The 113,628-nt window shown below is 65.9% G+C and carries 104 protein-coding genes, 1 pseudogene and 1 riboswitch (2 of these 106 running past the window's edge); of the genes and pseudogenes, 46 read left to right on the top strand and 59 right to left on the bottom strand.

Features of this window, described 5'->3' with window-relative positions:
• The 3 genes in view from ACZK08_RS00995 to ACZK08_RS00985 are tightly spaced (at most 5 nt apart) and all read right to left on the bottom strand, a layout consistent with a single transcriptional unit that may run on beyond the window.
• Window positions 1–547, bottom strand: the 5' portion of a protein-coding gene (locus ACZK08_RS00995) for an O-methyltransferase (RefSeq protein WP_065174174.1). It extends 32 nt beyond the left edge of the window; only the first 547 of its 579 coding nucleotides appear in the window; its start codon is at window positions 545–547; its stop codon lies off the left edge, out of view.
• Between the two features lie 5 nt (window positions 548–552).
• Window positions 553–2,208 (bottom strand): ubiquinone biosynthesis regulatory protein kinase UbiB, encoded by a 1,656-nt coding sequence (gene ubiB / locus ACZK08_RS00990; protein WP_065182047.1) that lies wholly within the window; start codon window positions 2,206–2,208, stop codon window positions 553–555.
• Window positions 2,205–2,840: a ubiquinone biosynthesis accessory factor UbiJ gene (locus ACZK08_RS00985; protein ID WP_065182048.1), complete on the bottom strand. Its 636-nt coding sequence runs from the start codon at window positions 2,838–2,840 to the stop codon at window positions 2,205–2,207. Before ACZK08_RS00985 ends, ubiB begins: the two co-directional genes overlap by 4 nt.
• A gap of 137 nt (window positions 2,841–2,977) precedes the next feature.
• Between ACZK08_RS00985 and ddlA the strand changes: the two genes are divergently transcribed.
• Window positions 2,978–4,063: a D-alanine--D-alanine ligase gene (ddlA, locus tag ACZK08_RS00980; RefSeq protein ID WP_065182049.1), complete on the top strand. Its 1,086-nt coding sequence runs from the start codon at window positions 2,978–2,980 to the stop codon at window positions 4,061–4,063.
• Between the two features lie 83 nt (window positions 4,064–4,146).
• Here ddlA and ACZK08_RS00975 read toward each other — a convergent pair whose 3' ends face one another.
• The 3 genes from ACZK08_RS00975 to oleC form a co-directional block, all read right to left on the bottom strand.
• Window positions 4,147–4,302, bottom strand: coding sequence for a DUF1328 domain-containing protein (locus tag ACZK08_RS00975; RefSeq protein WP_004153593.1), 156 nt, complete (start codon window positions 4,300–4,302; stop codon window positions 4,147–4,149).
• 121 nt (window positions 4,303–4,423) lie between these two features.
• The gene (gene oleD, locus ACZK08_RS00970) at window positions 4,424–5,413 is read right to left on the bottom strand and encodes a 2-alkyl-3-oxoalkanoate reductase (RefSeq protein ID WP_053518428.1); all 990 of its coding nucleotides are present in this window, start codon (window positions 5,411–5,413) and stop codon (window positions 4,424–4,426) included.
• Window positions 5,410–7,068, bottom strand: a complete 1,659-nt coding sequence (gene oleC / locus ACZK08_RS00965) for an olefin beta-lactone synthetase (protein ID WP_065182050.1) — start codon at window positions 7,066–7,068, stop codon at window positions 5,410–5,412. Before oleC ends, oleD begins: the two co-directional genes overlap by 4 nt.
• A 104-nt stretch (window positions 7,069–7,172) precedes the next feature.
• Here oleC and ACZK08_RS00960 point away from each other — a divergent pair, with 104 nt between their 5' ends.
• Window positions 7,173–7,604, top strand: coding sequence for a YkgJ family cysteine cluster protein (locus ACZK08_RS00960; protein ID WP_053518425.1), 432 nt, complete (start codon window positions 7,173–7,175; stop codon window positions 7,602–7,604).
• A gap of 92 nt (window positions 7,605–7,696) precedes the next feature.
• Here ACZK08_RS00960 and ACZK08_RS00955 read toward each other — a convergent pair whose 3' ends face one another.
• The 4 genes from ACZK08_RS00955 to ACZK08_RS00940 form a co-directional block, all read right to left on the bottom strand.
• A complete protein-coding gene (locus ACZK08_RS00955; protein ID WP_053518424.1) occupies window positions 7,697–8,587 on the bottom strand; it encodes an alpha/beta fold hydrolase in 891 nt (296 codons plus the stop codon).
• A gap of 61 nt (window positions 8,588–8,648) precedes the next feature.
• Window positions 8,649–9,665 (bottom strand): 3-oxoacyl-ACP synthase III, encoded by a 1,017-nt coding sequence (locus ACZK08_RS00950; protein ID WP_008264841.1) that lies wholly within the window; start codon window positions 9,663–9,665, stop codon window positions 8,649–8,651.
• A gap of 103 nt (window positions 9,666–9,768) precedes the next feature.
• Complete coding sequence (locus ACZK08_RS00945; protein WP_053518422.1) at window positions 9,769–10,086, bottom strand: DUF4156 domain-containing protein; 318 nt, start codon at window positions 10,084–10,086, stop codon at window positions 9,769–9,771.
• Window positions 10,087–10,202: 116 nt separating this feature from the next.
• Window positions 10,203–13,052 (bottom strand): M16 family metallopeptidase, encoded by a 2,850-nt coding sequence (locus ACZK08_RS00940; RefSeq protein ID WP_180876407.1) that lies wholly within the window; start codon window positions 13,050–13,052, stop codon window positions 10,203–10,205.
• A gap of 415 nt (window positions 13,053–13,467) precedes the next feature.
• Between ACZK08_RS00940 and ACZK08_RS00935 the strand changes: the two genes are divergently transcribed.
• Complete coding sequence (locus tag ACZK08_RS00935; RefSeq protein WP_065182052.1) at window positions 13,468–13,944, top strand: XAC0231 family protein; 477 nt, start codon at window positions 13,468–13,470, stop codon at window positions 13,942–13,944.
• Window positions 13,945–14,013: 69 nt separating this feature from the next.
• Window positions 14,014–14,493 (top strand): tRNA (cytidine(34)-2'-O)-methyltransferase, encoded by a 480-nt coding sequence (locus ACZK08_RS00930; protein ID WP_065182053.1) that lies wholly within the window; start codon window positions 14,014–14,016, stop codon window positions 14,491–14,493.
• Window positions 14,494–14,634: 141 nt separating this feature from the next.
• On the opposite strand, the gene ACZK08_RS00925 is transcribed toward ACZK08_RS00930, so the two are convergent.
• Entirely contained in the window at window positions 14,635–15,798 is a 1,164-nt protein-coding gene (locus tag ACZK08_RS00925; protein ID WP_065182162.1) for an acyl-CoA dehydrogenase family protein, read from the bottom strand.
• A 256-nt stretch (window positions 15,799–16,054) separates the two neighbouring features.
• On the opposite strand from ACZK08_RS00925, the gene ACZK08_RS00920 reads away from it, so the two are divergent.
• A complete protein-coding gene (locus ACZK08_RS00920) occupies window positions 16,055–17,731 on the top strand; it encodes an electron transfer flavoprotein-ubiquinone oxidoreductase (protein WP_065182054.1) in 1,677 nt (558 codons plus the stop codon).
• A gap of 65 nt (window positions 17,732–17,796) precedes the next feature.
• Window positions 17,797–18,198, top strand: a complete 402-nt coding sequence (locus ACZK08_RS00915) for a c-type cytochrome (protein WP_053518416.1) — start codon at window positions 17,797–17,799, stop codon at window positions 18,196–18,198.
• Here the strand turns inward: ACZK08_RS00915 and ACZK08_RS00910 are convergent.
• Window positions 18,192–21,794 carry an ATP-binding protein gene (locus tag ACZK08_RS00910; protein WP_065182055.1) on the bottom strand — a complete coding sequence of 1,201 codons (3,603 nt, stop codon included), beginning with the start codon at window positions 21,792–21,794 and terminating at the stop codon, window positions 18,192–18,194. The genes ACZK08_RS00915 and ACZK08_RS00910 overlap by 7 nt on opposite strands.
• 75 nt (window positions 21,795–21,869) lie before the next feature.
• Here ACZK08_RS00910 and ACZK08_RS00905 point away from each other — a divergent pair, with 75 nt between their 5' ends.
• The 5 genes from ACZK08_RS00905 (at window position 21,870) to pnuC (ending at window position 27,295) form a co-directional block, all read left to right on the top strand.
• On the top strand, window positions 21,870–22,508 hold the full coding sequence (locus ACZK08_RS00905) for a response regulator (protein WP_053518414.1): 639 nt from the start codon (window positions 21,870–21,872) through the stop codon (window positions 22,506–22,508).
• A 188-nt stretch (window positions 22,509–22,696) separates the two neighbouring features.
• On the top strand, window positions 22,697–23,068 hold the full coding sequence (locus tag ACZK08_RS00900) for a glycine zipper 2TM domain-containing protein (protein ID WP_065182056.1): 372 nt from the start codon (window positions 22,697–22,699) through the stop codon (window positions 23,066–23,068).
• A 123-nt stretch (window positions 23,069–23,191) separates the two neighbouring features.
• On the top strand, window positions 23,192–24,316 hold the full coding sequence (locus ACZK08_RS00895; protein WP_065182057.1) for a phosphotransferase enzyme family protein: 1,125 nt from the start codon (window positions 23,192–23,194) through the stop codon (window positions 24,314–24,316).
• 43 nt (window positions 24,317–24,359) lie between these two features.
• Window positions 24,360–24,454: riboswitch (TPP riboswitch) on the top strand.
• Window positions 24,455–24,524: 70 nt separating this feature from the next.
• Window positions 24,525–26,714 (top strand): TonB-dependent receptor, encoded by a 2,190-nt coding sequence (locus ACZK08_RS00890; protein ID WP_065182058.1) that lies wholly within the window; start codon window positions 24,525–24,527, stop codon window positions 26,712–26,714.
• 8 nt (window positions 26,715–26,722) lie between these two features.
• Complete coding sequence (gene pnuC, locus ACZK08_RS00885; protein ID WP_053518445.1) at window positions 26,723–27,295, top strand: nicotinamide riboside transporter PnuC; 573 nt, start codon at window positions 26,723–26,725, stop codon at window positions 27,293–27,295.
• A 16-nt stretch (window positions 27,296–27,311) separates the two neighbouring features.
• Here the strand turns inward: pnuC and ACZK08_RS00880 are convergent, their stop codons facing one another.
• The 3 genes from ACZK08_RS00880 to ACZK08_RS00870 form a co-directional block, all read right to left on the bottom strand.
• The gene (locus tag ACZK08_RS00880) at window positions 27,312–27,731 is read right to left on the bottom strand and encodes a hypothetical protein (protein ID WP_065182059.1); all 420 of its coding nucleotides are present in this window, start codon (window positions 27,729–27,731) and stop codon (window positions 27,312–27,314) included.
• Between the two features lie 73 nt (window positions 27,732–27,804).
• Window positions 27,805–28,779 carry a Dyp-type peroxidase gene (locus ACZK08_RS00875; protein ID WP_065182060.1) on the bottom strand — a complete coding sequence of 325 codons (975 nt, stop codon included), beginning with the start codon at window positions 28,777–28,779 and terminating at the stop codon, window positions 27,805–27,807.
• Between the two features lie 220 nt (window positions 28,780–28,999).
• Window positions 29,000–29,575: an OmpO family porin gene (locus ACZK08_RS00870; protein WP_065174160.1), complete on the bottom strand. Its 576-nt coding sequence runs from the start codon at window positions 29,573–29,575 to the stop codon at window positions 29,000–29,002.
• A gap of 320 nt (window positions 29,576–29,895) precedes the next feature.
• Here ACZK08_RS00870 and ACZK08_RS00865 point away from each other — a divergent pair, with 320 nt between their 5' ends.
• Window positions 29,896–30,420 carry a DUF6622 family protein gene (locus ACZK08_RS00865; protein WP_065182061.1) on the top strand — a complete coding sequence of 175 codons (525 nt, stop codon included), beginning with the start codon at window positions 29,896–29,898 and terminating at the stop codon, window positions 30,418–30,420.
• Window positions 30,421–30,454: 34 nt separating this feature from the next.
• Here the strand turns inward: ACZK08_RS00865 and arsH (ACZK08_RS00860) are convergent, their stop codons facing one another.
• Window positions 30,455–31,195 carry an arsenical resistance protein ArsH gene (gene arsH, locus ACZK08_RS00860; RefSeq protein WP_065182062.1) on the bottom strand — a complete coding sequence of 247 codons (741 nt, stop codon included), beginning with the start codon at window positions 31,193–31,195 and terminating at the stop codon, window positions 30,455–30,457.
• Window positions 31,196–31,212: 17 nt separating this feature from the next.
• Between arsH (ACZK08_RS00860) and ACZK08_RS00855 the strand changes: the two genes are divergently transcribed.
• From ACZK08_RS00855 to ACZK08_RS00835, 5 genes are all read left to right on the top strand, one after another.
• A complete protein-coding gene (locus tag ACZK08_RS00855; RefSeq protein ID WP_053518034.1) occupies window positions 31,213–31,542 on the top strand; it encodes an ArsR/SmtB family transcription factor in 330 nt (109 codons plus the stop codon).
• Between the two features lie 38 nt (window positions 31,543–31,580).
• Window positions 31,581–32,084: an arsenate reductase ArsC gene (locus ACZK08_RS00850; RefSeq protein ID WP_065182163.1), complete on the top strand. Its 504-nt coding sequence runs from the start codon at window positions 31,581–31,583 to the stop codon at window positions 32,082–32,084.
• Window positions 32,085–32,098: 14 nt separating this feature from the next.
• Window positions 32,099–33,145, top strand: a complete 1,047-nt coding sequence (gene arsB, locus ACZK08_RS00845; RefSeq protein ID WP_053518036.1) for an ACR3 family arsenite efflux transporter — start codon at window positions 32,099–32,101, stop codon at window positions 33,143–33,145.
• 462 nt (window positions 33,146–33,607) lie between these two features.
• A complete protein-coding gene (locus ACZK08_RS00840; RefSeq protein ID WP_065174145.1) occupies window positions 33,608–33,979 on the top strand; it encodes a hypothetical protein in 372 nt (123 codons plus the stop codon).
• Window positions 33,980–34,075: 96 nt separating this feature from the next.
• Window positions 34,076–34,561 carry a nuclear transport factor 2 family protein gene (locus ACZK08_RS00835; protein ID WP_065182063.1) on the top strand — a complete coding sequence of 162 codons (486 nt, stop codon included), beginning with the start codon at window positions 34,076–34,078 and terminating at the stop codon, window positions 34,559–34,561.
• Between the two features lie 151 nt (window positions 34,562–34,712).
• Here the strand turns inward: ACZK08_RS00835 and ACZK08_RS00830 are convergent, their stop codons facing one another.
• From ACZK08_RS00830 to ACZK08_RS00810, 5 genes are all read right to left on the bottom strand, one after another.
• Window positions 34,713–35,738 carry an NAD(P)H-dependent glycerol-3-phosphate dehydrogenase gene (locus ACZK08_RS00830; RefSeq protein ID WP_065182064.1) on the bottom strand — a complete coding sequence of 342 codons (1,026 nt, stop codon included), beginning with the start codon at window positions 35,736–35,738 and terminating at the stop codon, window positions 34,713–34,715.
• Window positions 35,739–35,757: 19 nt separating this feature from the next.
• A complete protein-coding gene (secB, locus tag ACZK08_RS00825) occupies window positions 35,758–36,276 on the bottom strand; it encodes a protein-export chaperone SecB (protein ID WP_004153553.1) in 519 nt (172 codons plus the stop codon).
• A 100-nt stretch (window positions 36,277–36,376) separates the two neighbouring features.
• Window positions 36,377–36,814, bottom strand: a complete 438-nt coding sequence (locus tag ACZK08_RS00820; RefSeq protein WP_053518043.1) for a rhodanese-like domain-containing protein — start codon at window positions 36,812–36,814, stop codon at window positions 36,377–36,379.
• A 56-nt stretch (window positions 36,815–36,870) separates the two neighbouring features.
• Window positions 36,871–37,296 (bottom strand): hypothetical protein, encoded by a 426-nt coding sequence (locus tag ACZK08_RS00815; protein ID WP_065182065.1) that lies wholly within the window; start codon window positions 37,294–37,296, stop codon window positions 36,871–36,873.
• Between the two features lie 32 nt (window positions 37,297–37,328).
• On the bottom strand, window positions 37,329–37,796 hold the full coding sequence (locus tag ACZK08_RS00810) for a YiiD C-terminal domain-containing protein (RefSeq protein ID WP_053518047.1): 468 nt from the start codon (window positions 37,794–37,796) through the stop codon (window positions 37,329–37,331).
• A 35-nt stretch (window positions 37,797–37,831) separates the two neighbouring features.
• Between ACZK08_RS00810 and ACZK08_RS00805 the strand changes: the two genes are divergently transcribed.
• From ACZK08_RS00805 to ACZK08_RS00795, 3 genes are all read left to right on the top strand, one after another.
• Window positions 37,832–38,638 carry a uroporphyrinogen-III synthase gene (locus tag ACZK08_RS00805; protein WP_065182066.1) on the top strand — a complete coding sequence of 269 codons (807 nt, stop codon included), beginning with the start codon at window positions 37,832–37,834 and terminating at the stop codon, window positions 38,636–38,638.
• 104 nt (window positions 38,639–38,742) lie between these two features.
• Entirely contained in the window at window positions 38,743–39,729 is a 987-nt protein-coding gene (locus ACZK08_RS00800) for a uroporphyrinogen-III C-methyltransferase (protein ID WP_065182067.1), read from the top strand.
• Window positions 39,726–41,036: a heme biosynthesis HemY N-terminal domain-containing protein gene (locus ACZK08_RS00795; RefSeq protein ID WP_053518053.1), complete on the top strand. Its 1,311-nt coding sequence runs from the start codon at window positions 39,726–39,728 to the stop codon at window positions 41,034–41,036. The genes ACZK08_RS00800 and ACZK08_RS00795 overlap by 4 nt, the downstream gene beginning before the upstream one ends.
• A gap of 97 nt (window positions 41,037–41,133) precedes the next feature.
• Here the strand turns inward: ACZK08_RS00795 and ACZK08_RS00790 are convergent, their stop codons facing one another.
• Window positions 41,134–42,429, bottom strand: a complete 1,296-nt coding sequence (locus ACZK08_RS00790) for an acetyl-CoA C-acetyltransferase (RefSeq protein WP_111186508.1) — start codon at window positions 42,427–42,429, stop codon at window positions 41,134–41,136.
• Window positions 42,430–42,522: 93 nt separating this feature from the next.
• Between ACZK08_RS00790 and ACZK08_RS00785 the strand changes: the two genes are divergently transcribed.
• Window positions 42,523–43,410: a hypothetical protein gene (locus tag ACZK08_RS00785; protein WP_065182068.1), complete on the top strand. Its 888-nt coding sequence runs from the start codon at window positions 42,523–42,525 to the stop codon at window positions 43,408–43,410.
• 151 nt (window positions 43,411–43,561) lie between these two features.
• Here the strand turns inward: ACZK08_RS00785 and ACZK08_RS00780 are convergent, their stop codons facing one another.
• The 4 genes from ACZK08_RS00780 to ACZK08_RS00765 form a co-directional block, all read right to left on the bottom strand.
• Window positions 43,562–44,182: a superoxide dismutase family protein gene (locus ACZK08_RS00780; RefSeq protein ID WP_065182069.1), complete on the bottom strand. Its 621-nt coding sequence runs from the start codon at window positions 44,180–44,182 to the stop codon at window positions 43,562–43,564.
• 32 nt (window positions 44,183–44,214) lie between these two features.
• On the bottom strand, window positions 44,215–44,781 hold the full coding sequence (locus ACZK08_RS00775) for a superoxide dismutase family protein (RefSeq protein WP_053518061.1): 567 nt from the start codon (window positions 44,779–44,781) through the stop codon (window positions 44,215–44,217).
• A 93-nt stretch (window positions 44,782–44,874) separates the two neighbouring features.
• Window positions 44,875–46,323, bottom strand: a complete 1,449-nt coding sequence (gene ntrC / locus ACZK08_RS00770; RefSeq protein ID WP_065182070.1) for a nitrogen regulation protein NR(I) — start codon at window positions 46,321–46,323, stop codon at window positions 44,875–44,877.
• Window positions 46,316–47,377 (bottom strand): two-component system sensor histidine kinase NtrB, encoded by a 1,062-nt coding sequence (locus ACZK08_RS00765; protein WP_053518064.1) that lies wholly within the window; start codon window positions 47,375–47,377, stop codon window positions 46,316–46,318. The genes ntrC and ACZK08_RS00765 overlap by 8 nt, the downstream gene beginning before the upstream one ends.
• 384 nt (window positions 47,378–47,761) lie before the next feature.
• Here ACZK08_RS00765 and ACZK08_RS00760 point away from each other — a divergent pair, with 384 nt between their 5' ends.
• Window positions 47,762–49,588 (top strand): ATP-binding protein, encoded by a 1,827-nt coding sequence (locus ACZK08_RS00760; protein WP_005407583.1) that lies wholly within the window; start codon window positions 47,762–47,764, stop codon window positions 49,586–49,588.
• Between the two features lie 169 nt (window positions 49,589–49,757).
• Here ACZK08_RS00760 and chrA read toward each other — a convergent pair whose 3' ends face one another.
• From chrA to arsH (ACZK08_RS00745), 3 genes are read right to left on the bottom strand one after another with little or no spacing between them, the layout of a single operon-like run.
• On the bottom strand, window positions 49,758–50,957 hold the full coding sequence (gene chrA / locus ACZK08_RS00755) for a chromate efflux transporter (protein WP_005407582.1): 1,200 nt from the start codon (window positions 50,955–50,957) through the stop codon (window positions 49,758–49,760).
• Between the two features lie 54 nt (window positions 50,958–51,011).
• Entirely contained in the window at window positions 51,012–51,431 is a 420-nt protein-coding gene (gene arsC, locus ACZK08_RS00750; RefSeq protein WP_005407581.1) for an arsenate reductase (glutaredoxin), read from the bottom strand.
• Entirely contained in the window at window positions 51,428–52,168 is a 741-nt protein-coding gene (gene arsH, locus ACZK08_RS00745) for an arsenical resistance protein ArsH (protein WP_005407580.1), read from the bottom strand. The genes arsC and arsH (ACZK08_RS00745) overlap by 4 nt, the downstream gene beginning before the upstream one ends.
• Window positions 52,169–52,208: 40 nt before the next feature.
• Here arsH (ACZK08_RS00745) and ACZK08_RS00740 point away from each other — a divergent pair, with 40 nt between their 5' ends.
• Genes ACZK08_RS00740 through ACZK08_RS00720 form a run of 5 tightly spaced genes read left to right on the top strand, consistent with a single transcriptional unit; the run spans window position 52,209 to window position 56,219 of the window.
• Window positions 52,209–52,523: an ArsR/SmtB family transcription factor gene (locus tag ACZK08_RS00740; protein ID WP_005407579.1), complete on the top strand. Its 315-nt coding sequence runs from the start codon at window positions 52,209–52,211 to the stop codon at window positions 52,521–52,523.
• Between the two features lie 25 nt (window positions 52,524–52,548).
• Entirely contained in the window at window positions 52,549–53,040 is a 492-nt protein-coding gene (locus ACZK08_RS00735; RefSeq protein WP_005407578.1) for an arsenate reductase ArsC, read from the top strand.
• A 20-nt stretch (window positions 53,041–53,060) separates the two neighbouring features.
• Window positions 53,061–54,119: an ACR3 family arsenite efflux transporter gene (arsB, locus tag ACZK08_RS00730; protein WP_005407577.1), complete on the top strand. Its 1,059-nt coding sequence runs from the start codon at window positions 53,061–53,063 to the stop codon at window positions 54,117–54,119.
• A 3-nt stretch (window positions 54,120–54,122) separates the two neighbouring features.
• Window positions 54,123–55,109, top strand: coding sequence for a thioredoxin-disulfide reductase (trxB, locus tag ACZK08_RS00725; RefSeq protein ID WP_005407576.1), 987 nt, complete (start codon window positions 54,123–54,125; stop codon window positions 55,107–55,109).
• Window positions 55,110–55,133: 24 nt separating this feature from the next.
• The gene (locus tag ACZK08_RS00720; protein ID WP_054170680.1) at window positions 55,134–56,219 is read left to right on the top strand and encodes an ArsO family NAD(P)H-dependent flavin-containing monooxygenase; all 1,086 of its coding nucleotides are present in this window, start codon (window positions 55,134–55,136) and stop codon (window positions 56,217–56,219) included.
• On the opposite strand, the gene ACZK08_RS00715 is transcribed toward ACZK08_RS00720, so the two are convergent.
• From ACZK08_RS00715 to ACZK08_RS00705, 3 genes are all read right to left on the bottom strand, one after another.
• Window positions 56,180–56,713 (bottom strand): arsenate reductase ArsC, encoded by a 534-nt coding sequence (locus ACZK08_RS00715; protein ID WP_005407573.1) that lies wholly within the window; start codon window positions 56,711–56,713, stop codon window positions 56,180–56,182. The two genes, ACZK08_RS00720 and ACZK08_RS00715, sit on opposite strands and share 40 nt — an antisense overlap.
• A 107-nt stretch (window positions 56,714–56,820) precedes the next feature.
• Window positions 56,821–58,299 carry a SulP family inorganic anion transporter gene (locus ACZK08_RS00710; RefSeq protein ID WP_005407572.1) on the bottom strand — a complete coding sequence of 493 codons (1,479 nt, stop codon included), beginning with the start codon at window positions 58,297–58,299 and terminating at the stop codon, window positions 56,821–56,823.
• Between the two features lie 506 nt (window positions 58,300–58,805).
• The gene (locus ACZK08_RS00705) at window positions 58,806–59,099 is read right to left on the bottom strand and encodes an ArsR/SmtB family transcription factor (protein ID WP_032965477.1); all 294 of its coding nucleotides are present in this window, start codon (window positions 59,097–59,099) and stop codon (window positions 58,806–58,808) included.
• Window positions 59,100–59,270: 171 nt separating this feature from the next.
• Here ACZK08_RS00705 and ACZK08_RS00700 point away from each other — a divergent pair, with 171 nt between their 5' ends.
• The 5 genes from ACZK08_RS00700 to ACZK08_RS00680 are packed head-to-tail and all read left to right on the top strand — an operon-like array spanning window position 59,271 to window position 62,291.
• Complete coding sequence (locus ACZK08_RS00700) at window positions 59,271–60,212, top strand: MBL fold metallo-hydrolase (protein WP_005407570.1); 942 nt, start codon at window positions 59,271–59,273, stop codon at window positions 60,210–60,212.
• Window positions 60,209–60,649, top strand: coding sequence for a YeeE/YedE family protein (locus ACZK08_RS00695; protein ID WP_032965470.1), 441 nt, complete (start codon window positions 60,209–60,211; stop codon window positions 60,647–60,649). The genes ACZK08_RS00700 and ACZK08_RS00695 overlap by 4 nt, the downstream gene beginning before the upstream one ends.
• On the top strand, window positions 60,646–61,077 hold the full coding sequence (locus ACZK08_RS00690) for a YeeE/YedE family protein (RefSeq protein ID WP_005407569.1): 432 nt from the start codon (window positions 60,646–60,648) through the stop codon (window positions 61,075–61,077). The genes ACZK08_RS00695 and ACZK08_RS00690 overlap by 4 nt, the downstream gene beginning before the upstream one ends.
• Window positions 61,074–61,511: a protein tyrosine phosphatase family protein gene (locus tag ACZK08_RS00685; RefSeq protein ID WP_054170679.1), complete on the top strand. Its 438-nt coding sequence runs from the start codon at window positions 61,074–61,076 to the stop codon at window positions 61,509–61,511. Before ACZK08_RS00690 ends, ACZK08_RS00685 begins: the two co-directional genes overlap by 4 nt.
• An 18-nt stretch (window positions 61,512–61,529) precedes the next feature.
• Complete coding sequence (locus tag ACZK08_RS00680) at window positions 61,530–62,291, top strand: sulfite exporter TauE/SafE family protein (protein WP_100051439.1); 762 nt, start codon at window positions 61,530–61,532, stop codon at window positions 62,289–62,291.
• A gap of 72 nt (window positions 62,292–62,363) precedes the next feature.
• Here the strand turns inward: ACZK08_RS00680 and ACZK08_RS00675 are convergent, their stop codons facing one another.
• The 3 genes from ACZK08_RS00675 to ACZK08_RS00665 form a co-directional block, all read right to left on the bottom strand.
• Entirely contained in the window at window positions 62,364–63,662 is a 1,299-nt protein-coding gene (locus ACZK08_RS00675; RefSeq protein ID WP_232282010.1) for a DUF2254 domain-containing protein, read from the bottom strand.
• Window positions 63,663–63,757: 95 nt separating this feature from the next.
• Window positions 63,758–65,737 (bottom strand): BCCT family transporter, encoded by a 1,980-nt coding sequence (locus ACZK08_RS00670; protein WP_005407565.1) that lies wholly within the window; start codon window positions 65,735–65,737, stop codon window positions 63,758–63,760.
• Between the two features lie 13 nt (window positions 65,738–65,750).
• Window positions 65,751–66,887, bottom strand: coding sequence for a hypothetical protein (locus ACZK08_RS00665; protein ID WP_478452385.1), 1,137 nt, complete (start codon window positions 66,885–66,887; stop codon window positions 65,751–65,753).
• A 297-nt stretch (window positions 66,888–67,184) separates the two neighbouring features.
• On the opposite strand from ACZK08_RS00665, the gene ACZK08_RS00660 reads away from it, so the two are divergent.
• Window positions 67,185–67,553 carry an H-NS histone family protein gene (locus ACZK08_RS00660; protein ID WP_005407563.1) on the top strand — a complete coding sequence of 123 codons (369 nt, stop codon included), beginning with the start codon at window positions 67,185–67,187 and terminating at the stop codon, window positions 67,551–67,553.
• 493 nt (window positions 67,554–68,046) lie between these two features.
• The gene (locus tag ACZK08_RS00655) at window positions 68,047–68,163 is read left to right on the top strand and encodes a hypothetical protein (RefSeq protein ID WP_157173518.1); all 117 of its coding nucleotides are present in this window, start codon (window positions 68,047–68,049) and stop codon (window positions 68,161–68,163) included.
• Window positions 68,164–68,228: 65 nt separating this feature from the next.
• Here the strand turns inward: ACZK08_RS00655 and ACZK08_RS00650 are convergent, their stop codons facing one another.
• The 13 genes and pseudogenes from ACZK08_RS00650 to glnA all read right to left on the bottom strand — a co-directional run bounded on the left by ACZK08_RS00650 (window position 68,229) and on the right by glnA (window position 86,105).
• A complete protein-coding gene (locus tag ACZK08_RS00650) occupies window positions 68,229–69,458 on the bottom strand; it encodes a TniQ family protein (RefSeq protein ID WP_128989263.1) in 1,230 nt (409 codons plus the stop codon).
• 112 nt (window positions 69,459–69,570) lie between these two features.
• Window positions 69,571–70,452, bottom strand: coding sequence for an ATP-binding protein (locus ACZK08_RS00645; protein WP_230080524.1), 882 nt, complete (start codon window positions 70,450–70,452; stop codon window positions 69,571–69,573).
• Between the two features lie 377 nt (window positions 70,453–70,829).
• Window positions 70,830–71,831, bottom strand: coding sequence for an AAA family ATPase (locus ACZK08_RS00640; protein ID WP_005407560.1), 1,002 nt, complete (start codon window positions 71,829–71,831; stop codon window positions 70,830–70,832).
• Window positions 71,831–74,251, bottom strand: coding sequence for an integrase catalytic domain-containing protein (locus ACZK08_RS00635; RefSeq protein WP_478452383.1), 2,421 nt, complete (start codon window positions 74,249–74,251; stop codon window positions 71,831–71,833). The genes ACZK08_RS00640 and ACZK08_RS00635 overlap by 1 nt, the downstream gene beginning before the upstream one ends.
• A gap of 1,563 nt (window positions 74,252–75,814) precedes the next feature.
• Window positions 75,815–76,393, bottom strand: a complete 579-nt coding sequence (locus tag ACZK08_RS00630) for a histidine phosphatase family protein (protein ID WP_005407557.1) — start codon at window positions 76,391–76,393, stop codon at window positions 75,815–75,817.
• 300 nt (window positions 76,394–76,693) lie between these two features.
• Window positions 76,694–78,739, bottom strand: a complete 2,046-nt coding sequence (locus ACZK08_RS00625; RefSeq protein ID WP_065182071.1) for a TonB-dependent receptor — start codon at window positions 78,737–78,739, stop codon at window positions 76,694–76,696.
• Window positions 78,740–78,821: 82 nt separating this feature from the next.
• Entirely contained in the window at window positions 78,822–79,103 is a 282-nt protein-coding gene (locus ACZK08_RS00620; protein ID WP_053520269.1) for a hypothetical protein, read from the bottom strand.
• 144 nt (window positions 79,104–79,247) lie between these two features.
• Window positions 79,248–80,200, bottom strand: a pseudogene (locus tag ACZK08_RS00615) (alpha/beta fold hydrolase).
• Window positions 80,201–80,398: 198 nt separating this feature from the next.
• Window positions 80,399–81,559, bottom strand: coding sequence for a murein transglycosylase A (mltA, locus tag ACZK08_RS00610; RefSeq protein WP_065182164.1), 1,161 nt, complete (start codon window positions 81,557–81,559; stop codon window positions 80,399–80,401).
• A 144-nt stretch (window positions 81,560–81,703) separates the two neighbouring features.
• A complete protein-coding gene (locus tag ACZK08_RS00605) occupies window positions 81,704–82,450 on the bottom strand; it encodes an N-acetylmuramoyl-L-alanine amidase (RefSeq protein ID WP_065182073.1) in 747 nt (248 codons plus the stop codon).
• A 137-nt stretch (window positions 82,451–82,587) separates the two neighbouring features.
• Window positions 82,588–84,015: an ammonium transporter gene (gene amt / locus ACZK08_RS00600; protein WP_053520267.1), complete on the bottom strand. Its 1,428-nt coding sequence runs from the start codon at window positions 84,013–84,015 to the stop codon at window positions 82,588–82,590.
• A 22-nt stretch (window positions 84,016–84,037) separates the two neighbouring features.
• Window positions 84,038–84,376 (bottom strand): P-II family nitrogen regulator, encoded by a 339-nt coding sequence (locus tag ACZK08_RS00595; protein ID WP_004134334.1) that lies wholly within the window; start codon window positions 84,374–84,376, stop codon window positions 84,038–84,040.
• A 319-nt stretch (window positions 84,377–84,695) separates the two neighbouring features.
• The gene (gene glnA, locus ACZK08_RS00590) at window positions 84,696–86,105 is read right to left on the bottom strand and encodes a type I glutamate--ammonia ligase (protein WP_053520266.1); all 1,410 of its coding nucleotides are present in this window, start codon (window positions 86,103–86,105) and stop codon (window positions 84,696–84,698) included.
• A gap of 219 nt (window positions 86,106–86,324) precedes the next feature.
• Between glnA and ACZK08_RS00585 the strand changes: the two genes are divergently transcribed.
• Complete coding sequence (locus ACZK08_RS00585) at window positions 86,325–87,119, top strand: undecaprenyl-diphosphate phosphatase (RefSeq protein ID WP_053520271.1); 795 nt, start codon at window positions 86,325–86,327, stop codon at window positions 87,117–87,119.
• A gap of 73 nt (window positions 87,120–87,192) precedes the next feature.
• On the top strand, window positions 87,193–88,020 hold the full coding sequence (locus ACZK08_RS00580) for an META and DUF4377 domain-containing protein (RefSeq protein WP_065182074.1): 828 nt from the start codon (window positions 87,193–87,195) through the stop codon (window positions 88,018–88,020).
• Window positions 88,021–88,103: 83 nt separating this feature from the next.
• Here the strand turns inward: ACZK08_RS00580 and ACZK08_RS00575 are convergent, their stop codons facing one another.
• From ACZK08_RS00575 to ACZK08_RS00535, 9 genes are all read right to left on the bottom strand, one after another.
• A complete protein-coding gene (locus ACZK08_RS00575; RefSeq protein ID WP_065182075.1) occupies window positions 88,104–88,715 on the bottom strand; it encodes a YbhB/YbcL family Raf kinase inhibitor-like protein in 612 nt (203 codons plus the stop codon).
• A gap of 10 nt (window positions 88,716–88,725) precedes the next feature.
• Entirely contained in the window at window positions 88,726–90,795 is a 2,070-nt protein-coding gene (locus tag ACZK08_RS00570) for a tetratricopeptide repeat protein (protein WP_065182076.1), read from the bottom strand.
• A 56-nt stretch (window positions 90,796–90,851) separates the two neighbouring features.
• On the bottom strand, window positions 90,852–91,886 hold the full coding sequence (locus tag ACZK08_RS00565; RefSeq protein WP_080375346.1) for a YheT family hydrolase: 1,035 nt from the start codon (window positions 91,884–91,886) through the stop codon (window positions 90,852–90,854).
• A gap of 7 nt (window positions 91,887–91,893) precedes the next feature.
• Window positions 91,894–92,685, bottom strand: coding sequence for a lysophospholipid acyltransferase family protein (locus tag ACZK08_RS00560; protein WP_053519975.1), 792 nt, complete (start codon window positions 92,683–92,685; stop codon window positions 91,894–91,896).
• 120 nt (window positions 92,686–92,805) lie between these two features.
• Window positions 92,806–93,240 (bottom strand): hotdog fold thioesterase, encoded by a 435-nt coding sequence (locus ACZK08_RS00555; protein WP_065182077.1) that lies wholly within the window; start codon window positions 93,238–93,240, stop codon window positions 92,806–92,808.
• Window positions 93,241–93,250: 10 nt separating this feature from the next.
• Complete coding sequence (locus ACZK08_RS00550; RefSeq protein WP_065182078.1) at window positions 93,251–95,323, bottom strand: phospholipase D family protein; 2,073 nt, start codon at window positions 95,321–95,323, stop codon at window positions 93,251–93,253.
• Complete coding sequence (locus tag ACZK08_RS00545; RefSeq protein ID WP_065174131.1) at window positions 95,320–95,937, bottom strand: YceI family protein; 618 nt, start codon at window positions 95,935–95,937, stop codon at window positions 95,320–95,322. The genes ACZK08_RS00550 and ACZK08_RS00545 overlap by 4 nt, the downstream gene beginning before the upstream one ends.
• A gap of 4 nt (window positions 95,938–95,941) precedes the next feature.
• Window positions 95,942–96,418, bottom strand: a complete 477-nt coding sequence (locus tag ACZK08_RS00540) for a SixA phosphatase family protein (RefSeq protein ID WP_065174130.1) — start codon at window positions 96,416–96,418, stop codon at window positions 95,942–95,944.
• A 51-nt stretch (window positions 96,419–96,469) separates the two neighbouring features.
• The gene (locus ACZK08_RS00535; RefSeq protein ID WP_053519980.1) at window positions 96,470–97,099 is read right to left on the bottom strand and encodes a ParA family protein; all 630 of its coding nucleotides are present in this window, start codon (window positions 97,097–97,099) and stop codon (window positions 96,470–96,472) included.
• A 123-nt stretch (window positions 97,100–97,222) separates the two neighbouring features.
• Here ACZK08_RS00535 and ACZK08_RS00530 point away from each other — a divergent pair, with 123 nt between their 5' ends.
• Window positions 97,223–98,707, top strand: a complete 1,485-nt coding sequence (locus ACZK08_RS00530; RefSeq protein ID WP_065182079.1) for an AAA family ATPase — start codon at window positions 97,223–97,225, stop codon at window positions 98,705–98,707.
• 72 nt (window positions 98,708–98,779) lie between these two features.
• Here the strand turns inward: ACZK08_RS00530 and ACZK08_RS00525 are convergent, their stop codons facing one another.
• On the bottom strand, window positions 98,780–99,418 hold the full coding sequence (locus ACZK08_RS00525; RefSeq protein ID WP_065182080.1) for a tetratricopeptide repeat protein: 639 nt from the start codon (window positions 99,416–99,418) through the stop codon (window positions 98,780–98,782).
• A 172-nt stretch (window positions 99,419–99,590) separates the two neighbouring features.
• Here ACZK08_RS00525 and ACZK08_RS00520 point away from each other — a divergent pair, with 172 nt between their 5' ends.
• Complete coding sequence (locus ACZK08_RS00520) at window positions 99,591–103,277, top strand: indolepyruvate ferredoxin oxidoreductase family protein (protein WP_065182081.1); 3,687 nt, start codon at window positions 99,591–99,593, stop codon at window positions 103,275–103,277.
• Between the two features lie 39 nt (window positions 103,278–103,316).
• Here the strand turns inward: ACZK08_RS00520 and ACZK08_RS00515 are convergent, their stop codons facing one another.
• Complete coding sequence (locus ACZK08_RS00515; RefSeq protein WP_065182082.1) at window positions 103,317–103,931, bottom strand: DUF938 domain-containing protein; 615 nt, start codon at window positions 103,929–103,931, stop codon at window positions 103,317–103,319.
• A 654-nt stretch (window positions 103,932–104,585) separates the two neighbouring features.
• Here ACZK08_RS00515 and ACZK08_RS00510 point away from each other — a divergent pair.
• The 8 genes in view from ACZK08_RS00510 to ACZK08_RS00475 are tightly spaced (at most 28 nt apart) and all read left to right on the top strand, a layout consistent with a single transcriptional unit that may run on beyond the window.
• Window positions 104,586–106,217 (top strand): TldD/PmbA family protein, encoded by a 1,632-nt coding sequence (locus tag ACZK08_RS00510; protein ID WP_065182083.1) that lies wholly within the window; start codon window positions 104,586–104,588, stop codon window positions 106,215–106,217.
• A 28-nt stretch (window positions 106,218–106,245) separates the two neighbouring features.
• On the top strand, window positions 106,246–107,880 hold the full coding sequence (locus ACZK08_RS00505; protein WP_053515945.1) for a TldD/PmbA family protein: 1,635 nt from the start codon (window positions 106,246–106,248) through the stop codon (window positions 107,878–107,880).
• Between the two features lie 21 nt (window positions 107,881–107,901).
• Entirely contained in the window at window positions 107,902–109,236 is a 1,335-nt protein-coding gene (locus tag ACZK08_RS00500; RefSeq protein ID WP_053515946.1) for a TldD/PmbA family protein, read from the top strand.
• Window positions 109,236–109,943: a DUF4159 domain-containing protein gene (locus tag ACZK08_RS00495; RefSeq protein WP_065174125.1), complete on the top strand. Its 708-nt coding sequence runs from the start codon at window positions 109,236–109,238 to the stop codon at window positions 109,941–109,943. The genes ACZK08_RS00500 and ACZK08_RS00495 overlap by 1 nt, the downstream gene beginning before the upstream one ends.
• A 13-nt stretch (window positions 109,944–109,956) precedes the next feature.
• On the top strand, window positions 109,957–110,940 hold the full coding sequence (locus ACZK08_RS00490) for an AAA family ATPase (protein ID WP_053515950.1): 984 nt from the start codon (window positions 109,957–109,959) through the stop codon (window positions 110,938–110,940).
• A 7-nt stretch (window positions 110,941–110,947) separates the two neighbouring features.
• Window positions 110,948–111,841, top strand: coding sequence for a DUF58 domain-containing protein (locus ACZK08_RS00485; RefSeq protein ID WP_065182084.1), 894 nt, complete (start codon window positions 110,948–110,950; stop codon window positions 111,839–111,841).
• Entirely contained in the window at window positions 111,838–112,965 is a 1,128-nt protein-coding gene (locus ACZK08_RS00480; protein ID WP_065182085.1) for a BatA domain-containing protein, read from the top strand. Before ACZK08_RS00485 ends, ACZK08_RS00480 begins: the two co-directional genes overlap by 4 nt.
• Window positions 112,962–113,628: the start of a hypothetical protein gene (locus tag ACZK08_RS00475; RefSeq protein ID WP_065182086.1), read on the top strand. 1,514 nt of this gene lie beyond the right edge of the window; only the first 667 of its 2,181 coding nucleotides appear in the window; it begins with the start codon at window positions 112,962–112,964; its stop codon lies beyond the right edge, outside the window. Before ACZK08_RS00480 ends, ACZK08_RS00475 begins: the two co-directional genes overlap by 4 nt.

Raw genomic sequence — 113,628 nt, 5'->3', positions numbered from 1 at the left:
TGCCCACCGGCACCAGGCTGACGCTGACATCAGGATCGGCCACCAGTGCCGCACGCAGCGGCTCCATCTGTTCGGCGTGGGAGATCGCGTTGTCCACCACCAGCAGGCCACCGGGCCGCAGCACGCGGCGCAGGTGCGGCCACCAGCCAGCGTACTGCTCGCGATCCGAATCGAGGAACAGCAGGTCGATGCTGGCATCGGCCGCCTGCGCCAGCCACGCCCCGGCGTCAGCGTGCATCAGGGTGATATGCGCCTGCAGGCCGCTGCGGGCGAAGGTCGCGCCGGCCAGGGCCACCTTGTCGGCAGCGTACTCCAGCGTGGTCACATGGCCGTCGATGGCAGCGGCAGCCTCGGCCAGCCACAGGGTGGAATAGCCGTTGGAGGTGCCGATCTCCAGCACGCGCCGCGCCTGTCCGAAACGTACCAGCAGCGACAGCAGCGCACCGGTATCCGGCGTGATGTTGAGCATGCGCCGGGCCCGCTCGCTTTCGCGCGCATCGTTGTCGGCGCCAAAGCGCACCAGTTCGTCCTTGAGCGCCTGCAGCACGCCGGCTACTTCCACCACGCCCGGGCCAATGCGGCCACACCCACCGCGCCCGACAGCCAGCTCCACATCGGCAGGTCGCCCCAGTACCAGCCGGGCGGCTGCAACACGTACATCAAGGCGGCAATGGCAAGCAGGCCGACGCCGGTGATGGCACCGACCGCATGCTTCTGCAGGCGCTGCACGCTGGCATCGAGCGATACCAGATCGCGCGAGCGCATCGCCAGCTCGTGACGTCCCTCCACCTGCTGGGTCAGCCAGGCATGCACCAGGCGGGGCATGTCCGGTGCGTGGGTCATGATTTCCGGCAGGCGCTTGCCGAGCTCGCGCATCACCCTGCGCGGGCTGTAGCGCTCGCGCAGGATCTTCGCCAGTACCGGCTTGGCCACCGCCCAGATATCGATCTGCGGGTCGAGCTGGCGACCGACGCCTTCGATGTTCAACAGGGTCTTCTGCAGCAGGATCAGCTGCGGCTGCAGCGTCAGCTGGTAGCGCTGCGCCACGCGGAACAGCTTCATCAGCACTTCCGCCAGCGAGATCTGCGACAGCGGGCGGGTGAAGTACGGCTCGCACACCGACCGCACCGCCGCTTCCAGGTCGTCGATGCGCACGTGGTCCGGCATCCAGCGCGCCTGCACGTGCAGCTCGGCGATGCGGCGGTAGTCGCGGTTGAAGATGGCCATGAAGTTCTCGGCCAGGTAGTACTGATCTTCCTGCGACAGCTGGCCCATGATGCCGAAGTCCAGCGCGATGAAGCGCGGATCGCTGCGGCGTGCCGGATCGGGGTCGACCCAGATGTTGCCGGCATGCGCATCGGCGTGGAAGAAGTTGTCGCGGAACACCTGGGTGTAGAACACCCGCACGCCCTTGGCGGCCAGCGCCTTGCGATCGATCCCGGCGGCGTCCAGTGCCACGATGTCATCGGAGGGAATGCCCCACACGCGCTCCAGGGTCAGCGCGCGCTCGGCCGTGTGGCTCCAGATCACTTCCGGCACGTACAGGTCGTCGGAGTTCTCCCAGAAGCGGCGCAGGACGCTGGCGTTGGCGCCTTCGCGCTGCAGGTCCAGCTCGGCGGCCAGGGTGTTCTCCACTTCCGCCACGACTTCGCGCGGGCGGATCTTGTCGGCACGCGGGTGGGTGCGCTCGACCAGCGTGGCCAGTGAATTGAGCAGGGCGATATCGGCGTCGATCTGCTTCTCGATGCCCGGGCGCAGCACCTTGACCACCACCTGGCGGCCATCGGCCAGCGTGGCTGCATGGACCTGCGCGATCGAGGCCGACGCCAGCGGTTCGGTATCGAAGCTGGCAAAGGCTTCGCTGACCGGCAGGCCCAGCGCGTCCTCGACGATGCGGCGCGCGGTGTCGCCGTCGAACGGCTTGACCCGGTCCTGCAGCAGGGTCAGTTCGTTGGCCACGTCCGGCGGCACCAGGTCGCGACGGGTCGACAGGATCTGCCCGAACTTGACGAAGATCGGACCCAGGTCCTGCAGCGCCAGGCGCAGGCGTGCGCCACGCGATTGCGCGGCGATGTCGGCCGAGGCCCGCGGAACGAAGGGTTTGGCCAGGCGCAGCCAGCGTTCGGCCGGCGTGTCCTGCAGCAGGTCATCCAGGCGGTAGCGCAGGATCACCCGGCCGATGCGGCTGGCCCGCAGCACCGCCTTCATGCCGCACCCCGCAGGCGCTGCACGCGTGCACCCAGGCGCTCGACATCATCGCGCAGCACATCCACATCGTCGTGGAACGCGTCCAGCTCGGCGCGCGGCACCACGTCGCGCGATTCCTCGGTAATGAATTCGGCTGCACTGTGCGCCAGATCGATCACGCCCTGGCGGGCGTGCTGCAGCGCGCCGCGCAGTGTGTTGGCCACCTGTACGCCCAGCACCTCGCCGAACACGCTGACGAACGGCTGCTGCCAGTCCGGGTCGAAGCCCTTGGCCAGCTGCTGCAGGCGGCGCGCCAACTCGGCATCGCCGGCCACGCGCACGCGTCCCTTGCCGGTGGTGTCGGCGCGCCGGGCATTGGCCAGCAGCGGCAGCTGGGCCAGCACCCCCGACAGGCTGCTGCGTACGGCCAGATCGGCTTCCTGCGCATCCACCGGCCCCACCCGCAGCTGGTCACCGTCAACGCTGATGCGCATGGCCAGCGCAGGAGCCTCCAGGGTCAGATCGATATGGCGGCCATCCAGACCGGCCAACGCGTGGCGGGTATCCGGATCCAGCGCCAGGGCGCGGTTCAGGGCGATCTGCAGGGCACGGCCGGCGACCGGCTTGAGGGACTTGAGCAGGGAAAGAGCCATGGCCCCATTCTACCTTCGTGGGTGCCGGGCTTGGGCCGGGCAGCGCGGATGGGTGCAGGTTCATCTCCGCCTCACCTGCCGGGCGAAGGAAGGTCCATGCTGTGGGGCCACACAACGTCCAGGACATCGCATTGCCCATGAGCAGGACCCGGGTCGGCATCATTTTCGGTGGTACGTCCTCCGAGCACGAAGTCTCGCTGCAGTCGGCGAAGAACATCCTCGACGCACTCGACCACGAGCGCTTCGAGCCGGTGCTGATCGGCATCGACAAGCAGGGCCGATGGCATCTGAGCCAGGCCGGGAGCTTCCTGCTCAACGCCGATGATCCGGCGCGCATCGCGCTGCACCGGTCCGGCGTCGCGCTGGCGGTGCACCCGGGCACCGGACAGGCGCAGCTGCAGCCCGCCGATCCGGCTGCCGTGCTCGGCCAGATCGACGTTGTCCTGCCGATCGTGCATGGTCCGCTGGGTGAGGATGGCGCGCTGCAGGGCCTGCTGCGCATGGCCAACCTGCCCTTCGTCGGTTCACCGGTGCTGGGCTCGGCCGTGGCCATGGACAAGGACGTGACCAAGCGCCTGCTGCGCGATGCCGGCCTGCAGGTGGCGCCCTGGCAGTGCATCCGTCGCCACCAGGCTGCGAACATCGATGTCGACGGCGTCATCGCCCAGCTCGGTCTGCCGCTGTTCGTGAAGCCGGCCAACCAGGGTTCGTCGGTGGGGGTGAGCAAGGTCAAGGACGCTGCCGGCTTCGCGGCCGCGCTGGAACGGGCGCTGCGCTACGACCACAAGGTTCTGGTGGAAGCGGCCGTGGCCGGCCGCGAGATCGAATGTGCGGTGCTCGGCAACGAGCAGCCGCAGGCCAGCGTGTGTGGCGAAGTGGTGGTGCACGACGAGTTCTATGCCTACGACACCAAGTACCTCAACGAGAACGGCGCCGACGTCGTGGTCCCGGCCGACATCGATGATGCCACCCAGCAGCGGATCAGGCAGATCGCCCTGCAGGCGTATCAGGCGCTGGAGTGCGCCGGCATGGCCAGAGTGGATGTGTTCCTGACCGGCGATGGCCGCGTCGTCATCAACGAGGTCAACACGCTGCCGGGCTTCACCCGCATCAGCATGTACCCGAAGCTGTGGGGCGCCAGTGGCGTGGATTACACCACGCTGATCACGCGCCTGATCGAACTGGCGCTGGAACGGCACGAAGCCGATCAGAGGCTGCTGTAGGCCAGGCAGTACCCGGTACTACAGGAAACAACCGCTTCCGCCGGAGCAGTACCGGCCATCGACCGGCACTGCTCCGGGGATCACTAGCCGCGCTTGCGGAACATCGAGATCACCGCCAGGACCAGGAACACCACGAACAGGATCCAGGCAATGTTGCTGGCCGCGCCGGCGATGCCGGAGAAACCGAGCACGGCGGCGATGATGGCGATGACGAAGAAAATGACGGCGTAATGCAGCATGGCGCTCCTCGCAGATATTCGGCCGTGGGTGGCGTGGGGTCCATCCTCCCGGTCCGGCGGTGTGCAACCGGTGATGGCCGGTTCTGCGCGCGATGAAGTCTTCAGCGCCGTGAGGCTGCCGTCATGACGACGCGGCCTTCAGCCGACGCAGCCCTTCCTCGATGCTGACCTGCGGCACATAGCCGAAATCACGGCGCGCCGGCTCCATGCTGTACCAGTGCGGCGTGCACAGCTGCTCGGCGAGGAAACGCGTCAACGGCGGCTCGCCGCGCAACCGCAGCAGCGGCCACAGGCGCTCGCAGATCGCACCGATCCGGTAGGCGGTCCTGAAGCTGATTGCCTTCTCCACAGGCGGTGCGCCCACGGCCTGCAGCAACTTGTTGACCAGCTCGCGCATCGGCAGTGGCTCGCCATTGGAGATGAAGTAGGCCTTGCCGGCGCAGGCCGCCGCCGGGCCCAGCGCCTCGAATGCCAGGAAGTGCGCCAGCGCGGCGTTGTCGATGTAGGTGGTGTCGACCTTGTTGCTGCCATCACCGACCAGGCGCAGCCGGCCCTGCCGTGCGCGCTCGGCCAGACGCGGCACCAGCTGCTGGTCGCCCGGCCCCCAGATCAGGCGCGGACGCAGCGCCACCGTGGCCAACGTCGCGTCGTTGGCGGCCAGCACCCGTTGTTCGGCGATCGCCTTGGTCGCCGCGTACGGCGCCTGGAAATCCTCGCCGTAGGGCACCTCGTCCGCGCCCAGTCCTTCCACCGGGTGGGTGGCACGATGGGTCACGCTCGGTGTGGAGGTATAGACCAGCCTGCCGATGCCATGCGCACGGCAGGCAGCGATGACATTGTCGGTGCCGACCACATTGGCCTGGTGGTAGCTGTCGTAACTTCCCCAGGCACCGGCCTTGGCACCGTTGTGGAATACCGCATCGACACCGGCCACCGCATGCAGCACGGCCTGCGGGTCCGCCAGGTCGCCACGGATCTGGCCCACTCCCAGCGCCTGCAGCGCCGGGTAGTGGCTGCGGTTGAATGCCAGCACCTGGTGGCCGCGTTCGACCAGCCCGCGGCACAGCGCCTGGCCAAGGAAACCACCACCACCGGTGACCAGGATCTTCATGCGCGCTTCTCCAGTTCGGCGCTGGCCCAGACGGCGAGCTTCTCGCGGCCGATCTTGGCGTTGTGACGGATATCCACGGGAAACGCCGGATGCACCAGGAAGTGCTGCAGCCCGGCCTCGGGCAGGCGTGCGCCGGCAAGGGCGCGCAGCACTTCATGCAGCGCCGGGCTGTCGGACTGTCCACGCTGCAGCTCCACGCACAGGACCGGCACCTGCGCGCCCGCGGGACCCACGCCGACCAGCGCGGTGCGTGCCACGCCCTGCACCGTGTTGAACACCGGCTCGACCTGTTCGGTGTAGAGCGGGCCGTGCGGGGTTTCCACGCGCTGGGTCTTGCGTCCGCAGAACCACAGACGGCCCTGCGCGTCGAAATAGCCGACATCGCCCATGCGATGCACGATGCGGGTACTGCCATCGGCCAGCGTTTCGGCAATCTTCGCCGCAGCGGTGGCCTGCGGACGATTGAAATAGCTGTCGGTGGCGGTGGGGCCGGCCACGGTGATCTCGCCCACCTCGCCGGTGGCCAGCACGCGTACCTGCGACCAGTCGGCCAGCGGTGCATCGTCGATGGCGATGATGCGCACTTCGTTCGGGGCCACCACGTTGCCCACGCAGGTACCCGCACCGCCCTCGGTGGCCGCACGGGTGCGCTCCAGTTCATGGCCTTCCACCACCGCCACCGGCAGGCATTCGGTGGCACCGTACGGCGTCCAGAACTGCGCGCCGGCCGGCAGCAGGCCACGGATGGTGGCGACCACATCCGGCGGAACCGGGGCACCGGCCGAGGTCACCCGGGTCACCGACGGCAGCGGCCGGCCATGGCGGGCCAGGACCCGCATCAGCGCAGGCGAGCCGAACAGCTGGGTCACGCCGAAGCGTTGGATCGCATCATGCAGGCGTGCCGGATCGGCCTGCGCGGGCCGCGTGGGGTCCATGTCCGGGATCACCGAGGTCAACCCCAATGCGGGATCGAACAGGGCGAAGGGCGGGAAGGTCGGCAGGTCCACCCCGCCGGCCTCCATGCCGAAGGCGCTGCCCAGCAGCTCGATCTGGCCCAGGAAATGGCGATGGCGGTAGACCACGCCCTTGGGCACGCCCGTAGAGCCGCTGGTGAACAGGATCGCGGCCATGTCCTCGCCGTCGGTGGCCGCCAGCATCGGCCCGGCCTGCGCGCCCGCGCGCTCCAGCGCGGCCAGGGTGGTCCCGCCCCAGGCCAGCCGCCGTCCCACCGTGACCAGGCGGGTCGCCGACGGCGCCCAGCGCAGCGCCAGCCGTGCCACGTGGGCCAGCGGGATGCCGATGAAGGCCTCCGGCTGGGCTTCGTCCAGGCACTGCTTCAGCGCGCGCCGGTCGATGCCGGGATCGACCAGCACCGGCACCGCACCCAGCTTGAACAGGGCGAACATCAGCAGGAAGAACTCCGGCGAGGGCCGCACCATCACCACCGTGCGCACGCCGCGCCCGATCCCGTAGCCGGCCAGGCCGGCGGCCATGGCGTCGCTGCGGGCATCCAGCTGCCGATAGTCCAGGGTCACATCGTAGGCCGCCATGCCGTTGCCGGCGCCGCGGCGGCCGGGGCAGCGGATGGCGATCTGGTCGGGGCGTTCACGGGCCAGTTCAGGCAACCGCGCAGCAATGTTGCAGGGTCGGTTCATCCGTTCATTGTCGCCGCTTACGGAATTTCTTGCGCGGCGGCTCACTTCGTGGAAAATCCGCAGCCTCGTTCCCGATTCCGACTGCCGCCCGAGGCGGCTTGCCCATGCAACACCCCTGCATGACCTGCGGCGCCTGCTGCACCCAGTACCGCGTGGCCTTCCACTGGATGGAATCGGACGAGGTCACCCCGGGCGGCGTGCCCCACCAGCTGACCGAAGTGCTCGACCCGCATCGCCTGTGCATGCGCGGCACCCACTCCAAACCGGTGCGCTGCGTGGCACTGGATGCGCAGATCGGCGTGTATTCGCGCTGCACGATCCACCCCAACCGGCCCAGCGTGTGCCGCGAAGTGGATGCCTCATGGGAGTACGGCAAGGCCAGCCCGCAGTGCGACAAGGCCCGCATCGCCTACGGCCTGGACCCGCTGACGCTGGCCGACTGGCGCTGGCGCGACGAGGCGGACAACGACGACGATCATCCGGACGACAACGGCAGCAGCCCGTCGTCTCCGCCGCAGGCGCCGATCGCGGCGTGACGGTCGGGGTCGGTCCCGTTTCCGGCACGGAAGGGCTCTGACTCCCTGTACGACAACGCCGGGCATGGCCCGGCGCTACCGAGGGGATCCGATCAGATCGGGTTCGCGTCCAGGAAGGCGCGGATCTCCGGCACCAGCACCTCGTGCTTGTCTTCCAGCACGTAGTGGCCCGCGTCCTTGAAGGCATGCACCTGGGCCTGCGGCAGCGCCGCCTGGAAGCCCTGCAGGAAATGGTGGTCGAACACGAAGTCGCGCAGGCCCCAGCCTATGAAGGCCGGGCGATCGGCAAACGACGGCAGCGCCTTGCCTGCACGCTCCAGCAGCGACCACGCCTTGTCGGCCGGGCCCAGCGGAATGTCCTGCATGAAGCGGATGGTGCTGATGCGGTTGGCATAGCTGTTGTACGGCGATACATACGCGCGGCGCACGTCGGCGGGCATCTTCCGCTCAACGCCCAGCCACGATGCGCCGGCGGAGAAGGCATTGAAGGTGCGGATGATCCACTCGCCGATCTTCCAGTGCCGTCCGAGCGCGATCTGCCACGGCATCTTCTTCGCTGCCGGCATCGGGAACGCGGCGGTGTTGAGCACCACCAGCCGCTTGACCTGCGCGTGGTGCGACAGCGCCCAGCCAAAGCCGATCATGCCGCCCCAGTCGTGCACGGCCAGGGTCACCGGGCCGGTGATGCCCAGGTGCCTGAGCAGCGCATCCAGGTCATCCACGCGCGATTGCAGCGTGTACGCATAGCCACGGTCATCGGGCTTGTCCGACAGGCCCATGCCGATGTGGTCGGGCACGATGCAACGGTACTTGTCCGACAGGCCGGCCACCAGCGTGCGCCAGTAATAGCTCCACGACGGATTGCCGTGCACCATCACCACCACCTCACCGTCGCGCGGGCCCTCGTCGAGATAGTTCATCGACAGGCCAGGGCGGACCTCGAAGCGTTGGGGATGGGCGGGGTAACCGGGAAGCTTGGACATCGGGTCGCACCTGTAAAAAGGGCCGGTAGTACCGGCCCCAGGATTCAACGCAGGGGTCTGTTTACCAGACCACTTCGGCCATCGAGCAGTTCAGGCCCGAGCCGATGCCCAGAAGCGCGATGCGATCACCCTTCTTCAGCTTGCCCAGCTGCTTGAGCTTGCTCAGCACGATCGGTACCGACGCCGGGCCGATGTTGCCGTGCTCGCCGAAGATGGTCATGACCTTCTTCGGGTCGATGCCGAAGTTCTTGATGAACGCTGCGGTGTGCGGCTGGCTGACCTGGTGGATGACGAACTGGTCCAGTTCTTCCACCGCCCAGCCCAGCGCGATCTTGGCCGCAGTGAAGGTCTTCTGCGCCAGCTTGATGCCTTCGATCAGCAGCAGGCGGGTGTCGGTCACCATGCGGTCCAGGTTGCCCAGGCACAGCTGGTTCCATTCGGTCGCCGAACGGGTGACGCCGCCCTTGTAGCGCGGGGCATCCGGCACCAGTTCCGAGCGCGCCATCACCATGGCGGCAGCGCCCGAACCGGTGGTCAGCGCCGCCAGTTCGTTGCGGAAATCGTCGGCGGTGACGTCCGGCGCGGTCATGCGCTCCAGCGTCTTCTCGTACACCAGGTTGGCGGTTTCGCCATCCACCACCAGCGCATAGTCGATGTCACCGCGCTCGATCATGCGCGCTGCGATGTCCATGCCGTTGATGAAGGCCAGGCAGGCATTTGCGACATCGAACGTCATGCATTCGTCGCTGACACCCAGATTGCCCGAGACGATGGAGGCCGTGGACGGCTCCAGGTAGTCGCGGCTGACCGAGGTATTGACCAGCAGGCCGACCTGGGTGGCTTCGATGCCGGCATCTTCCAGTGCCTTGCGACCGGCCATGGTGGCCGCGTCCGAGGCCAGCACGCCGTTGTCCCACAGGCGGCGGGCGTGGATGCCGGCGATATCGCCGAGCACGTCGGTGCGGATGCCCAGCCGGTCCAGCGTCGGCTGCAGGCGTTCGTTGATTTCCTTCGTCGTCAGCGTATGAGGCGCATCGACGTGTGCCAGGCCGGCGATCGAGACATTCTTGAAGAGCATCGAGGTTAGCGCCAAGGCTCAGGCAAAAGGGGGCGCTATTCTATAACCCCCCGGGCCTTCACCGCATCTTTACGAATTCAGGCTTGCCCGTATGGTGAAGGATTCAGCGCGGCGGGCACTGGAAGGCGGCAAAGCGCTGGCTGCCATCGGCCGGCGGTGCGGCGGCCTGTACGGCATTGGCGCCGGCGCTGGGGGCCTCGTTGCGGGCCAGCGTTTCCAGTTCTTCCTGCACGCGCAGCGGGTTGCGGTTGTAGAAGCCGACCTTGCTCTTCACGGTGACCACCACCTCGCCCTTGGTGATGCAGCCGGTGGGCGCCGGCCCGGCCGGCAGCACGCGGACGGTCTTCCCGGCCGGTTCGATCGGCACCCAGGTACAGGCGGTGACGGTGAGCAGCAGGGAGGAAAGCAGCAGAACGCGCATGGGCAGATCCTGGAAGGGTATGAGGGGGATTCTGCCTGAACCGCCTGAATCGAGGGTAGCCGGGAGGCCCGGCGCTACCCGGGAGGCCTGCCCGCTTTGGCGGGCAGGCCTGTCCCTTACTTCTTGACCGGCTTGCCTTCGGCATCCAGCACGGTCACCTCGCCCAGGTTCAGCGCGCGCACGGCCGGCTCGGTCTGCTTGAGGTCGCCCACCACTACCCAGGTCAGCGCCTGCGGCTTGATCTCGGCCGCAGCCTGCTGCACCTGGGCCGGCGTCATCGCCTCGATCTCGGCCTTGCGACGCAGCACATAGTCATCCGGCCGCTTGAACTGCACGATGCTGCTGATGGTCGCGGCCACCGCACTGGCGGTCTCATAGGCGCCCGGCAGGCTCAGCGTCTGGATGTTGCGGATGCGGTTGACCTCGGCAGCGGTGGCCGGCTTGCTGCCCGTGCTGAACTCGACGATTTCCTTCTGCATCTCGGCCAGCGCCGGGCCGGTCTTGTCGATCTGCACGGGGGCACTGGCCGCCCACGGCCGCTGTCCGACCGAGTTCGGCGCACTGCTGCGCGCGCCATAGGACCAGTGCTTGTCCTCGCGCAGGTTCATGTTCAGGCGCGAGGTGAAGTCACCGCCGATCACACCGTTGGCGATATCGAAGCGGGTCGAGCTGGCGTCACTGGACGGCGGCACCACCTGGCCGGCGAACAGGTTTGCCTGCACCGCACCCGGCTGATCGATCAGGAACACGCGCGGGCCCTTCGGCAGCGCCACATCGGTGGCCGCCTTCACCTGCGGCGCATCGCCCGTGGCCTTCCAGTCGCCCAGCTGCTTGTCCAGCAGGGGCACGATCTCGGCCAGCGTGGTATCGCCAACCACGATCAGGGTGCCATCCTGCGGGCGCAGCCAGTCGCGGTGGAAGTCGACCAGATCCTCGCGGGTGAGGCTGCTGATGGCCGCTTCATCGCCGCTGCCAGTGAACGGAATGGCGTACGGATGGCCTTTGCCGTACAGCAGCGGCGGCAGCACGCGCATGGCCACCGCGTTCGGGTTGACCTTCTCCTGCTGGATGCCGGCGATCCAGGTGGCCTTGACCCGGTCGATCTCGGCCTGTTCGAAGCGCGGCTCGCGCAGCAGATCGCGGTACAGGGCCAGCGATGGCACCAGGTTCTCCTTCAGTGCCGACAGGTCCACGGTCACCGAATCCAGGCCGGCACCGGCGTCCAGGCTGGCACCCAGCGCATCGGCGGCATCGGCGAAGGCCAGCGAGCCGAGCTTGCCGGCGCCTTCGGTCATCAGGTTCATGGTGAAGTTGGCGGTGCCCGGCTTGCGGCCCTGGTCGGCGGTGAAGCCACCCGGGAACTGGTAGCTGAACTGCACCACCGGAATCTCGTGGCGCTCGGCCAGCACCACCTGGGTGCCGTTCTTCAGCGTGGCGCGCTGCAGGGCGGGGAACTTCAGCTGCGGGAATTCACGGGTCTGCGGCACGCCGGCCTTGCGGTCCACCTGCTCCGGCAGAGTGCTGTACTTCGGGTCCACCGCCGGCACGTTGAACGGCTTCGGCGCCTGTGAGGGATCTTCCTTCAGCGCCACGCGCTCGCCCGGTTCGACCACCAGCGTGTGGCTGCCGACGTCCAGCCACTGTGCGCCCAGGCGCTTCAGGTCGGCCGCGGTCGCCTTGTCGATGTTGGCCAGCGACGTGCGGAAGCAGCCCGGGTCGCCGGTGTAGACCGCGCATTCGGCCAGTGCGTCGGCCTTGCCACCGAAACCACCGATGCGCTCGATGCCGCGGATGAACGCTGCGCGCGAGCCGGTCTTGGCACGCGCCAGCTCGTCGGCCGTGGGGCCCTCCTTGATCAACCGGTCCAGTTCTTCGTCGATGATCTTCTCGACCTTGGCCGGATCCTGGCCCTGCTTCACCGTGGCCATGACGATGAAGTTGGAACCCAGCTGCGAGGCGTAGGCGCCGGCGCTGATGTTGTCCACCAGCTTGTCCTGGTGCTGCAGTCGCTGGCTCAGGCGCGAGGACTTGGCGCCGCCGAGCACATAGGCCAGCAGCTGCAGCTGGTCGACGTCGGTGGTGCCGACCTGCGGCACGTTCCAGGCGCGGTAGATGCGCGACTGCGGCACCTTGTCGGTCATCGTCTCGCGGGTGTCGGCCGGGCGCTTGGCCACGTCGACCTTCGGCTGCGCCATGCTCGGACCGGCCGGGATGCTGCCGAAGTAACGGGCCACCTTCTCCTTGGCGGTGGCCACGTCGATATCGCCCGCCAGCACCAGCACCGCGTTGTTCGGGCCATACCAGGTGCGGAACCAGGTCTTGACGTCATCCAGCGAGGCCGCGTTGAGGTCGTTCATCGAGCCGATCACGCTGTGGTGATACGGGTGGCCGGCCGGGTACATCGCACGGTTGAGCTTCTCCCAGGCCTGGCCGTAGGGCTGGTTCTCGCCCTGGCGCTTCTCGTTCTGCACCACGCCACGCTGCTCGTCCAGCGCCGCCTGGTCGATCGCACCGAGCAGATGGCCCATGCGGTCCGACTCCATCCACAACGCCATGTCCAGCGCGGTGGTCGGCACGTTCTCGAAGTAATTGGTGCGATCGGTATTGGTGGTGCCGTTCTGGCCGGTGGCACCCACCTGCTTGAACGGTTCGAAATACTCGCCGTCGTGGTTTTCGCTGCTCTGGAACATCAGGTGTTCGAACAGGTGGGCGAAACCGGTGCGGCCCGCAGGCTCGTCCTTGCTGCCGACGTGATACCAGACGTTGACCGCCACGATCGGCGCCTTGCGATCGGTATGCACGATCACGCGCAGCCCGTTGGGCAGGGTGAACTGCTCGAACGGAATATCGACCTTGGCCGGCGTGACCGTCTTGGCCGCCAGTGCAGGAGTGGGCGCGAGCGTGCCCAGGGCAGTGCTGAGGGCAACAGCGAGCAGTGCAGCACGCGGGCGCAGGGCGAGAGACATTTCCGGATCCTTGGTCACGTTGGTGAAGCCCGATCCTAGCGCGCCCATCCGGGGCCCGGAATCCGCCAGCAGTCACTGGGGGTGTTTGCCCCCGTAGCCGTTCAGGGCCTTGTCGGCGGCCCCCGACAGCAGTCACGTCTCCCCCGCCCCTGCGTCCGGACAGTGTCCGCGCCCCCTCGGATGGACAGGTGTCCGCCCCGCGGACACTTTCCGACGGGAGAAAAACCCTTTCAAATCAATGATTAAAAGTTGGCACGGGGTTTGCTTGGTACTTCCTGCGCCAAGAAGGGCTTCAGACAAAAGCTGACTGAAGACTGAACAAATGCAAGAAATCGAAAATTTCCCTTGCATCCCCCGAATTGGTGTTCTACCTTACTACCACACCACCGCTCAACAACACTAAACAGGCCCCGTCATGAACGCCAAGACCATTGCCATCGCCATCGCCCTGATCGCCGGCACCGCGGTTGTTTCGTCGGTGCAGGCCTCCGAATCCATCAAGACCCTGGCCACCGTGCAGGTTCGCCCGGCCGCCGACCAGCTGGCCCAGCAGGCCTGGGAACAGGCCAGCGGCATTCCGACCCTGGCCACCGTGGAAGTGCGCCCCAGCGCCGACCAGCTGGCCGAACGCGACGGCTTCACCGCCGCCCCCGTCGCCGCCGCCCTGCCGATCACCACCCTGGCCGCGGTGGAAGTGCGCCCGAGCCTGGAACAGCGCGTCGCCCTGGCCGCCGAACTGGAAGCACAGCGCTACGCCGCCACCCTGGCCGCCGCCGCCACCAGCGTCGCCAACCAGGTGATCGTCAACCTGCCGACCCTGCAGGTGCGTCCGAGCGCGGCCGACCTGCAGGCCCTGGCCACCGAAACCGCCCAGGTCCTGCTGCGCCCGTAAGCGGTGCCGCCCTGCCCCGCGCAGGGCGCGCGCCGTAAAGCAGGCCGCCGTCGCAGGTACACTGCGCCGATGAATGCCGCACCCCCGTTCCACGTGATCCTGTTCCAACCGGAAATCCCGCCCAACACGGGCAATGTGATCCGGCTCTGCGCCAACACCGGCGCGCAGCTGCACCTGGTCGAGCCACTCGGCTTCGCACTGGAAGACAAGCAGCTCAAGCGCGCCGGCCTGGACTACCACGAGTACTCGCGCCTGCAGGTGCATCCGGATCTGGACACCGCGCTGGCGCGGATCGCACCGAATCGGTTGTTCGCACTCAGTACCCGCGCCAGCGTGCGCTACGACAGCGTGGCCTTTGAAGAGGGCGACGCCTTCCTGTTCGGCCCGGAAAGCCGCGGCCTGCCGCAGGACGTGCTCGATGCACTGCCGGATGGCCGCCGCCTGCGCCTGCCGATGCGGCCGGACAACCGCAGCCTCAATCTTTCCAACACCGTTGCCGTGGTGATGTATGAAGCCTGGCGGCAGCACGGGTTTGCCGGCGGCGCGTGAGAGGAAGCAGCCGAGCATGGGCTCGGCTCCACACGTACGTGTGACCTGCTTCTGGTGGGTGCGGACCTTGGTCCGCACCGATGCCCGGATGCGCGCCGAAGAAATGTGCCGACCAAGGTTGGCACCCACCGGAACCCGCTGTCAGAACGCGTTGATGCCGGTCAGTTCGCGGCCGATCACCAGCTGGTGCACGGTCTCGGTGCCTTCATAGGTGATCACCGATTCCAGGTTCAGCGCGTGCCGGATCGCCACGTGTTCGGTGGTGATGCCGGCGCCACCGAGCAGGTCGCGGCATTCGCGGGCGATGTCGATGGCCATGCGGCAGTTGTTCCACTTGGCCAGGCTGACCTGCTGCGGCTGCAGCTTTCCGGCCTCCTTCAGACGGCCCAGCTGCAGCACCAGCAACTGCGCGGTGGTGATGCGTCGCGCCATCTCGGCCAGCTTGATCTGCGCGCTCTGGGTGGCGGCCAGCGGGCGGCCGAACAGCACGCGCTCCTTGGCGTAGCCCAGCGCTTCATCCAGGCAGGCGATGGCCGCGCCGATCGGGCCCCAGCTGATCCCGTAACGCGCCTGGGTCAGGCACCCGAGCGGCCCCTTCAGGCCCTTCACGTTCGGCAGGCGGTGGCTGTCGGGCACGCGCACATCGTCGAAGAACAGCGCGCCGGTCAACGAGGCACGCAGGCTCATCTTGTGCTTGATCTCCTGCGTGGTGAAGCCGGCCATGCCCTTCTCCAGCACGAAGCCCTGGATGCCGTCCTCGGTCTGTGCCCAGACGATGGCCAGATCGGCCACCGGGCCGCTGGTGATCCACATCTTGCTGCCGCTGATGCGCCAGTCACTGCCGTCGCGCACGGCGCGGGTCTTCATGCTGGCCGGGTCGGAACCCCCATGCGCCTCGGTCAGGCCGAAGCAGCCGATCAGCTCGCCGCGCGCCATCGCCGGCAGCCACTGCTGGCGCTGTTCCTCGCTGCCATAGGCGTAGATCGGGTACATGCACAGCGAGCTTTGCACCGAGACGAAGCTGCGCAGGCCCGAATCGCCGCGCTCCAGCTCCTGGCAGATCAAGCCATAGCTGACCGCGCCGAGGCCACCGCCGCCGTACTCGGTCGGCAGCGTTGCACCCAGCAGGCCCAGTGACGCGATCTCCGGCACCAGTTCAGACGGAAAACGGGCCTGGTCGAAGGCATCGCCGATGATCGGCAGCACGCGCTCGTTGGTGAAGCGGGCGACACTCTCCTGTACTGCGCGCTCTTCCTCGCTGAGCAGGGAACGGACATCGAACAGGTCGTACGGATCCAGGGCCATGGCACTCACACGCAGTCGGGACCGGGCCATTGTCGGTCATCCGGGAAGCGCGTGCCGACCAAGGTCGGCTCCCATCCGGCTGCAGGCGTACGCTGCACTGCAGCAATCACGACGTGAACATCGGCGATCTAGCTCGATCACGCCCGTCCCGGTACCCTGACACATTCAAACAACCGTTTCGCCGTGGCTGCACGCGCGATTTCCAGGCAACCGCCGGTGGCACTGCTACCGGCACTACCCACGAGTCATGCAATCGATGAGCGCTGAAGCCAACGCCCTGCCCCCGCGTGAAGTAATGGAGTTCGACGTGGTGATCGTCGGTGCCGGCCCGGCCGGCCTGGCCACCGCGATCCGCCTGCGCCAGCGTGCGATCGAAGCCGGCCGCGAACTGTCGGTGTGCGTGCTGGAGAAGGGCTCCGAGCCCGGTGCACATGTTCTGTCCGGCGCGGTGATGGACCCGCGCGCCCTGACCGAACTGTTCCCGGACTGGGCCGAGCGCGGCGCACCCCTGAAGCAGAAGGTCACCCGCGACGAATTCCTGTTCCTCAGTGAAACCGGGTCGCGCAGCACGCCCAATGCGCTGCTGCCGGAGTGCTTCCACAACGAAGGCAACTACATCATCAGCCTGGGCGAAGTGACCCGCTGGCTGGCGCAGCAGGCAGAGGCGCTGGAAGTGGCGATCTTCCCCGGCTTCGCCGCCGCCGAAGTGCTGTACGGCGACAACGGCGAAGTGATCGGCGTGGCCACCGGCGACATGGGCATCGAGAAGGACGGCAGCATCGGCCCGGCCTTCGAGCGCGGCATGGCGCTGCATGCGAAGTACACGGTCTTCGCCGAAGGCGCGCGCGGCCACCTCGGCCGCCAGCTGATCGCCCGCTACAAGCTGGACGAAGGCAAGGACCCGCAGGCCTACGGCATCGGCATCAAGGAACTGTGGCAGATCGACCCGGCCAGGCATGAGCCGGGCCTGGTGGTGCACGCCGCCGGCTGGCCGCTGGACAGCGACACCTACGGCGGCGCGTTCCTCTACCACGCCGACGGCGGCAAGGTCGCCATCGGCTACGTGGTCGGCCTGGACTACAAGAACCCCTGGCTGAGCCCGTTCGAGGAATTCCAGCGATTCAAGATCCATCCGCAGATCCGCAAGCACCTGGAAGGCGGTACCCGCATCGGCTACGGCGCGCGTGCGATCACCGCCGGCGGCCTGCTGTCGCTGCCGAAGACGGTGTTCCCCGGTGGCGCGCTGGTCGGTTGCGAGGCCGGTTATCTCAACGCCAGCCGCATCAAGGGCAGCCATGCCGCGATCAAGACCGGCATGCTGTGCGCCGACGCCGCGTTCGACGCGCTGGCCGCCGATCGCCAGCACGATGAACTGAGCGCCTATCCGCAGGCCTTCGAAGCCAGCTGGCTGTTCACCGAACTGCAGCAGGCAAAGAACTTCAAGCAGTGGTTCAAGAAGGGCCAGACCGTGGCCACGCTGATGACCGGTGTGGAGCAGTGGCTGCTGCCCAAGCTGGGCGTGCGCAACCCGCCGTGGACGCTGCACCGTACGCAGCCGGACCACGCCTGCCTGGAGCCGGCGGCCCAGCACACCCGCATCAGCTACCCGAAGCCGGACGGGGTGCTGACCTTCGACCGTCTCAGTTCGGTGTTCCTGAGCAGCACCAACCACGACGAGAACCAGCCCAGCCACCTGACCCTGAAGGACCCGAGCATTCCGGTGAAGGTGAACCTGGCCGAGTACGCCGGCCCGGAAGCGCGCTACTGCCCGGCCGGCGTGTACGAGTTCGTTGGCGAAGCCGACAACGCACGCCTGCAGATCAACGCGCAGAACTGCGTGCACTGCAAGACCTGCGACATCAAGGATCCCACCCAGAACATCGTCTGGGTGACCCCCCAGGGCGGCGGCGGCCCGAACTACTCGGGCATGTGACCGCAGCGGGCTGCGACCGCGTGTCGCAGCCCGGCCCGCGGCGGCCACGGCTATCCTCTCCGCCCATGCGTGCCTTCCGTCTGCTCCCTGCCCTCGTCCTGCTGCTGGCGTGCAGCGGCTGCCAGCGCACGGCCACGCCACCGGCCACACCTGAGCAGGCGCGACAACAGGCGATGCAGCGCGCGTTCGAACTGTGTGCGGGCTGCCACACGGTGCAGGCCGGTGGCATCCACCGGTTCGGCCCCAACCTGCACGGTGTGATCGGACGCCGCGCTGGCAGCCTGCCCGACTATGGCTATTCGCAGGGCATGCGCCGGGCCGATATCGTCTGGACCGCGCAGACCCTGGATGCCTTCCTGCAGTCACCAACGCAGCAGGTGCCCGGCACGCGCATGTACAACGCGTTTCCCAGCGCCGAACGACGTGCGCTGGTGATCGCTTACCTGCAGCAGCAGTCCGCTCAGTGAGACAGCCCCTGCAGCTGCTGCTGCAGGCGTGACAGGAACGCCTGGACTTCGGCGAACAACGGCGCGCTGTCCACTTCTCCGGCGTCTTCCAGGCGTTCGACCAGGGCATTGGCCTGCGTTGCCAGCGCATGCGCACCCACCGCCCCGAGCCCCCCGGCCTGGCGATGCAGGTGCAGGGCGGCGGCCTCGCGGTCGCCGGCCTGCACCGCACGCTGCACGGCCGCGATATCCACCTCGCTGGCCTGCAGCAGGGTGGCGGCCAGCTGCACGGCGACCGCATGCGAACCGAAGCGCCGCTGCAGGCCCGCCAGGTCCAGCGATGCGTCGCCCTCCACCGCTGCGGGCGACTCGGCGGTCGCCTCCGGTGCCACGGACGCCTGCGGCAGCCATCGCATCAACGCCGCGCGCAGCGTAGCCAGCGACAAAGGCTTGGCCAGCACCTCATCCATGCCGGCCTCGCGGCAACGTCGCGCGTCGTCGTCCAGCACGCTGGCCGTCAATGCCAGTACCGGCATGCGCGCCTGGCCCTGGCGGCCTTCGCGCTCGCGCAGCAGGCGGGTGAACGCAAAGCCATCGAGAACCGGCATGCGGCAATCGGTGATCACCAGGTCGAAGCGTTCCGACGCCAACCGGTCCAGCGCCTGCTGGCCATCACTCACCAGCACGTGCGGAAGGCCCAGCTGCTGCAGCCGCCAGGCCATCATCGCCTGGTTGGTCGGATGATCCTCGATCACCAGCACGCGGCTCTGGCGCAGCGCGGTCGGCAGCAGCGCCGCCTGCTCGTGCTCGCTCGCCAGCACGGCGACGTCCTCGATGCCGGCTTCCACCAGCGACAGACGGACCTCCGCGCGGGTGCCCTCGCCGAGCGTGCTCTGCAGCGTCAACGTGCCGTCCATCATCTGCACCAGCCGCTGGCAGATGCTCAGGCCCAGGCCGGTTCCGCCGTGGTCGCGCTGGATGTATGCACCGGCCTGGGTGAACGGCGCGAAGAGGTGCTGCAGCTGTTCCGGCGCGATGCCCATGCCGGTATCGATGACGCTCAGGCACAACGGCTGACTGCCATCGGCGGTGGTCGGCCCGAGCACCTCCAGCCGCAGCCACACATCGCCCTGCGCGGTGAACTTGATGGCATTGCTGAGCAGGTTGAAGACGATCTGCCGCAGGCGCACGCCATCCACTTCATGCGCCGGAGCAAGCTGCGGATCGATCTGCACGTGCAGGGCCAGGCCACGCGCGCTGGCCTGCGCCGACATCAGCCGGCACACGCCTTCCAGCAGGGTCCGCAGTGACAATGGCACCGGTTCCAGGCGCAGCGCGCCGGCTTCGATGCGCGAGTAGTCGAGGATGTCATCGAGGATCTGCCGCAGCATCTGCGCAGAATCCTCGATCACGGCAAGGATGCGCTGCTGTTCTGCATCCAGCGGCGAGTGCGCCAGCACTTCCAGCATGCCCAGTACACCGCTCATCGGCGTGCGGATCTCATGACTCATCGTGGCCAGGAAGCGTGATTTGGCCTCGGCCGCCTGTTCCGCCTCGATCTTGGCCGCCGCCAGCGCATCGGCCTGTACGCGTGCCTGGGTCACGTCCACCCAGTAGCCGCTCCAGGTGACGGCGCCGGCCTCGGTGGCGTAAGGGTGAGCCTGGCTGCGTACCCAGCGCGCGGGCGTGCCGTCATCACCCGGCAGCAGGCGGAACTCGAAGGCCAGCGGCGCGAACTGGCGGGCCGCCTGGTCGATGGCCTGCAGCACGGCCTGGCGGTCGGTGTCCTCGATCCGCGCCAGCAGCGCCTGCGCATCCTGCTCGGCACGCTGCCGCGGAATGCCGAACAGTGCCTGCAGGTCGCCGGCGATGAAGGGGAAGGCCAGGCTGCCGTCCGCGTCTCGACGTGCCTGGTAGACCACCGCAGGCAGATTGTCGGTGACCTCGGCCAGGCGCTGCTCCAGATGGCGGCGACCGGCCACCTCCCGGCGCAGCCGCCAGTGACCGACGCCATGCACCACCGCCCCGGTCAGCAGCACCAGCAGCAGCGGAAGCCCCCAATGCAGCACGGCGTCCCAGTCCACGCCACTGCGATATTCCACGGCCAGCCAGTCGCCCCGCAGCGCCTCATGCTCCCGCGGTGACATCTGCAGCAGCAGGCGGTCGAAGGTGGTCGCCAGGGCGGCATGGCGACGGTCGACAGCCAGCGCCAGCTGGTCGCCGAATCCGGCCGGCGCAAGGATCTGCAGACGGCCCGGGAAGCGGTTGCGCAACAGGTGATCGACCAGGACCAGGTTGCCCACGTAGGCATCGGCCTCGCCATTGGCCAATCGCTGCAACGCCTGCTCGCCACTGCGCGCGGGAATGATCTTTGCCCGTGGTGCCTGCTGCAGCACGTAGCCGCGCAGGCGTTCCGGGTCGGACAGCAGCACGCGCTTGCCCTGCAGATCGGCCAGCCCCAGGATCGCCGGGCTGTCGCGCGTGCCGACGATCACACTCGGCACGCTGATGAAGGGCTGGCTGAACACCCAGTCCGGCCCCAGGTAGCGCGAATCGGTGGGAATGCCCATCACCGCCTGCACCTCACCCTGCAGCGCCTTCTCGCGCACCTCGAACCAGTCGTGGCTGGTTTCCACCTTCAGGTTGGCGCCGACCTGGATCAGCCGCCGCAGGTACTCGCTGGTCAGGCCGCTGGGCTGGCCGTCGTCGTCGGTGAACGAAAGCGGCGCGGCATTGGGCGCGAAGGTGATCTTCAACGGCTGCTGCAGCACGCGCTTTTCGGCCTGGCTCAGGGCCAGCTGCGCCGACGCGGACCATTCCGGAGGCCGCAGCCAGCGCTGGGCCAGCGCGTCCCGCTGCGCCTGGCTGGTGGCAGCCAGCGCAAGATCCAGTGCCTCGGCCAGCGGTTGCTTGCTGTTGGGGACGCCGAAGTGCGCCCGCTCCGGCGGCAGATCGCTGGGCCGCAGCAGCACCACTCCCTTCAGCTGATGGGCCGCGATCAGCTCGGTGGCGACATAGGCATTACCGATATAGACGTCGGCCTTGTCGTCTCTGACCATCTGCAACGCCGCCAAAGTGCCATTTGCGACAAGTTGTCGAGCGCGTGGAAATCGTGCACGCACCTGCGGTGCGGTCAGGAAATCCTGCTCGATCACGACGCGCAGTCCGTCAAGATCCGGCATCTCCGAAGCACGCAGGTCTCCAGGTCGTCCGACCACCGCCAGCGGCGCTTCGACATAGGCCGAGGTGTAGACCATGCAACGGGTTCGGTCGGCACTCAGGCCGATGTTCATGACCACATCGATCTCGCCCCGGCATGCCGCGTCCAGCACGGATGTCCAGTCCGGATAGCGGCGTGCCTCGACTTTCACGCCCAAACGACGAGCCAAAAGCGACAAGTAGTCCGGTCCCAGGCCGACCTGCTGGCCTTCGTGGATCGACTCGAAAGGGGGCCAACCGCTGTCATACTGCCCGACGACGATGCGAGGGTGCGCGGTCAGGTATTCGCGTTGCAGGGGACTTAACGGCAATGGGCCGGGCGCGAGTTGCGCCCAAGCGACGGCAGGACCCAACATGGCCAGCAGCAGGACCCGCCCGCGAACAGCCCAGCTACGCATCGGCGTTGATCTCCTAGAATCCTGCCAGGAGCCGCGATGGTCGCGGTCCGGCGTGCCCGGTGGTCATACTAGAGCATGAGCTTGCGCATCATCATCGCAGACGACCACCCCGTGGTCCGTATCGGAACCCGCGCCGTCATCGAGTCCAGCGGCGTTGGCCAGGTCGTCGGTGAAGCCGACAGCGCCCAGGCGCTGATGGCGCTGCTGACCAGCCAGCCATGCGACCTGCTGGTCACCGACTATTCGATGCCCGGCAGTCCCCAGGCCGATGGCTTCGCCATGATCGGCATGATCCGGCGCCGCCATCCCGACCTCAAGGTGCTGATGCTCAGCGTTTCCAGCAACCTGGCGATCCTGCGCATGGTGCTCGACAGCGGCGTGCTCGGCCTGGTCGACAAGAGTTCGTCGATGGACGAGCTGCCGCAGGCGATCCAGGCGGTGAACCGCGGCCAGCTGTATATCAGCCGCAGCCTGCGCGAGCGGGTCGAGGCCGCCGGCAGCTGGCGCATGCGCGAAGGCGACGGCAAACCGCTGTCGCCGCGCGAACTGGAGGTGCTGAGGTTGCTCGGCACCGGCATGACGGTGAAGGAGATCTCGGTGCAGCTGCACAAGAGCGTCAGCACCATCAGCCGGCAGAAGGGCGATGCGATGCTGAAGCTGGGCCTGAAAGGCGATGCGGAGCTGTTCGACTATCTGCGTGACGGCAAAATCTGAATCCTGTCCATCCGGCCATTGAACTTTCAGGCAGGCTTCATGCCGCCTGACGCTAGATGAATACGCACGCCGCCCAGTGGCCCACGCAATGTTCCGGCAATCTCCGGGCGCCAGCGTGGTCACTACGGCAGCCAGGGCGCCCGCGCCCTCCCTGCCCACCGTGGCATGCCCCTACAGGAGAACCGAACATGCTCAGTACTTCCGCTCTCAGCTTCCGTGGCGTGGCGATGGCCCTGGCCCTGCTGGCCGGTGTCGCCGTGGTCAGCGACGCCAGCGCCATGTCGAGGAAGGACAAGCGCACCGTCGTCGGTGCGGTGGTGGGCGGCGTCGCCGGCCACCTGATCTCCAACGGCGATCCGGCCGCCACCGTCGGCGGTGCCGTGGCCGGCGGCGCGATCGGCAACCTGACCACCCCGGACCGCCACGACCGTCGTTATGACCGCCGCTACGACCGCGGCTACGACCGGGGCTATGGCTATCGGGACCGCGGTCATGACCGCCGCTGGCGCGACAGCGACCGCCGCTACTACCACGACCGCGGTCGCCACCGCGGCTGGTAACCCTCGCCGGCACTGCCCGGCATCACCGGCAACGGGCGGGTCGATGACCCGCCCGTTTGCGTCCGGACCGTCCATGGCGTTGAATGCGCAGCCCTGGATGACTCCTTTGCCCCCGGCCCCCGCATGACCTCCACCGCCCACCGCGTGCAGGGCCTCAACAACGATGAGGTCGCTGCCGACTGGCCCGCGATCGATGCAGCCGAGGTTGCCTGGCTGGCCCGCCGTTATCCGGTGCTGGACGCGGACAGCGCCCTGCGTTGGCACAGCCCCCGGCCGTTGTCGGCCGCCGCGCTGGTCGAGGGTACCCGCGGCCGGGTGTTCATCAAGCGCCACCACCGCAGCGTGCGCAGTGCCGCCTGCCTGCAGGAGGAACACCGCTTCATCGCCCATCTGGACGCTGCCGGCGTGCCGGTGGTGAAGGTTCTGCCCACCGCCGGAGGCGACAGCGCCATCGAGCATGGGCCTTGGACCTATGAACTGCATTCACCGGGGGTGGGTGACGATCTGTACCGCGACGCCGCCTCCTGGACGCTGCTGACGGACATCGCACGGGCGCATTCTGCCGGACGCATGCTGGCCCGGCTGCATCAGGCCGCCGCCAGCTACCAGGCCCCACAGCGCAGCACGCATGTCCTAGTGGCACGCGACGAGCTGATCCGCGCCGCCGACCCCATCAGCGCGCTGGAAGCGGGTCTTCCCGACCGCCCGGGACTGGCGCGCTACCTGGCGCGGATTCCGTGGCAGGCGCAGCTGCGCCGCGACGTCCTGCCCTGGCATGCCGGCCTGGCCGAGCGCCTGTCCGCCGAGCCGCCGCTGTGGGCGCACAACGACTGGCATGTGTCCAACCTGCTGTGGCGCGGCGACGACGTCAGCACCGTGCTGGATTTCGGCCTCGCCTCACCCACCAGCGCGCTGTTCGACCTGGCCACCGCGATCGAGCGCAATGCCGTGGCCTGGCTGGAGCTGGAGCGGGGCCATGAGGCGGTGCGCATCGACATCGCGCTGGCGCTGCTCGACGGCTACCGCGAAGTGCTGCCGTTGTCGGCCACCCGCCTGCACCTGCTGGCGGACCTGCTGCCGATGGTCCACTTCGACTTCGCACTGTCCGAAGTGGAGTACTTCGAAGGCATCACCGGCTCGACGGCGAACGCCGATGTCGCCTGGTATCCCTTCATGCTGGGCCATGCCGCGTGGTTCGCCAGCGCACCCGGCCAGGCCCTGCTGCAGGCGCTGCATGCCGCCGCCTGAAGGGCATCGGCTCGCAAATCCCTGCCATCTGTAGTGAAATAGCGGCCTGAAGCGGGGGTGCCTGGATCTGCAGGCTGAGAGAGTCCCTTGGAACCTGATCCGGTTTGCACCGGCGTAGGGAGCTTTGAGCCGCAGCCACACCCCCGTTCCGGGCCGGTGCACCTGCGCGCCGTCGCTTCGTCTCCCCTGTTGTCCGAAGACGAATCGAATGAACCGCTGCCTGCGTCCCACCCTGCTCGCTCTCGCCCTCTGTGCCGCGCTGCCGCTGCATGCCAGCGAGGCTGGAGCCTCCCCCGACGTGGCAGCCGACAGCGGCGAACGTTCGCCCACCGAGCTGGCAGCGGTCCGCGTGCAGGCCGGCAGGCCGGCGGCCGACAGCGCGCGGGTCAGTGCATTCGGCGCCGGCTCCTGGAAGGACACCCCGGCCTCGGTGAACGTGCTCGAACGCGACTACCTCGACCGTCGACAGGTGCGCTCGTTGTCCGAACTGGCAAGCAATGACGCCTCGCTCGGTGATGCCTACGCGCCGGTGGGCTACTACCAGAACGTCGCCATCCGCGGCTTCGCGCTCGATGCCGCCACCGGCTACCGCTTCAACGGCCTGGCCATCGCCGGCGAACAGCGGCTGGCGCTGGAGAACGTGCAGGCGGTGGAGATCCTGAAGGGTGAAGCCGGCCTCGCCGCGGGGGTGATGGCACCCGGCGGCATCATCAACTACATCGGCAAGCGCCCGGCCGAAGTGCGCACGGCTACCCTCGGCACCGATTCGGAAGGCTCGCGCTATGCCGCCGTCGATGTCGGCCACTGGATCACGCCGCGTTTCGGCATCCGCCTCAATGCCGCCTGGGAGGGCAGCGAGTCCTACGTCGAGCACGCCGACGGCCGCCGCAACTTCTATTCGCTTGCAGCGGACTGGCTGATCGGCGAGCGCGGCAAGCTGGAAGTGGACGCCAACTACCAGACCAGTTCGCAGCGCTCGGTGTCCGGTTACCAGCTGCTGGGCGCACGTGAGCTGCCTCGTGGCGTCGACCGCGAGCACCTGCTGGGCTATCAGCCGTGGCAGCGCCCGGTGGAGATCGCCAGCACCAACATCACCGCCGTACACACCTACGACTTCAACGAGCGCTGGCAGTCGCGGCTGTCGGTGGGCCACAGCCGCTCGGTGATCGACGACAACGTCGCCTTCGCCTATGGCTGCTACTACGCCGACGCATGCGCTGATGGCAGCGTGCCCGGCAACTACTTCGCCCCCAACGGCGACTACGACATCTACGACTACCGCAGTCCGGACGATACGCGCCGCAACCAGCAGGCGCGCGCCGAGCTGCGTGGCCGCTTCGACACCGGCAGCGTCGGCCACCAGCTGACGGTCGGCGCCGACACGTTCCGCCGCACGGTGGACCGGCGACCGAGCGTCAACGAGTACGTAGGCAGCAGCAACATCCACGACACGCAGGTGCCGGTGTACGAGCCCTCGCCGCTGATGCCCGGCCCGTCCGCGCGGCGCCTGGACAGCCGCCAGACCGCCGTGTTCGCGCTGGACCGCATGCAGTTCGGCGATGACTGGCAGTGGCTGGCCGGTGGCCGCTTCGTCCGCCTGGACGAGCGCGCCTACGACAAGCGCGGCACGCCGCAGCGGCACAGCCGGCTGTCGCGCTTCCTGCCGCAGACCGCGCTGGTATGGAAGGCCACCGACCAGCTCAATGCGTACGCCAGCTATGTGCGCGGCATTGCGCTGGGCCAGGAGGCACCGTTCTGGACCTCCAACGCCGATGCCTTCCTGCCGGCGGTGCAGTCACGGCAGCTGGAAGCCGGCGTCAAGTACGTGCCGGCTGCGTCGCTCACCCTGGGCGCCGCGCTGTTCCGCATCTCGCAGCCCTACCAGTACGCCATGCCGGATGACAGCGATGCCGGTTACACCTTCGTCGAGCGCGGCACGCAGACCCATACCGGCCTGGAGCTGACCGCCAACGGCCAGCTGACCGATGCGCTGCAGATCGTCGCCAGCGCCAGCGTGCTGCAGGCGCGGGCACGCGATACCGGCACGCCGGGCCAGGAAGGCCATCAGCTGGTGAACGTGCCGAAGGTGCGTGCCAGTGTGCATCTGGCCTACGCACTGCCGTTCGTGCAGGGCCTGGATGTCACCGGTGGCTGGCGCTATGCCGCCGCCAATGTGGCCCGTGCCGACGGCGGCGTACGCGCGCCGGACTATTCGGTGTTCGATGCCGGCCTGCGCTTCCGCCACCGCGTGCATGAGCGCGCCGTGACCTGGAACCTGTCGGTGGACAACGTGTTCAACCGCTTCTACTGGCGCGACACCGGCAGCAGCGGCGGTGACTACTACCTGTTCCCCGGCGCACCGCGACAGGCACGCCTGTCGGTGACGTTCGCGCTGTGAGCGGCGCCGTGCTCGAGTGGACCGCCGCGCTGTGCAGCGTGCTGGGCGTATGGCTGATGGCGCGCCGGCGGCTGGCAGCGTGGCCGGTTGGCCTGCTGTCGGTGGCGCTGTACGGCCTGGTGTTCGCCGAGGCCAGGCTGTACTCCGACACGCTGCTGCAGGTCGCCTTCGCCGGCTTCCTGGTCTATGGCTGGATCAACTGGCGCCAGCACGCCGCCGATGAGGGCAGCATCCGCATCGTGCCCCTGGCACGCGGAAAACTGCTGCGTGACCTGATCATCGGCCTGTGCGGCGGCGTGGCGCTGGGCACGGTCATGCACACCTTCACCGATGCCGCGCTGCCATGGCTGGACGCGATGCTGACCGCCCTGAGCCTGGTCGGCCAGTGGTGGCAGGCGCGCCGCCATGTGGCGTGCTGGTGGGTGTGGATCGGGGTGGACGTGGTCTACGTGGGCGCGTACCTGTTCAAGTCGCTGCACGTCACGGCCGCACTGTATGTGTTCTTCCTGGGGCTGGCGGTATTCGGCCTGCGCGCCTGGAGTGCGGCGGCGCGGGAGCGCGAGCTGCTGCCGGCGCGGTAGTGCCGCGTAGTGCACTTCACTTCGGCTGCAGCACCAGCCCCAACCGCAACGGCTGGCGCATGTCGGCCGGTGGCGCCGACGACAGCGGCGCCGACTGCAGCGTCGCGCGCAGATCCGCGTCCGCCTGTGCATCGCCGAGGCTGTCGAATTCCAGTTTCGCGATGCGGCCATCGGCTGCGATCCAGAGGCTGACCGGCAGCGGCGTGGGCACCTGTGGGTGCGCCTGCAGCCAGGCCAGCACGCGCTGCACCTTCGGGTCCTGCTCCTGCTGCAGGCGCTGCTGCAGCTCACTGCCTGCCGTGGCGGCGTAGGCCATCCAGTGCGGTGGAGCCTCCTCGGCCGAGACGGCCCTGGCGCCGCCCAGCGCCAGAAGGCCGATCAGCGATGCCAGCGGTCGCCACCAGCGGCGGCGGTCGGCGCGAAGTACGGATTCCATGGCAGCACCCTCATGCAGTCGTCCAGCGCTCCATCGTCGGCGGCGCGGATGACAGGCAGATGGCGGGCAGGCATCACCCGCCCAGGTCGGCCAGCACCTTGCGCGAAGGCGCGAAGAAGGTCACGCCGGTCATTGCGGTGGAGAAGTCCAGGATGCGGTCATGCAGCGGCGCAGGGTTGCCGATGAACATGCGCTCGAGCATCTTCTCGATCACCCACAGGCGGCGCGTGTAGCCGATGAAGTACGTACCGTACTCACCGCGCCCCGGATTGGCGAAGGGCATGTTGTCGCGCAGGATGTCGTGCTCGCCGTCGGCGTCCTCGATGGTGCACAGCGTCTTGTGCGACTTCTGCGCGTCGGCCGGCGCATCGTCCAGTTCGGTGTTGTCGTGCTTGGTGCGGCCGATGATCGCCTCCTGCACCTCGGTCTTCTGCGCGCGCCATGCGTCCAGGTTGTGCAGGTACTTCTGCACCACCACGTAGCTGCCGCCGGCATGCGCGGGATCCTCGTCGCCGACGATCGTGGCGTCCGGCAGCGACAACCCTTCCGGATTGGCGGTGCCGTCAACGAAATCGAGCAGGTCGCGGCCGTCGAAATAGCGGAAGCCGGCCACCTCATCGACCGTCTCCACCGAATCGCCGAACGCCATCAGCAGGTTGCGCTCGAACGCCACGATCAGGTCCATCGTGCGTGCCCGGATGTGGTACAGCAGATCGCCCGGGGTCGACACCGCGGTGTGGGTGGCGCCCTTGATCTCGCGGAACGGATGCAGCTCGCGCGGCGGCGTGCTGCCAACCAGCGGCTGCCACACACGGTGGCCGATCGCCACATTGCAGGTGAAGGTCCGTTCGATCTCCCGGATGGCCGTGTTCTTGATCAGGTCATCGGTGCTGACCAGCACGTCGCGCACCTTCGCGATCGAGTCCGCATCATCCTTCACCTTCAGCACCAGGAAGGCGGCCGAGTGGGTCAACGGCGCAGTGATCTGCTGCGGCTCGTTGTCGAGCGTGTGATTGAGGGCGGTGATCGGTGCGGGCTGGGAATTCACGGCAGTTCCTGCGGGCTTGAGGCGGGCGCATCGCGCATGGCGCAGCGATGTGCGGGCGATCATAGCGGAACGGCTTCCGCTGCGACGGAGCGGTTCTCAGTCGCGCGCCTGCCACTTGGGGCGCAGAAAAGTGAAGCCCGGCGCTAGGCCGGGCTTCGATGGCGTGCGGGAGAGAGAGAGAGTCACACGCCAGTTACACGCACTAACGACAGAGCGTTTCTTACCAGGTGAAGCGCGGGCCGACGAACCACTCGCGGTCGCCCGCCTTGGCCAGCTTCACTTCGCCACTCAGGCCCCAGTTCTGGTTGAACTTGGCGGTGGCACCGACGCGGCCGTAGAACTCGCCGTCCGGGTTGTAGCCGTGCTTCTTGCTGAAATCTTCGTAGCCGGCCAGCGCGTAGCCTTCCAGGTACGGGTTGAACGCGGTGCGCACGCCCACTTCAGTGGAGTAGCCATTGAAGTCCAGGCCGCGCTTCTCGTCGTACTTCTGATAGGCCACGCGGGCCACCAGGTCGGTGTTCGGTGCGATGCCGTAGTTGTAGCCGACACCCAGGCGCCACTGGTCGACGTCATTCTTGAAGCGGTCGGTTTCCTGCGCGCTGTAGTCGCCGAAGATGTGGAAGTTCGGGTGGACGGCCACCGAGCCCTTCACGCCCCAGCCATCGGCGTCGCCGCCCTTGGCATCGGTGTTCACGTAGCCGCCTTCAACGTAGTTGTACGACAGGCCATCGGCAGCCGATGCAGCGAACGGCAGGGCAGCCAGCAGACCCAGGGCAAGCAGCGAATTCTTGTTCATCGGGACACACCTTTAATTATTTTGGTTTCGTCGTCCGCCTCCCGGGAGGGGGAGAGAGGAGAGGCGGTCGACAGGTGTGAATTATCCGTTTGTTGGCGAAATCAGCCCTGAATATTGAACTGACCGGTACATGAATGAAGTTGCTGTTCAGGGAACTCCGGGGCTGGTCGACAGCAGCATGCTGCTGCATGCCAGCGCCACCTACCCGTCATGTCCCTTCAGGCGGCTGACACCTGTCACTGGTTCGGGAAGGCTCCGGCGCGAATAGTAGGCGTCACAGCCCGGCACCACTGCGCCGGCACTCACCAAGGGGACCTGTCATGAGCCTGTTCCAGCAACTCCTTTCGCATACTCCGATCTGGGTCTGGGTGCTGATGGTGTTTCTCATCACCCGGGGCATCGCGGCCATGAAGCCCGGCGAAACCTCGTTGCCTACGCTGGCGATCGTGCCGGCGGTGTTCACGGCATGGGGGGTGTGGTCCATCAGCCACCGCTACGGCGCATCGTGGTCGGCCTGGGGCGAGTGGCTGGTCGGCATCGGCGCAGGAACGGGCCTGGGTTGGCTGTTGCTGCGCCGGGCGCGTGTAGCCATGAACAGTGCGACGGGACGGCTGTGGCGCAGCGCGGATTACAGCCTGCTGCCGCTGCTGCTCATCACGTTCCTGGTGAAGTATGGCTTCGAAACGGCGCTCGCAGTGTCGCCCGCGCTGAGCGCCAACGCAGGTTTCAGCGCTGCCTACCTGCTGCTGTCCGGTGGATTCACCGGCATCTTCATCGGCCGCTACTGCCGGTATCTGTCGGCGGCTCGCCTTGAGGGGCACAGCCGGATGGGGGCTGCCAGCTGAGGCGGGTGCACCCGGGAGGCGTCGCGCAGTGCCGTCACCCGGTGCCGGCTGCGGTCGTCGCCCCTGCGGCCTGCGCCAGCACTGCCGCTGCAGCGTCGCCCTTGCGCTCGCTGTAGCGATCCACCAGGTAGTCCGCCCGGCCCCGCGTCAACAGGGTGAACTTCACCAGTTCCTCCATGACATCCACCACCCGGTCGTAGTATGGCGAGGGCTTCATTCGTCCGTCCTCATCGAACTCCTGCCAGGCCTTGGCCACCGAAGACTGGTTGGGGATGGTCAGCATGCGCATCCAGCGCCCCAACACCCTCAGGGTGTTGACGGTGTTGAACGATTGGGAGCCGCCACTCACCTGCATCACGGCCAACGTTCTGCCCTGCGTGGGCCGCACGCTGCCGTCCTCCAGCGGCAGCCAGTCGATCTGGTTCTTGAACACGCCGGTGACGGTACCGTGCCGTTCCGGGCTGACCCACACCTGCCCCTCAGACCACTGCGACCACGCGCGCAGCCGCTGCACTTCGGGATGGCTCCTGTCCACGCTGTCCACCATCGGAAGCGCATGCGGATCGAACACCCGGGTTTCGCAACCCAGATGCTGCAGGAGCCGCTCGGCTTCCAGGGCCAGCTTGCGGCTGAACGACTGCGGCCTCAGCGAACCGTAGAGCAGCAGGATGCGGGGCGGTCCCAGATTCCCCGCGGCGAGCAGGCTGGGGTCGGGCTGGGGCAGCGAGGCTTCCCTCAGATTCGGCAGCTGGGTACTTGCGATCGTCTTATTCATTCGACTATTCTAGAAATATGGAAACGTCAAATGCAATCGTCGCGCTCACCGCGTTGGGCCACGCGACCCGCTTGGCGGCCTTCCGCCTGCTGGTGGAAGCCGGTCCAGCGGGGCGCGTGGCCGGTGACATCGCAGCGGCCCTGCAGGTGCCACCGGCCACGCTCAGCTTCCACCTGAAGGAGCTGGTACAGGCCGGCCTGGTGGAGAACGAGAGCCAGGGCCGCAATGTCTGTTACCGCGCCAACTTCGCCGCCATGACCGGCTTGATCGAGTACCTCACGCACAACTGCTGTGCGGGTTCGCCGAGCGAGGAGTGCGGGCCCACTGCGCCCGCATGCAAGTGCTGAAGCCCGATCCAACCTCCTGCCATCACAACGACTGCACCATGACACGCAACGTCCTGTTCCTCTGTACCGGCAACAGCGCCCGCAGCGTCCTTGCCGAGGCCACGCTGCGAGCCTGGGGCGCTGAACGTTTCAATGCATTCAGTGCAGGCAGCCACCCCACCGGCCAGGTCAACCCATTCGCACTCGCACAGCTGCAGGCCGAAGGAATCACCATCGATGGGCTGCGCAGCAAATCGTGGGATGAGTTCGTGGATGCTGCGCCCATGGACCTGGTGATCACCGTGTGCGATTCGGCCGCGGCAGACGCCTGCCCGGTGGTGTTTGGCGACTTCATTCGCAGCCACTGGGGCCAGCCGGATCCTGCCGCAGTTGCAGGCAGCGATGCCGAGAAAGCAGCCGCGTTTGCACGCGCGCATGCCATCGTGAAATCGCGGCTGCGTGCGTTGATCGATCTGCCCGGATCGTTGTGGTCCGACCGCGAGGCAATGCAGAACGCTCTGGATCAGATCGGCCGGTTGCAGCCGACCGACAGCACACCGTGACGGCGCCCGCGCGCATGCGCCTGTTCGAGCGCTACCTCACCCTGTGGGTCGCGCTGTGCATCGCGGCCGGTACCCTGCTGGGACACCTCCTGCCCGGCGCCTTTGCGGCACTGGCGTCCGCCGAAGTGGCCAAGGTCAACCTGCCGGTCGCGGCACTGATCTGGCTGATGATCATCCCGATGCTGCTGAAGGTCGACTACGGCGCAATGCGCCAGTTGCAGCAGCACTGGAAAGGCATCGGCGTAACGTTGTTCATCAACTGGGCGGTCAAGCCCTTTTCGATGGCACTGCTGGGCTGGGTATTCCTGCGTCACCTCTTCGCGGAATGGCTGCCAGCCGGCCAGATCGACAGCTATATCGCCGGCCTGATCCTGCTGGCAGCCGCGCCCTGCACCGCGATGGTGTTCGTGTGGAGCAACCTGTGCCGCGGCGATGCGAACTTCACGTTGAGCCAGGTCGCGCTGAACGACGCGATCATGGTGGTGGCCTATGCGCCGGTGGTCGCGTTGCTGCTCGGCATGTCCGCGATCACTGTTCCGTGGGACACCCTGCTGCTGTCAGTGGGTTTGTACATCGTTGCACCTGTCGGTGTTGCCACCCTGCTGCGGCGCTGGATGCTTTCGCGCAGTGGCGAGGCCGGTCTGCAGCTGGCGCTGACCCGACTCGGCCCAGTTTCGCTGTCGGCCCTTCTACTGACACTGGTGCTGCTGTTCGGCTTTCAAGGTCAGCAGATCGTCGAGCAGCCGCTGGTCATCGCGCTGATCGCTGTGCCCATCCTGATCCAGGTCTATTTCACTTCGGGCCTGGCCTATCTGCTCAACCGTCGTCTGGGCGTCGCCCATTGCGTGGCCGGCCCATCGGCGCTGATCGGCGCGAGCAACTTCTTCGAGCTGGCGGTCGCAACCGCCGTCGGGCTCTTCGGGGTGCATTCGGGCGCCGCACTGGCCACCGTTGTCGGTGTGCTGATCGAGGTGCCGGTGATGTTGTCGGTCGTTCGTATCGTGAACCGTACTGAAGGCTGGTACGAGAGGCGCGGTGCGGGTGACCGCGGGCAGTCGTAGAGGGCCGATGCCTGCTTCTGGCGCGCGCTGTCGCAATCGTCCAAGTTTCGCGGCGCCCCGAAGCACTCAACCACGACTCTTGTCGCAAATTCCCCGAATGCGTAAGGCCCTTGCGCCATCAACGTCTGCGACTACTTAACCGTGTGCGAGGATGCTGAAAGCGTCGAGCATCGTGGGTTGAATACAACTCGGCTCATTGGCGTTGCGCAGTGACACAGGTACAGATGCGGTGCCACCCCAAAAGGTGGCCGGGCATCGAAAACCCGTGGAGTTGCTTGATTACGGTTGCCAGCCGGTGTCACCTCGTGTGGTGCCGGCTGGCAACGCGTCCGCCGGCCATGGCGGGCGGAGCGTGGAGGCCTTGTGCCTGCCGGCCTAGCAACCTCCCGGTTTTCGAGCCACGTCTCCGCCCGCCACCTTTATCCGTGGCGGCTACCGTCTGTCCTGCACGGAGCCTCATCAATGACCACACCCGAGTTTCCCCCTCCGCATTCCGACAGCGCGCCGGCCAACGATGCCGATGCGACCCCCCAACAGTCCCCGTCCGACCCCAACACCTTCATCGCCACGCTGAAACGGATCGGCAGCGGCGCAGCCGCCGATGGCCTGCCCTGGCCGGAACGCCATCCGCTGCCTGGCCGTCAGCTGGCGCTGGCCGATGCCGACTGCGCGCACGCCGGCCTGCGGGTGGCGCTGGAGATGCTGCTGGCCGCCGAGCGTGTCCGGCAGAACGGGCCGGAGGAGCAGTACGTGGGCGATCGCGTGATGGAAGGACTGGTGATGGCCTGCCTGTCACTGTCAGTGCAGGCCGGCACCTTGCTGCGTCCGGGCTGACAGGGAGGTTTCGCGCACCCTCGGCCGCGTGATCCGGGGCCGGCCCGTGTGGTTATTCTTGCGGCCAGGCTTCTGCCACCGCCCGGGACTCTTCGCATGCGCCACCCCTTCCATGCCGCGATCCTTCTTGCCACCGTGCTGCTGGCCGGTCCTGCCCTCGCGCAGCACGCCAGCAGCGCACCGCCGCCCGCTGAACGCCTGCCCGACGTGGCACTGCCTGCGGCACTGGATCGGGTGCTGCGCGACTACGAGCGGGCGTGGAGCGCCGGCGATGGCAAGGCACTGGCGGCGCTGTTCGCCGAAGACGGATTCATCCTGCAAAGCCACCAGCCGCCGGTGCGCGGGCGCGACGCAATCGCGGCCGCCTACGCCGGACAGGGCGGAAGCCCGCTGCGCCTGCGCGCGCTGGCGTACGCGGTGGACAGGAGCACGGCCTACATCATTGGTGCCTACACGTTTGGCGGCAACGTCGGCGATACCGGAAAGTTCACGCTGACGCTGACGCTGACGCGCGCGGGCGATGGACCCTGGCTGATCTTCTCGGACATGGACAACGGCAACGCGCCGCCACGGGCGCGGTGATCGGGCGTTGCAATGGATCCACGCCATGCGTGGATATGCTGCGCGCGTGATGCCAAGCAAGCTTGGCACCGACCAGAGCCTGTGTCCGGTCCGGCACCCGCATGGGGTACTCCCTGATGACAAAACCCCGGCGCATGGCCGGGGTTTTCGGTTACTTGAACAGCGTGTCCGGATACTCCGGCTTCTGTTCGCGCGCCAGCAATGCGCGCAGGCCTTCTGCCGGGGTCTGCTCGCCGTGCAGTACGGCGCGTACGCCATCGGAGATCGGCAGGTCGATGCCGTGTCGGCGTGCCTGACGCATCACCTCATCGGCCGTCTGCACCGATTCAACCACCTGCCCGATCTCGCGCACGGCATCCTGCAGCGTCTGCCCGCGGCCCAGGGCCAGGCCCAGGCGGCGGTTGCGCGACAGGTCGCCGGTGCAGGTCAGCACCAGATCGCCCAGGCCCGCCAGACCCATCAGGGTTTCCGGCTTGGCACCGATTGCCGCGGCCAGCCGCAGCATCTCGTTGAGGCCGCGGGTGATCAGGCCGGCACGGGCGTTGAGGCCCAGCTGCATGCCATCGGCAACGCCGGTGGCCACGGCCAGAACGTTCTTCATCGCGCCCCCCAGCTCGGCACCGACCATGTCGTCGCCGGTGTAGGCACGGAACGCCGGGCCATGCATCGCTTCGGCCACGGTCTGCGCGAACGCCGGCACGTCGCCGTGCACGGTGATCGCGGTGGGCAGGCCCTGGGTGACTTCCTTGGCGAACGACGGCCCGGTGACGACGGCCAGCGGCACGTCCTCGCCGAGGATCTCGCGCGCGACTTCATGCAGGAAACGGCCGGAGCCGGGCTCGAAACCCTTGGTCGCCCAGGCCACGCCGGCACCGGCCGGACGCAGCGGCGCCAGCGCGCGCACGGTCTCGTTGAACGCGTGCGACGGGGTCACCACCAGGATCCAGGCGGCACCGTGCACCGCCGACGCCAGGTCGGTGGTGGCATGCAGGCTGTCCGGCAGCGGGATGCGCGGCAGGTAGCGCGGATTCTCGTGGCGCTGGTCGATGGCCTCGACCACGGCGGCATCACGCCCCCACAGCACGGTCGGATGACCGTGCCGGGCGAGCAGGCTGGCCAGCGCGGTTCCCCAGGAACCGGCGCCCAGCACGGCGATCTTGTCAGCGGTAGTGCTCATCCGTGACGTCGCGGCGGATTCAGGCGTTGCCGGCCGGCTCGGAGTCAGCCAGCGACGGTGCGTCGCCCTGCTCCTGGCGCTGGCGCAGGGTTTCTGCGTACAGGCCTTCGAAGTTGATCGGCTGCAGGAAGAACGGCGGGAAGCCGCCGGCCTGGATCAGATCGCTGACCAGCTGGCGCACGTACGGGAACAGGATGTTCGGGCACTGGGTGCCGAGCAGCACGTCGATCGACTGCGGGTCCAGGCCGACCAGGCCGAACACGCCGGCCTGCTTCACTTCGGCCACGTAGGCGGTGCGCTCACCGGCCTGGCAGGTCAGGGTGACGGCCAGCACGACTTCGAACGCGTTCTCACCCAGGCGCTGCACCTGCTGGTTCAGATTCAGCTGCAGCTCCGGCTGCACCTGGTCATTGAAGATGGTCGGTGCGTTCGGCGACTCGAAGGAGACGTCCTTGACGTAGATCTTCTCGACGGTGAAAGCGGGGCCGGTAGCGGCATCGACCGGCGCAGCGGCGCCGTTGGTGATCTCTTCGGACATTTCCAGTAACTCCAGGTGAATGCAATGAAAACTAGGGTCGAATTACTGCGATGGGGGCGGCATCAGGCCCATACAAGGCCGGATCCGCCACCTGCGGCAATCAGTTGCGGCCCTTGACCAGCGGCAGTTCGGCCTGCTGCCAGGCGGGAATGCCGCCCTCGAGCACGAAGACCTTTTCGAAACCGGCCTTCTTCAGCGCCTTGGCGGCGGTTTCCGATGCGTTGCCGTTTCGGCACACCAGAACCACCGGCGCCTGCTTGGCGCTGGCCACGAGCTTGTGCTCCGGGCCGAACGCGCTGGCCTGCGCATTGCGGCTGCCGGCGATGTGGCCCTTTTCGAAGTCACCGCTGGCGGACAGGTCCACCACCACCGTGCCGCCCGCATTCATCAGCTGGGTCAGTTCGGCGGGCTTGATGCCCTTGAAGCCCCGGAACAGGCGGCGGATTTCGGTGACGATGAGGGCCACGGTCAGGCCGACCAGGGCCGCGGACAGCATCGGGTTTCGGCCTGCAAAGGCCAGCAACTCTTCGTAATTCACTCAGGTCACGGGTCGATAAGCGGGCGCCGATTGTCGCACAAGCCGGACGCGGCCCGTCACTGCCCCTGCCACAGATCCGGCAGGCCACCGGCCTGCCACCAGCGCTTGGCCTCGGCATCCCAGCGCCACCGCTCGGTCACCACCACGGTGCGCTCGGCCTGGGTGTTCTGGTTGATGACGCCGATTTCCACCCGGCGCTCGACCTGGCCATCGGGCAGCGAGGCGCTGCTGCGCTCGCGGTAGGAGGACACCCGCAGCTGTGCATAACGGTTGAGCTCGAACTCGGTGGGCGGCTTTTCCTTGCGCAGCACCGGATCCAGGTAGCCGATGGCGTCGTCCATGCTGCCCCAGCGGATCGTCGCCCCGTAGGCGATCTGGGTCTCTTCCAGCATCTTGCGCTGCTTGCGGCTCAGCTCGTCGGCACCGGCCATGGCGCTGACCAGCAGCAGGGAACTCAACAGGATCTGGATGAGGCGGCGCATCAGGGGTTTCCGCAGGGCGTCAGCCTGCCATCCTACCCTTTGGCGAAGGCAACGAAGCGACCGCTGAACTCGGCAGCGGCCCGGCCGTCGGCGGCCGGCTGGGTAGCGATGATGCTGATGCGGGCCTTGCGACGCTGGCGGAAGGTGGCCAGGAAGGTGTCCCAGGCACCGCTTTCGGCCGCCTCGGCCTGCGCGTGCAGGTCTTCGTAGACCGGTGCCAGGTAGCGCAGGTTGCTGTCGGCTACGTAGACCTCGGCGTCGTGGCCGGCCAGGCGCAGGCGCAGGCTGACCAGCGCCCAGCCGGACAGGGTCAGCACCGAGGCCAGACTGCCGCCGAAGGCGTTGCCCTTGTCGTTGACGTTCGCCGTCAGCGGCGCGGTGATGCGCAGCACGCCATCGGCATAGCCGTCCAGGCGGATCTGCATGGCACGGACCGCAGGCATGCAGTCCAGCACCTCCTGCAGGGAGGCCAACGAGGAGCTCAGGGCATCAACGGACATCGGAGCAGCAACCACGACAACGGCGGGCCCGCATAATGCAGGCAATGGATGACCATACGATACCCACTGGCAGCGCGTGCCGCGGCGCGGGCTGGACGCTGATCTCGCTGCGTCCGCAGGGCCAGCATGCGGCGCTGCGCCGCGCCGTTGCTGGGCTCGGCGGGCAGCTGGTGGCGCTGTCGCCGTGGCGGCTGCAACGCTTGCAGGGCCCTGCCGTGGTGCGCCAGCTGCAACGCGCGCTGAACTGCGATCGGGTGGTGTTCACCAGCCCCGCAGCCGTCACGGCGGCTGCCGCGCTGCTGCCGCTGCGCCCGGCGCAGCACAGCCCGTGGCTGACGGTCGGCGAGGGCACCGCGCGCGCGTTGCAGGCGCACGGCATCAGCGAGGTCCACGCGCCGCAGCGGATGGACAGCGAAGGGTTGCTGGCCCTGCCTGTACTGGCGGCGGTACAGGGCCTGCGGATCGGGCTGGTCACCGCGCCCGGTGGCCGGGGCCTGATTGCCGCCCGGCTGCAGGCGGCGGGTGCCAGCATCGAACGTGCCGATGTCTATCGGCGCCAACCACTGCGCCTGTCGCCTCGCGCCCTGTCACGGCTGGGAGAGTGTTCTGCGCCCTGGCTGATGGCGGTCAGCAGCGGTGAAGCCCTGCAACGTGTGTGGGAGCAGCTGTCGCCGCAGTGGCAGCAGCGGCTGCAGGCCCATGCCACCGCGCTGGTCGCCAGCGAACGGCTGGGCGTGCAGGCGCAGGCGCTGGGCCTGCGGGTGGTACGCAGCGCGGGGCCGACCACCCCGCAGTTGATCGCCGCTGCACACACCACGCTCACCGGGCCGGCAGCGACCTGAACAGGGACGTGGGTCACGCTTGCCGCTGTCGTCGGCAACAGGGATGCTGTGCTTGACGCTGCCTGCCGGAACCCTTCCGGCGACGCCGCCGACAAGGAAGCCTGATGAACGACACCGCCCCCGTTTCCCCACCCCGCCGCTCCCTGCGCTGGCTGCTGCCGCTGGCGGTGGTGGCCGTGCTCGGTGCAGGGGGCTATGCCGGTTGGCGTTTCTGGCAGCAGCAACAGCATGAGCAGGAAGCACAGTCGCGGACGATGGCGGTGCAGTTGCAGGGCCTGGAGGCCACGCTGGATGCGCTGCGTCGCGACCAGCGCGCAACCAGCCAACGCCTGCAGGACGCGGCCGCAACCAACCGCGTGCTGCGCGACGAGATGCTGGGCCTGTCGCAGCGCAGCGCGCTGCTGGAGGAAAACCTCGCCAAGCTCGCCGACAGCGCCAACCAGGGCCGGCAGGCCGTGCAGCGCGACGAGGCCGAACTGCTGCTGACCCAGGCCGCACAGCGCTTGAACTACGCCGACGATGTCGAAGGTGCCCGCCGTCTTTATGCACAGGCCGCGACCGCGCTGGCCGCGCTGCCCGACAGCGAGGGCCTGAACCTGCGCCAGGCGCTGGTACAGGAGCGCGATGCCCTCGATGCGTTGGGTGCCGGACCCCGCGTTCAGGCGCTGCAGCGACTGGATGCGTTGGCCGGCGCCCTGCAGGGGCTGCCGACCCAAGTGGCCAGTACGCCGGCCGGCGACCAGACGCGAGCGTGGTGGCAGGCCGCTCTGGCGCCCTTCGTCGATATCAGCCCGAGCCGCCAGAACGGTCCGCTGACCGCCGCCGAACGGCGCAACGCCGACGATGCGCTGCAACTGGAACTGACCCTGGCCCGGGCGGCGATCGAGCGCGGCGACCGTGCCGGCCGTGACGCCGCGCTGTCGCGCGTGGAGCAGTGGGCACAGCGGCGCTGGCCGGATTCACCGGCCCTGCGCGCGCAGCGTGCTGAACTGCAGGCCTTGCGCGAGCTTCCCTTGCAGACCAGCAACACCGTCCTAGGCAGCACCCTGCAACAGCTGCGCACCCAGACCGACCGGAGGCTACCCGAATGAAACCCCTGCAATCCCTGGTCGTGCTGTTGCTGGCCGTGGCCATTGGTGTGGTCGCCGCGCAATGGCTCGGCACCGACGATCTCAACCGCTACGGCGAAGTGATTCTGCGCTATGGCGGCTACGACTATCACAGCAACCTGCCGAAGGTGGCGCTGCTGACGGTGATTGCAGTGCTGGTGCTGTGGCTGCTGTGGAGCCTGATCGCCGCACCGTTCCGTGCGTGGGGCCGCTACCGCCGCAAGCAGGGCCGGGTGCGCCTGATCGATGGCCTGCAGGCTTACGAGCACGGCCAGTGGCAGCGCGCGGAAAAGCTGCTCGACGGCGCCGCCAAGGATCCGGAAGTGAGCGCGGTGGCGCTGGCCAATGCCGTGCGCAGTGCACAGGCACGTGCTGACGCCAGCGCAGGTGAGGCGCTGCTGCAGCGGCTGGGTGAATCCGATGCCACCCTGCAGGCGCTGCTGCGCGCCGAGCAGCTGCTGGCGCGCGACCTGCCGGTGGACGCGATCAACGTGCTGGATGTGGCCGCGATCCAGCCGCTTCCGCCGCGTGGCCTGTGGCTGCGCACCGAGGCACTGGCCCGCGCCGGTCGTGCGCACGAAGCGTATGGACAGCTGGGCGCCCTGCGTCAGAGCAAGGTGCTGCCGGCCGAATCCAACAGCGAACTGGAAGCGCGCCTGGCCGCGCAGGCGCTGCTGGAAGCGGCCGACGTCAATGCGTTGGCCGCGCAGTGGGAAGCCACGCCGAAAGCGCTGCGGCCGACCCCCGACGTGGTGGGCGCCTATGCCAGCCGCGCGGTGGCGCTGAACTGGGACGAGCCGGCGCTGCTGGCGCTGGAGCACGCCCTGGACCAGCGTTGGGACGACGAACTGGTGGCCCTGTATGGCCGCCTGCCGGCCGAACGCCTCGCCACCCGCCAGGCCAACCTGCAGCGCTGGCGCAACGTGCATGACGATTCGGCGGCGCTGCGCCTGGCACAGGGCCGCGTCGCCCTGGCCCAGCAGCAATGGGACGCTGCCGATACGTTCCTGCACGAAGCGATCGCCAGCGGCGCCGGTGCCCCGGCCTGGGAAGCGCTGGGTGAGCTGTTCGCCCAGCGGGGTGAACATGCCCTGGCCGCGCAGTGCCTGGCCAACGCGCTGCGCCTGCAGCGCGGCGAGGACAGTGTGGCGCTGGTGCGCACGGCAGGGGCCGGTGCCGATGAAGTGCCGCCACGCGCCACCGTGGAAGATCTGCCGACGGTGCCGCAACCGCCGGTGTACAACGCCAACGAAGAGCGCGACGAGTTCGGCAACCCCCGTCTTCCCTGACCGGTGCAGTGCCGGCGAAGGGTCGGCACCCCACCGGGTCCGCAACGAAAAAGCCGCCCATCCGGGCGGCTTTTCCATGTACAGCCTTCTGCAGCGATCAGCGCTCGACGATCGCCACCACGCCCATGCCGCCTGCCGTGCAGATCGACACCAGCGCGCGGCCGCCGCCGCGTTCGGCCAGCTGCTTTGCGGCCGTGGCGATCACACGCGCACCGGTAGCGGCAAACGGGTGACCGGTAGCCAGCGACGAGCCCAGCAGATTGATCTTGTCCGGATCGATGCGGCCCAGCGGTGCCTCCAGGCCCAGCCGGTTGCGGCAGTAATCCTCGCTCTCCCACGCGCGCAGGGTGCACAGCACCTGTGCGGCAAACGCTTCGTGGATTTCGTAGATGTCGAAGTCCTGCAGGGTCAGGCCATTGCGCTTGAGCATCTCAGGCACGGCCACGGTCGGTGCCATCAGCAGGCCTTCGCCGTGCACGAAATCGACCGCCGAGACATGCGCATCGCGCAGGTAGGCCTGCGGCTCGTGCCCGTGGGCGCGGGCCCATTCCTCGCTGGCCAGCAGCACCGCCGCGGCACCATCGGTGAGCGGCGTGGAGTTGGCGGCGGTCAGGGTGCCGCGGCCGGACACCTTGTCGAACGCCGGCTTCAGCGTGGCCAGCTTTTCCAGCGAGGTATCCGGGCGCAGGATGTTGTCGCGCTCCACGCCGCGGAACGGCGCGATCAGGTCGTTGAAGAAGCCACGCTCATAGGCGGCGGCCAGCTTCTTGTGCGAGGACACCGCCCACTCGTCCTGCGAGTCACGCGAGATGTTCCATTCCTTGGCCATGTCCTCGCAATGATCGCCCATGCTCTTGCCGGTGCGCGGTTCGGCCACGCCCGGAAACTCGGGCTTGAGCTCGGAGAACTTGAAGCCGGAGGTCAGCGCGCGGATCTTGTCGCCGGTGCTCTTGGCGCGGTTGGCGGCCAGCAGGCGTGCACGCAGCTTCTTGCCGTACACGATCGGCACGTCGGAAGTGGTGTCCGACCCGCCGCCGATGCCCGATTCGATCTGGCCCAGGGCAATCTTGTTGGCGACGGTGATGATGCTGTCCAGCGACGTGCCGCAGGCACGCTGCAGGGTGATGCCCGGGGTGAGCGGCGACAGTCCGGAGGACAGCGTGGCTTCGCGGCCCAGGTTCCAGTCGCTGGAGTGCTTGATCACCGCACCCATCGCCACTTCACCCAGCTGCTGGCCGTGCAGGCCGAAGCGTTCGACCAGCGCACCCAGTGTGCGTACCGACATGCCGAGGTTGCCGACATCCGAATACGCGGTGTTCTGGCGGCAGAACGGAATGCGGACGCCACCGAGAATGGCGACGGGACGAGCGTTGGGCATGGAGATACCTGGCATGGATGAGGGTGTCTGCAACATGGCCTGCACGACAGAGCAGGCATAATGGGGCCAAGTGTAGCTGCCGCCCTGTGATGGGCCAACCGTGGAACCATGAGCAAACCCGACCCCGCGATGAATGCCCTTGGCGTGCTGGCCCTGGAGCTGGCCGGCGGCGAGATCCCCCGCCAGGCGGTACTCAGCGCAGACCAGGCCGGTGAACTGGCCGAGCGCGTCGGCCGAGACCTGTCCAAGCTGGTACCGGCCGTGGCCGAGCTGGACCTGGTCCTGGCCGCCGCCCATTTCGACCCGGCCGAAGTGCTGCGCCCGGGCTGGCCGATCCATCGCCGTCTGGAAGAACTGCAGATGCGCGCGCCGGGCCGCAACCAGGGCCCGCGGCTGCTGGCCTTCGGTACCGATGCCAATGGCGATGTGCCGCTGCCGTTCCAGGCCGATTCGACGCTGGTGGGTGGCGGCCTGCGTGTGCTGCCGTTCCTGCTGACCGGCAGTGATGTGGCGACCACCCGTGCGGTGGCCGATGCGTTGGAAGAGGTGCTGCTGGCCAATGGCATGGCCCATGCCGATACCGCGCTGATGGCGCAGAACAGTTTCGGTGCCCGCATCGAGCATGCGCGCTATTTCACCGTGAACGACCTGGCCGCGATGATGTCGATGCAGTACGACAACCAGGGCCTGGCCGCGCTGTGGCCGTTGATCGAGACAGCGATCATGGCGCCGGGCGAGGATGAATGGCTCGAGGCCGCACCGGAGCCGTTGCTGCGCTACAGCCATGGCGAGGCGCGCATGGCGTTGTTCGATCCGGCCGGCTGGTGCGCCCACTACAATCATGACAGTGGCGACTGCGATCGCCTGCAGGGCATCTATGAGCAGTTCCTGATGCGCCAGCGGCAGATGGCGGCAGTGCTGGAAGCACACGGTGTGCCGGTGCTGTTCGTGCATTGCGAGGCGGGACAGGACGCGCGCGAGTTGCTGGCGCGCTGACAAGGAAACGGCGGCCGCGTGTTGTAGAGCCGAGCCCATGCTCGGCTCAGGCCGCCGGAAGAGCAGCCGAGCGTGGGCTCGGCTCTACAGAAAGCGATGCAAAGAAAAACGCCGGCCTGCGCCGGCGTTTTCCAATCCAGCGGGGCTGGCCTTACGGGGCCTTCTGGATCACTGCGCAGGCCAGGCGCGCACCGGCGTTGCCGGTCGGCTGGCTGGTGTAGTCATCCGGATCGGCGTGGACGATCAGGCCACGGCCGATGATGTCGAAATCATCGCCCTTGCCGATGTTCACGTTGCTCGACACCGGGCCATCGATGGTGGCCACGCCCTTGTCGTCGGCCTTGATGTTGGGCATGTCGCCACCGTGGTGCGGATCACTGGCCACGCTGCCATGGTCCTGCTTGCCCGGGTTGAAATGACCGCCGGCGCTGGTGCCGTCCGGCGCACTGCAGTCGCCCTTCTCGTGGATGTGGAAACCGTGTTCGCTGCCGGGCTTCAGGCCACTGATCTGGCCCGTGACGTGCACTTTGCCGTCAACCCGCTTGAAGGTGACGCTGCCCTTGGTCTCGTTGCCCTGGGTGGGTGCCAGCTCGGCCGTGGCCGAGGCATCGGCGGTGGACGCCGGTTCTGCAGCGGGCGCCGGTTCGGTGGTTGCGCTCTCGGCCGGCGCGGCCGGCGGTGTCTCGGTCTGCGGGGTGTCGGCCGGCTTGCCGCAGGCCGCCAGGCCCAGGGTGGCGATGGCCGCGAACAGCGAAGTATGGATCAGACGCATGGATGCTCTCCTTGGAAGATGGCCGGCGGCGATCAGCGCGTCACGCGGATCACGCCGCAGGCGATGCGAACGCCGGCATTGCCGGCAGGCTGGCTGCGATAGTCATCGGCATTGGCATGCACGACCAATGCGCGTCCTGCGATATCGGTGGCGGCGCCTCCGCCCAGAGTAACGCCCTTGAGGTGGATGTCGACGTTGGCGCGGCCCTGGGCATCGGCACGCAGGTTGTCGATGTCGCCCAGGTGATGCGTGCCGGCACCGGCGCGACCGTGCGCGACGCCGCCGGGATTGAAGTGATTGCCCGCACTGCTGGCATCCACAGCGCTGCAATCACCACGCTCGTGGATATGGAAGCCTGCCTGCTGCATCGGCTGCAGGCCACCGACCAGGCCGGTGATATGTACGCCTGCCGGTTCGACCTTCAGCACCAGCCGGCCACTGACGATGCTGGCCGACGCCGGGGCCAGATTCGCCTCGGCCTGCTGTGCGGTACTGGTCACGACCGGCGGCGGTGGCGTGGGCTGCGGCTTCGGCGTACTGCCACACGCGGACAGCAGCGCGGCGGCGGACAGCGGAAGAAGGGCAGGTAACAGGCGCATCGAAGACTCCTTGCAGGTGACACTACGGACGGCATCGTCCATGAGGGATCAACGGTTCGGCAAGCGGATGCGAGGATCGCGTGCAGGGACCGTTCAATGGGGGCCGCGGCGGCGGCCTGCGCCCAGCTTGCGGGTCAGCGTGTTGCGGCCCAGGCCCAGCCGCGCCGCTGCTTCCGCGCGCCGACCGTGGGTGATCTGCAGGGCAGCGTCCAGCAGGGCGTGATCGACGCGCTCGCGCACCTGCGCATGCAGCCCTTCCACGCCCTCCGCCAGTTGCCGCCGCGCCCACTCCGACAGCAGCGCCTCCCACTGCCCCGGGTCGGTGCCGCCGGTGCTGCTGCGCCGGGTGCGTGCCCGGTTGAGCGCGGTATCCACGTCGGCCACGCCGATGGTATCGGCGGCGGCCAGTGCGGCCATCCGCCAGCACACGTTCTCCAGTTCGCGCACATTGCCCGGCCAGTCGTGCTCGCGCAGCGCCTGCAGTGCAGCGGCGGTCAAGCGCTTGGCCGGCGTATCCAGCCGGCGTGCGGCCGCCGCCAGGAAGGTGGTAGCCAGCTGCGCGATGTCCTCGCGGCGCTCACGCAGCGGCGGCAGCTGCAGGCGCACCACGTCCAGGCGATGCAGCAGGTCGGCGCGGAACAGCCCCTGCGCCACCCGTCCTTCCAGGTCCTGGTGGGTCGCTGCGATCACGCGCACATCGACACGGATCAGTTCGCGACCGCCGACACGGAAGAACTCGCCCTGCGCCAGCACGCGCAGCAGGCGCGTCTGCAGCGGCAGGGGCATGTCGCCGATTTCATCGAGGAACAGGGTGCCACCGTCGGCCTGCTCGAAGCGGCCGATGTGCCGGCGCTGTGCGCCGGTGAATGCGCCGGCTTCATGGCCGAACAGTTCACTCTCCAGCAGCTCGGCGGGAATGGCGGCGGTGTTCAATGCCACGAACGGGCCCTGCGCACGCGGCGATTCGCGGTGCAGCGCGTTGGCCACCAGCTCCTTGCCGGTGCCGGTTTCACCGGTGATGAGCACTGCCAGCGGCGCCTGCGCGAGCCGGCCGATGGCGCGGAACAGCGCGCGCATCGGCGGCGTATCGCCAACCAGCTGCGGCGACGGGTCGGCGGAGGCCTCCGTGGCCGGTACCGGCGCGGCCAGTGCCGGCGCGACCGCCGGCAGCACGCGCTGGGCCAGCGCTACGGCATCATCCAGATCGAACGGCTTGGACAGGAATTCGTGCGCGCCGCCGCGGAAGGCGCCCGCCGTGCTGGCGACATCGGTGTAGGCCGACATCACCACCACCGGCAGCTGTGGCAAGGCAGCCTTGAGCTTGTCGAGCAGCACCAGGCCGTCATCGCCGGGCATGCGCACATCGGTGAACAGCAGTGCCGGCGGAGAGCCCTCGGCCAGCGCCTGCAGGGCGGCGGCGGCGCTGTCGAAATCATCGACCCGGTAGCCCGCCTCGCGCAGCGCGGTGCACAGCACGAAGCGCACGGCGCGGTCATCGTCGACCACCCAGATCCGCTGGGGTGAAGGGGACGCGTCAGACATCGCGCGGGGCCTCCTCGGCCGGAACGGTGCCGCTGCCGATCGGCAGCAGCAGGGTGAATACGGTATGGCCGGGCCGCGAGCGGTAGGTCAGCGTGCCGCGATGCTCGCGCGCGACCTGCTGGGCCAGCGCCAGGCCCAGGCCGGTGCCTTCGGCGCGACCACTGACCAGGGGCAGGAACAGGTGTTCGGCCAGCTCCTCGGGTACGCCACGACCGTCGTCGGCGATCTCCAGCCGCAGCGCCAGCGTATGCAGCCGCTCGGCAACCCGCGCACCATGCTCCACGCGCGTGCGCAGGGTGATGGTGCCCGCGCCGGCCTGGATCGCATTGCGCACCAGGTTCCACACTGCCTGGGTAAGGCGGTCGGCGTCGCCATCCAGCTCGGGAATGCTGGGGTCGTAGTCGCGTTGCAGGCGCACCGCCCAGCCCGCTTCGTTCTCGGCCAGGCGCAGCACGCGCTCCAGTGCTGCATGAATGTTCAAGGCGGCATGCGGTGCGGCCGGCGCCGGCGACAGCAGCTGGTCAAGCAACCCGTTGAGGCGTTCGATTTCCGAACCGATCAGTTCGATCAGTTCGCGCTCGCTGGCATCGCGCTGTGCGGCACGGCGCGCCAGCAGCTGCGCCGCGCCTTTCAGGCCAGCCAGCGGGTTGCGCAGTTCGTGGGCCAGGCCCTTCAGCGCCGCGCTGAGTGCGCTCGGCAAGGCCTGGGTGGGGTCAAGCCCGGGGAACTCATCGACCGGATGCGCCTCCAGCAGCCAGCCGCCATCATCACGGCGGCTCATCCAGCCTTCGGCGAAGCGGGGTGCCTCTCCCGGTACCGCAAGTGCCAGCCGGTGCAGGCGCAGGCTGTCACGCTCGTCGCGGGCCAGGAAGTGGGCCAGCGCCTCGCCCTGCACCTCCAGCGCCGCCAGGGGCTGGCCCAGCAGGCGACGGCCGCTGACGCCCAGCCAGCGGCCGAAGGCCGGATTGCAGCCGGTGATGCGGCCGTCGGCAGCGGCCCAGGCCAAGGGGGTACCCAGGGCATCGAGGGACGGTGGCGGCGCGGGGTCGGACATTGCACCAATGTAGTGCAAAAGCGTGGCAGATGCGTTCCTTCCGCAGCCCGAAGCGCTGGACGCTTTGGCAAAGTCAGTGCTGTAGGCACCAACTATGGCGAATCGCATGAGTACGAACTATGCCGAACTGTAGTTTCAGGGCGGGTTCCCAGATTCGACAGTTCAGGGCACTGCGGAACCAGATGAGAGCGTACGCCTGTTTGGCCAGCCACGAACGCATTCGTGAGAATGAAGCGTTAAGAGTAGCGGACCATCTTAGGTGCCGAAGGCTAGCACCCTTGCTCAGGCCCTCAGATTGCCTCGGTTGCCGCTTCCCCAGCCTCGAGGCACTATCCAGTGGCGGCCGGCTTGGCTGCATGGAAGGCGCTCAGGGGGAGCGAAGATATGCGCTTGGAAGCAATCAGCATTACCAACTTTCGTTGCTATGGGGATGAGATCCGGGTCGAACTGGACGACTTGACTACTTTTGTCGGCCGGAACGACATCGGCAAGTCAGCGATTCTGGAAGCGCTGGAAATATTCTTCAACGCAGACGTGGTGGCCATGGAGCAGGGAGATGCTCATGTTCACAGCGTAGACAAGACCGTTTCGATCACGTGTGAGTTCTCGGAGCTTCCGCCAACACTGACGTTAGACGCGGGGGCAGATACCACGTTGGCCGATGAGTATCTTTTGACCTTGGACGGCCGGCTGAAAATTCGTAAAACCTACGACTGCACCAGCAAGAAGCCATCCGCAGAGGTGCTGGTGCTTGCGTTTCACCCCACTGCGGCCAATTACGACAACCTGCTGGAATTGAAGGAGAAGGAGCTCCAGAAGAGGGTGAAGGACCTTGGCTTGGCGGTTGCATTGAAGGGCAACCCTGGCATGCGCCGCGCACTTTGGGCGGCCGCTGGCGACCTCAAGCTTCAAGAGGTCGCGATCGCGGTCGGCAAGTCCAAGGAGGACGTCAAACGTATCTGGGACCAGATTGAGCCTCACTTGCCGATGTTCGCTCTCTTCCAAAGTGATCGGAGCAGTCGGGACTCGGACAGCGAGGTCCAAAGCCCGATGAAGGCAGCCGTCGCTGCGGCCATTGCAGAGGTCCAAGATGACATCGCTCGAATCCAAACAAAGGTTCGCGAGAAGGCCGAAGAGATTGCGAAGAACACGCACAGAGCTTTGACCACGATTGATCCCAACCTTGCCAGCGAACTTACACCAGAGTTCAGCCCTCCCACCGCCGCCAAGTGGCAGGGACTGTTTTCGCTCGGCCTGAACACCGACGATGGCATACCGTTGAACAAGCGAGGCAGCGGCGTCAGGCGGCTTGTGCTGGTGAGCTTCTTCAAAGCCGAAGCGGAGCGACGGCTCAAAACCAGCACCAAGCGCAGCATCATCTACGCGATCGAGGAGCCAGAGACGGCTCAGCACCCCAGCAACCAACGGATTCTCATCGACTCCTTCAAGGTATTGTCAGAAGACCCCGGCTGTCAGGTTGTATTGACCACTCACAGTCCCGGATTTGCCTCGGCGCTACCCCAGCAGAGCATTCGTTACATCTCTCGCCACTCCGACACGAAAAAGCCGCAGGTTGAGTCGGGGGTCGACGTGTTCGGTAAGGTGGCTGAAGCATTGGGCGTAACGCCTGACAGCCGGGTCCAGGTACTAGTGTGCGTCGAAGGTCCAACCGATGTACTAGCCTTGAAAGCCCTTTCCAAAGCGCTCCACGAGGTCGACTCCAACCTGCCAAATCTTTCATCCGATGAGCGACTGGCATTTGTTGTCCTGGGCGGTGGAACGCTGGAGCACTGGGTCAATCACCACTACCTGCGGGGCCTAGGCAAGCAGGAGGTGCACATCTACGACGGCGATGTCCCGGCATATGCCCTAAGCGCGCAGCAGGTCAATGACCGTGGGGACGGGTCATGGGCTGTCGTCACAACCAAGCATGAGATTGAGAGCTACTTGCACAAGGACGCAATTGCGCTCGCGTTCGGATTTGAGATTGAAGTCACTGATCACCCCATGGCGGGCAAAGCTGTTCCAAAGGTCTTCGGGGAGGCTTTTGTCGCCCACGCCGGCGTAGGCAGTCCGCTTAAAGACTCCAACGCCAAGAGAAAGTTGGCTCAGCATGCGTTCCCTTGCATGACAGCAGCCATGTTGGAAGAGCGTGATCCCGATGGCGAAGTTCGTGGTTGGATGCGTCGGCTAGGCGAGATGTTGGCTTAAATGCCCCTTTGGGTCGGAAACTGGCCTTCGGTACCCCCGATAAAAGTCCATAGACCCAGTATTGGATATCTGCTCCCCAAGGCTAAGCTTTGGGCAAATGCCCCCTTTCGGCCAGAAGCGGACGTCAGGTTGCGCTGCCGAGCCGCTCTTGACCAACCTGGCGGCGTTGTCACGTCATCGCCCAACCCGCCACGGCAGCCAGCAACACGACCAGAACCGGCGGAGCACGCGCAACGACCAGTAGCCCAAACGCAACCAGTGCCATCGCGACATCCCATCGGTCATGGATCGCGCTGGTCCACACCGGGTCATACAACGCCGCCAGCAGGATGCCGACCACCCCGGCATTGACGCCTGCAATCGAAGCTTGGAGATCCTTGCGGTGGCGCAGGGACTTCCAGAACGGCAGCACCCCCACGAGCACAAGAAAGGCTGGCAGGAAAATGACCACCAACAGCGCAAGGCCTCCTGCCCAGCCACCGAGCGACCCCTCGGCTATAGCCCCCAAGTAAGCCGCAAAGGAGAAGAGAGGGCCCGGCACCGCCTGCGCCGCACCATATCCGGCGAGCAGATCCGCCGTGCTCACGGAGCCGCTTTGGACAACCGCGGTCTGCAGCAACGGCAGCACGACATGGCCGCCGCCGAAGACCAGGGCGCCAGCGCGGTACACACCCTCCAACAGCACGGCCAAGGGGGAGCCGCTAGCCACCGCCCACAAGGGCAGCAGAACAAGCGGCAGGACCAGTAGCACCAGTGCCACCGTGCCGGTTCTTCGCGAGACGGAATAGCCGCCGTCTAATTGGCCGGAAGCCGGTTCGATATTCAGTACCCAGCGACCGAGCAGTCCGCTGGCGATGATCACCACGATCTGGCCGGCGACCGAGGGCATGGACAAGGTCAACACAGCCGCGAAGACCGCCATCGCTGCCCGTAGACGATCCGGGCACAGGGATCGGGCCATTCCCCATACTGCTTGGGCCACCACTGCAACTGCCACGATCTTCAGGCCATGCAGCCAGCCGGATTCAATGATGGCCTGGTATTTGGCAACGCCCAAAGCGAACAGGAACATCAGCACGGCCGACGGCAGCGTAAAGCCGGCCCAAGCGGCCAACAGGCCAGGCCAGCCGGCGCGACGCAAGCCCAGCGCCATGCCTACCTGGCTGCTGGCCGGGCCTGGCAGTAGCTGGCACAGGGCCACCAGATCGGAGTAGCTACAGTCCGTCAGCCAACGGCGGCGTTCGACGAACTCGAGGCGGAAGTAGCTCAGGTGGGCGATTGGACCGCCAAACGAAGTCAGCCCCAGTCGCAGGAACACTAGGAAGACGCGCCATGCGCTGTCGCTTGTCGTGGGATTCAGCGCCCGCATGGGGCATGACCTCCTGTGGTTCTCAGCGGTGGCAAGCCCAGCCTGGCAATGGGATCACAGCGTCGAGCTTCCGGGGTGCCCGGTCACCAACTCTCCATCCTCCTTTCGGAATGGTCCGGGCAGCGGCGGCAGGATCTCCAGCACCACTTCCGAAGGCCGGCACAGACGAGCACCCCTATCGGTTTGTACGAAAGGACGATTGATGAGTATCGGGTGCGCCAGCATCGCATCAAGCAGCGCGTCGTCGCTCAGCGCTGCGTCGCCTAGCCCGAGTTCGTCATACGGCGTTCCCTTCTGCCGGATGGCATCGCGCACGCTCAACCCCGCCGCCGTAATGAGCTCGACCAGGCGCGCACGGCTGGGTGGGTGGGCCAGGTAGTCGATCACGTCCGGTTCGATCCCGGCAAAGCGGATCAGCGCCAAGGTGTTGCGTGAGGTTCCGCACTTGGGGTTGTGATAGATGACAGCGTTCAAGCACTTTCCTCCTGGTTCAAAACGGTCTCCACTACGCCTGCAGCGGCCGCCAGCGCCGCCGTCTCGACGGCCCCTTTGCGTTCGCTGTAACGGTCCACCAGGTAGTCACTGCGCCCGCGCACCAGCAGGGTGAACTTGACCAGTTCCTCCATTACGTCCACCACGCGATCGTAATACGCCGAAGGCTTCATTCGACCGTCGTCATCGAACTCCTGCCAGGCCTTGGCCACCGAGGACTGGTTGGGAATTGTCACCATCCGCATCCACCGGCCGAGCACGCGCAGCGCGTTGACCACGTTGAACGACTGGGAACCGCCGCAGACCTGCATCACTGCCAGCGTACGGCCCTGGGTGGGGCGCACGCTGCCCTCTTCGAGCGGCAGCCAGTCGATCTGGTTCTTGAACACCGCCGTAAGGGTGCCGTGGCGTTCCGGGCTGACCCACACGTGTCCTTCCGACCACAGCGAGGCCTGGCGCAGCTCCTGCACCTTGGGGTGAGTGGCCGGCACCGAGTCAAGCATCGGTAGCTCATGTGGATCAAAGAGGCGGGTTTCCGCCCCAAGCTGCTCCAGCAGCCGCTGCGCCTCCAGCGCCAGCTTGCGGCTGAACGACCGCGGCCGCAGCGACCCGTACAGAATCAGGATGCGTGGCCGGTGTGGCTGCGCGGCCGGATCGTTGAGCTTGGCGGCCGTGGGAATGTCCATGGCACCCGGGACCACGTTGGGGATCTGCTGCACGGGGGTTGTCCTGTCATTTTGCTTCGATTATTCTAGAATCATGGAACATAAGAACGCAACCCACGCCCTGGCAGCCCTCGGTCATGCCACCCGCCTGTCGATCTTCCGTCTACTGGTTCAGGCTGGCAGCGCCGGCAAGCTGGCCGGCGACATTGCCCAAGCCCTCTCTTTGCCTGGCGCCACGCTCTCCTTCCACCTGAAGGAACTGCTGGCTGCGGGACTGATCAGCGCCGAGCAACGTGGCCGGACCATCTGCTACCGGGCTGAGTTCGTGGCGATGAACGAGCTGGTGGCCTACCTCACCGAAAACTGCTGTGCCGACGAACAGGCCTGTGAACGCCCCGCAGGCTGCTGACCCCCATATCCCAGAGATCGCCCAAATGACCCGTCGTGTTCTGTTCCTTTGTACCGGCAATTCCGCGCGCAGCGTGTTGGCCGAATCGACCCTGAAAATGTGGGGCGAAGGTCGCTATCAGTCCTTCAGTGCAGGCAGCCAGCCAGCCGGTCGGGTCAATCCGTTCGCCATTGCCCAATTGCAGCGCGAGGGCTTCCCGGTGGAGGGCCTGCGCAGCAAGTCCTGGGACGAATTTGCCGAAGCGGATGCTGCTGCCATGGATCTGATTGTCACCGTGTGCGACAGCGCGGCCGCTGAGGCGTGCCCGGTTGTGTTTGGCGATTTCGTGCGCGTGCACTGGGGCCTGTTCGACCCGGCCGGTGTGGAAGGCTCGGATGCACAGAAGGCTGAAGCGTTCGACCGGGCACATCAGATCATCAAGGCCCGGCTGAAGGCCTTCCTGGAGATTCCTGACGGGGCATGGGATGACCGTGAGTCTCTCAAGGCCCAGCTTGATCCGATTGCGCAGATCCACTGACCGTCTTCCCGGAAAACCCCATGACCACTGACACCTCCCGCCTGTCGTTTCTGGACCGGTACCTGACGCTTTGGATCTTCGCCGCCATGGCGCTCGGCGTCTGCCTGGGCGCGATGTTCGAAGGCGTGCCCAGCGCGTTGAACAGCCTTTCCGTGGGGTCGACCAACATCCCGATCGCCATTGGCCTGATCCTGATGATGTACCCGCCGCTGGCCAAGGTGAAGTACGAGGAACTGCCCACCGTCTTTGCCGACAAGCGCGTGCTGATGCTCTCGCTGCTGCAGAACTGGATCGTGGGCCCGTTCCTGATGTTTGGCCTGGCCGTGCTGTTCCTGCGCGACTACCCCGAGTACATGACCGGCCTGATCCTGATCGGCCTGGCGCGCTGCATCGCCATGGTGCTGGTGTGGAACCAGCTGGCCCGCGGCGACGGCCAGTACGTGGCCGGCCTGGTGGCATTCAACTCGATCTTCCAGATCGCGCTGTTCAGCGTCTACGCGTGGTTCTTCCTTTCCTGGTTGCCGCCGGTGTTCGGACTGCAGGGCAGCGTCATCGATGTCAGCGTCTGGACCATCGCAGAGGCGGTTCTGATCTACCTGGGCATCCCGTTCCTGGCCGGTTTCCTCACCAGTCGATGGCTGAAGGCGCGCAAGGGCGTGCAGTGGTATGAAGAGAAGTTCCTGCCTGCCATCAGCCCGATAACGCTCGCCGCACTACTGTTCACCATCGTGGCGATGTTCAGCCTGAAAGGCGGTGACGTACTGCGGATTCCCATGGACGCGGTGCGCATCGCGATCCCGCTGACGTTGTACTTCATCATCCAGTTCGTCATCAGCTTCTTCATGGGCAAGCTGATCGCCAAGGATTATCCACGCACCACTGCGATCGCGTTCACCGCGGCAGGCAACAACTTCGAACTGGCCATCGCGGTAGCCATCGCGGCCTTCGGCCTGGCCTCGCCGGTCGCCTTCGCCGCCGTCATCGGCCCGCTGGTGGAAGTGCCGGTACTGATCCTGCTAGTCCATGTCGCCCTGCGGCTGGGCAAGCGCTACTTTCCTGCCGACGCACGGAGCCGCTGAGCCATGAGCACCACCCGACACATTCCATTGCTGATCCTTGGTTCCGGCCCGGCCGGCTGGACCGCCGCTGTCTATGCAGCCCGCGCCAATCTAAACCCGGTGGTGATCACCGGCCTGCAGCAGGGTGGCCAGCTGATGACCACCACCGAGGTGGACAACTGGCCGGGTGACGCCCATGGCCTGATGGGCCCGGACCTGATGGCACGCATGCAGGCCCACGCCGAGCGCTTCGAGACCGAGGTGATCTTCGACCACATCCACACCGCTGACGTGTCGCAGCGCCCGTTCAAGCTGATCGGCGACAGCCACGAGTACACCTGCGATGCGCTGATCATCGCCACCGGCGCCACCGCTAAGTACCTGGGCATTCCGACCGAAGAGGCCTTCAAGGGCCGCGGCGTCTCCGCCTGCGCCACCTGTGACGGCTTTTTCTACCGTGACCAGGACGTGGTAGTGGTGGGTGGCGGCAACACGGCCGTGGAAGAGGCGCTGTACCTGTCCAACATCGCCCGCAAGGTCTACCTGGTCCACCGCCGCGACACCCTGAAGGCGGAAAAGATCATGCAGGACAAGCTGTTCAAGAAGGTGGCCGAAGGCAAGATCGAAACCGTCTGGCACCACCAGGTGGAGGAAGTGCTGGGCAACGACGCCGGCGTGACCGGTGTGCGCGTGAAGTCCACCCTGGACGGCGGCACCCGCGACATCGATGCCCACGGCTTCTTCGTGGCCATCGGCCACCACCCGAACACCACCCTGTTCGATGGCCAGCTGGCGATGAACAACGGCTACCTGGAAATCCGCTCCGGGCTGGGCGGCAACGCCACCCAGACCTCGGTGGAAGGCGTGTTCGCCGCAGGCGACGTGGCCGACCAGCACTATCGGCAGGCCATCACCTCCGCCGGCTTCGGCTGCATGGCCGCACTGGATGCCGAGCGCTATCTGGATGCACTTAAGATCTCCGATCAACAGCAGCACAGGAACGCCGCCTGAGTGCAGAGATGTGAGGAATTCCAGATGGACAGCGTCGATGTGGTGGTGATCGGAGGTGGGCAGGCGGGTCTTTCGGCTGGCTACTTCCTGCGTCGCAGCGGGCTGTCCTATGTGATTCTTGATGCTGAAACGTCACCTGGTGGGGCGTGGCAGCATGCGTGGAAATCCTTGCATCTGTTCTCGCCGGCGGGCTGGAGCTCGATTCCCGGTTGGCCGATGCCCGCCACCCGGGAACCGTACCCTTCGCAGGCGGAAGTGCTGGACTACCTCACGCGCTACGAGCACAAATATGCACTGCCCGTCGTCCGTCCCGTGCAGGTGGAACGCGTCAGTCGTTCGGGAACCCGGCTGCTGGTGGAAGCAGATGACGGCCGACAGTGGCATACGCGTGCAGTGATAAGCGCCACAGGTACCTGGCGGCATCCCTACACGCCCGACTATGAAGGTATGGACGCATTCGGCGGCGTGCAGCTGCACTCGGCCCACTACAGCCATCCTGGATCCTTTGCCGGAATGCGCGTGGCGATCATCGGCAGCGGCAACTCAGGGGCACAGATTCTGGCCGAGGTATCAAAGGTGGCCGACACCACTTGGATCACCCAGGGCAAGCCAGCCTTCCTGGCCGACGATGTGGACGGGCGCGTTCTGTTCGCACGCGCAACCGAGAAGTGGAGGGCCCAGCAGGAAGGCCGCGAACCGGATGTTCCGCAGGGTGGTTTTGGCGACATCGTCATGGTGCCGCCGGTGGTGGATGCACGGCGCCGCGGTGTACTGGTCTCCATGCCGCCACCCGTCCGTTTCACCGCCACCGGCATGCAGTGGGCAGATGGCAGCGAACGCAACTTGGACGCCGTGATCTGGTGCACCGGCTTCCGGCCGGCGTTGTCGCACCTGGAAGGAATGGGCATGGTCAACGCCCTGGGTCGGATCGACGTGGATGACACCCAGGTCCGTTCGGTCGCAGCGCCATCGGTCTGGCTGCTTGGCTATGGCGACTGGAATGGCGCAGCGTCGGCCACGCTGATCGGGGTGACCCGATACGCGCGCGAGGCAGTAAGGCAAATCAGCGACTACGTTGGGGCTTTTTCTCCGCTGTCATCTGGCGCGTGAGCCTCGGCGCCATTGCCCAGCGCCCGCACCTGCGATTGCAGGGTCATGCGGTCCAGCGCTTCAGGCTTGAGCGCCAAGAGCAAGCCGAGACGATGCTGGAGCTGGTGAAGCGTGCTCAGGAACGCCTTGTGGACCTGCTCCGCGCTGCCCTGTACTGCAGCCGGGTCGGGGATACCCCAGTGAGCCGTAACCGGGTGACCTGGCCACACTGGACACGCTTCACCCGCTGCGCGATCGCACATGGTCACGATCAGATCCATCTGTGGTGCTTTCGGACCTGCGAATGCCTCCCACGGCTTGCTCGACAGCCCGGCAACGTCGAAGCCAATCTCCGAGAGCACCTGCAGGGCCACTGGATGAACTACGCCCTTGGGATAACTGCCGGCACTGTAAGCGCGGATACGTCCGCGCCCTAAATGGTTGGCTAGTGCCTCGGCAAGAATGCTGCGCGCCGAGTTGCCTGTGCAGAGGAACAGAACATTCAGGGTACGCATACCATCGCAACTATTTATCTAGAACAATCGAAGTATTACCTTCCCATATGTCAGTTCGATGACCGCCGGAAAGGACGCGGGCACCTTTCGGTGCCCGCTTCGCTCATTCAATGACCCGACGACAGCGCGGTGCCTGGCGTACGGTGCTTTCCCAGGCGATCAACCAAGGTCTCACTTGCATCGTTGAGACCGAACACTTCAACGGTCGCGCCGTGCTCGCGCAGCTTCATCACTACCCTGTCGAGCGCATCAACGGCGGTCAGGTCCCAGAAGTGGGCGTCCTTCAGATCGATTTTGACGTTCTTGGGGACATCCAGATAGTTGAAGCTGCTCACGAACTGTCCGGCAGACGCAAAGAACACCTGCCCCCTCACAACGTAGACGCGCGAGTCGATGTCGACCTGGGTGTCGTCGATGCTCAGCATCTTTCCGACCTTGCGGGTGAAGAACACGGCCGACAGGACCACGCCTGTCAACACGCCCTTGGCAAGGTCGTGGGTAGCCACGGTCACGATGACCGTCCCAATCATCACAATTGAAGAGCTCTTGGGATGAACGGCCAGCTCGCGCAGCGAGCGCCAGCTGAAGGTTCCGATGCTGACCATGATCATCACCGCGACCAGTGCGGCCATTGGAATCTGACTCACCAGGTTTGACCCATAAACAACGAGGAGGAGCAGAACCACGCCGGCCACCAGGCAGGAGAGACGGCCTCGGCCACCGGAAGTGATGTTGATCACCGACTGGCCGATCATTGCACAGCCTGCCATGCCCCCAAAGAAGCCCGTTACGGTGTTAGCCAAGCCTTGGCCCGCACATTCGCGATTCTTCTGGCTCGGGGTATCGGTCATGTCTTCGACGATCTGCGCGGTCATCAGCGATTCCAACAAGCCAACGACCGCCAAAGTCGCCGAAACCGGCAGCAGGATCTGGAGTGTCTCCCAGGTGAATGGCACGTCCGGAATCAGGAACGACGGCAGGCTGTCAGGCAGCGCCCCCATGTCGCCTACGGTGCGTACCTGGAAGCCGAAATACATGGAAGCGGCCGTAAGAACCACGATCGCCACCAATGCCGAAGGAACGGCTTTGGTCAGCAGCGGCAGCAGGTAGATGATTGCCAGACCCACAGCACAGATCGCATACACCATCCACGGCATGCCGATGAGCTCGGGAAGCTGCGCCATGAAAATGAGAATCGCCAGTGCATTCACAAATCCGGTCACCACCGAGCGCGACACAAAGCGCATCAGCGAGCCCAACCGCAGGGCGCCGGCCAGCATCTGCAGCACGCCGGCCAGGATGGTGGCGGCAAACAGATACTGGATGCCGTGCTCGCGCACCAGCGTAACCATCACCAACGCCATGGCGCCGGTCGCAGCCGAGATCATGCCAGGGCGGCCACCGGCGATGGCGGTGATGACGGCGATGCAGAACGAGGCATACAAACCTACCTTTGGGTCGACGCCGGCGATGATGGAAAACGCGATTGCCTCAGGAATCAGGGCTAGCGCAACGACGATGCCCGACAGCAGGTCACCACGGATGTTACCGAGCCATTGCTGGCGCAGGGGATAAATTGCAGACATAGGAAATGATCTCCGCGCACAGCCGTGCGCGCCAAACGAAAGAAACAGGCACCCTTCCAGACCTAAGTGTCTGGATCGCTTCTTCAATCAAGCGTCAGGGTGGAGTCATCGCTAGCCGATCCGTTAGGTATTTGACGGTCTATTGTAGGCCAGCATAGCGCCTGAGGGGAAATCCGGCATTGCGGTCGCCTCGGTGCATTCTCAAGGGTAGCTTCCCAGATCCCAAGATCATTTCGCAGGCGAGGTCGACAAGCTGGTAGGCAGTTGATCAGACTGAATTGAGCTCTGACCGAATCGCCAAAGAACAGGTGGACATTCGCCGCGGGTCCTATGTCCCGCTATCGGCCATAAGCAGACATCCACCCCATCCCTGATAAACATCCCTAGGCCGCAGCAGACCTCAAGCCTGCTGCGGTCAATTGGTTTTGGGGCAGACTACGCCAATGGCCTAAATTCCCCTAGGTCAGTGAGTCTAGCCCGTCCCTTCTAGGACGCCTTGGGCCACTTCAAGTTGATGCATCGTCCGCACAGAAGATCCCATGCATCGCGCCCAGCAGTGCTGCAACGCGCGGGTCTGCCATGCGGTAGATGATCGACCGCGATTCCCGCCGGGTCGCTACAAGCTTTCGTTGGCGGAGTTCGCCCAGTTGCTGGGAGAGCGCCGGCTGTCGAATGCCAGTTGCGTCCTCAAGTCCGCCCACCGTCATTTCACCTTGCGCGAGCTGGCATAGCAGCAACAGGCGCGAGGGGGTGGCCATGAAGCGCAGCAACTCGGCCACTTCGGGTACGCGCTCCTTCATCTTGGCTAGGTCAGACGGGCTGAATGGGGGGCTGGTCACAGGCAATGGCAACTTGGGTGGCTGAGGTGATGCGAACACCATGGGTAACCCGTTCAATCTAGCATGTTTCCATAGTTGCACATATTACGTAACTATGTAATTCTCAGGCCGCGAAGCCTCCTGGAGCCAGTCATGATCCCATCTGTAGCGATAGACGCCCCCCTGGAGCAGGCTGTGCGTCTAGTCAGCGATGCGCGTGCCGGCCTGCTTCCCTCGCCTTCCGTGAAGACGTTCTTTGATCCTGCTACGTTCACTGCCAGCCACGTCGTACGCGATCCAACTTCTTCAGCGTGCGCCGTCATCGACAGCGTCCTGGACTTCGACATGGCCGCAGGCCGCACGTCCACTTCCTCCGCATCGGCGTTGGTGGACTACGTGCGTGCCGAGCGCCTGCAGGTGCAATGGCTGCTGGAAACCCACGCGCATGCCGACCACCTGTCCGCGGCTCCATGGCTGCAGGAGCAGGTGGGAGGCGCACTGGCTATTGGCGAACACATCACCGCAGTCCAAGAAACCTTCGGCAAGGTCTTCAATGCCGGTACTGCATTCAAGCGGGATGGCAGCCAGTTCGATCGCCTGTTCGCCGACGGTGCCTCCTTCCGAATCGGTAATCTGCAGGCTATGTCGCTGCACGTGCCAGGCCACACTCCCGCTTGTCTGGCGTACGTGATCGGCGACGCCGTGTTTCCTGGAGACACGCTGTTCATGCCGGACTACGGCACCGCCCGATGCGACTTTCCAGGTGGTTCGGCTCGCCAGTTGTATCGCTCGATCCAGCGCCTGCTGTCCCTGCCCGACGCCACCCGCGTATTCCTGTGCCATGACTACAAAGCCACCGGCCGGGACCATTTCGCATGGGAAACAACCATCGGTGCCGAAAGGACAACAAACATGCATGTGCACGAGGGCGTGAGCGAAGCCATGTTTGTGGAACTGCGGGAGGCTCGTGATGCCACGCTTCCGATGCCACGGCTGATCCTGCCGTCAGTGCAGGTCAACATGTGCGCCGGCCATCTGCCCGAACCCGAGGACAACGGCGTGCGCTACCTCAAGCTGCCGGTGGACCTGCTATGACGCTCTCTCATTTGGCCTGGTATTGGCCGCTCGCTGGCGGTGCCATGATCGGAACAGCGGCCGGTGCCTATCTGGTCCTTCTCGGCCGCGTTGCCGGCATCTCGGGTCTGCTTGCCAAGACACTGGGCATGCCGGGTGACGGCGGACGCGGGAGTGCAGCCCTGTTCATGGCAGGACTTGCCGTGGCGTCAGGCTTGGCATTGGCGGCCAGGCCCATACTATTGCCGGCGCTCTCCGCAAACGGAGCAGTGGTATTGGTGATTGCCGGACTGCTGGTGGGTTACGGAACTCGCCTTGGCGCTGGCTGTACCAGTGGGCACGGTGTCTGCGGCCTGGGCCGGGCATCGCCGCGGTCGGCGATGGCTACCTGCGTGTTCATGCTCATGGGCATGGCTACGGCGACCCTGGTACGGATTGTGGCGGGAGGCACGGCATGACCCGTCTCGCCGCGTTCCTGTGCGGCGCACTCTTCGGACTGGGACTGGTCGTATCCGATATGGCCAACCCAGCCCGCGTGCTTGCTTTCCTTGATGTGAGCGACGCCTGGGACCCTTCTGTGGCGCTGGTCATGCTGGGCGCACTGATCCCATCCAGCGCAGCCTACTTGTGGATACGCGCCCGCAGAACGCCGCTTCTTGCCGCATCGCTGCACATTCCCACCCATCGCATCATCGATCGGCGCCTTGTGATCGGTGCGGCGATATTCGGCCTGGGTTGGGGACTGGCCGGAGTGTGTCCCGGCCCTGCCATCGCGTTGCTGGGAACCGGCCAGCCCTTCGCGATCATCTTCACCACGGCAATGATCGCAGGCGTGATCCTGCATGGCCTCATTCATCGCCCCACTGCAACTACGGGACAACCATGAACCTCAAGCCACTCTCTGCCAACCTCAAGGTATCCGGTCAGCTCCTGCCAGAGGATATTGAAGCTCTGAAGGAGCAGGGCTTTGCGAGCGTGATCTGCAATCGGCCCGACGACGAACAGCCGGAGCAGCCCAGTCACCATGCGCTGCAGGCTGCCTGCCATCAGGCGGGCATGCAGTTTGCCTATCTTCCCGTAGTGCCTGGTGTCATTACCGATGATCAGGTGCATACCTATGCCAAGTTGATCGACACGCTGCCACGCCCTGTTGCCGCGTACTGCAGAACCGGCACCCGTTCTGCGATGCTTTGGGCGCTGTCGGAAGTCGTTCACAATGGAGCGGCGTTTGCCCACGTCCTGTCTGTTGCTTCGGATGCAGGCTATGACCTTTCTTCCATCGCAACACGGCTGCAGCAAGGCCCGGCGTCCGGCGACTGACATATGGAAGCGCTATCTCTGCTGCAGTTGGTTCTGGGCGGCCTGGCTGGCGTCCTGGTCGGCTTCGTCCTGGGCGTGGTCGGTGGGGGCGGATCCATCCTGGCGGTACCACTGATGCTCTACGTGGTCGGAGTGGAAAATCCGCATGTGGCAATCGGCACCAGCGCCCTGGCAGTAGCGGTCAATGCGGTGTCGAATCTGGTGATACATGCTCGTAGAGGGAATGTTCGTTGGCCCTGTGCCTCGGTCCTCGCCTTGGCGGGGGTCGCGGGCGCATACCTGGGTTCCAGCTTGGGCAAGGCGGTCGACGGCAAGAGGCTGCTGGCGCTGTTTGCTGTGGTCATGGTCATTGTCGGCATCGCCATGCTTCGCAGGCGCAACACGCCTGGATTCGCGGACGCTCGGCTCGGCAGACGCAACGCGCCCGCACTGATTGGGCTGGGCGCCACCGCCGGCGGGCTTTCCGGCTTCTTTGGCATTGGCGGAGGTTTCCTTATCGTGCCCGCACTGGTGGCCGCGACGGGCATGCCGATGATCGCCGCAGTCGGAAGCTCGCTCGTCGCCGTCGCCGCATTTGGCATGACCACCGCACTAAACTACGCGCATGCAGGTCTGATCAACTGGAAGCTCGCGGCAGTGTTCGTCGTTGCCGGCATGGCTGGCGGTACTGCAGGAGCAGCAACTTCGACGAAGCTTGCCAGCTATCGTGGAGCTCTGAACACGGTATTTGCAGTACTGATCTTCATTACTGCCGCATACATGCTGTGGAAGGTGAGCTGACCGGATGTGTTCCAGACCACAGCCGAGCACTGATAGCCAGCGCAGCGCTTCAAAGGCATTGATAGGAAGATACTACGAATGTTGGTCCACATCTTCCAGAGTCAAATAAGATGCGACGGCTCGAAGCGCCTTGCGATCAGCTTCGAAATCCATGGCCAATAGGCCGCGCTCCAACGCAATGCGGGCATGCGCCTGTGATGCGACTCTTGTCGCTTCATTCGAGGACCCTGCCAACGCTACGAAGGCCTTCTGCAGCCGGATATTGACCTCCAGCGAGCCGGCCGCATCCCTGCAGATTGGTGTGAATGCATCCTCGAACATGTCGCGGACATCGAGGCACTGCACGTGCACACGCGGATAGAGCACATCACACGTCGCAGCGTCCCCGGTGTGGCTGGCCCATGCACAGAGCAGCCTGACACAGGTCCCGATGACGTCGATGCAGGTGCCAGGGTCGTTCACTGCAGGTGACATGGCTCGCTGGGCAATTTCCGCAAGCACGACCAGCCCGAAGCGTGGGTCATTCTCGATGGAGCGCGAGTCACTGAAGGAAATGGCTGAGATCACTTCACTCTGTACGTCTGGAAGTGGATTCCCCTCGATGGCTATCAAGGGACGGACCGGAGTTGCGAACGTACCCGGCTGGCAGAGCAGATGAACGCGCAGATCATGTTCCTGTGCAATGCCGTCGATCCGGCCGACGTCCACATGTTCAACGTAGGCAACCTGATCGCCAACCAGCAGTACCGCCCCCTCCCCTACCGGGACCGCACTGGCTCCGCCGAGCCGAGGCTCCTCGGCGCGGCGCTTCATTGCCGCTTTGGTCGCCCGCTCCACCAGATCGATGGTTTCGCCAACGCGGCCAAAGCGTGAGAACTGCTCGATAGCCCTGAGCAACGTCACTGTGATGACGATGATGACCGCGATGGTTGCCCCGAACAGGACAAGCCGGCCGCTGTCTCCGTAGATGCCGGTGCTGAGCGCGATGAGGCCCACGATCGAGAACAGGAAGGCACCAATGAAGGTGGCCAGCGCACCTTGGGCCCGTGTGTCTTCGATCAGCAGGCGGGCCGCGCGCGGGGTGGCGCTGCTGGACGCGGACCCGTATGCGGAGACCATGGTGGACAGCGAGAAGGTGGTGACCGTCAGCATCGACGCGGCAAGAATGCCAAGAATGTTACCGACGGAATCTGCGCCGATCCGTGCAGCAAGGCCGGCGGGAATTAGGAACTTCAGGAACGCGCCGGCCAACGCCGTGATGATGCCCAGGGCGCCATACAGTGTCGAGCGGAACCACATCCGCTTGGTAACTTTGCTGGCTGCAAGCCTCAATCTGGTAAGCATTGGCCACTTCCTGTGCAGTTCGACCATCAATAGCACGGTCGGGCGCCGAGGCCACGTCAAGGCAGGGTCATGCCCGACCCAAGGCAGATGCCGCTCCTCTGGGCGGCATCTGTGTGCGGATTCTACGAGCGCACCTTGTCCAGGAACTGACGGTGGCGCTCGTACTGATCGAGCACATCGTGGATGAGTTGAACTTTGGTCCACCCCATGACGTCGTAGTCCTGCCCGCCCTCCCGCAGATAGACCTCCGCTCGGTAATGACGGGTACCCTCGCTGACCGGCCGACGGGGATCCTGCAGGGCGAACGTCGGCGGCTCATAGGGCTGGGGCCGTACGGAGTAGAAGAAGTCCATCTCCTCGCCATGGCCAACCTGCAGCCACGCACGACCATCCCCCCCTTTGGAGACCTGCACCGGCAGATCCTGCTTGCGCAGCTCAACCGCAACCTCTTCCAATGCTGGGATGACACGCTGCTCGATGAAGCCGGTCACCTCGATCTTCAACGGGTTGTGCGCCAGCAGGCGCAGGCGCGCCCGCCAATCCTCGCTGGTGCCCGGCAGGATACGTGCCTCCCGCAGGATCGAGCGCTTGGTGGCATCCAGATGCATGGCCTTCAGCAGTCCCCAGCACATCAGGATCATGACGATCGTAAATGGCAACGCGCTGGCAATGGTGGCAGCCTGCAACGATTCCAGCCCGCCAGCCACCAGCAATGCAATCGCCAGGCCGCCGACCAGCAGCGCCCAGAAGATCCGCTGCCAGACCGGTGATTCCTCCTCACCCTTCGAGGTAAGCATGTCGATTACCAGGGCACCGGAGTCCGCTGAGGTTACGAAGAACAGCGCAACCAGGATGACCGCCAGCGAAGAGGTCAGCATGGTCAGCGGCAGGTGCTCCAAGAACTCGAAAAGCGCCATCGAGCTGTCGGTTGAGACCGCCTGCACCAACTGCTGGATGCCCTCTGCCCGCACCATCTGCAACGCGGTGTTGCCGTAGATGGTCATCCACAGGAATGTGAAGCCAAGCGGCACAAGCAACACCCCCACCACGAACTCACGGACGGTGCGTCCACGTGAGATGCGCGCGATGAACATGCCCACGAAGGGCGACCACGCAATCCACCAGCCCCAGTAGAACAGCGTCCAGCCACCCAGCCAACCCGTGGGTTCGTAGGCATAAAGGTTGAAGGTCATCGAGAACAGCTGGGAAACGTACATGCCGGTGTTCTGCACCAGTGCCTGCATCAGGTGCACGGTAGGTCCACAGACCAGCACGAAGGCCAGCAGCGCCGCCGCCAGGATCATGTTGAGCTCGGACAACCTGCGCACGCCGCTGTCCAGGCCAGCCACGACCGAGCCAGTGGCCACTAGTGTGATGACGGTGATCAAGCCAACCTGAGCGAGCGTACTGACCTCCAGGCCGAACAGGTAGTTCAGGCCGGCGTTGATCTGCATGACGCCCAGGCCCAGCGAGGTGGCCAGCCCGAAGATGGTACCCAGCGCGGCAAACGTGTCTACGGCATGTCCCAAAGGGCCGTGGATACGGTCGCCGATGAGCGGATACAACGCGGACCGGACACGCAGAGGGAGATTGTGCCGGTAGGCAAAGTACGCCAGCGACAGCGCTACCACTGCGTAGATCGCCCATGCGTGGATGCCCCAGTGGAAGAAGGTGATGCGCATGGCCTGGCGGGCAGCGGCGGCCGACTCGGGCGAACCGACCGGCGGCGTGGCGTAGTGCATGATGGGCTCTGCAACGCCGAAGAACATCAGACCGATGCCCATGCCGGCAGCGAACAACATGGCGAACCAGGAGCCGTAGCTGTAGTCCGGCGTACTGTGGTCAGGGCCGAGCTTGATGCGGCCGTAACTGCTGATGGCGACGCCGACGACGAAGACCAGGAAGCCGGCCACTGCAAGGATGGTGAACCAGCCTGCATCATTGGCAGCCCATGACTTCGCCGCGGTGAACCACCGCGTCGCCGTATCGGGCGCGATGGCAGCAAGCGCTAGCAGCGCGATGACGATGGCTGCCGTGGGAATGAACACCTGCGGAAGAATCCGCTGGCGAACGGGGGGATGTTGCGGAGCCGTGCTCTGCATGGATACCTCCGTGTTATTGGGTGAAATAGCCTCGGGCTTGCGCGAGGCCGATCAGAAAGTAGAAGCCGATATTGAGGTTCAGCCGCGAATGCCAGCTGGAAGGGCCTCCTTCGTCGATGCTGATACCATCACCACCAGCAAACCACATGTTGCGGCCAGCGATCCAGTCGACATAGGTGAGCATGATGCCTTTCTGCAGGCTGCAACCGGTCACGTTCTGCCACGAATCAAGAAGGCCCGCGCGGTGCCCGACCGGGCGGGTCATGCTGAGGTTGTTATAGCAGGTGATGTCATCCAGCCAGCCCTTCTGGCCGAACGAATAGGCGATGTTGGCGCTTGGCACATCCGCCTGCGCTGCAACCTGGAAGGGGGATTGGAACGCCGACATTGCGATGCGATCTCCGGGTACGTCATACCGGTACCGCGCCCACTGCAACTGCGCGGTCCAACCATCGCGCTGCCACTGTGCATGGAGGGCCGCGCCCTGATGACCGTAGTGACGCCGTGTCTGAGTGTTCTGCACCTTGCCAGCAAACGCCGACGCGCCCAGCAACAGTTCGCCGCCGCCCCAGTCGCGCGCGCTCTCCACGCGTGCATGCAGTCGTTGCCGCTCGCGATACGGCAACGCCTCGGTCTGCGCGACATCAAAGGAGTAGCGATCGTAGCGAGCCCCGGACCCGTATTCGTCTCCGGAGAACCAGCCAAGATGCCAGGTTGTGCTGCCGCTGCGGTGAATCACTACAAGGCCCGGATCGTAATCATCCTCGATGCCCAGGTAGTAGCCGGAGCCGAACCAGAAACTCTGCGAAACGGTAGGGAGCAGCCCGAACGGGACTTGCTGGATACCTGCCTTCAGCTGGGTAGCATCGGAGAACTGCCAGCCCGCGTACGCGTGATGCACGGCGTCGAAACCATCGTACCAGCGGTACTGGGCAGAGAAGGAAAACGGTCCGGTTCCAGCGTCAAGATCTGCACGCATCAGTTCAAGCTGCAGGCGGCTGGTCGGCCCGTAGTCGAGCCAGCCATAGTTGAATCTGACGGCGCCTCCTGGATCAAAGTAAGGATCTCTATGGAGGCTATCCTCAGAAGCATCTGCAGCCAGCGAAGTTCCCGCCAACGCGGCAGCGACAATGAAGGGAATTGATCTCACGGTTGTGCGCGTTGCCTCCCTGATTTGCTACGGAAAGCGCTTGAGTCTAACGTCGATTCATCCAATGCCTCAAACAGGCGATCTCAAAGAACTCCTGGCGACGCCACAGCAATCACTCACGGCTCGTCTTTAGTCCTCAGGTCCATATACCACGTGAAAATCATGTGCAGCGAGAGAGTAGCTAATACGATCCACTTTAGTAGTCGATCCTGTGATTGAGCGACTCATTGTGGAGATGGAGTGACACGCAATGTCATTTGAGAATAGGCTAGGGCCTCGACACCGGGGGAAGAATTCATGACTATTGATATCAGCGGCCTTTCGGCCAAGGAACTTCGCTCACTGATTGCTCAGGCGGAGAAGCAGCAGTCTAAAGTGCTGTCACGCCCTAAGGCCACAGCGATGCGCGCCAAGATCAATAAGTACGTCAAGGATCATGGCTACACGATAGAAGAGCTCTACGGCGCTTCAGTGATCGCGCCCTCCGAAGCCGCCAAGAAGCGAGGCGATCGGAAGTCTGCCAAATCGACAGTGCCCAAGATCGCTCCCAAGTACCGTAATCCTGCAGTGCGCGGCCAGACGTGGTCCGGTCGAGGGCGGCAACCGCGATGGATAGCCGAGCTGGTAGCAAGCGGAAAATCACTGAATGACTTTCTGATCAAGTAGTGACAACGGGGCAGGCGTACACCGGTACCGCAGCCGGTCCTGAGAATCACTAGTCATCAGATCGAACAGGATGCTGGTGCGCGGAATGCCCTGCCAGGTAGGCGATCAAAGATTGGAGCTAGTCGCAGTTGATGTGACAGCGGGCGAACAGCAGGCGCTCCCCTTGCCTTTGGAGAGTGCGCTCAGGCAGCAATGTTTGCAGTATCCGCTTCTGGCCAGAAGCGGACCTGGATCAGGGCCAATGCGGCCGGGATAGCTTCGGGCCGCTGCGATCCTAGGCAACTCGGTCACTTCACCAGGTTCCAAGAGACGCCGGTGTCGAGCGGTACAGCCTACTAGCGTCGCCGAAAGCAACGGCGTTAGGTCAAAATTGCGTCGGATCCGAAGGATTAGAGCCCTCATGGCAAACCCTCGTCATGTGAACTTTCGCTAGAATCAGCTAAGCCTCCGGGGGCGGCAATGGCCAATAGAACTCAGCTTCGCCAAGCAATCATTGAAGCTCAGGCCTCGCTACGCTTGGAGGGCCTGCCCATCGGAGATCGAGATGATGACATCTATGCCGCAGCCATTGATGGTTCGCTCCGTGGACCGTTGCGCGATCTGGTCTTGAATCGTATTCGCGCCGAGTTGGGACTGGCTCACGAGACGAATGAAAATTGACAGAGGCCGCGAGGGCTAGGCGACGCTATGTGGTCGCCGGCCACCAGACGGCTGTTTTCGTAAGCGGTTCTCACTTAGCGCCTTCAGCACGTTTCGTGCTCCGAGCATCACCGAGAATCCCACATCCAGCGACACATTGCATCGCTGGCCGATTTGCTTGGCTGCCTGCTGAAGTTTGCGGTGGGATCCCGCTTGGTCTGCATCTCCTTCAACCATCTGTAGCGCAAGATCCATTGCCCTGTTCAAGTGAACTCTTTGACTGTACGGACCTTGCTCTTCGTATCTCAATTTGTACTCCTCGTAGACGTCAAGGTGCATCTCTCTTAGCAACTGCCTATTGAGCCTGAAGCGTCTAAGTACAACTTTCATCTGCGGCACATAGTGGTCTTTCTCGGATGCTTTCAGAACATCTGAAAAGCATTTGGCACATCGCTCGAGCCGCTCCGCATGCCTCCCAACAGGTAGCTTTAACGTTGCATAGCTAAACCAAAGATCCAACAGCGGCTCGGAAGCCGCCGCATCCGGGCTTAGCAAGATGTCGCGTGCTGAGATGGACTGGAGAGCGCAGAGATTGACAATGGCACGAATGGTCGTTCGACCCCTGGTCAAGTTCTTGGTAGCGCGGTAGAACTCCGCCTTGAGAGCGTTAGGATACGCGCGCCTCATCGGATGTCCGTCAACGAGCAGTTTCACGAATCGAACATAGTTTTCGAAGGGAATCTGGGGTTGTGAGGGCGTCGCGCAAAGTTCGATTATGGATGCGAGCTGCTGCTGACCCCATGCCTCGTCGCCAGTAATCGCTGCGGCGGCGCCATCACCGGAAAGCGATTGCTTGCATTTGTGGCATCTTCTACGCCGCTGGTAGTCTGTTGAGCTCGGCTGGTCCGCGCCACACCTTGAACAGGTGGTTTCGAGCTTGCATTTATGCAGGTCACACTCAGCTTGAATGTCGACGATCCACGATAGCGGCTCATATGAGAGATCATCGTCCCAATCGCGGTAGCACACTGGGCACCAGCGGCGGCGCGTTGTGTCTCGGCCTCCTCCGTAGGTTGCCAGTACGTCCTCCAAAACCCAGAATGTGCCGCACTGCAGGTCGCCCTGGGCGGTCAGCATCTTGAGCGTGCTGATACGGTGACTGAAGTCGCGGCTGGGACCGCAATACTTGCCCGAGCCCATGACTTGTCCTCTACGCCCACCATCAATAGCTGGACCGACTATCGACATCATATTGGCCATGGTCACGCCGACTGTCCACGCTTGCCGTAGAACGTAGTGCTCCAAGGATTCAACTCGCGACGTTCCCACACCCTTCAGTTGAAGTGGAGGCAAGGACGACCAGGTAAATCGCTGAATACTAGACTTCACGGCACACCTCCCCATAAGAGGAGGTCCAACTAGACGTGAGCGGTTTCGCCCTGGCTGTGGCGCTTCCAGCCTCCATTGCATCCTCGAAATCCTCGATATCTCGCCAAAGGTTGGCAAGATCGTTGTCTGAATAGTAGGAAGCCTCTATGTGACGTTTAAGGATCCGCTCGCTTCCTTCCTGCTTGGCCGCATCCGCAGCTCGCGACAGAAGCTGAGCCACCTCTCCGTAGACACCTCCCGTCGCGACCAGTAGATCCGCCGCCATTCGAATCAATAGGTCCTGTTTAGAGAAATTGTGCCTTTCGCTTAGCGAGGTAAGGAGGCGCAAGAATGGAGCCCGGTCCTCCTTTCTTCTAACGCTATATGGCGGAACCCATATAGACGTCACACTTCGGCGAAGCTCGGATTCGATCGACCAGAGTTGAACTGCCCTGTGGATCCCGGTCATTATGAGCATCGACCCGGCGGACTCTGCTAACGTCATCAAGTGCAATGCATGGTCCGCAGGTGACTTGTTTTTGTGATTCACCAGGAGCGCTGATATTTGATCGATAGCGACATACTTGCAGTCACGCGCAACCATGGACCGCCTTACAGACGACCAACACTCCGCTTCGGTGAGCCTGAGTTGATACCGTCCAAGCTGAAGGTCTCTGTCGCGAACTTCGGCTTGAATGTCCGAAGGGGGACTTGACCGAGGTGATCCGCCCTCCAGCGCCCATGTCAGAGTCGGCGCATTAAGCTCTTTCAATAACTCGCGGGCGAGGTATCGCGAACTGAAGTATGCTCCAACTGGCAAGCACGCGAACGTCTCGATGGCAGGAACTTTTCCCTTTTCCCACAGGTTTGGGTTCCCAAACATCTCACGCATAACGCTCCGACGCATCGTGGTCTTCCCTACACCCGACGGACCGATGACGAAGACCATATGCCCCGGCCTGTGATTGTCTAGAGCTGCCCTCAGGCGATCTCGCGGCCCTCTGTATGCTGAGTGCTGGAGAACTTTCATCAGAAATCCTCCGCTTTGTCGAGCGCTTCTGCACCTTCCTGCGGAGGACCTATATCTTGGCCCTCGTGACTGGTGGATTCCGCCACCTCTGCCAGGGGTGAGAGGAGTGCAATCGCAATGATTAATGCAGCTGCGAACTGCCTCCTGGCGTGCAGTTTTCGCGCGAGATCGTCGCGCCGCCGCCTTGCATCGGCGCCCCACCGGGACTGATTTGAGTCGGTAGTCACCATTTCCTTCCCTCAGGTTGGAGATCCCCAGCGCGCCTTCACATGTTCTGATCGCTCAGTGACACTGCCGGCAACCATGCTCATCTCAAATGCGTCGATGTCCCGCCATAGATTCCTAAGATCCTCACTTCCGTAGTAGGAGATCTCGATGTGTCGTTTGAGAATTCTGTTGCATCCCTCCTGCTTCGCAGCAATATCTGCCCGCCCCAGTAGTTCGACCACCTCAGCGAATACGCCGCCGGTAGCGGCAAGGATATCGTTGGCCATCCGGATTAGCAGATCATCCTGTGAAAGCCCGTAGCGAGTGGCCAATGACTTGAGCAAACGAAGGAACGGCACCTTGTCATCCCGACGCTTATCACTATATGGAGGCACCCAAACAGTTGTGACTCGGCGTCGCAACTCGGAGTTGACCGACCACAACTGCGTGGCTTTGTGCACCCCAGTCATGACGAACATCACGCCTGTGGCTTCAGCTATCGCCATCAGATGGAGGGTGTGGTCAGCGGGGGACTTGTCTCTGTGGTTGACTAGTAGCGCTGTGACCTGATCGATTGATACATACTTGCAACTACGCGCTCTCAGGCTTCGCTGCACCATCCCCCAGTACTCGCCTTCCGTCTGTCTTGTTCGCGCTAAGGACTCCCACTCCAATGTCGCAGTGGCAAGCTCGCGTCGAATTTCCAGTTTGGCGTCCTCCCCGAGATAGCTTCCATCCAGTAGCCATGCCAACGTTGGCACGTGCAACTCCTGAAGAATTGAGACAGCGAGCTGACGGGAACTGAAGTACGCGCCGTGAGGAAGTGTGGCGAATGTTTCGACCAAAGGTATCCGCCCAAGTCGCCAGCATGCAGGCTTACCAAACATCTCCCGCATCACCGAGCGCCTCATCGTTGTCTTGCCCACGCCGGATGGTCCAATAATGAAAACCATATGCCCGGGACGATGCTGGTCAAGCGCAATTCGCAATCGCTTGCGGGGGCCTTCGTATGCGGGGTGCTGAACCATCTTCATCAGTAGTCCTCCCGTTCATCGAACGGGACGATGTCCTGTGCGATCGCCGGTGGCACTGGTCCAATATCAAGGATCTCATTGCTGCTGGGCACCGCTTCGGGGGCAAGGTGCTCTGTTGCGGGCCTTGCCGCCTGGGCTTGCACTCGGCGCGAATGACGAGAACGGGCAACTTCCTTTTTTCTTTTGGCCGATTGCGACCGCAACGTGGGTGCCCAGAGCAAGTGGAAAAGTTGTTCCTGATCCGACAGCAGCGCATCGCTTTGCAGTCTGTTGTGGAAAGCCTTGAACCAATTTCCATGAACCTTCACGTAGATCACACTTGGGTCACAGCAATCGCTGCGAACCTCACTGGCATTCTCAGTTCGCAGGGCCCGTAGAAGCTCATCACTGGTGAACCAACCATCGGCAGTGCGTACGCCACGCTGGCGGTCGATTCGCTTCTTGGTCTCCACCTTGATCGCAGTTCTGATTAGGAACCCATCGTCCCATTCGCATGGTGTTCCGACGGCGCCGTAGGCCGCAAGCGCCTCAACCCTCTTCTCGGCTGGCGTTGCATCATCTGGGCCCGGTGTCATAGGAAGGTCGTGATAGACGAACTTCAGGAACTCCTCGTGCACACGGACAAAGTCCGTCCTCGCATTGTTTCGGCTCTTGAACCTGCCGTCGACCTTACGTCCCATCTGGTCGGGCCGCGTGCTTCCCGGGAATCGCTGTGCTACTTGTTCATTGACCTGCTTGATGGCGTTCTCAGCAATGCCATTCCAGGCGCTGCCCGCCGTTGGGGAGAACCTTAGACTGATCTCGCCATGGCAGAAATCTTGTAGCCAGCGGGAGGTGTTCTCCGGCCCTCGATCCAGATGGATCAACTTGGGTAGGAAGCCCTGTCTTTTGACGTACTCACGCATGAGCAATGCCAAGGCGTCGGTTCTTGCTGATCCAAATACCAATGCATGAGCCATCGGATAGCCCGTCGCTCCGTCTATGCCGATATAGAACTTTGCTTTGCTTGCTGGGAAGCAGTGAATCAGGTTCGGCGCGCAGCGAACATCCAGATCCGACGAATCCACGTGCAGTGTGTGGCCATATCCGATCGGAGGCAGCGAGCGATGGCGAGGATCGGTGCGTGTACGCGTCGCGTGGTAGGCGCGAAAGCCGCCCGTGGATAGCGCATGGCGTGTTGGGCTCTCGCTTCTTCGTCTAGCATCCAGTCGGCCCCTACCGCAGGGCTCAACTCCTAACCGAAGGCACTCCTCTTCGAACACATAGAGCAAGTCCTTCGGTCTATGTACCCTCCCGGTGTTCCAGTGCAGCGCGATGACGGTCTCTATGGCTTGTTCGTGTTCCGGAAGCAGGCGCGATGCTCGGTTTCCGCTAAACGCATATTTGGTAAGACAAGCCGAAAGCGCGGATCTTCCTTCGGCAACAGCCTTTCGAACATGTCGCTGCAGAGCGCCCATCCGTCGTGTTGCGGGCAGACTTCCGGCCTCAATCAGCGCAAGCCTACTGAGTCGCTGGTGTGCCCGCTGGAGGTCTGTAGCGCTTGCCACCAGCAATGGATCATCCACAGCTGGTTGCGACTGAGCTTTGACAATGGCTCCAAGCAGTAGCTCGTCCGCCTCCTTGGCCTGCTCCTTCGTGCCATACAGATGGAAGCGGTCAGTCCTAGCCGCGGGAGTGCTCTGCCATGGACCGAAGGCCGCCGATCTTCCCAGCATCCAAAGCGCTAGGCGCGGTGTGAAACCAGGCACCTCAGCGAAGAGACTGTCCAGCAGAAGGGGGCGCTTGGCGATTAGCCCAGCTGCCTTGGATACTGCGGTAGTTTCATGTTGCTGAAGGGCATCACCGGCTATCGCGTAGCACGCCTCAAGGTTTTGGAGGTACACACCGGTTGGAGTGGGCGGTACCCAGACTCTGAACACCAGGCCATGCTGCTGCGCCCATTGGGCGTAGGGGGAGTAGGTCCATACCGCGTCCTGCTTGACCCAAAGGGAGTCCGGAAGCGCCAGTTGACTCTCCAGCCACGATAGCGGCTTGCACTCCACTAGCTCTACGTGGTCCCTGCGAAATACAAGAAAATCCACATGTGCAGTGCTGATGTGATTGCGCCCGGACGCCGTGGTGCGCTGCACGCGGCGGCATGGTACTTGTACGTAGTAGCCCAGCACCTCGGGATCAAGCTCAAGCTCATAGGCGAAGACCAACTCGCACGTGTGGCTTTCAACTGTTCGCGCACTACCGTTCTTGATTGAGTTGTGTCTAACACGAACGTTTCTCAGCGCCGCCTTGCCTACGGTCTTGGTTCCGCTGCCGGCAATCATGTTCTCGAGCTGCCGAATACTGAGCTCACTTGCTTTTATGCGGGTGTAAAGAAGGTGACGGTCTTCAAACGTTAAGCCACCAAATTTTGGGTCTGTGGACATGCCGATTCCTCATGCGCACCCCACGGTGGCACCGTCCCAAAGGCCTGGGCGAGCCTTACCAGGCGAGTCGGACATAGGTGCCCGTGACAGGCCTGCGCAGGCTTGACAGGGGAGTCAGGGAAGGGGAAAGTATCGGCAAGACCTGCAAAGTCGCCGACCTGAAAACCCGTGAGTCCTACCTCACGGGTTTTTTCTTTCCAACTTCCGGCAAGGGAAGTTCAGATTGGGCTAGGTCATGGGCTGCCTGCCTCCCTCGGAGATTGAGGTACCTGAGATCGAAGGTATGCGCTGACATCGGCGGCGTGAGCGAACCACCCGCGACGACCTTGTGGACGAAACAGCGTCACTGGCAAACGACCTGTGGCGCTTGCCCGCCTAAGTGCTGCCGGGCTATTGAACCCGAGCAGTCGCGACAGGTCTTTGGCCGGCACTAGCCCGCCATAGGTTTGCGCCACCCAAGCCACAGACAATGCATCCGGCTCTTTACTTGGTAGGCTCACGTACGCTCCAGTGATGCTAGGTTCCAGGTAACCCTAGCGCTCTACCGTAGCCTTTTCATCCAGCAAAACTACCCTTCCAACGTCTACTTTTTTTGGAGGTTTCCGATGGGGGAGTTGCACGAAGCTTGCCAAGCACTCCAAGCGATGCAGTGCTCCAATTTAGGTCGTCCTGCCTCTGATGCATCGGACAGGCTGCACTCCAGGATTCTCTGGAATACATGGTCTCTGGTGGAAGGCGGGGAGGAAGAGTTGAGGGCACGCTATGTTCTTCGGCGCCAGAGCCTAGATGGTGCGTTGATGATGCGCAGCGATGAGTTCAGTGCATATCGGCGGGGATTGCGATCACTATCACTGAGGCGGCGCAAGCACCTTGCCCTGCAGCACCCCCAACTTGAGGCGGTGCTTAAGTGGCCCTTTGCAGCCCTCAGCCATCGAGAGTGGGATATGAGGACAGTTGTTGGCTGGAATCGCCTATTTACATCCAGCGCCGGGCTGCTCGGGGTGCGCTATTCATTCCCAGGCGACACGGCCAGCACTGATGAGAACCGCTTGCCGGTGATGGCATATGACCTGGATGGCCTGTATCAACGAGGTGACATCTATGGCTTTCTCATGCTCGCCTGCGCGTATCGCCTGTTCCACTTGCAGCGGTTGGCTGATCGCCAGTGGTATGCGGCAAGCCACATGATACGAGCACTATCTGGAGCATGCAGAGATCCCAGAGTGCGTCCATACGCTCATGAGTTGATCACACAGACGAAGCAACTTCTTCGCCTGCTGCCGGACACGAGCTTTCCAATTCACGTGAATGACGACGTGATCTGGGATCAGATCCGGAACGACGTCCACGAGCCCTCGTACTTGATGAGGCGGGCTGCTGAAAGGCGTGGCGTTCACATCCCAGAGCCTGTGAGCCCAATCATCTCCTACCGATACCAAAAGTGTGCCCCTCATCAACAGCCTTTGCTGTTCGCGCGTAACGGGTAGTCTTCTGATCCGACCAGGCCAAAGATCTGCGGCCGGGGGGCGGGGCCGGGAGGTTGGCAGTATCCGCGATCGCCTTCTATTTGAAAGATACCCTCTGGCAATGGGCTATAGGCTGATCCAAATCCAGCTTTCTAAACGCGCCCATCGCTGCAGCGTTCACCACGGAGGGAGCCTTGCTCCCGCAAATCCAGCGCATTGCCTGCATCAATTGGCCGTGGCTAAACACGACCAACTGCTCATGCGCGGAATAGGATTTAAGAATGCGCAGCGATCGCGCAGCGCGGGCAACTAGCTGGGCAAATGACTCGGCACCAGGTCCATCCACATAGTTTGGATCGCAACGGGACCAGTAGTCCTCTACCCACTGCTTGCGGTCTGCTGCCGAGGTGCCCACGCACCGCTCAGGCGACAGATAAGTGAACTCGTGAACCCCCAGGGGCGCAACGACCATCTTGAAGCGTTCGGCGAGTGGTTGTGATGTCTGCCTAGCCCGGAGGAATGGTGAGGTAAAGATGCGGTCAGGCGCAGCCGACCAGGTCATTGCCAATGCGCGAGCCTGCTCCTCCCCTGCGGCAGTAAGGGCAATGGATTCGGGATCGGCGGTTGCAAATCCCGCATTAGCCATGCTTTGCGCATGCCTAACTACCACTAGCATCTTCCCTCTCCCCCTGTTCTGTTTGTCTTCTGGGCAGGTGCCTGCCGCCCGTCTCGGATGCACCCTGACTCCGACGCATAGGCCCTTCTAAGGCAGTACCTAGTGCTGTTAGGCCGCCTCGCATTGTCGCAATGGTCCTGGACCATTGTCTGCTGCGGCGGGCTACGCTCGTTTGCCTCGCACCACACAATCTTTGCCACTCAATGGGGGGCAAAGCATGGTCCAAACCCTCACAGGCTGCACAGACTTTGGGGTTCCGGTGGGCACCTACTTTGGTGATGGGATCAGCGCCCCGCCGGGCTACAGCTTCATGCTGAGGCCGACGAAGACGGTGCGGCCGGGAGCAGGCGAGAACATCGGCCGGGCACTGTCCCAGAAGAAGCTGTCGTACCACGCGTAGGCGTACTCGCGTCCGGTGACGTTCTTCAGCTGCAGGTCCACGCTCCAGCGCGGATTGATCCGGTACGCGGCAGTAAGGTCGAGCACGGCGAAGCCGCCGAACCTGCCGGCCACGTTGCGCTCTTCCAGGTAGTAGTCGCCCTGCGCGCGCGCCTGCAGGCCCAGCCGCAGTGCCTGGCTGGCCTGGTAGTCCACGCCCAGGTTGCTGATGTGGCGCGGGGTGGCGGCCACTTCGCGGCCCTGCAGGGACACGCCGGGGGCGCGGTTGTCGCGGGTGATCTTCGCTTCCTGGTACGCATGCGAGGCCCACACCGTCCAGTCGTCGCCCACCTGCAGGCTCAACTGCGCGTCCACGCCACGGCGGCGGGTCTTGCCCAGGGTGACGGTGGTGCCGGTGGCCGGCATGTTGGACACCTCGTTCTCCGCATCCTGCTGCCATATCGCCAGGCGGGCCTGGGCGCCGTCAAAGGGCTGGAACTTCAGGCCCAGCTCCATGCCGGTGTTGGTGGAAGGGCGCATCGGCGTCTGCCCGGGCGTGAGATAGGCCGGCGCGGTGGCGCCGGTCAGCACCTGGAACGTGCGGCCCCAGTTCGCGTAGACGTGGGTGGTGTCGCCCAGGCTGTGGATGACGCTCAGCTTGGGCTGGCCGATGGTGCCGTAGTCCTGCAGCCGCCCGCGGGTGCCATCCATCAACCGCGTGCGACCATTGAAGCGGTCCACGCGATAGGCCGGCACGATCTTCCAGGCGGCGGCTGGCTGATAGATGGCCTGCAGATAAGCGCCCACGTTGTCGAAGCTGTGGCGGTCGTCGTTCTGCACGCGGGCCGGCGGGCGGGTGAAATCGGTGGGTTCGGCGTAGGCATACCGCTCGCGGATGTAACCGTTGTCCTGCTGCTCGTAGTTCAACCCGCCCTCCACCGTCAGCGTGGCTGCGGGCTGCCAGGTAAGCGTGGTGAGCAGGCCGGCCTGGCGCTCGTCCCACAGCCGCCGCTGGCGCGGCAGGTTGCCGGTGGGCAGGTCGCTGAAGGTCACGCGCCGATCGTCCTGGTAACGGTTGTAGTACAGCCGGGTGCCGAGAACGAGCGCGTCGGACAGCTTCAGGTCCAGATGCGCAGCGAACTGGCGCATGTCGCGGTCGTCGCCGTCATGGGCGTTGCGCAGGTCGCTGCCACGGCGGTGCGTGCGCAGTTCCTCGGCCGTCATGAAGCCGGGCTCGTCCGCCTCGTGGTGATAGGCGCGCGCGGTCAGGCCCACGCGCAGGCCATCGTCCAGTGAACCGTAGAACCACTTGCCACCCAGCGAGTACTTCCTGGAGGTGTCGTGCTCGCGATAACCGTCGCTGGCCTGGGTGCCGATGAAGTAGTTCTGCGCGAATCCGTTGGATTCGCGGCCCACCGCCAGCTGCGCATCGCGCGTGTTGTAGCTGCCATAGGCCAGCCGCGCATCGGTGTAACTGCCGCCCTGGCGGGTGCCGAAGTTCACGTTGCCGCCGATGTTGTGCAGCCCATAACGCGGATCGTTGGTCCCGCGCACCACCTCGATGTAGCTGATTTCCAGCGGGAACAGCATGTCGATGAAGCGCTGGTTGCCGCTGTTGACGTTGCTCGGGATGCCATCGATCAGGGTCTTGATGGCATTGAGGTAACCCTCGCCATTGAAGGCGCGGAAGCTGACCTTGCCCGACTCGGCACCCTGGCGTGTTTCGGTCAGCTGGATGCCGGGCATCTGCCCCAGCAGTTCCCAGCTGTGGGACACGGTGCGGTCTTCAATCTGGTCTGCGCCCAGAACGTCAACGGAGGTGAGTACCTGGTGCGCGCTGAGGGCGCCTTCCCGGTGCTGGTGGACATCGACCTTGCCCAGGGTGAGCGCCGCGTCGGCTGACTGCGCCAATGCGTCAGGGGCAAGGGGAGCCGCCGCCAGGGCGGCCAGCAGCGTGGGGGTCTTCATGGGGAAGGAGATGGAGTGCCAAAAATGAAACTTTATAACATTTCAGTTCTGGCAGCCATCGGGGACGCCGGTTTGCCGGGCGTCAGGCAGACGGATACCCGGTCGCTTCCCTGGCCTTCTTCCACGCGATTTCAAATTCGCGCGCGCTGATCTCATCGTCGGAATCGAAATCCAGGAACGAGACGGGCTGGTCGGCCAGCATGAAACGGTCATCGCTCTGGCCGTTTTCATCGGCCCATACCAGCTTGGAGCCGTAGATCTCCACCTGGCGGACGATCCTGTCGCCCCGTGCTTCCATCAGCACGTTGCCCTTGCCGAGGCCCGATTCGGCCCAGTGCTTGTAGTACTTCTTTGCGTTCTTCATTGCCGGAGTCCTGGCTGTGGAGGCAGCCGGAGAGTTCAGAGGGCGGCATTATCGCCCAGCGGGCACCGCAGGGGCCGTGCGATGACCTGCCATTCGCCCGTCGATCACGGCAGAAGGCCCCGGCTCACCGCCGGGGCCCTGCACTCACTTCTGCTGCAGGAAGGCCAGCAGGTCCTGGTTGACCTTGTCCTTGTGGGTTTCGGTCAGGCCATGCGGCGCACCCGGGTAGACGATCAGGCGGGCGCCCTTGATCAGCTTGGCCGACATGCGGCCGGCAACGTCGATCGGCACGATCTGATCGTCATCACCGTGGATCACCAGCGTCGGCACGTCGAACTTCTTCAGGTCCTGGCGGAAATCGGTTGCCGAGAATGCGGCGATCGAATCGTAGGTGTTCTTGTGCCCGCCCAGCATGCCCTGCGCCCACCAGGCGTCGATCATGGCCTGCGAAACCTTCGCGCCCGGGCGGTTGAAGCCATAGAACGGGCCGGAGGGAATGTCGCGGTACAGCTGCGAGCGGTTTTCCAGCTGCGCCTTGCGCAGGCCATCGAACACTTCGATCGGTACGCCGCCGGGGTTGTCGGCGGTCTTGAGCATGAGCGGCGGCACCGAGCTGATCAGCACGGCCTTCTTCACCCGGCCGGTACCATGGCGGCCGATGTAGCGCGCCACTTCGCCCCCCCGGTGGAGAAGCCCACCAGCGTCACGTCATGCAGATCCAGCGTGTTGATCACCGTGGCCAGGTCATCGGCATAGTGGTCCATGTCGTTGCCTTCCCACGGCTGGCTGGAGCGTCCATGACCGCGGCGGTCATGCGCGATCACGCGGTAGCCATGGTCGGCCAGGAAGATCATCTGCGATTCCCAGCTGTCCGAGTCCAGCGGCCAGCCGTGGCTGAAGGTGACCACCGGGCCATCCTTCGGACCCCAGTCCTTGTAGTAGAGCTGCACGCCATCGGCGGTGGTGAGGGTGCTGGCGGTACGGGCGACGGCGGTGACGGCGGTGGAGGGCGCCGCTTGCGCAGCCTGGGCGGACAGGCCGGCCTGCAGGGACAGAGCCAGGGCAGTGGCGGCCAGGGTGCGGGTGACGGTGTTCATGGTGGAATCTCCTGCGAAGTGAGTGGGTTTCGACAGGTCCACTTTGCGCCCCTTTCCGGGACTGTTTGCTACGTAAAGTCCTTAAAATTTGACCATTCGTCCGCCAATCCCCATGGCCCGCGACCGCTACCTCGCGCGGGCATCGCCGCGGCCCGGTCTGCGGTCAGCGGTCAGCGGTCAGCGGTCAGCGGTCAGCGGTCAGCGGGCCGGCAGCGTCACGCCCTTCGGCCACAGCATCCACAGGCTGCCCTGCTGCTTCATGTCGCCGGCCAGCTTCCCAGCGGCATCACCGGTGCCCCAGTACAGGTCGGCGCGGACTTCGCCGGCAATGGCGCCACCGGTATCCTGCGCGGCCACCGGGCGTACCAGCGGCGTACCGTCCGGACGGGTGGTCGACAGCCACAGCAGGCTCCCCAGCGGTACCACGGTGCGATCCACGGCAACGCTGTAGCCGGCAGTCAGCGGTACGTTCAACGAACCGCGCGGGCCTTCCGGGCTGTCGGCGCTGCGCACGAAGAACACGTAGCTGGGATTGCTGCGCAGCAGCTCCGGAACACGCGCGGGATTGGCCTTCGCCCACGTGCGGATGGCGTCCATGGTGACGTCTTCCTTGCGCAGCTCGCCCTGCTCCACCAGCCAGCGGCCGATGGCGCGGTAGGGATGGCCGTTCTGCTCGGCGTAGGCCAGCCGCACCTGCGTGCCATCGGCCAGGCGCACCCGGCCCGAGCCCTGGATCTGCAGCAGCTGCAGGTCCATCGGATCGGTCAGCCAGGCCAGTACCGGCGCCTTGGCACCCTTGCCGGCGATGGTGCCTGCGTCGTCATAGGGCTTGAGTACCTTGCCGTCCAGGCGGCCGCGCAGGCGCTTGCCCTTCAGTTCGGGGTAGACGCTGTCCAGCTGCACCACGATCAGATCATCGGGGGTGCCATAGACCGGCACTGTTGCCGTGTCCGTGCGGCTGAGGCTGCCGGGATAGATCGGCTCGTAGTAGCCGGTGATCAGGCCTTCGGCCTGCTGGCCACCCGCACGCAGCGCATACACGTCCAGATCACGCTGCAGGAACTGGCGGATGGCGGCCGGGTCCTTGTCTGAAACCGCAGCGGCTGTGGCGCAGGGTCTGGCCCAGACCGCATCGTTCTTCAGGCGGGTGCAGCTGCTGCGCCAGGCGACGAAGCCGGCCTGCAGGTCGCTGTCCGAGACCGGTGGCAGCGCACTCCATTCAACCCTGGCGTAGGTGGCCGCAGCGGGCGTGGCAGCGGCAGGCGTGCCTGGGCGGGTGCCGGTGGTGGAACACGCGGCGAGCAGGGCTGCACCGAGCAGGAGGAGCAGTGCGCGCGGCAACGACTTAACAGTGATCATGGTCGCAATGTAGTGGGGCGGGTGCTGGCCCGGCAACCTCATGCAGGTGCAGCGCCGGCCCATGCCCGGCGGACAGCGGATCCCGCACTGTGCGCTCGCCGGGCATGGCCCGGCGCTACCGGCATTCCGACCCGGCGCTGGCGGTCACGGCGTCTGCAGCAGCAGCGAGTACAGGATGCGCGCGTCTTCCGCATCCAGCGTCTTCGGCAGATCATCGCTGCCACGGAATCGACGGTGGAACGCAGCCACCGCCGCGTCCCGATCCTCCAGCGGGTAACCGAAGCGGGCCAGCGCATTCCAGGCATCGAAGCCTTCCGGTGCGGGACCATCGCTGGCACGCGGCCACACGCCGAAGCCGGCCTCTGCCAGCTGCTGCCACGGGAAGAAGCGGCTGGGATCCTGCTTGCGCGTCGGCGCCAGGTCGGCGTGACCGATGACCTGCCGCGGCGGAATGTCCAGGCGCGCGGTGAGGTCGCGCAGCAGCACGATCAACGATTCGATCTGCGCCGCGCTGAAGGGTGTGCGGCCGTTGTTGTCCAGCTCGATGCCGATGGACGCCGAGTTGAGATCGGTGATGGTGCCCCATCGGCCCGTGCCGGCATGCCAGGCACGACGTTGATCGCTCACCAGCTGGTAGCGATGGCCATCGGCGCCGATCAGGTAATGCGCGCTGACCCGGCCGCCACTGTTGGCGGTGCGCAGCGTGCGCAGGCTCTGCTGCACCGAATCCTGTTCGGTGTGGTGGATGACGATGATGACCGGACCCCGCGCGTTGTGGTTCGGCGAGGGCACCCAGGTCGCGAGCGGATTGCGCGGCTCCGGCGGAGCGGACGCACAGGCGGCCAGCAGCAGGCAGGCCGAGAGCAGCAGGGACGTGCGGATCGGGTGCATGCCCCTGATTGTGCGCGATCGGGATGGATCGTGCATGGAGGCGCACGCGGCGCGTGGCCGGTGCCCTGACGGACGCAGCCGGGCATGGCCCGGCTGCACAGCGTGCGGGCGGCCCTTCCGGACCGCCCGCCCCTGCATCAGGCCTCGTACGCGGATTCGCCGTGCGAGGTGACGTCCAGGCCGGTACGTTCGGCCTCTTCGGTCACGCGCAGGCCGACCACCACCTTCACCAGCAGCAGGATGACCGCGGTCACCACGGCGGACCAGACCACCGTCAGGCCGACGCTGACCACCTGCACCCACACCTGGTGGCCGATATCCAGATCGGCCTTGGTGCCGCCCAGCGACTGCGCACTGAACACACCGGTGAGGATCGCGCCGACGATGCCGCCGACGCCGTGCACGCCGAACACGTCGGCCGTGTCATCCACCTTCAGCAGGCGCTTGAGACCGGTGACGCCCCACACGCAGACGGTGCCGGCGACGAAACCAATGACGATGGCCCCCAGCGGCCCGACCGTGCCGCACGCGGGCGTGATGCCGACCAGGCCGGCCACCGCGCCGGAGGCCGCACCCAGCGCCGACGGCTTGCCCTTGCCGATGGCTTCCACCAGCGTCCAGCCCAGCACTGCGGCGGCGGTGGCCAGCACGGTGTTGAGGAAGGCCAGCGATGCCACGGTATCGGCCGCGGCGGCGGAGCCGGCGTTGAAGCCGAACCAGCCCACCCACAGCAGCATCGCGCCGATGTAGGTGAACGGTACGTTGTGCGGCTTCAGCGCGGTCTGGCCGTAGCCGAGGCGCTTGCCGACGAACCACGCGGCGACCAGGCCGGCAACGCCGGCGTTGATGTGCACCACGGTACCGCCAGCGAAGTCGATCGCGCCCAGCTCACCCAGGTAGCCACCGCCCCAGACGATATGCGCCATCGGGATGTAGCTGAAGGTGAACCACAATGCCGAGAACAGCAGCACCGCACGGAACTTGATGCGCTCGGCGAAGGCACCGACGATCAGCGCGGTGGTGATGCCGGCGAAAGTCGACTGGAAGGCGACGAACAGATAATCCGGCAGGCCCGCGATCGGCGTGTTGCCCACCGAGTCGGGCGTGAAGCCCTTCAGGAACGCGAACTCGGTGAATGAACCGAAGAACGGATTGCCGGCGCTGAACACCGCGCTGTAGCCGTAGGACACCCACAGCAGCAGCACCAGCGAGAACACCACCAGGATCTGGCTCAGCACGGACAGCACGTTCTTCGAACGCACCAGGCCGCCGTAGAACAGGGCCAGCCCCGGCACCACCATCAACAGCACCAGCAGGGTGGAGGTCAGCATCCAGGCGACGTCGCCGTGATCGAAGGCCGGGGCCGCAGCCTCGGCAGCCGCGGGAGCGGCGGCGGCCGGTGCCTGCAGCGGCTCGACCGCTACCGGTTCACTGCTCAACGGTGTCACCTGGGCCTGGGCGTGGGCGTTGCCCGGCCAGACGCCCGCGGCCAGCGCGCTGAGCAGCATCAGCAGGCACACGAGATGGAACCGGGCTTGCCACCCGGTAAGAAGGCGCATCTTCATTGGGGGAGTCTCCGGAAGGGGGTTACAGCGCGTCTGCACCGATTTCGCCGGTGCGGATGCGGATGACCTGTTCGACGGCGGTGACGAAGATCTTGCCGTCACCGATCTTGCCGGTACCTGCCGACGATTGGATCGCCTCGATCACCGCATCGGCGCGCTCGTCGGTGACCACGGTTTCGATCTTGATCTTGGGCAGGAAATCGACGACGTACTCTGCGCCGCGGTACAGCTCGGTATGGCCCTTCTGGCGGCCGAAGCCTTTCACTTCGGTCACGGTGATGCCCGACACGCCAGCATCGGAGAGGGCCTCGCGGACCTCGTCGAGCTTGAACGGTCGGATGATGGCGGAGATCAGTTTCATGCGCATGTCCCGATGGTGGATGGGGCCAGCGCGCCAACGCGCGATGGCATCAGGCAACCACGGGCCATCACATCGATGGCCGTGGCTGTTGCACCGGACACGAACGGGGCCGGGACGGTCGTGCCTCTCTCCTTGCACGACCGACGCGGGAGGGAGGGCGGCCCATGTCGCGTATCCGGTCTCTCTTGCCCCTGGATCAACGGACCCACGGTCCGCTCTACCACGGTGGGCCGGAGCCCACCCTGCGGCTCCCCAGCCGCAAAGATCGGAGGCGATGGCGGCGGGTGGGAGGGGGAAGCCCGCCGCCATCGCCGCCCGGTCAACTGGCGTAGTACAGCTGGTATTCCAGCGGGTGGGTCGCCGCGCGGAACTTGGTCACTTCCTGCATCTTCAGGGCGATGTAGCCGTCGATGAAGTCATCGCTCATCACGCCGCCGGCCTTCAGGAACTCACGGTCCTTGTCCAGCGCTTCCAGCGCCTGGTCCAGCGAGGAGCAGACCTGCGGAATCAGCTTCTCTTCTTCCGGCGGCAGGTCGTACAGGTCCTTGTCGCTCGGTGCGCCCGGGTCGATCTGGTTCTTGATGCCGTCCAGGCCGGCCATCATCAGCGCGGTGAAGGTCAGGTAGCCGGACTGGATCGGATCGGGGAAGCGCATTTCGATGCGGCGTGCCTTCGGGTTGGAGACCCACGGAATGCGGCACGACGCCGAACGGTTGCGCGCCGAATAGGCCAGCATCACCGGTGCTTCGAAGCCCGGCACCAGGCGCTTGTAGCTGTTGGTGCCCGAGTTGGCGAAGGCATTGATGGCGCGGGCATGCTTGAAGATGCCGCCGATGTACCACAGCGCCAGCTGGCTCAGGCCGCCGTAACCGTCGCCGGAAAACAGGTTGGCGCCGCCCTTGGACAGCGACTGGTGCACGTGCATGCCGCTGCCGTTGTCGCCGACGATCGGCTTGGGCATGAAGGTGACGGTCTTGCCGTTGCGGTGCGCGACGTTCTTGATGACGTACTTCATGCGCAGCAGCTCATCGGCCTTCTGCACCAGGGTGCTGAACTTGGTGCCGATCTCGCACTGGCCGGCGGTGGCCACCTCGTGGTGCTGCACTTCCACTTCGATGCCGACCTGTTCCAGCGTCTTGCACATTTCCGCACGCAGGTCGTGCAGGGTGTCGGTCGGCGGCACCGGGAAGTAGCCGCCCTTCACGCCCGGGCGGTAGCCGCTGTTGGCGCCGTCGTACTTCGCGCCGCTGTTCCAGGCGGCTTCTTCCGAGTCGACCTTGAAGAAGGTGTTGCCCATTTCATTGGCGAAACGGACCGAGTCGAAGATGAAGAATTCCGGCTCCGGGCCGAAGAACGCCGATTCGGCGATGCCCGAGGACTTCAGGTAGGCCTCGGCACGCTTGGCGATGCCGCGCGGGCAGCGGCCGTAGGCCTGCATGGTGGCCGGATCGAGGATGTCGCAGCTGATCACCAGAGTGGGATCGGCGTAGAACGGATCGACATAGGCGCTGGACGGATCCGGCAGCAGGACCATGTCCGATTCGTTGATGCCCTTCCAGCCGGCGATCGAGCTGCCATCGAACATCTTGCCTTCTTCGAACAGCGACGCTTCGACGATGCTGACCGGGAAGGTGACATGCTGTTCGACACCGCGCATGTCGACAAAGCGCAGATCGACGAACTCGATCTGGTTGTCCTTGATCAGCTTCTCAACGTTTTCCACGGACATCGGTACGACCTCGGATGGGAATGAATGCCTGCTGAGGTACAGCAATGACCGTGCCAACTTTTTGCGCCCTGCAAGTCCTTGATTTCACACAACGTGCACTGCGTCAGTGCGGCACAGCCTGCACCAAAGGGGTGCGCAGGCACGCGGATGCACCCCTTTGGTGCGGCATGGATGGTCTATCCTCTCGACCTTCTTCCGCCGCACGCGCCCGCACTGTCCATGTCCGACCTGCTCTCCGCCCTGCTGCTGGGCATCCTCGAAGGCTTGACCGAATTCCTGCCGATCTCCAGTACCGGCCACCTGCTGATCGCCCAGCATTGGCTGGGCGCACGTTCGGATTTCTTCAACATCATCATCCAGGCCGGCGCGATCCTGGCCGTGGTGCTGGTGTTCCGCCAGCGCCTGTGGAGTCTGGCCACCGGCCTGGGGCAGCGCGAGAACCGCGACTACGTGTTCAAGCTGGGCGCGGCATTCCTGGTCACCGCCGTGGTCGGGCTGCCGGTGCGCCTGCTCGGCTGGGAACTTCCGGAAACGGTCAGCCCGATCGCCTGGGCGCTGATCATCGGCGGCATCTGGATGCTGCTGGTGGAGCTGTATACCGCGCGCCTGCCCGACCGCGACCAGGTCACCTGGACGGTGGCGATCGGTGTCGGTCTGGCACAGGTGGTGGCCGGCGTGTTCCCCGGCACCTCGCGCTCGGCGTCGGCCATCTTCCTGGCCATGCTGCTGGGCCTGAGCCGTCGGGCAGCCGCCGCCGAGTTCGTGTTCCTGGTCGGCATTCCCACCATGTTCGCCGCCAGCGCCTATGCGTTCCTCGAGCTGGCCAAGAAGGGACAACTGGCCAGCGAGAACTGGGCCGATGTCGGCGTGGCGTTCGTTGCCGCCGTCATCACCGGCTTCATCGTAGTGAAGTGGCTGCTGGGCTACATCAAATCGCACCGCTTCACCGCGTTCGCCCTGTACCGCATCGCGCTGGGTGCCGCACTGCTGCTGTGGTTGCCGTCCGGCACCTGAACAGCGGCGGGGAACGGCAACCCCGTTGCCGGCCCCGCCCCGTTTCCCCCTCGGTTCCCCAAGGAGAATCACCATGAACCGCAAGCTCACCCTGCTCCTCCCGCTGGCTCTGCTGGCCGCCTGCAGCCAGACCCCGGCCCCGGCCGGAACCGGCGGCGACGACGTGGCCCCGGCGGCGACCAAGGCGGCAGACCAGCAGACGCTGGCGCACCTGGACGCGCAGCGCCTGCAGAGCCAGCACTGGCGGCTGCAGAAGGCTACGGCCGCCGACGGCAAGCGCATCGACGCGCTGTTCGCCCGTGAGGACAAGCCGGTCACCCTGGACTTCGTCGATGGCCGCCTGTCGGTCAGCAATACCTGCAACCGCATGAGTGGCGGTTACACCCTGGCCGACGGAAAGCTGAGTGTCAGCGCGATGGCCTCGACGATGATGGCCTGCGCGGACAAGTCGCTGATGGCGCTGGACGAGGCCGTATCCAGCCGCCTGCAGGGCGAACTGAAGGCGGAGCAGGATGCCGCCGGCATGCTGACCCTGACCAGCGCACAGGGCGACACGCTGGTCTTCGCTCCGGAACCCACCGCTGAAACCCGCTATGGCGGCGCCGGCGAAACCGTGTTCCTGGAAGTGGCCGCCCGGACCGAGAAGTGCTCGCACCCGCTGATCCCGGACTACCAGTGCCTGCAGGTCCGGGAGGTGAAGTATGACGACAAGGGCCTCAAGCAGGGCGAGCCGGGCAAGTTCGAGAACTTCTACGGCAACATCGAGGGCTACACCCACGAAGACGGCGTGCGCAACGTCGTGCGGGTGAAGCGCTACGAGGTGAAGAACCCGCCGGCCGATGCGCCGTCGCAGGCGTATGTGCTGGACATGGTGGTCGAGTCGGCCGTCGAGAAGAAGTAAGCATGCAGAAGGGCGGCCGCAGGGCCGCCCTTCTTCGTTGCCGCTGGGCGTACTGCCCGGCGCTGCAGAAACACGCTGCGCGGTCAGGCCAGCGCCGGATTCAACGTGTAGGTGCCGTGCAGCGCCGCCTCGGCCAGCACATGGCCATGCATGGCGCGATGGACATCCGCGGCGGTGAAGCGCTCCGGCAACGCCAGCGCGGCCACGTCCAGCGCGAACACACGGAAGAAGTAGCGGTGCAGCCGCTCGTCGTTGAACGGCGGGTACGGGCCGTCGTAGCCCAGGTAATCACCGGCCATGTCCGGATTGCCGGCGAACCAGCCGGTGAAGTCGTTCAGGCCCTGCCGGCTGCCGGCCGGACCGGCCGGTGCGGCCTTGCCCTTGACCACGAAGCCATCGCTGCAGCTGCCCGCGGCGATCTCGTGCACGCTGGCAGGGATGTCGGCCATCACCCAGTGCACGAAGTCGCAGCGCGGCTGGTCGCGTGGCACCGTCATATCGCTGCGGCCGACGGTGTCCGGCACGGTCGGCACATCCGGGTCCACGCAGATCAGCACGAACGAGCGGGTGCCCTCGGGCACATCGCTCCAGGCCAGGTGGGGATTGCGGTCCGGCGCGAAACCGGCGGTGTCGCCGGCGGCGAATTCGCGGTCGATCGGTGCGCCGTTGGTCAGGCTGTGGCTGCTCAGTTTCATCGGACGGTCCTCACTCTTCCGGGTAGCCCAGGCGCACCGCGATCGGTGTCAGCTGGGCGAAAGCGGCGCTCATCACGTCGCGGTAGTGGCGCCAGTGGCCCGGCGGGAAGCGCGGCACGCCAAGCTGGGCTGCCACGGGCATGGGGCGCTCGAACAGGCGTCCCAGCAGCTCGGCCATCGCCTGCGCATCATTGCCGATGTGATCGATCCGCAGCAGCACATGCGGGTACAGATCTTCCTCGTTCAGGGTCGCGACCTGGGCCAGCGCACGCGCCAGCCATTCGCCGGCCTCGGCCAGCGAGGTCATCGCCAGCGGCGCGGCAGCGCCATAGGCCACCCAGTCCAGCAGCATGTCGCGCGGATCACGCAGCACGATCAGCAGGCGGCCCTGCGGCAGCTGCGGGCGCAGGGCCCACAGCAGCGCGTTGTCCCACCACAGCAGCCAGTCGATGATCGTGTCGCCCTGCACGCCGCGCGCCGGCAGCTGCTCGCGCCAGCGCTGCACCAGCCGCTCCGGCGTCAGCACGCCGGACGCCAGGTCCTGCAGCGTGTGGTAGTTCTGGAACGCGTCATCCGGCGGGTTGCTGGTGTAGCGATCACTGCGCAGCACCGGGCTGGCAGCGGCCAGGCCGGTCGCCACGCGCTCCACACCCGAACCCGGTGCGCCCCACAGGAAAATCGGCGCCGACGTGTTGGATTCGTCGACACTGCCCTTGTCCGGCCAGCTCGGCGGTGCCTTCGCCTGCGGCGGCAGCGGCAGGCGCTGCGGCGCCTGGTCGGCCTGCAGCGCCAGCCAGGTTGCCAGGGCGGCATCCGGTTGCCCGGCGCGATCCTGGATCTCGCCCAGCCAGGTGCGCAGGTCAGCGCGATGGCCCTCCGCGGCCTGTTCGATCAGCGCCTGCACGCGGGCGACGGCAGCAGCGGGGTCGCGCTGCAGCAGGCCCTCGACAAGGCGGGACTCGGCGCTGACACGGCCCGGCTCGAGGCTGACGATGCGTTCTGCGATGCCTTCAGCCTGTGCGTGCTCACCCGCCATGTCGTGCAGCCGCAGACGCGCCTCCAGGGCGGGCACATGGCCAGGCATCGCTTCGATCCAGCGCTCGACCACGGCAACCGCCGCATCGCTGCCCACCTCTTCCACCGACAGGCGTGCCAGCCACAGGTCATGCAGCTGCGGGTTGTTTTCCAGCGCCGCATCCAGGCGTGCGCGTGCTTCTTCCTCGCGGCCCAGCCGCTGCCACGACATCAGCAGCAGCTGCAGCATCTGCCGGTCTGCCGGCTGCGATTCCAGCAGCGGCAGCAGGTGTTCCAGCGCCTGCAAGGGCTGCCCGCTGCGCAGCGCCAGCTCACCGGCCAGGCGCCGCAGCGATGCGTGGTCCATGCCTGGCTGCTGCAGCGCCACCTGCATGGCCTCGGCGGCGGCCTCGAGATTGCCCTGCCGCAACGCCAGCTGCACGACCAGCCCGTGCAGGGACGACAGCGACGGGTTGAGCTCCAGCACGCGGCGGAAGGCCTGCTCGGCGAATGCCAGCATGTCCTTGCCCAGATAGGCAAAGCCCAGTGCATACAGCACGCGCGGATCATTCGGCTGGGCCTGGTTGGCCTGCGACAGCAGCACCAGCGCGCGATCAGGATCGTCACGGCGCAGGGCGATCATGCCGTCGATGTGCAGCAGATCGGGGTGATCCGGTTCAACGCGCGCGGCCAGGGTCGACAGGCGCTGGGCTTCATCGAAGTCATTACGGCCGATCGCCAGGTGCGCCTGCATCAGGTAGGCGGAAAAGGCGTTCGGATTGAGATCGGTGGTACGCAGCAGCGCCTCGTCGGCGCCCTGGTATTCGCGCAGCGCCAACAGCAGGCCGGCATGCTGCAGATGCAGCTGGGCATCGTCGGGGGCCAACCGCAGCGCCTGCTGCAGGGCGTCCATCGCGTCGCCGGGCTTGCCCTGCTGCTGCAGCGCAAGCGCCAGCCAGCGGTGGGCCGCGGCCAGGCCGGGTTCGTCACGGGTCCACGCCTGGGCCAGCTGCACGGCCTGGCCGGCCTCGTTCTGGCGCAACGCTTGGATGATCTGGTCTTGCATGGCGGTCCGGTTCAAGGGCAAACCCGCATTGTAGCGGCCTGCGCGCCGGTCCCGGTTCAGGCCTGCAGAACCCGCCGCAGGCGCTGCGCCACCCAGCGCTCGGAGAAGCCGTCACCACGCCAGTTTTCCAGGAAACCGCAGTGACCGCCCCAGCACGCCGTTTCCAGATGCGCCTGGCGTGGCAGCTGCCAGTCGCGGAATGTGGAATACGGGATCACCGGATCATCCTGTGCCATCAGGATGTCGGCCGGCACCTGCAGCCCGGACAGGCGATCACCGGCAATCGAGTAGCCGTCGAAGTACGCCTGCAGCGAACCGAAGGTGGTATGGCGCTCGACCAGCCATGCGGTCAGCGCGCGGATGTCCAGCTTCAGCACGCGATCGTCGCAGTCACTCAACTCGGGGAACAGGTCGCGCTTGCGGCGCAGCGAGACGGTCCACTTGCGGCGGAAATACCAGTCGTACATCGCCGGGCCGTTCTCGATGCTCTCCATGGTCAACGCCGGGTCCAGCACCGGGCACACCGAGGCCACCCGCAGCAGCGGCACGCCGGCTGCCGGCGCACGCAGGGCCAGGCGCAGCACGAAGTTGCCACCCAGCGAGTAGCCAGCGGCGACCAGCGGCAGGTGCGGCCAGCGCTGGGCGACGTCGCCCGCGGCATGCACCACTTCGTCGATCAGGTTGGAATGGAAGATGCCGGGGTTGAGGTGATGGGTGTTGCCATGGTCACGGAAGTTCAGCCGCACCACGTCGAAGCCCTGCTCGAGCATGCGCGCGGCGGCCATGCGCATGTAGCTGGACTCGGCGCTGCCTTCCCAGCCATGCAGCAGCAGTGCGATGCCACGCGGCTCACGCCCCTCGACGTGGCTGTGCCAGCCCTGCAGGCGCACGCCCTCGCCACCATCGAGGATCATTTCCTCGCTGACTGCGCCGGTGGCGGCCAGCAGCAGCAGGCCGCGCTGCAGGCGCATGCGGCTGGAACTGAGCATCGACTGCAGGTGGGGATTGCGCAGCCAGCGCGGCGGCTGGTAATCGGCCGCAGTCAGCATCGACGCGGATGCGTCGACAGGCGGTGGCGGGACCAGGGCCACCACGGCCTCACTCCCCGCTCATGGCCGCCACGATGCGCGCGCGCGAGGTCTCCGCGATGCGCCGACGGCCTTCCAGGTCCTGGGCACCGATCGGTGCCAGGAAGTGCACTTCCGCACGTCGCGCCGGCTCACCGAGCAGGCGCAGGAAATTGGCGAAGAAACTCTCGCCCGGGCCGAAGGCCACGATCGTCTGCGCGTCGCCCTTCGTTCCGTACACCAGCGCCACCGGCTGCACCGGCACACCGGTCTCGACTGCCGCCTGGAAGATCCGGGCGTGGAACGGGCCCACTTCGTGGCCCCCGCGGGTGCGCCCCTCCGGGAACACGCCCACGGCCTTGCCTTCACGCAGGCGATCGGCCATCACCTGCATCACCCCACCGAGCGACTCGGTGTTGCCACGCTGGTGGAAGATGGTCTGGCCGCGCGCGGCCAGCCAGCCGACCACCGGCCAGCCGGCGATCTCGCGCTTGGCGACGAAGCCCATCATGCGCTGGCTGTGCAGGATGCTGATGTCGACCCAGCTGACGTGGTTGGCGACGAACAGCACCGCGCCGGGCAGCGGCTGGCCGAAGCGCACCAGGCGGAAACCGAAGATCCACATCAGGCCGCCCTGCCACGCGTTCACCACTTTGGCACCGAGACGGTCCTGGCCCACGCGCAGGTTCGCCCACGGCGCGAGCATGCCCAGCAGGGTGAGCGGCAGGAACACGAGGATGTGGACCAACAGCAGCGGTACGCGGTACAGGTAACGGCACACACGCGCCACGCCGCCGCGGGGGGCCGGAGTGGGGGAAGTCATCCGCGCACGATACCGGAGGGCTGCCATCGCTGCCAGCTGGTTCAGGCCATAAATCCGCTAGATCGGGGCAATCGGCGGGGAACGCTGGGTTCCGCCGCTGTCGCGGGCCTGGCCGGGGGCTCAGCCGTGGCCGGCAGCCACCACGGCCAGGGTCAGCCGCGAGATGCACACCAGCCGGCCCTGCTCGTCCTCGATGCGGATCTCCCACAGCTGCGTGCTGCGACCCACGTGCAGCGCGCGTGCGGTACCGGTGACGGTGCCCGAACGCACCGCGCGCACGTGGTTGGCGTTGATCTCCAGGCCCACGCAGACCTGCTTTCCGGCCTCCACGCACAGATTGCCCGCGCTGCTGCCCAGGGTCTCGGCCAGCACCACCGATGCGCCGCCATGCAGGATGCCGTAGGGCTGGCGGGTGCGCTCGTCCACCGGCATGGTGGCCTGCAGCCAGTCTTCACCGGCAGCGCTGAAGACGATGCCCAGCGACGCGATGGCCGTGTTGCGGCTGAGCGCGTTGAGCTGCTCTAGGGATACGGCTTCGCGGAACACCTGGGTCATGCGGGCACCTTCAGAGGATGGGGACGAGGCCGGCGCCGAATGCGGTCAGCATGCGCACCAGCAGCCACTTTGGTCCGACGTTGACTTCAGGGAAGTCACCCACGGCGACGTAGCACTGGTGGAAGTCCGGGCTCTGCCGGGGCAGCGGCTGCGGGCAGTCCGGACCCGGCTTGAACTCGTAGTCGGTGGCGTAGCGCCACGGCCAGAAATCGAGGATCGGCAGCGCCTCGGAGGCCTTGCCGACGCTGTAGTTGAGCCCGGACAGCACCGGCGGCTTGGCGCGTGGCGCAACCGTCCAGGAGTTCTGCGGGTGGATGTCGCGCAGGATGCTCTGCGCCAGCTGCTCGGCGAACACCGGATCGTCGATGATCACCGCACCTTCGGTGTTGTAGTTCTCGCTGCGTGGATCGAAGTTGTGGGTGCCGACCACGCCGATACGGCGGTCGACCACCAGCGACTTCGCGTGCAACCCCATGCGCGCACCCTTGCGGGTCACGGGCAGCGGCTTGTTGACCGCCTTGCTGCCCAGGAACGAGGGCCGCGTCTCGGTGCGCAGCAGACGCGTTTCCACTTCACTGCCGGCGGCGCGGCGGCGCGCCCGCGCATTCTCGTAGGCGCTGCCGGTGCGGGGGCGGAAAACCGCCGGCGCTTCGTCGGCGCCACTCGTGGTGGCGGTGGCGTCGGTGGCGGTGGACGTGCCGCCGCTGCGGGCATTGCTGCCGGCAGCGCTGCCGCCGATCAACGGATTGCGTCCGCCACTGTCCTGGCCCGGCGGCGCCTCGATCGGGTCCGGCAGCAGGTTGCGGTAGTCGACCGGCGCATCGAGCGGGAACGGCTTGTATTCGAAGATGTTGAAGCCCAGCTCACGCATGTTGCGCCGCTTGTACTTGTACGACAGCGCGTAGACGATCGGGTTGTCGGTGGCCGCCAGACTGTTGGTGGACACCAGCACGCGCGGCGGCTGCGGACGCTTGCGCAGATCGCGGAACAATGTCTGCGCGGGTTTGGACAGCACCAGGTACGGCGTCTGCAGGATCACTTCGTGCTGCGCGCTGGCGATCAGTGCGTCGAGCTGTGGCTCGGTGACGTGCTGGCTGGCCAGCGGCGCATCGACCTTTTCGCGCCGATGCTTTCGCGGCAGGTCGGCGACGTAGCGCACCGACGCCACCGGCAACGCGGTGTCGACGAAGGAGCGGGTGACGAAGTCCATGTCGTTGGCCTCCGCGCTGACCCGCTGCACCCGCTCGGGACGGCGGAAGGTGGCGGGCGGCAGGGCCGGCACGCCCTCGCGCAGCAGCGTACGTCCGACGTCGTTCAGGCGTTCGGCCGGCACGCTGCGGCGGGCGCGCCAGAATGCATCGAAGTTGGCCGCCATCTCGCGCACTTCCGGGCCGGCGATCAATACGTCGCGATCGCGGAAGTTGTACTCGCGGTCCCAGTCGTAATAGTCGTCCTGGTAGTTGCGGCCGCCAACCACGCCGATTGCGTCATCAATCACCAGCAGCTTGTTGTGCATGCGCTGGTTGAAGCGGCGGAAACAGCACAGCACGCTGCCGGCATAGTCGAAGTAGTTCAGCCGCGCCTTGCCGAAGGTGGGGTTGTACACCCGCAGCTGGAAGTTCTCGTGGGCGCCGGACAGGGCGCCGAGAATCTGCAGGTCGGAGATGGCCGAGAGCTGGTCGATCAGCAGCCGCACCTTCACTCCCCGCTTCGAGGCGGCGAGCAGTTCATCGATGACCAGCCGGGCACTGTCGTCCTTGTCGAAGATATAGGTCTGCAGATCGATGCTGCGGGTGGCACTGCGCAACAGGTTCAGGCGCGCGACCAGTGCGCCCTCCCCCTCGTCCAGCAGGGTGGCGTAATGACGGGGACGGGTTTCGGTGGACTCGCTGAATGCGCGGCCGGCGAGCGCGCGCAGCGGCGACTCCTGCGCGCAGCGGTCGGCACGCTGGCACTCGACCTCGGTGGAGCGCGCCTGCACGGCAATCGCTTCGGCACGGTCGCGCTCGGCGTGCGACAGCGACGCACAGCCACTGCCAAGCAACACCGTTGCCAGCGCCAGCACCCGCAGCAGCAGATTCACGGTTTCGGCGCCTCGCTCAGGCGCGCTCGCAATACGAAGGTCACTCGGTCACTCAAGGCAAGCTGCCAGCTGTCCATGCCATACCGGCCTCGTTGCACGGTACCGCGGCTGACGACGTCGCAATCATAGCCGGGTCGGGCGCACTGCGCCTTCTCGACCCGCAGCGATTCAGGATGGCTGACCCCGCGCAGGGTCAGACGGCCTTCGATGTCGCCGCCTTCGGCCACCGTGTCGGGCCAGTAGGGCAGCGAATCGAACTCCACCATGGGGTGCCGCCCGGCGTCGAAGAACTCCTCGCCCCGCATCCAGCCGGTGTAGCGGGCCTTGCCGGGAATCTCCACCGACCGGGTGAACATCTTCAGGTGCACCTGGTGGCGGCCGTCGGAGAGCACCTCGATGCGCCCCTCGAACTGCGGGAACACCCCCTCGATGCGCTGCCCGAAGCGGGTGCGTACTTCGAAGCCGATGCGCGAATGCTGGGTGTCGAGCAGCAGCACGCGGGGGCCATCGGCGCGCACCGGAGGCAACGTGGTTGGCTGGGGCACGCCCGCCCAGGCCGGGGCGAGTGCCAGCAGCAGGGGCAACAGGCAGCGGCCGGGCCACCGCAGGCTCATCGGCTCACGGCCACCAGAAGGCGTTCAGGCTGGCCACGCCCGGCTCGATCGCCGCTTCGCGCGGGAAGCCGAGCACCGCGATGCCGGCCGGCGGCATGCCGCGGTAATCGCTGCTGCTGCCTTCGGTCATCAGGGCCACCAGCCGTTCCAGGCCGGGGTTGTGGCCCACGACCAGCACGCGGTCGAGATCGCGGCGTTCATCCACCAGTGCCGCCAGGGTGCCCGGGGTGGCTTCGTAGATGCGGTCTTCCAGGCGCTTTTCGACATAGCCGATGGCCGCCATCACCGCTTCCAGGGTTTCGCGGGTCCGCCGCGCAGGCGAGCACAGCACGCAATCCGGCAGCAGCTTGTTCTCCTTCAGCCAGCGGCCGGCGGCTTCGGCTTCGGCAAGCCCGACCGGCGACAGGGGCCGGTCGAGGTCGGCCTGGCCCGGGGTGGCCGGTTCGGCGTGGGCATGGCGCAGCAGGATCAGTTCACGCATCGCGGATATCCATGGAATCGGGGAGTGGAGCAAGGGCCCAGGCGTGAACGGTCACAGCTTCAGCCAGGACAGCAGAGGTTCCCAGTCGGCCTGGTGCTCGCGCACCTGGGCGGAGCGATAGTCGAACAGGCTGCGGCCCAGGCCGGTCATGACCACGTAGCTCTGGCTGTCGCGCAGCTGTGCGACCACCGGGTACGGCCATTCGGCCAGCATCTGCAGCGCCTGCTGCGAGGTCTGGGTCCAGGGCTTGGTGCGGTTGAGCACCAGCCCCACCGGCAGCTTGCGGCTGTGCACGCGCGGCACCTGGGCCAGGCTGTTGAGGAAGCCGACGATGGCTTCGATGTCCAGCGCCGAGGGCAGCACCGGCACCACCACTGCATCGGCGGCATCAAGGAAATGGGGGATATCGTCGGCCAACGCGCCGGCAGGCGCATCGATGATGACGGTCTCGGTGCCATCGGGCAGCTTCTGCGCCCATTGCTTCTTCCGGTACACGTCGATCGGCAGCACCGCGCTTTCCAGGCCGGCGCGGCGCTGTGCCCAGCGGGTGCTGGAGCCCTGCGGGTCGGCATCGGCGATCACCGTGGCCTTGCCCTGCAATGCCGCGTACGCGGCCAGGTGGGTGGCGACGGTGGTCTTGCCCACCCCGCCCTTGGAACCGGCCACCAGGATCGTCTTCATGCCAGCCTCGCTTCCGGGTACGTGCCCCGAGCGTACACCGGCGATGGTGACGGGAGGTAGAGCCGCGCTGAACCTGTCGGCATCGGCTTTGCTATGGTGGCGCCCCCGAAGGATCGAACCCGCATGAGCGAACTGCAGGACCTGAGCGCGCTGATCCGCGCCAACACCCCCCTGATCGTGGTGGAGACCCAGGACGAGGGCCGCATCGTCGAGCTGTTCCGGCAGACACTGATGCATGTATGGCGGGCCCTGCACCGCTGGTCGATCACCGAGGGCCTGCGCCGCATCGATCTGGACAGCGAGGATGCGCCGGTCGGACCGCCCGATGCCAGCGCGGCGCTGCAGATGATCCGCCAGGCCGACCAGCGCGGGGTGTACCTGCTGCTCGATTTCCATCCCTATCTGGGCTATGCCAGCCACCAGCGCGCGTTGCGCGACCTGATCCAGCGCCGCCACAGCGAACCCCATGTGCTGGTGCTGATCGGTGCCAAGGTCGAACTGCCGGCCGAGCTGGAAGCCCTGGCGGTGCGCTTCAACCCGCGCCTGCCCGACGCCAATGCGCTGCTGAAGATGCTGCGCGAAGAGGCCGATGCCTATGCACGCGAGCACGGCGGCCGCCGCGTGGAGGTCGACAGCGAGGCGGTGAAGAAGATCCTGAAGAACCTGCAGGGCCTGAGCCTGGTCGACGCCCGGCGCATCGCCCGGCAGCTCATCTACGCCGACGGTGCGCTGCGCGACGACGACCTGCCGCAGCTGGCGCGGCTGAAGTTCGAGCTGCTCAACCGCAGCGGCCACCTGTTCTTCGAGCATGACAGCGCGCGCTTCGGTGACGTGGCCGGCGCCAACCGGCTCAAGCGCTGGATCAACCAGCGCCGTGTCGCCTTCATCGCCGGCTCGGCACCGGCAGGGCTGGATCCGCCGCGCGGCATGCTGTTGCTGGGCGTGCAGGGCTGCGGCAAGTCGATGCTGGCCAAGGCCACCGCCGCCGGGTTCGGCGTACCGCTGCTGCGCCTGGACGTGGGCGCGCTGTACAACAAGTACCACGGCGAGACCGAGTCCAACCTGCGCCAGGCCCTGGCCTCGGCCGAGCAGCTGGCGCCCTGCGTGCTGTGGATGGACGAGATCGAGAAGGGCCTGGCCAGTGGTGGCGACGACGGTGGGGTATCGCGCCGCGTGCTTGGCTACCTGCTGACCTGGATGGCCGAACGCAAGGCGCCGGTGTTCATCGTCGCTACCGCCAACCAGGTGCATGAGCTGCCCGCGGAGCTGCTGCGCAAGGGACGCTTCGACGAGATCTTCTTCGTTGACCTGCCCTCGCCCGAGGTGCGGGTGGAACTGCTGCGCCTGCACCTGGGGCGACGCCAGCTCACTGCGGACGACTTCGCGCTGCCGGCGCTTGCCGCAGCGTCCAACGGGTTCTCCGGTGCGGAGATCGAGCAGGCCATCGTGGCCGGGCTGTATGCGGCCCATGCCGAGAACCGGCCGCTGGATACCGAAACGCTGATGGGCGAGATCCGGGCGACACGGCCCTTGTCGGTGCTGATGGCCGAGCAGGTGGCGGCGTTGCGCGAGTGGGCGTCCGGTCGCACGGTGTCTGCGGACGACTGAGCGGTCTGCCACCCGCGGCGCAGGCTGTTGCCCTCTGCAGGTGCCGGGTGCACCCCGGCACCACGCCTGCCCTCAGGGCCAGGCCGGCGGCGCGGCAGCCCAGGCCTGCTGTACTTCGGCCAGCGATGCGCGCTCGTCCTCGCGCCACTGCGGCAGCAGCTGCGCGTAGCGGCTGCTGTCGCTCCACTGCGACGGTTCGGTGCGCACGGCAGCGGCGTACCACTGCACTGCCTGCTCCTTCTGCCCCAGGCGCCACAGTGCCAACGCGTAGCTTGGCGGCAACCAGCTCGGCTTGCTGAGCGTACTGCCGGCGGCGGCCTGCCACTGCTCCAGCGCGGCCTCCGGCTGCCCCTGCCGCAGCAGGTCCCAACCATAGTTCCAGCGTACGCCGCGACCGACGCTGCTCTGCACCGGGGCATCCTTCAATGCTTCGCGGTACAGCTGCTCGCCAAGCTCGGTACGGCCCTGCGCGATCGCCACCGAGGCCAGCTGCACGGTCGCTTCCACCACGCGCCGGCCACGCTCGCGCTGCTTGAGCAGCTGCGCCACCAGGGCATCGCCCTGCGACTGCTGCACGACCACCATCGGCGCAGCCGCGGCATCGTTGTCGAAATAGAACTCCTGTGGCGCCGGCAATACCGGCGCCGCCCACGCGGAGGCCGCCCCCGAGACCAGCAGGATGCCGGTCAGGATCTTTACTGCCACTGACATTCCTTCTTCCCCCGGGCTGCGACCGCAGCCCCTCTCTCTCCTCCTGATCCTAACCGCAGCATGGCCGCCGGCGCGAGTGCCGGGGCCTGCGCGGCCTCACTGCTACAATTCGCGCCTTCCCCGTCGCGTGCCTGCACGCGGCCGGTGCCAGCCGATCCTGACCGGGCCAGCCATGACCAGTACCGCGCAACTCACCTCGCCCTCTTCCGCCGACCTGATCGACCGTGATTACACGCTCGATCACAAGTACACCCGCAACGAGGGACGGATCTACCTGAGCGGGGTGCAGGCGCTGGTGCGGCTGCCGCTGATGCAGCGGCTGCGGGATGCCGCCGAAGGCATCGACAGCGCGGGGTTCATCAGCGGCTACCGCGGCAGCCCTCTGGGCGGCTTCGATCTGGAGCTGTGGCGCGCCCGCACGCACCTGGAGGCCGCGCGGGTGAAGTTCACCCCGGGCCTGAACGAGGACCTGGGCGCCACCATGGTCTGGGGCACCCAGCAGACCAACCTGTTCCCCGGCGCCAACGTACAGGGCGTGTTCGGCATGTGGTACGGCAAGGGCCCGGGCGTGGACCGCTGCGGCGACGTCTTCAAGCACGCCAATGCGGCAGGCACGTCCCGTCATGGCGGCGTGCTGGCGCTGGCGGCCGATGACCATGCCTGCCGCAGCTCCACCCTGCCGCACGGCAGCGAGGATGAATTCGTCAGCGCGATGATGCCGGTGCTGAATCCGGCGGGCGTGCAGGACATTCTCGACATGGGCCTGCTCGGCTGGGCGATGAGCCGGTATACCGGGCGCTGGGTCGGCTTCAAGACCATCGCCGAGACGGTGGAATCGTCGGCATCGGTCGACGTGGATCCGCTGGCGCGTCGCATCGTGCTGCCGGACGACTTCCCGATGCCGGCCGGCGGCCTCAACATCCGTTGGCCGGACCCGCCGCTGGACCAGGAGATGCGCCTGCACCGCTATGCCGTGAAGGCCGCGCAGGCCTTCGCCCGCGCCAACGGCATCGACCGGGTGGTGATGGACGCGCCGCGTGCACGGCTGGGCATCGTCACCACCGGCAAGAGCTACCTGGATGTGCTGCAGGCACTGGAGTACCTGGGCCTGGACGAGGCCGCCTGCGCCGACATCGGCATCCGCGTCTACAAGGTCGGCATGACCTGGCCGCTGGAGCCGGAAGGCATCGCCCGCTTCGCGCAGGGCCTGGACGACATCATCGTGGTGGAGGAGAAGCGCGCCTTCATCGAGCGGCAGATGAAGGAGCAGTTCTTCAACTGGCCGGCCAGCTGGGGCCCGCGCCCGTCCATCGTCGGCAAGTACGACGAAGCCGGTGAATGGATCCTGCCGTCCACCGGCGAGCTGACCCCGGCCACCATCGCCGGCGTGATCGGCCGGCGCATCCAGCGGTTCTTCAACAACGAGTCGATCGAACAGCGCCTGCAGTGGATGCAGCAGAAGGAGGCCGAGCTCGCGTTGCCGCGCGCCAGCTTCCCGCGCGTACCGCACTACTGCTCGGGCTGCCCGCACAACACCTCCACCACGGTGCCGGACGGTTCACGTGCGTTGGCCGGCATCGGTTGCCATTACATGGTGACCTGGATGGACCGCAGCACCGACACGTTCACCCACATGGGTGGCGAAGGCGTGACCTGGGCAGGGCAGGCGCCGTTCACCGATACCCCGCACGTGTTCCAGAATCTGGGCGACGGCACCTATTTCCACAGCGGCTCGCTGGCGATCCGCCAGGCGATCGCGGCCGGCGTCAACATCACCTACAAGATCCTCTACAACGATGCGGTGGCGATGACCGGTGGCCAGCCGGTGGATGGCCCGCTCAACGTGCCGGATATCGCCCGGCAGATGCGCGCCGAAGGCATCCACACCATCGTGGTGCTGTCCGACGACATCGCCAAGTGGACCCGCCAGCGCGAGCATTTCCCCAGTGACGTCGAGTTCCACGACCGCAGCGCGCTGGACGAGGTGCAGAAGCGCCTGCGCGAGGTGAAGGGGGTCTCGATCCTGATCTACGAACAGACCTGCGCCACCGAGAAGCGGCGGCGCCGCAAGCGCGGCAAGCTGGAAGATCCGGCCAAGCGCGTGATGATCAACTCGCTGGTCTGCGAGGGCTGCGGCGATTGTGGCAAGAAGAGCTTCTGTGTATCGGTGCTGCCGAAGGAAACCGAGTTCGGGCGCAAGCGCGAGATCGACCAGTCCAACTGCAACAAGGACTACTCGTGCGTGAATGGCTTCTGCCCGAGTTTCGTCACGGTGCATGGCGGGAAGCCGCGAAAGGGCAGCCGGCGCGATGCATCGTCCCTGCTGGACAACCTGCCGGCGCCGACGGTGCGCGGCAGCCTGGAGCAGCCCTGGAACATCCTCATCACCGGCGTGGGCGGTACCGGCGTGGTCACCATCGGCGCGTTGCTGGGCATGGCCGGCCACCTGGAGGGCAAGGGCGCCACGGTGCTCGACCAGACCGGCCTGGCGCAGAAGGGCGGCGCGGTGACCACCCACATCCGCATCGCACGCCGGCCGGAGGACATCCACGCCGTGCGCATCGCCGCCGGTGAGGCCGACCTCGTACTGGGCTGCGACATGGTGGTGGTCAACGATTACTGGGCACTGTCGAAGGTGCGCGCAGGCCGCTCGCAGGTCGTGCTCAACACCTACGAAGCGATGCCGGGCACGTTCACCACCCGTCCCGACATGCAGTTCCCGGCGGCCGACATCATCGCCGGCGTGCGCGTGGCGCTGGGCGGCGATGAGCCGCTGCTGCTCGATGCCACCCAGCTGGCCACGGCGCTGCTGGGCGATGCGATCGCCGCGAACCTGTTCATCCTCGGCTACGCCTGGCAGCAGGGCCTGGTGCCGCTGTCGTTCGAATCGCTGATGCGTGCCATCGAGCTCAACGGCGCGGCGGTGGCGATGAACCAGCAGGCCTTCGCCTGGGGCCGGCTGGCGGCGATCGATCCGCAGGCCGTGCAGGAGGCCGCCGGCCTGGTGCGCAACCGCCATACCGATACCGAATCCACGCCCGGCCCGCTGCATCCCCTGCCACCGGGCGAGTGGGAAGGCAACGAGTGGGGTGCCACCGCTGCGCCACGCAACACTGGCGACGAACGCGAACTGCGTGGCCTGCCCTCGCATGGCGGCGAGGTTGCCTTCCTGCCGCTGGACGACGCGCGCCTGTCGCGCTCGCTGGATGAAATGATCGAACGCCGCGCCGCGTTCCTGGTCGACTACCAGGACGCCGCCTACGCCGATCGCTACCGCAGCGTGGTCGAACGCGTGCGCGCCGCCGAACGCGAGCGCATCGGCGGCTCGACCGCGCTGACGGAGACCGTGGCCCGCTATCTGTTCAAGCTGATGGCCTACAAGGACGAATACGAAGTCGCCCGCCTGTACACCAGCGGTGATTTCCAGCGCCGGCTGCAGCAGCAGTTCGAAGGTGACTACCAGCTGCGCTTCCACCTGGCACCGCCGCTGTTCGCGAAGAAGGATGAACAGGGCCGGCTGCAGAAAAAGGAGTACGGCCCGTGGATGTTCAAGGCGTTCGGCCTGCTGGCGAAGCTGAAGTTCCTGCGGGGCGGTGCCTTCGATGTGTTCGGCCGCACTGCCGAGCGCCGCATGGAGCGCAAGCTGATCGGCGACTACGAAGCCACCGTGCAGCTGCTGCTGGACGGGCTGGATGACGGTCGCCTGGCGTTGGCCGTGGAGATCGCCAGCATCCCCGAGCACATCCGCGGCTTCGGCCACGTCAAGGAAGCGCATGTGGAGAGCGCCAAGGCGCGGGAAGCTGCGCTGCTGGCGCAGTGGCGCAACCCGAAGGCGCTGCATATCGTGCAGGTGGCTTGAGCCGGAGGAGCACCGGCCACCGTCAGCCGCGGCGGTTGCCTAGCCCAGCCGCCACACCAACAGGCGGTTGTTGGCCGGCATCGCCACATCGCGCAGGCGGGTGAAGCCGCTTTCCGCGGCCAGCGCCTGCACGGCCTCCGCATCGCGGATGCCGCTGCGCGGATCCCGCGCCTTCAGCCACTCATCGAACCGCGCATTGCTGTCACTGGTGTAGCGGCCGCCGTAGTTGAAGGGGCCATACACCGCCAGCAGTGCGCCATGTCGCAGCACCGACGGCAACGCGGCAAACAGCGCCTGCACGTGCTCCCAGCTCATGATGTGCAGCGTATTGGCACTGAATGCGGCGTCGAACAGACTGCCCTCGGGCACCGACAGCCCTGCTGCCGGTGGCAGTTCCACCTGCAGCGCCACCGGCGGCAGCAGGTTCAGCAGTGCCGCCTCGGCGCGCCACGCCTCGATACCCGGCAGATGGTCCGGGTGGTCGCTGGGCTGCCAGCGCAGCCAGGGCCAGCGTTCGGCGAAGAACACGGCGTGCTGGCCGGTGCCGCTGCCGATCTCCAGTACCCGGTGGCGGTCGCCCATCCACGGATCGAGCGCGGCAGCGATCGGTTCGCGGTTGCGTTCGCAGGCTTCTGAATACGGCTTGCTCGACATCGGGACGGCATCCGGACGGGGTCGGGCCATTGTGCACGAGGGAAGGTGTCCGGCAGGGCTGCGCCCTGCACCCACCGAAGCAACATCAACGTCAAAAGCGGGCATTCCGTGGGATGGCGGGGCACTGTGGGTTTGCGGGGGCGCCGTGAACCCGTCCATGGGGGCTTGGTCGCCGCATCCATGCGGCTCACACCCCGCAAACCCACAGCGCCCCGCCTTCGACAGTTGGCCGCGATCTGTCGGAAATACTCTTGGGGTCAGATCCGTTTTCCGCAGGAGAACGGATCTGACCCCGGAATGTGATTCGATATCTAACAGCTTTCATCCACGCATGGCGTGGATCTGCTGGCCACCGGCCAACTGTCGAAGGCGGGGTGGGTCCGGTTGCGGGGGCGTGAGCGCCATGGATGGCGCGACCGAGGCTACAGGGACGTATTCACGCCGTCCCCCGCAACCGGACCCACCCCGCCATCCCACGGAATGCCCGCTTTTGACGTTGACGTTGATTCCAGCAGGCGCAGGGCGGCAAGCCCTGCCGCGCCCCCACCCATGACTGCAGTCACTTGTGCTGATTGCCCTCCGCTGGCGAAAGTCGAGCAGTTGACGTGATCGGCTTGGCCCGTTGCCGGCCGCACGCGAGTGAGAGAGAGCGCTGTGCAACGACGTGAGTTCCTGGCTTTATCCGGTCTGGGCATGGCCGGCCTGCTGCTGCCGCACGCGCGGTTGATCGCCGCCGAGCAGCTGCTCGAACCGGGCGACATGGCCCGCAGGAAGGTGCTGGCCGAGGCCGCGCTGGCCGCTGCCAAGCGGGCCGGGGCGACCTACTGCGATGTGCGCATCGGCCGCTACCTCAACCAGGCCGTGATCACCCGCGAAGCGCGGGTGCAGAACGTCACCAACAGCGAGTCGTCCGGCATCGGCATCCGGGTCATCGTCAACGGTGCATGGGGCTTCGCCGCCACCCGCGAGCAGACCCCCGCCGCGGTCCTGGCCGCCGTCGGGCAGGCCGCCGCCATCGCACGCGCCAACGCCCCCCTGCAGAGCCGGCCGGTGCAGCTGGCACCGGTCACCGGCGTCGGCGATGTGAGCTGGAAGACCCCGATCCGCAAGAACGCGATGGCAGTGCCGATCCAGGACAAGGTCGACCTGCTGCTGAGCCTGAATGCGGCGGCGATGAACGCCGGTGCCGACTACATCAATTCCACCCTGTTCCTGGTCAACGAGCAGAAGTACTTCGCCTCCAGCGACGGCTCGTTCATCGACCAGGACATCCACCGCATCTGGCTGCCCTTCACAGCCACCGCCATCGACAAGGCCACCGGCAAGTTCCGCACCCGCGCCGGTCTGTCCTCGCCGATGGGCATGGGCTACGAGTTCCTCGATGGCGACGCGCGCGGCAAGGTGCAGCTGCCCGGCGGCATCACCGCCTACCGCGACTCCTACGATCCGGTTGAAGATGCGATCGCAGCGGCGCGGCATGCGCGCGAGAAGCTGAAGGCGCCGTCGGTGAAGCCCGGCAAGTACGATCTGGTACTGGATCCCTCCAACCTGTTCCTGACCATCCACGAGAACGTCGGCCATCCGTTGGAGCTGGACCGCGTGCTGGGCTACGAGGCCAACTACGCCGGCACCAGCTTCGCCACGCTGGACAAGCGCGATGCGGGCTTCCGCTGGGGCAGCGACATCGTCAACTTCTTTGCCGACAAGACCCAACCGGGCAGCCTCGGTGCCGTCGGCTATGACGACGAGGGCGTCAAGACGCTGCGCTGGGACCTGGTCCGCGACGGCATCCTGGTCGATTACCAGGCCACGCGCGATGAGGCACACATCCTCGGCCGCGATGCGTCGCATGGCTGCAGCTACGCCGATTCCTGGTCCAGCGTGCAGTTCCAGCGCATGGCCAATGTCTCACTGGCGCCGGGCAAGCAGCCACTGAGCGTGGAGGACATGATCAAGGACGTGGAGAACGGCATCTACATCCACGGCCGTGGTTCCTATTCCATCGACCAGCAGCGCTACAACGCGCAGTTCGGCGGCCAGCTGTACTACCAGATCAAGGACGGAAAGATCGCCGGCATGGTCGAGGACGCGGCCTACCAGATCCGCACGCCGGAGTTCTGGAACGCCTGTACGGCCATCTGCGACGAACGCGACTTCCGCCTTGGCGGCTCGTTCTTCGACGGCAAGGGCCAGCCGGGCCAGGTCTCGGCGGTGTCGCACGGTTCGTCCACCACCCGCTTCAACGGCATCAACATCATCAACACCGCGCGCAGTCTCGGCGCTTGAGCCACCCCATCGTTCATGGAGAGCAGCCTTGCACAGACGTGACTTCCTGGCCCTGACCGGGCTTACCGCGGGCGGCCTGATCGTGCCGTCCTTCTTCGGCAAAGTGATCGCCGCCGAGCAGCTGCAGTCCAGCCTTGACCCCGCGCTGAAGAAGCGCCTGGCCGACGCTGCCCTGCAGGCCGCCCGCAGTGCCGGCGCCACCTACTGCGACGTGCGCATCGGCCGCTATCTGCGGCAGTTCGTGATCACCCGCGAAGACAAGGTGCAGAACGTGGTGAACACCGAGTCCACCGGTGTGGGCATCCGCGTGATCGTCAACGGTGCCTGGGGCTTCGCCGCCACCAACGCATTGGGTACTGCCGACGTGGCCAGGGCCGCCCAGCAGGCTGCGGCCATCGCCAAGGCCAACGCAGGCGTGCAGAGCGCGCCGGTGCAGCTGGCCAGGACGCCCGGCGTGGGCGAGGTCAGCTGGCGCACGCCGATCCGCAAGAATGCGATGGAGGTGCCGATCAAGGAGAAGGTCGACCTGCTGCTGGACGTCAATGCCGCAGCGATCGGCGCCGGTGCCAGCTTCGTCAATTCGATGCTGTTCCTGGTCAATGAACAGAAGTACTTCGCGTCCACCGATGGCTCCTACATCGACCAGGACGTGCACCGCATCTGGGCACCGATGACCGTCACCGCCATCGACAAGACCAGTGGCAAGTTCCGCACCCGCGAAGGCCTGTCTGCGCCGATGGGCCTGGGCTACGAGTATCTGGACGGCGCCGCCGCCGGCAAGGTCGTCAGCCCCAACGGCGTGGTCAACTACAGCTCCTCCTACGACATGAAGGAGGACGCCATCGCGGCCGCCAAGCAGGCGCAGGAGAAACTGAAGGCGCCGTCGGTGAAGCCGGGCAAGTACGACCTGGTACTGGACCCGTCGCACACCTGGCTGACCATCCACGAGTCGATCGGCCATCCGCTGGAGCTGGACCGCGTGCTCGGCTACGAGGCCAACTACGCCGGCACCAGCTTCGCCACCCTGGACAAGCGCGAGCAGCGCTTCCAGTACGGCAGCGAGCTGGTGAACGTGTTCGCCGACAAGACCCAGCCGGGCAGCCTCGGCGCGGTCGCGTACGACGATGAAGGCGTGAAGTGCAAGCGCTGGGACCTGATCAGCAACGGCAAGCTGGTCGACTACCAGACCATCCGCGACCAGGCCCACATCCTCGGCAAGACCGAATCCGATGGCTGCTGCTATGCCGACTCGTGGTCCAGCGTGCAGTTCCAGCGCATGGCCAACGTGTCGATGGCACCGGGAAAGACGCCGCTGAGCGTGCCGGACCTGATCAAGGACGTGGAGAACGGCATCTACATCATCGGCGACGGCTCGTTCTCGATCGACCAGCAGCGCTACAACGCCCAGTTCGGCGGCCAGCTGTTCTACGAGATCAAGAACGGCCAGATCACCCGCATGCTGGAGGACGTGGCCTACCAGATCCGCACGCCGGAGTTCTGGAACGCCTGTACCGCCGTGGCCGACGAACGCGATTACCGCCTGGGCGGCTCGTTCTTCGACGGCAAGGGCCAGCCGGGCCAGGTCTCGGCGGTTTCGCACGGCTCGTCGACCGCACGCTTCAACGGCATCAATGTCATCAACACCGCACGCAGCCTCGGCTGACCGGTCAGGAGCCCTTACACCATGAGTATCTTCACCGAAGCCCAGGCCAAGGCCATCCTCGACAAGGTCATCGCCCTGTCCAAGGCCGATGAATGCACCGCCGTGCTGGCGGGATCGATCGCCGGCAACATTCGTTTCGCCCTGAACAACGTTTCCACCAGCGGCATCGTGGACAACACCGAGCTTGCCGTTACCGTGGCCTTCGGCAAGCGCGTAGGCACCGCCTCGATCAACGAGTTCGACGACGCCGCACTGGAACGCGTGGTGCGCCGCGCCGAGGATCTGGCCCGCCTGGCACCGGAGAACCCGGAGTTCATGCCCGCCATCGGCAAGCAGACCTACCGGCCGAGCCCGACCTTCAGCGAGTCCACCGCCGCCATCGATCCGGCGTTCCGCGCCAAGGTGGCCGCCGATTCGATCGCGCCCTGCCGGGGCAACGGACTGATTGCCGCCGGCTTCCTTGAAGATGGCCAGGGCTTCTACGCCACTGCCAACAGCAACGGCAACTTCGGTTACCAGCGCACCACCAACTTCGACTACACCTGCACCGTGCGTACCGAGGACGGCCGCGGATCGGGCTGGGTCGGCCGCAACCTGAAGGACGCGGCGGACTTCAAGGCCGACCAGGATGTCCGCATCGCCATGCGCAAGGCCACCGAATCGGCCGAAGCCAAGGCGCTGGAGCCGGGCAAGTACACGGTCATCCTGGAGCCGGCCGCGGCCGCAGGCCTGATCAGCTTCATGATGAATTTCTTCAGTGCGCGCTCGGCCGACGAAGGCCGCAGCTTCCTGTCGAAGAAGGGCGGCGGCAACAAGCTCGGTGAGCAGGTCTACGACCCGCGCGTGAACATGTATGCCGATCCGTGGCACCCGGAAGCGCCGGTGCTGCCGTGGGACAACGAGGGCATGCCGCGCGAGCGCCTGGCCATCATCGAGAACGGCAAGGTGGCCAACCTGGACTACTCGCGCTTCTGGGCGCAGAAGCAGGGCAAGACCGCCAAGGCCACGCCGGGCAACCTGCTGATGAGCGGTGGCGAGAAGAGCACCGCCGAGCTGGTGCGTGGCACCCAGAAGGGCATCCTGGTCACCCGCACCTGGTACATCCGCATGGTCGATCCGCAGACCGTGCTGCTGACCGGCCTGACCCGTGACGGCACCTTCTACATCGAGAACGGCCAGATCAAGCACCCGGTGAAGAACTTCCGCTTCAACGAATCGCCGGTGATCATGCTCAACAACATCGAAGAGCTGGGCAAGCCGGTGCGCGTGGCCGGCGACGAGTCGAGCTTCGTGATGATGATCCCGCCGATGAAGCTGCGCGATTTCACCTTCACCTCGTTGTCCGACGCCGTCTGATGGATCGCCGGGCCTGCCTGCGCTGGTTGGCTGCTGCCGCTTCGGCGGCCGCGCTTCCGGCCTGGGCACAGGCAGGCCCGCGCAGTTCGCGCTACGACTTCTGGTTCACCCGCCTGCAGTACGACTCGGGCGACTGGGACGTGGACGCGCGCATGCCGTCCAACCTGATCACTTCGCTGATCGACTACACCTCGCTGCGCGTGGACCCGCAGGAACACGTGGTGGCACTGGCCGACCCACGCATGCTGGAAGCGCCCTTCTGCTACCTGGCCGGGCACACGCTGGTGGAATTCAACGCGGCCGAGCGGCAGAACTTCGTGCGCTACGTGCGCAACGGAGGCTTCGTCTTCGTCGATGACTGCAACCATGACATCGATGGCCTGTTCGCAACCTCCTTCGAGGCGCAGATGGGCCGCCTGTTCGGGCCCAGGGCGCTGCAGAAGCTGCCCAACAGCCACGCGCTGTACCGCAGCTTCTTCCGCTTCCCCGATGGACCACCGGCCACCAGCTTCGAGTTGAACGGCTGGGGCGACGATCTGGTGCACGACTATCTGAAGGGCATCGAGGTCGATGGCCGCCTGGGCGTGCTGTACAGCAACAAGGATTATGGCTGCGAGTGGGATTACGACTGGCGCAACAAGCGCTTCCTGGCCGAGGACAACACGCGCTTCGGCGTCAACATCGTGATGTACGCATTGAACAATTGAGTGAGAGCCCCCCATGACCCGCCCTGATCTCGATTCCCTGCTGCCGCGCCTGCACGATCTGCGCGCCGCCCTGGCCCGTGCCGTGGTCGGCCAGCACACGGTGGTCGAGCAGCTGCTGATCGGACTGCTGGCCGGCGGCCACTGCCTGCTGGAAGGCGCGCCCGGCCTGGGCAAGACCCTGCTGGTGCGTTCGCTGGGGCAGGCGCTGGAGCTGCAGTTCCGACGCGTGCAGTTCACGCCGGACCTGATGCCCAGCGACATTCTGGGTACCGAGCTGCTGGAGGAAGACCACGGCACCGGCCATCGTCATTTCCGCTTCCAGCAGGGGCCGGTCTTCACCAATCTGCTGCTGGCGGATGAGCTCAACCGCACGCCGCCCAAGACCCAGGCCGCGCTGCTGGAAGCCATGCAGGAACGCACCGTCAGCTATGCCGGCACCACCTATGCGCTGCCCGCGCCGTTCTTCGTGCTGGCCACGCAGAATCCGATCGAACAGGCCGGTACCTATCCGCTGCCGGAGGCCCAGCTGGACCGCTTCCTGCTGCACGTCCTGGTCGATTACCCCAGCGAGGCCGAGGAGCGCCAGATCCTGGAACAGACCACCGGCGGTGCCGGCGAGGCGGTACCGAAGGTGATGGACGCCGCTGCGGTCATCGCCCTGCAGGCGGCAGTGCGCCAGGTGCACGTCAGCCCCGATGTGCTGGCCTGGATCACGCGGCTGGTGCGTGCCAGCCGACCCGGGCCGGAAGCGCCCGCGGCGATCAACCAGTGGGTGAAGTGGGGTGCGGGACCACGCGCCGGGCAATCGCTGGTGCTCGCGGCCAAGGCGCGCGCGTTGCTGCAGGGCCGCTTCGCCGCCACCCGCGAGGACGTGCAGGCCCTGGCTGCACCGGTGATGCGCCACCGCCTGCTGCTGTCGTTCGCCGCCGAAGCCGAACAGAAGCGCGCCGACGACGTGGTCGCCGCTCTGCTGCACGCCGTGCCGTTCCCCGGGTGATCCACGCGTGAGTGCTGGCACGCTGGTCCTGCCTCCCGAACTGCGAGCGCGCCTGCGCGCGCTGCGGTTGCGGCCACGTCTGGCCAGCGGCGCGAGCGGCATCGGCCAGCACGCGAGCCGCAGTCGTGGCGCCGGCCTGGAATTCGCCCAGTACCGCGCCTACGAACCCGGCGATGAACTGCGCCAGATCGACTGGAAACTGTACGCGCGCTCGGACCGCTTCTTCGTGCGCGAGTCGGAGCGCGAAAGCCCGATCACGGTATGGCTGCTGCTCGATGCCACCGCATCGGCCGGCCAGTCCGACCGTGGCGCGCCGGCACGCAGCCGCCTGGATCACATGCGCATGCTGGCCGCCTGTGTCTGCGAGCTGGCACTGCAGCAGGGCGATCATTTCGGCCTGCTGACCGTCACCGGCGACGGCCTGCAGCTGGTAGCCGCAGCGCAGGGCGCACGCCAGCGCGACCGCGTGCACCTGCAACTGCATGCCCTGCAGCCACGAGGCGGCTGGCCCGCCCGTGACACGCTGCGCCCGCTGTGGGAGCGCGTTCGCCCGGGCGACCTGCTGCTGGCCATCGGCGATGGCTTTGATGACGCCGGCATCGTGCTGCTGGAGCAGCTGGCCAGTGCACGCCGCGAGGTACTGCTGCTGCAGGTGCTGACCGCCGACGAGCGCGACTTCCCGTTCGATGCCGGCCATCGGTTCCGCGACCCTGAAACCGGCGAGGAACTGCTCGGCGATGGCGCGGCGATCCGCGCCGACTACCTGCAGCGTTTCACCGCTGCACACACAGCACTGCACCTGCGGCTGCAGGCCAGTGGCATCGCCAGTACCACCGGCTGGCTCGATCAACCGGTGGACCAGCCGCTGCAGGCGCTGTTCGGCCGCGGGGGCGGCGCGTGAGCCTGCTGTTTCCGCTCGGGCTGGCCGCACTGGCGGCGTGGCTGCTGCCGCTGCTGATCCATCTCGCGCGTCGCCATCCCTACACGCCGCTGGACTTCGCCGCGCTGCGCTGGCTGCGTGCACGGATCCGCCCGCGCCAGCGCATCCGCTTCGATGACTGGCCGCTGCTGCTGGTGCGGTTGCTGCTGCTTGCCGCGCTGGCCGTGCTGCTGGCGCGGCCGGCATTGACCGGACCGGCGCCGGCTACCGGCGCATGGACGGTCGTCGCACCCGGTCTGGATGCGACCGCGCTGCATGCCGGCGCTCCTGCCGGCGACGACAACTGGCGCTGGCTTGCGCCCGGATTCCCCACCATCGACCAGCCACCACCGGCCACGGATGTGGCCCTGCCCAGCCTGCTGCGCGAACTGGATGCGCAGCTGCCGACCGGCACCGCGCTGACCGTGCACGTGCCTGATCCGCTGGCCGGCCTCGACGGCATGCGCCTGCAGCTCTCGCGGGCGGTGCAATGGCAGACACATCCCCGTGCGACCGCTGCAACGGCCGCGCCCACCCCGCTGCCGCAACTGCGCATGCACGCTGATGCCCCGGCCGCAGCACAGCGCTGGCTGGCTGCGCTGCAGCGCGCATGGGGCACCCGATCACCCGCGCCCGCCTTGCCTGCGGATGCGCTGCCCGCTTCGGGTGAAGTCGGTGTCTGGAGCCGCGCCGATGCGCTGCCCGCTCACTGGCAGGCATGGCTGCAGGACGGTGGCAGCGTGCTGACCGCCGCCCGGCCGGCAGCGGATGCACGCCCGCTGCTGCGCGACGCCGAAGGCGCGACGCTGCTGTGGCAGCAGCGCGTTGGCCACGGCCGCCTGCTGTTCCTGCCCGGCGAATGGAATGCCGCAGGCAATGCCGCGCTGCGCGATGCCCGCCTGCCGCACACCCTGCTGCAGGCGTTGCAACCCGCGCCACCGCCGCGCTCAGGCGATGCGCAGGATCACGCACCGCGCCAGGTCGCCCTGCCGGCTGCCACGCCTGCCGTGCGTGAGCCCACCGCCTGGCTGCTGCTGGCCATCGTGTTGTTGTTTGCACTGGAGCGCTGGATGGCCAGCAGCGCGCGGCGGAGGCTGCCCGCATGACGATGCTGCAACGCGCCTGGCAGCGCGCACGGCGCCGCAGCGGCGCCATCACTCTGCTGCTGGGACTGCCGTGGGCGCTGGCCACGACCACACTTGCACTGCGCCTGGGCGGTTTCGATATCGCCTGCATCGTTGCTACCGCCACTCTGCTCGCCTGCACAGTGCTGGCCACGGTCCGTGCCCGCCGCCTGGACCGCCACTGGGTGCAGCGCCGGCTTGACGGCAGCGGGGCCAGCGAAGACAGCGCCGACCTGCTGTTCGCCGATCCTGCCGCACTCAATCCGCTGCAGCAGCGCCAGCGCGACCATGTGCAGGCCGCGCTCGAACGCGCCATGCCGGAACTGCGTCCGCGCTGGCCGCGCGGCGCGTTGCTGCTGTGCTGGGTCGGAGGGATCGCCGTCGCACTGCTTGCGTTGGGCTGGCCACGGTCCGGTTCGTCCACGCTGGGCGTGTCCTCGTCGCGCCCCGCTGCCCCGGCAGCTGCGGGCCCGTTGCAGCTGCAGTCCGCCCGCCTGCGTATCGAGGCTCCGGCCTATACGGGTCAACCACCCCATAACCAGAACGCACTCGATGCCAAGGTCGCCGCCGACAGCCGCCTGTCGTGGTCGCTGCGCTTTGATCGTGCGCCCCGCAGCGCATGGCTGCAGTTCCACGATGGCCGGC

The sequence above is a fragment of the Stenotrophomonas sp. 112478_Sma genome, assembly GCF_056479905.1.
This window is presented reverse-complemented; position numbering and strand designations above follow the sequence as displayed.

Bases quoted from the DNA above. Each gene is read 5' to 3' on its own strand.
- ubiB (WP_065182047.1), bottom strand. From the start codon at position 2,208: ATGAAGGCGGTGCTGCGGGCCAGCCGCATCGGCCGGGTGATCCTGCGC.
- ACZK08_RS00985 (WP_065182048.1), bottom strand. From the start codon at position 2,840: ATGGCTCTTTCCCTGCTCAAGTCCCTCAAGCCGGTCGCCGGCCGTGCC.
- ddlA (WP_065182049.1), top strand. From the start codon at position 2,978: ATGAGCAGGACCCGGGTCGGCATCATTTTCGGTGGTACGTCCTCCGAG.
- ACZK08_RS00975 (WP_004153593.1), bottom strand. From the start codon at position 4,302: ATGCTGCATTACGCCGTCATTTTCTTCGTCATCGCCATCATCGCCGCC.
- oleD (WP_053518428.1), bottom strand. From the start codon at position 5,413: ATGAAGATCCTGGTCACCGGTGGTGGTGGTTTCCTTGGCCAGGCGCTG.
- oleC (WP_065182050.1), bottom strand. From the start codon at position 7,068: ATGAACCGACCCTGCAACATTGCTGCGCGGTTGCCTGAACTGGCCCGT.
- ACZK08_RS00960 (WP_053518425.1), top strand. From the start codon at position 7,173: ATGCAACACCCCTGCATGACCTGCGGCGCCTGCTGCACCCAGTACCGC.
- ACZK08_RS00955 (WP_053518424.1), bottom strand. From the start codon at position 8,587: ATGTCCAAGCTTCCCGGTTACCCCGCCCATCCCCAACGCTTCGAGGTC.
- ACZK08_RS00950 (WP_008264841.1), bottom strand. From the start codon at position 9,665: ATGCTCTTCAAGAATGTCTCGATCGCCGGCCTGGCACACGTCGATGCG.
- ACZK08_RS00945 (WP_053518422.1), bottom strand. From the start codon at position 10,086: ATGCGCGTTCTGCTGCTTTCCTCCCTGCTGCTCACCGTCACCGCCTGT.
- ACZK08_RS00940 (WP_180876407.1), bottom strand. From the start codon at position 13,052: ATGTCTCTCGCCCTGCGCCCGCGTGCTGCACTGCTCGCTGTTGCCCTC.
- ACZK08_RS00935 (WP_065182052.1), top strand. From the start codon at position 13,468: ATGAACGCCAAGACCATTGCCATCGCCATCGCCCTGATCGCCGGCACC.
- ACZK08_RS00930 (WP_065182053.1), top strand. From the start codon at position 14,014: ATGAATGCCGCACCCCCGTTCCACGTGATCCTGTTCCAACCGGAAATC.
- ACZK08_RS00925 (WP_065182162.1), bottom strand. From the start codon at position 15,798: ATGGCCCTGGATCCGTACGACCTGTTCGATGTCCGTTCCCTGCTCAGC.
- ACZK08_RS00920 (WP_065182054.1), top strand. From the start codon at position 16,055: ATGAGCGCTGAAGCCAACGCCCTGCCCCCGCGTGAAGTAATGGAGTTC.
- ACZK08_RS00915 (WP_053518416.1), top strand. From the start codon at position 17,797: ATGCGTGCCTTCCGTCTGCTCCCTGCCCTCGTCCTGCTGCTGGCGTGC.
- ACZK08_RS00910 (WP_065182055.1), bottom strand. From the start codon at position 21,794: ATGCGTAGCTGGGCTGTTCGCGGGCGGGTCCTGCTGCTGGCCATGTTG.
- ACZK08_RS00905 (WP_053518414.1), top strand. From the start codon at position 21,870: ATGAGCTTGCGCATCATCATCGCAGACGACCACCCCGTGGTCCGTATC.
- ACZK08_RS00900 (WP_065182056.1), top strand. From the start codon at position 22,697: ATGCTCAGTACTTCCGCTCTCAGCTTCCGTGGCGTGGCGATGGCCCTG.
- ACZK08_RS00895 (WP_065182057.1), top strand. From the start codon at position 23,192: ATGACCTCCACCGCCCACCGCGTGCAGGGCCTCAACAACGATGAGGTC.
- ACZK08_RS00890 (WP_065182058.1), top strand. From the start codon at position 24,525: ATGAACCGCTGCCTGCGTCCCACCCTGCTCGCTCTCGCCCTCTGTGCC.
- ACZK08_RS00880 (WP_065182059.1), bottom strand. From the start codon at position 27,731: ATGGAATCCGTACTTCGCGCCGACCGCCGCCGCTGGTGGCGACCGCTG.
- ACZK08_RS00870 (WP_065174160.1), bottom strand. From the start codon at position 29,575: ATGAACAAGAATTCGCTGCTTGCCCTGGGTCTGCTGGCTGCCCTGCCG.
- ACZK08_RS00865 (WP_065182061.1), top strand. From the start codon at position 29,896: ATGAGCCTGTTCCAGCAACTCCTTTCGCATACTCCGATCTGGGTCTGG.
- arsH (WP_065182062.1), bottom strand. From the start codon at position 31,195: ATGAATAAGACGATCGCAAGTACCCAGCTGCCGAATCTGAGGGAAGCC.
- ACZK08_RS00855 (WP_053518034.1), top strand. From the start codon at position 31,213: ATGGAAACGTCAAATGCAATCGTCGCGCTCACCGCGTTGGGCCACGCG.
- ACZK08_RS00850 (WP_065182163.1), top strand. From the start codon at position 31,581: ATGACACGCAACGTCCTGTTCCTCTGTACCGGCAACAGCGCCCGCAGC.
- arsB (WP_053518036.1), top strand. From the start codon at position 32,099: ATGCGCCTGTTCGAGCGCTACCTCACCCTGTGGGTCGCGCTGTGCATC.
- ACZK08_RS00840 (WP_065174145.1), top strand. From the start codon at position 33,608: ATGACCACACCCGAGTTTCCCCCTCCGCATTCCGACAGCGCGCCGGCC.
- ACZK08_RS00835 (WP_065182063.1), top strand. From the start codon at position 34,076: ATGCGCCACCCCTTCCATGCCGCGATCCTTCTTGCCACCGTGCTGCTG.
- ACZK08_RS00830 (WP_065182064.1), bottom strand. From the start codon at position 35,738: ATGAGCACTACCGCTGACAAGATCGCCGTGCTGGGCGCCGGTTCCTGG.
- secB (WP_004153553.1), bottom strand. From the start codon at position 36,276: ATGTCCGAAGAGATCACCAACGGCGCCGCTGCGCCGGTCGATGCCGCT.
- ACZK08_RS00815 (WP_065182065.1), bottom strand. From the start codon at position 37,296: ATGCGCCGCCTCATCCAGATCCTGTTGAGTTCCCTGCTGCTGGTCAGC.
- ACZK08_RS00810 (WP_053518047.1), bottom strand. From the start codon at position 37,796: ATGTCCGTTGATGCCCTGAGCTCCTCGTTGGCCTCCCTGCAGGAGGTG.
- ACZK08_RS00805 (WP_065182066.1), top strand. From the start codon at position 37,832: ATGCAGGCAATGGATGACCATACGATACCCACTGGCAGCGCGTGCCGC.
- ACZK08_RS00800 (WP_065182067.1), top strand. From the start codon at position 38,743: ATGAACGACACCGCCCCCGTTTCCCCACCCCGCCGCTCCCTGCGCTGG.
- ACZK08_RS00795 (WP_053518053.1), top strand. From the start codon at position 39,726: ATGAAACCCCTGCAATCCCTGGTCGTGCTGTTGCTGGCCGTGGCCATT.
- ACZK08_RS00790 (WP_111186508.1), bottom strand. From the start codon at position 42,429: ATGCCAGGTATCTCCATGCCCAACGCTCGTCCCGTCGCCATTCTCGGT.
- ACZK08_RS00785 (WP_065182068.1), top strand. From the start codon at position 42,523: ATGAGCAAACCCGACCCCGCGATGAATGCCCTTGGCGTGCTGGCCCTG.
- ACZK08_RS00780 (WP_065182069.1), bottom strand. From the start codon at position 44,182: ATGCGTCTGATCCATACTTCGCTGTTCGCGGCCATCGCCACCCTGGGC.
- ACZK08_RS00775 (WP_053518061.1), bottom strand. From the start codon at position 44,781: ATGCGCCTGTTACCTGCCCTTCTTCCGCTGTCCGCCGCCGCGCTGCTG.
- ntrC (WP_065182070.1), bottom strand. From the start codon at position 46,323: ATGTCTGACGCGTCCCCTTCACCCCAGCGGATCTGGGTGGTCGACGAT.
- ACZK08_RS00765 (WP_053518064.1), bottom strand. From the start codon at position 47,377: ATGTCCGACCCCGCGCCGCCACCGTCCCTCGATGCCCTGGGTACCCCC.
- ACZK08_RS00760 (WP_005407583.1), top strand. From the start codon at position 47,762: ATGCGCTTGGAAGCAATCAGCATTACCAACTTTCGTTGCTATGGGGAT.
- chrA (WP_005407582.1), bottom strand. From the start codon at position 50,957: ATGCGGGCGCTGAATCCCACGACAAGCGACAGCGCATGGCGCGTCTTC.
- ACZK08_RS00740 (WP_005407579.1), top strand. From the start codon at position 52,209: ATGGAACATAAGAACGCAACCCACGCCCTGGCAGCCCTCGGTCATGCC.
- ACZK08_RS00735 (WP_005407578.1), top strand. From the start codon at position 52,549: ATGACCCGTCGTGTTCTGTTCCTTTGTACCGGCAATTCCGCGCGCAGC.
- arsB (WP_005407577.1), top strand. From the start codon at position 53,061: ATGACCACTGACACCTCCCGCCTGTCGTTTCTGGACCGGTACCTGACG.
- trxB (WP_005407576.1), top strand. From the start codon at position 54,123: ATGAGCACCACCCGACACATTCCATTGCTGATCCTTGGTTCCGGCCCG.
- ACZK08_RS00720 (WP_054170680.1), top strand. From the start codon at position 55,134: ATGGACAGCGTCGATGTGGTGGTGATCGGAGGTGGGCAGGCGGGTCTT.
- ACZK08_RS00715 (WP_005407573.1), bottom strand. From the start codon at position 56,713: ATGCGTACCCTGAATGTTCTGTTCCTCTGCACAGGCAACTCGGCGCGC.
- ACZK08_RS00710 (WP_005407572.1), bottom strand. From the start codon at position 58,299: ATGTCTGCAATTTATCCCCTGCGCCAGCAATGGCTCGGTAACATCCGT.
- ACZK08_RS00705 (WP_032965477.1), bottom strand. From the start codon at position 59,099: ATGAAGGAGCGCGTACCCGAAGTGGCCGAGTTGCTGCGCTTCATGGCC.
- ACZK08_RS00700 (WP_005407570.1), top strand. From the start codon at position 59,271: ATGATCCCATCTGTAGCGATAGACGCCCCCCTGGAGCAGGCTGTGCGT.
- ACZK08_RS00695 (WP_032965470.1), top strand. From the start codon at position 60,209: ATGACGCTCTCTCATTTGGCCTGGTATTGGCCGCTCGCTGGCGGTGCC.
- ACZK08_RS00690 (WP_005407569.1), top strand. From the start codon at position 60,646: ATGACCCGTCTCGCCGCGTTCCTGTGCGGCGCACTCTTCGGACTGGGA.
- ACZK08_RS00685 (WP_054170679.1), top strand. From the start codon at position 61,074: ATGAACCTCAAGCCACTCTCTGCCAACCTCAAGGTATCCGGTCAGCTC.
- ACZK08_RS00675 (WP_232282010.1), bottom strand. From the start codon at position 63,662: ATGGTCGAACTGCACAGGAAGTGGCCAATGCTTACCAGATTGAGGCTT.
- ACZK08_RS00670 (WP_005407565.1), bottom strand. From the start codon at position 65,737: ATGCAGAGCACGGCTCCGCAACATCCCCCCGTTCGCCAGCGGATTCTT.
- ACZK08_RS00660 (WP_005407563.1), top strand. From the start codon at position 67,185: ATGACTATTGATATCAGCGGCCTTTCGGCCAAGGAACTTCGCTCACTG.
- ACZK08_RS00645 (WP_230080524.1), bottom strand. From the start codon at position 70,452: ATGCGTGAGATGTTTGGGAACCCAAACCTGTGGGAAAAGGGAAAAGTT.
- ACZK08_RS00640 (WP_005407560.1), bottom strand. From the start codon at position 71,831: ATGAAGATGGTTCAGCACCCCGCATACGAAGGCCCCCGCAAGCGATTG.
- ACZK08_RS00635 (WP_478452383.1), bottom strand. From the start codon at position 74,251: ATGTCCACAGACCCAAAATTTGGTGGCTTAACGTTTGAAGACCGTCAC.
- ACZK08_RS00630 (WP_005407557.1), bottom strand. From the start codon at position 76,393: ATGCTAGTGGTAGTTAGGCATGCGCAAAGCATGGCTAATGCGGGATTT.
- ACZK08_RS00625 (WP_065182071.1), bottom strand. From the start codon at position 78,739: ATGAAGACCCCCACGCTGCTGGCCGCCCTGGCGGCGGCTCCCCTTGCC.
- ACZK08_RS00620 (WP_053520269.1), bottom strand. From the start codon at position 79,103: ATGAAGAACGCAAAGAAGTACTACAAGCACTGGGCCGAATCGGGCCTC.
- mltA (WP_065182164.1), bottom strand. From the start codon at position 81,559: ATGATCACTGTTAAGTCGTTGCCGCGCGCACTGCTCCTCCTGCTCGGT.
- ACZK08_RS00605 (WP_065182073.1), bottom strand. From the start codon at position 82,450: ATGCACCCGATCCGCACGTCCCTGCTGCTCTCGGCCTGCCTGCTGCTG.
- amt (WP_053520267.1), bottom strand. From the start codon at position 84,015: ATGAAGATGCGCCTTCTTACCGGGTGGCAAGCCCGGTTCCATCTCGTG.
- ACZK08_RS00595 (WP_004134334.1), bottom strand. From the start codon at position 84,376: ATGAAACTGATCTCCGCCATCATCCGACCGTTCAAGCTCGACGAGGTC.
- glnA (WP_053520266.1), bottom strand. From the start codon at position 86,105: ATGTCCGTGGAAAACGTTGAGAAGCTGATCAAGGACAACCAGATCGAG.
- ACZK08_RS00585 (WP_053520271.1), top strand. From the start codon at position 86,325: ATGTCCGACCTGCTCTCCGCCCTGCTGCTGGGCATCCTCGAAGGCTTG.
- ACZK08_RS00580 (WP_065182074.1), top strand. From the start codon at position 87,193: ATGAACCGCAAGCTCACCCTGCTCCTCCCGCTGGCTCTGCTGGCCGCC.
- ACZK08_RS00575 (WP_065182075.1), bottom strand. From the start codon at position 88,715: ATGAAACTGAGCAGCCACAGCCTGACCAACGGCGCACCGATCGACCGC.
- ACZK08_RS00570 (WP_065182076.1), bottom strand. From the start codon at position 90,795: ATGCAAGACCAGATCATCCAAGCGTTGCGCCAGAACGAGGCCGGCCAG.
- ACZK08_RS00560 (WP_053519975.1), bottom strand. From the start codon at position 92,685: ATGACTTCCCCCACTCCGGCCCCCCGCGGCGGCGTGGCGCGTGTGTGC.
- ACZK08_RS00555 (WP_065182077.1), bottom strand. From the start codon at position 93,240: ATGACCCAGGTGTTCCGCGAAGCCGTATCCCTAGAGCAGCTCAACGCG.
- ACZK08_RS00545 (WP_065174131.1), bottom strand. From the start codon at position 95,937: ATGAGCCTGCGGTGGCCCGGCCGCTGCCTGTTGCCCCTGCTGCTGGCA.
- ACZK08_RS00540 (WP_065174130.1), bottom strand. From the start codon at position 96,418: ATGCGTGAACTGATCCTGCTGCGCCATGCCCACGCCGAACCGGCCACC.
- ACZK08_RS00535 (WP_053519980.1), bottom strand. From the start codon at position 97,099: ATGAAGACGATCCTGGTGGCCGGTTCCAAGGGCGGGGTGGGCAAGACC.
- ACZK08_RS00530 (WP_065182079.1), top strand. From the start codon at position 97,223: ATGAGCGAACTGCAGGACCTGAGCGCGCTGATCCGCGCCAACACCCCC.
- ACZK08_RS00525 (WP_065182080.1), bottom strand. From the start codon at position 99,418: ATGTCAGTGGCAGTAAAGATCCTGACCGGCATCCTGCTGGTCTCGGGG.
- ACZK08_RS00520 (WP_065182081.1), top strand. From the start codon at position 99,591: ATGACCAGTACCGCGCAACTCACCTCGCCCTCTTCCGCCGACCTGATC.
- ACZK08_RS00515 (WP_065182082.1), bottom strand. From the start codon at position 103,931: ATGTCGAGCAAGCCGTATTCAGAAGCCTGCGAACGCAACCGCGAACCG.
- ACZK08_RS00500 (WP_053515946.1), top strand. From the start codon at position 107,902: ATGAGTATCTTCACCGAAGCCCAGGCCAAGGCCATCCTCGACAAGGTC.
- ACZK08_RS00495 (WP_065174125.1), top strand. From the start codon at position 109,236: ATGGATCGCCGGGCCTGCCTGCGCTGGTTGGCTGCTGCCGCTTCGGCG.
- ACZK08_RS00490 (WP_053515950.1), top strand. From the start codon at position 109,957: ATGACCCGCCCTGATCTCGATTCCCTGCTGCCGCGCCTGCACGATCTG.